Genomic DNA, 110,780 nt, shown 5'->3' on the forward strand with positions numbered 1-110,780 from the left:
CAACTCAGGCGCCACATGCCTTGTGATCTAATGCAACGGACGCGGCTGCGCGTTCGGCATCTGTACCTGGATCAATGCCGATTCCAGTAGCACGCGCAGTGCCTCCATCTCATGCATGGAGGCCAGCATCAGAATTGAGGCCGGTGACTTGGGCTGCAGCAGAACAGCCTGATGCGCCACGCTTTGCGCGCACAGGGCGTACTCGGTGGCCTGGATGAGGGTGTCTTCGAGGGAGTGGTGGTTGTGGGGTGGGTCGGGGACGATCTTCAACATCACGATTTTTCTCCATGATGCGGTCACCTGCCTGCTGTCAAACAGAAGGGTGGCAGCTGTACGTGGGTTGACAGACCGGCGAAAATCGTAAAATTCCGGCGCACGCAAGCGTGCCCGCACATACAGCCGCCATAAACGGCAAGCCATACACGATTATTCGTCACAGCCTGTCAAAGCTGTGTCGTTGATATTCAACGACAGCCCGAGACTAGAGCTCTGCCCAAGAGGTCGCAACGGAAAAAACGCGGTAGGAGTATGTTTGGGAAATGGACTACAAGGAAGGGGCAAAATCTGATTGTTGGCGGCTTCAATCGACTATTTTCAGGCTGGTTCGCTCTGCAGCTGAGCTTGATTTCTGGGGCAGGCACCTGCTGGTTGGGCGGTGATACATCTATGCGTGCAGGTTCGCATAGCAGAAAACAAGGCCGTCCCCGTTTTCCTTCAAAGATTACCGTCATCACTGACTACGCCGATCAGAGGCCGCTCGCGCTGAGGGTCGCCCAGACATACGTTAATGTACCGTCAGATAGCAAGAGGTTTTGTTCGTCGAGGCGGCACACCGACCTCCTGGTGGCTGCCTGATATTTCTATCAGTTGCGGTCCGACTCTCTTCCAGGTGATTCTGCTGTTTCACCGCAGGGAGATGGGCCATGACCGTTGCCATTCGTTTAGTGCAGGTAGATACCGTAGGTACTGCAATGTGCTCTCGTAGTGATTTAGGTGATATCGACGTGGCATATACCGCTTATGGCCATGATGCTGGATCCCACGGCTCACTGCCATTGCTGCGGTTCAACGGTCAACATCGTGAGCCGGCCAGCGGTCACTATCAGCTGGGTAATGGCTACCGTGCCTATAGTCCTATGTTGATGCGATTCAACTCGCCAGACAGTTACAGTCCATTTGGCGAGGGTGATGTTAATGCCTATGTTTATTGTGGTGGCAATCCTGTATATCAACGCGATCCATCTGGTCATGTTGGGGAGGGGGTCAGGTCTGGTTGGAGGTGGCGGTCGGCTAGACCTGAACAACTCCCTAAAGCCCCCGGTAGTAGGGTTTCAGGTACCTCCTCTGTCTCGATGATGCAGTCGCCGATCATGGCGGGTAGCGATGGCGCATCTAAAGTGTCTGCCCCCGTTGGGAAAAGAGCAGAGGCTTCATCAACGTCTGCGAACTATACGGCTGTCACGAGCTTTGGATCATTTGCGAGGAGTCAAGCATCACACGCTCCTTTTATTGAGTCTGTTTACCGAAGTGCAAGCACAAGTGGAATGAAGGGGCCTCAGATTGTCGATTCAGCGCCCGTATCATCCCCAGATGAGCCGAGTTTTGTGATTGCTGTTGAAAAGCATGCTCCACTGTTATTCGAGCAGCATAGGGTTATCGTAAACATGAAAGACCTACACGCAGGGGTGGATGGGGCCAAAGAGATACGCACTGAAAATGAAACCGATTGGTTTCTCTATTGACCTGTTGGCATAGTCAAAATTATTGCGATTGTCCTTGCACCAGAGTGTCCGGCACCAGCCAGTCTGCTACTGTGCCTACCTCAACTTCAGTGGCTCATCCCCCTTAGCCGGCGCGCTCAGGTAGTACGTCACCCAGAGCCTCTGCGGCTTTTCTTCCATGATCCGGGTGATGGTCAGGTCGCGCACGCAGCCCATCAATTCTGAAGCCTGGCCCCGCGCATGCAGGCAGGGAATCCCGGGTTCGATGTAAAACAGCGGGTCAGTCTGGCCTTCGCCCTGGTAGAACTTGGTCTTGCCCACAGTGGTGTGGGGCGTGGCGGTGTCTGTGGGCATCATTGAATCTCCCTGAATGTTCCGCACCTGAGCTGATGTCATCGCGGGGCAAGCCTGCCCCCACGTCGGGAAGCGATGGGGTGGGAGCGGACTGGCCCCGCGAATGCGCCAGACCGGGCACCCCATGGCGGAAGCATTAGCGCATTGTGCCAATCAGATTGCCCCGGGCGCGCGATTGGCGTTCTCGGGATCTCGCACAGTAGCAATGGCTGGACGGTAGTTCGAATAAAACGATCAACTGCTATCGCGCAAATTTCTATCGTGAAAGCCAACAGGCCTAACATTTTCAATGAGCGCTGAAAAGTAATGGATATCAGTCTGTTGTAGAAAGTGCTATTCCAGCGCTTACTTTAGTATGATTGTTACTTAAGTTTTAATTGAGGGGTGAATAGCTTTTAGCCACTATTCGCTAATTCCCAATGATTCTAAACGCTCCGTAGCATATTTTTATGTGATGGCTAATCTCGTAGTCGCGCAACGGATGTTAGGGACGTACGCGCGTCTATCATGCTGCATCTACTAAAGGACTATCCCATGGAAAGCTTCGCTATCGCAGCCTCACAAATAAACTGGAACGGTGGCCAACGGATTACTTTGACTCCGGGTGATACGGCTACCTGCACGACGTTGCGCCCTGGCCAGATTTACGGGATTTTCATCTATAACTCTGCAGGTAGTGACAATAACGCCACTGTCAATGTGGTATGGAGCAATAGCCAACCCCCGGCACGCATCACTGTTCCAGGCACCACTGCCAATGCCGGCTTGGCTTCGCTGGGCTTTGTTTCGGGTACCGATACCCAGACCATCTCGGTTTCGCTGCCCAGCAACAGTGGCATCGCACAGGTCGAGCTGTGGCTGGGCAGTACCAGCATGCCGACCAATACAAGCGGGCTGAACAATAACCAGCTGCAGGCTAATGGTGAGCAGTATCCGTTCAACAAATATAACCGCTATTATGCAGTGCCTCCGTCAAAGTGGATGAATCTGACCATCGTTAGCAAAATTACTCAGTTTATCTCGTGCCAGTTCCGAGAAGCGGCTGCTACTGTGTTTGTTGTTAATGAAACCTCCAATGGCCTGCTGTCTGGTCAAGTTACCAATATTGGGCCTACGGCTTCGGAACAAGGCGCTGTCACCATTGTTGCGACTCAGATTCAAAGTGTCAGCAATAACTTGCAAGGCGACGGCACGCAGTGGGTCTGGATGGATGCTGATAGTCAGCAAGACTCTACGAGCGCCAGTATTTCTCTGCAATCACTTTAAGAGGGTGGCAAGCTGAAATAAAAGAGCCACGCAGTGCGTGGCTCTTTTATTTTGAGAGGGCTTACCTGTTGCAAGGTAAGCCCAAGTCTTCTCCCGCTTCAGTGGCTCATGCCTAGTTCCGCATCATCCATCAGCGCCTTGGCCAACGCGCTCAGGTAGTACGCCGCCCAGAGCATCTGCGGTTTCTCCTCCATGATCCCGGTGATGGTCAGGTCGCGTACGCAGCCCATCAGTTCCGAGGCCTGGTCGCGGGCGTGCTGGCAAGGGATACCGGGCTCGATACAGAACAGTGGGTCGGTCTGGCCTTCGCCCTGGTAGAACTTGGTCTTGCCCACGGTGGTATGGGGCGTGGTGGTGTCTGTGGTCATGATTGAATCTCCCTGAAGTTTTCGCTGCCTGGTCTGACGCTATCGCGGGGCAAGCCCGCTCCCACGGTGGGATGCGATGGCGTCAGCTCAGGTGCCACAGGCCTTGGGGTCTAGTGCAACGGACGTGGCTGCGCGTTCGGCATCTGTACCTGGATCAATGCCGATTCGAGTAGCACACGCAGTGCCTCCATCTCATGCATGGAGGCCAGCATCAGAATCGCGGCGGGTGACTTGGGCTGCAGCAACACGGCCTGATGCGCCACGCTCTGTGCACACAGGGCGTACTCGGTGGCCTGGATGAGGGCGTCTTCGAGGGAGTGGTGGTTGTGGGGTGGGTCGGGGACGATCTTTAACATGGTGATTTACCGTTGGCGGTGCCACCACCAGCCTGCTGTCAAACAAAAGGGCGGCAGCTGTACGTGGGTTGACAGACCGGCGGTAAATCACGCAAAAGTTCCGGCGCACGCAAGCGTGCCCACACGTACAGCCACCATTGAACGGAGACTGCCTGCGTGATTCTACCGTCACAGCCTGTCAAAGCTGTGTCGTTGATAGGCAACGACAGGCCGAGACTAGAGCCCTGGCAGGGTGGTCGCAACGGAAAATGGCGGGCAGCAGTATGTTTGGGAAATGGACTACAAGGAAGGGGCTTAATCTGATTCTTGCTGTCTTTCTGAGCGCTTTATAAGTAGTGACTGGAAAAGGGCTTGGGCAATGGGTGTACATCGCATGCAAGGTGGTGTTCCATGCCGAACACCCGTGTTCCTGCTGATGCACCTCAACCTCAAAGGCCAGCGAGATGCCTGATTTTGTCGACCTGATTTGCCAGTGGTATGGCGCAGACGAACTTGAGTCTGTCGACGCGATAGCGCGTTTGATTCCGGCGCTGGAGTTCGTTGCCATGACCGCAACACAGCAGGAGCAAGCGCTGCCGGGTTGCCTGGCCTGCGAGGTGTGGAACGCCAGGCTGCGTCATGTAGAGGACGCGCTTCAGGTCGTCGGTAATGCCTTGCCTGATTCGATTGCGGCGCCATTGAACCGCGTATGGGCGCTCTATGCGTCGATGGGCGACGGCGACCTGCCTTGCCATGATCGGTCGATCTTTCAGCGTGGCCACTGGCAACCGATGCGCGCGGCCGCCACGCAGGTTTTGAGTGCCATGGGGCCTGGGGCGGTCAAGACGTTACTGGCAGACCTCTCCCGTTGAGGCAGTTGCAGGGCAGGTTACATCGAACAAAACGTCATTCAGCAGCTTCGCCATGGTGAAGTGGCTTCCTGCGCAGCGCATTGAATACCGCCTCGGTGTACCAGATTTGCGGCCCGATCAGGATGGCGTCCAGTGGGTCGGCATGTAGCTCGATCTGCGTCGTGATACCTTCGGTGGCGAGCAGTTGCCGGGCACCTTCAAGTTGCCGGCGGATACCCTTGAACCACAGCCGGCCTGCCCCCTTCAGAAGGAACAGGGTGTCGGGATAGGAGTAGGCGAGCTTCTGTCGCAGATTGATCACCGCCGTTCTGCTTTCACGAGTAAACGAAGGCGCCAGCACATAAATTTTGCCCGCTGCGGCATGGAGGTCGTCCTTGTCCTGCAGGTACTCCTCGATAGTGAAGCAGTTGGCGACCGTTTCGAGCGCGCCGCTTTTCACATCGACCAGATGGGCGTTGACGCCGACGTAGCAATACTCGGTCTTGCCATGCACCACGCAGTCCTCGCTGTTGCAACGAACTACCCAGTAGTCGCCCTTCGCAGTGAGTTCACAGGACTGAATCACGAACCGTTCCGGGCGGCCGTCTCGAATGACGTCTTTAAGAAAGTCGAGGACTATGGCGCTGGCTTGCTGTGCGGATAGCATCTGCTGGTACTCGGGTAATCGTCGCGTCAGGATAGTCATTTCCGAATGAACGGCATCGATGGATGTTCACCGGCTCATCGAGCCCCGTTCACAAGTGAATCGCGAGTAATGAAACCATGTTTGACCACTACCTGAAACGATGGGGGCTGACCCTCGACGGGAACGCGTTCGTTTCGTTGAACGGCCATCTTCTCCCGGTTCGCCAGGGCGATACATCCGCCATGCTGAAAATCGCGCAATCACCCGAAGAGCAGGCGGGCAACCAGCTCATGGCCTGGTGGGGCGGTGATGGCGCGGCCCCGGTGCTGGCTCACGATGGCGAGGCGTTGTTGATGACGCGGGCGCAAGGCTCGGCATCATTGGCGCAGATGGCTGCCGATGGCCGGGATGACCAGGCCACACGCATCCTCTGCGCGGTGGTAGCCCGCCTACACGCCCCACGCGCTGAGCCAATGCCTGCGCTGGTTCCGCTGGCGCAATGGTTCGAAGCGTTGTGGAGTGCGGCGGCGACTCACGGCGGGGTGCTGGAACACAGTGCCAGGGCGGCGAGGGCGCTATTGGCCGAACCGCAGGATGTGGTGGTGCTGCACGGCGATATCCATCACGGCAATGTGCTGGATTTCGGGTCGGCTGGATGGCTCGCCATCGATCCCAAGGGTTTGTACGGCGAGCGAGGCTTCGATTACGCCAACATCCTCTGCAACCCCGACGATGCAAGCGCGCTGGCACCGGGGGCCTTTGCACGTCGGATAACGATTATCTCGACTGCTGCCGGTATTGATCGGTGCAGGCTTTTGCAATGGGTGCTGGCATGGGCAGGGTTGTCGGCGACCTGGATGATCGAGGATGGTGTCGAACCGGACGGTAGGCTTGAGATGGCCAAGCTGGCAGCTTCGGCTCTCGACTGCGGCGTCCAGATTTCTGACTGAACCGGTGCCTCACAAAATAAACGAGTTGCTATGCTGCTGGCGGTCCGGGCATACGCATTCGCCAGCGCCGGATGGTATTGCCAATACAAGGAGGTTCACATGCAAGTCACATTACCCCTGAGTGTCAGCGACTGGAAATACAAGACGGCCAGCGGTGGTGGTCTGACGGTGATGTTCGCCGCCGCCAGCGGCGGTCTGCTCACCCTGACCGATCCCGACAAGGCCGAACAACAGTTTCGCTACGGCTCGCTCGGGATCGGGGTGGGCGTCGGCGCGCGCCTGCCGCGGGTCGGCAAGATCAACTTGCTGGTACGTGGCAAGAGCGTCGGCGCGGTGGGCGCGAACGAAGACTTCCCGGCGATCGGCACGGTGCTGGTGGCTGACTCGGTCGCTGGCCGTGGCCTGGTCCGCGACGATTTCAAAGGTGGATGCGTGTTCCTCGAAGGCGGGCTGGGCCTGGTCGGTGGTGGCAGCGGGTCGGGCGTGCTGTTCGGTCTGGACCCCAAATTGCTGATCATGAGCACCGCCGCAGTGGGGGCGGGTGGGGCGCTTCTGCCACAGGACACCCTGCCGCGTCTTCTGCGCTCGGCAAAGGGTGTGATCTTCTCCGCCGGATTCAACATCGGGGTGCAGGCTGGTGGCGGCTTGACGTTGACCATGGGCGGGCTGTTCTGATCGAGGGCAACGTGAGGGGGCGATACGTTCCCCACGCACCCGATCGCGCCCTGCTGGCGCTGATCCCATCAAGGAAGATAAAAACAATGAAAACACTGCTCGGCTTCTTGCTCTCCATCTGTTTCAGCCTACCGGCGTTTGCCGGCGAAACACCCATCGGTTTCCGGACCTCGACCCTGGCGGACAAGCAAAATAACCGCCCGCTGGAGCTGGCGGTCTGGTACCCGGCTACAACCACCGCCACGCCGCAACTGATCGGTGATACACCGGTGTTCGTCGGCGATCCCGCCGTGCCCGATGCGCCTCCGGCCAAAGGCGCGCACCCCTTGGTGGTGTTGTCCCACGGCTACCGGGGCAACTGGGGAAACCAGTCATGGCTGGCCAGCGCGCTGGTTCGGCAGGGTTACATCGTGGCGGCGGTCAACCATCCCGGCACCACCACCCGCAATCGCGACCCTGAAGCCGCGGCACAGTTGTGGCAGCGTCCCATCGACCTGCAACGGGCCATCGATGCGGTGAAGGCTCAGCCGGCAAAGTTCGGAGCGGTGGCAGTGGGCAAGATCGCGGTGGCAGGCCATTCGCTGGGCGGCTGGACGGCCCTGGAAATCGCCGGTGCCCGGTTCGACGCCGAGCGCTTTGCCCAGGACTGCATCGCCCATCCGCAGTTGGCCAGTTGCAACGTATACAAACAGATCAACCCCGACCGCAGCCCGGCATCGAAAGCCCGATTGGACGACGATCTGCGTGACAAGCGTGTCACCGCCATCGTGACCCTGGATCTGGGCCTGTCACGTGGTATGACCAATGCCAGTCTGGCGGCATTGCCGGTGCCGACGTTGGTGATCGCGGCGGGCGCGCCCTCCGAAGACCTTCCGGCACAGCTGGAGTCCGCCGACCTGGCCAAGCGTTTGCCTCAGGCGACGAGTCGTTATGTCGAGATCGAGGACGCCAGCCACTTCAGCTTCTTGTCCATGTGCAAACCCGGCGCATTGGCGTTGCTGGAAGAGGACGCGCCCGGTGATGGCGTCATTTGCCGGGATGGCGATAACGCTCGGCCACGGGCGCTGATCCAGCAGCAGATTGCCTTGCAGATCACCGAGTTTCTGGCGCAGTCGTTTCATAACTGACGACGATCCATCATGGGCGGATCAATGGTTGCGCAGCTGATGCAGGCAATCGATCTGTTCATGAACGGCTATCCAGCAATGTGAGCGTACCTGCCACCATTCCCAATCCCGTCCTCACTCAGTACACTTGCGACAAATTCTTATTCGCACCTGGTAATCTTTTTGGGGGAGGACGTGATGTCCACCGTTGTTCCCGCCGGCACTGTCCACTGCGGCCTGGAAACGCTCTACCGCGAGCACAGCACCTGGCTCCACGGTTGGCTGCGCCAACGCCTGAACAGCTCCGCCGATGCCGCCGACCTGGCCCAGGACACCTTCATCCGCGTGCTGCTGGCGCGCACCGCCGGCACCCTCAACCAGCCCCGTCACTACCTGGCCACCATCGCCCGGGGCCTGGTCATCGACCTCTATCGCCGCCGCAGCCTGGAAACCGCCTATCTCGAAGCCCTGGCGCTGCAGCCGGAGCACTACGCACCTTCCGCCGAAACCCACGCCGCGATCCTCGATACCCTGATGACCATCGACCGGATGCTCGACGGCCTCGGCCCACGCACCCGGGCGATCTTCCTTGCCGTGCAACTGGACGGATTGAGCTACGAAAAGGCCGCCGAACGCCTCGGCGTTTCGGTGAGCACCGTGCGCAAGCACCTGGCGCGCGGGCTGATGCACTGCCTGCTGGTCGAGGGTGCATGAAGGCCATTCTTGCCGAGGCCGTGGACTGGTACGTGCGCTTGCACGACAGCAACGTCGACGCCGCCACCCGCGCCTCCTGGCAAGCCTGGCGCGCCGCCGACCCTCGTCATGCCGCCGCCTGGGCGCGGCTGGAGGAGCTGCAAGGCCGCCTGGGCAACGCCCCCAGCGGCGCCGCGCAGACCCTGGAAATCGCCCGACGGGATCGGCGCCATGCCGTGAAGGCCCTGGTGCTGTTGCTGGGGGCCGGTGTGGTGGGTTGGCAGGGTTACCGGCTCTCGCCGTGGAGCACCGATTACTCGACCCGGACCGGCGAGCGGCGCCGAGTGACCCTGGCCGATGGCACGCGCCTGGACCTCAATACCAATAGCTGCGTCGATATTCGCTTCGACGCTGGCCTGCGGCTGATCCACCTGCGCCAGGGCGAGATCCTGGTGGAGACTGCCAAGGACCCGCGTCCGCTCAGCGTGCGCACCGCCGAAGGTGTGATCCGTGCCCTCGGCACCCGCTTCAGCGTGCGTCAGGACGCGGGTACGAGCCACGTGGCGGTGGCTGCCCATGCCGTGGAAGTGCGGCCAGCGCAAGCGTCGCAAGTGGTGCGTATCGATGCCGGGTATGGGCTGAGCTTCGGCGCCGACGGTGTCGGGCCGCTGCGTCCCCTGGCCCCCGGCGGCCAGGCATGGGCGCAGGGCATGCTGGTCAGCGTTGATTGGCGCCTGGACGATGTGGTCCGTGAGCTGGCGCGCTATCGGCCTGGTTATCTCGGGTGTGCGGGGGAGGTTGCCGGATTGCGCCTGTCGGGTGCGTTCAATCTTGATGACACCGATGTTGCCTTGGCCAGCCTGGAAGACGCGTTGCCGGTTCGGGCGCGGCGCGTGACGCGCTATTGGGTGCGGCTGGAGCCGCTTGGGGTGGGGTAGGGCGACTGCATTTCATTGGCCCTCCCTTGAAATACATTTCGTAGGAGGATTCGAGGCGTGGGAGCGGGCTTGCCCCGCGATGCGATGGCGGCCTTGACGCCCTCATCGCGGGGCAAGCCCGCTCCCACGCCTCGAATCCTCCCGCGTCAGGAATCCTCCCCTACCCGGAATCCTCTCGCGCCTCGAATTCTGGGCGATGAAGCAGGTTGAACGCCTGGGAGATTTTTTATCCTGTCACAACATTCGAGAATTTTTCGCATTTGGGGTAGCAGATTTCTCGCGCTGCTTCGGCTCTTGAGGGCGCGCGCTTCAAGCGTGCCCATGCCAACCAGTACAGGAACCCCTTTTCATGTCCGCACGCCGTACCTCGCTAGCCTGCAGTATCCGTCAGGCGACCCTCGCATTGAGCCTGTGCGCTGGCGCATTGGCGACCTCGACCGCCTGGGCCGCCCCGCAGCGCTACGATATCCCGGCCGGCAGCCTGGCCGCTGCGATCAGCCAGTTCGCCGCCGCCAGCGGCGTGACCATCAGCTTCAGCAACGACGAAACCACCGGGCTGCATTCAACGGGGCTGCAGGGCAGCTTCGAGCTGGAGCAAGGTTTTGCCACATTGCTGCAGGGCTCCGGGTTGCGGGTGCAGCAGGTGGGCGAAAAACGCTATGTGCTGAGCAAGGTGCAGAACGACGGCGCCGTCGAGCTGGGTGCGACCAGTGTCGATGCCCTGGGCCTGGGCAGCACCACCGAAGGCACCGGCAGCTACACCACGGGTTCTGCCAGCACCGCGACCGGCCTGCGCCTGTCGGCGCGGGAGACGCCGCAGTCCGTCAGCGTGGTGACCCGCCAGCAGATCGAAGACCAGAACCTCACGGACGTGACCCAGGTGCTCGAGCAGACGCCGGGTGTGGTCGTCGACAGCATGGGGCCGGCCGGTAGCGACGCCAACCATATCTACGTGCGGGGTTTCCAGGTCGGCAGCATCCAGGTCGATGGCGTCAACCGCCCGGATAGCTACGGGTTCCGTGACGACCTGGCCGACATGGTGTCGTATGACCGGGTGGAAGTGGTGCGCGGGGCCACCGGCCTGATGTCGGGCACCGGCGATCCCGGCGCCACGGTCAACCTGATTCGCAAGAAGCCGACCGTCGAGACCCAACGCAAACTGACCCTCAAGGCCGGCTCCTGGGACAACTACCGCACCGAGCTGGATGTGTCCGGCAAGCTGTCGGAAAGCGGCCATGTGCGTGGGCGTTTCGTGGCCTCGACCACCGACAGCAAGAGCAATGTCGACCGCCAGTCGCTGGACCGGCAGGTAGCCTATGGCGTGCTGGAATGGGACGTCACCGACAGCACCCTGCTGACCGTGGGCGCGGAATACCAGGAGATGGACAACGACGGCGCGGGCAACCACGGTTTTCCGATGTACAACGCCGATGGCAGCCACTTCAACCCGTCACGCTCGTTCAACTCGGCGTCGGACTGGAGCTACCACAAGCGCAGCGCGAAGACCCTGTTCACCACCCTGGAGCACCAGCTGGACAACGGTTGGCAACTGAAGCTGAACGCCGAGCACAGTCGCCGCAGCTATGACGACGCCTTTGCCACCGCCGCCAGCGGCACCGTCAAGCCCGACGGCAGCGGCATCAGCACCTGGACGGGGCGTTGGGCAGGGGACCCGCGGCAGACGTCGTTTGACCTGTCGGCTTCCGGTCCGTTCGAGCTGTTTTCCCGTGAGCACCAGGGGTACCTGGGCGCCAGTCACTACCGCGCCTACTACCGTAACAACGGTTACCCGCTGTGGTCGTTCCAGACCATCGACAACATCCACACCTGGGACGGTTCGCTGGCAATCCCGGCGGCCATCCACACCAAGTCCACGGAGGATGCGCTGGATGAAACCCAGGACGGTTTGGTGGCCTCGGTGCGCTGGAGCCTGACCGATGACCTGGCGCTGATTACCGGTGCGCGGCTGATCGACTGGAAGCGCGACGAAAGCCATACCACCCTGGCAACCGGTGCGACCACGCGCACCTCGCGCAGCGAGACCGGGGTGGTCACGCCCTACGTGGGGCTGATCTACGACTTCGCCGAGAACTGGTCGGCCTACGCCAGCTATACCGCCATCTTCAAGCCGCAGAGCAGGCAGGATGCCAGTGGTGGCTATATCGAACCGCTGGAGGGCGTGAACTACGAACTGGGCATCAAGAGCGAGTTCTGGGACAAGCGCCTGACCACCGCCTTCAGTGTCTTCGAAGTGCAGCAGGACAACCTGGCCGTGGCCGACGGCGACAAGCTGGCACCGGACGGCAACCAGGCCTACCGCGCCGAGTCCGGCACCAAGACCCGTGGTTTCGAGATGGAGGCGGCCGGGCAGATCCTGCCCGACTGGCAAGTTTCCGCCAGCTACACCTATGCCCAGGCCGAGGACGCCGAAGGCAAGCGCCTGCTCACCGAAGTGCCACGCGATACCTTCAAGCTCTTCACCAGCTATCAACTGCAGTCCCTGCCGCAGTTGAAAGTCGGCGGCGGCGTGCGCTGGCAGGGCATGGAGTACAAGAAGAAAGCGGGACCCCATGGCGAGACGTTCACCCAGGACGCCTACAGCGTGGTCGACCTGATGGCGCAGTACGCGTTCACGCCGCAAACCAGCGTTTCGTTGAACCTCAACAACGTGCTGGACGAGAAGTACTACTCGGCGATCGGCGCGCGAGGGTGGTATGGCACCCCGCGTAGTGCCACGGCGACGTTGGTCTACGCGTTCTGACGGAGGCGGCGGGTGGTTCCCATGCGTGGGAGTCACCCGCCAGCTCCGTGGGCGAACACTCAGTTTCCGAGCGCAGGGCTGTCAGTCTGGCGCCTGTCGGTTCGCTTCGCGAGCCTTGCAACCGGTTTTTCCACCAGGTTGAAGCTGATCGCGGAAACCAGGGCTATCAGGGCAAGTGAACCGATCAAGGTCGCGGTTGGAGGCAGATCCGTATTGTTCTGCAATTCCAGCATCAGGCTGAGAATCGGGATATGGCACAAGTAGGTGGAGTACGACCAGTTACCCAGTGCATTCAGCCAGGTCATGTTGTGCAGCAGCCGCTCCTGGGAAATCGCGCAGATGACAAGCAGCGCGCAGGGGATTCCCCATTTGAAGGGGTTGTGGGTGGCTTCGCCGAACCTGGCGATGACGAACAGTGCTGTTGCCAGAAGGGCAAGGGCGACCCAGGGCCGGATCGAGTTGAATGTGCCCCGCTGGTGGAGGATGCCGACCGTCACGCCGAAGAGAAACTCATAGACGATCTTGTGCTTGTAGAACTCGAACGCGCCACCCAGTTCCGGCAAGAGTTTGCGCAGCGCAAGGATGCCGAGGAAGAGTGCGGCGATACGATACTTCCCGGGGAGAAACAACGAAGCGAAAAATACGCTGTAGAACATCATTTCGTAGTTGAGCGTCCAGCCGACGGTCACGATCGGGAAATACTCTATGCCGGAGGGGTTCAGGGCCGGTATGAAGAAAATGCTCTTGAGGAAAAACAACGGCTCGAACCCTGTGAAGGGAATGACGCCTGGCAGGCGGATCAGCAACGCTGCGGTAATGGACGTGAATAACCAGTAGGCCGGGACCACGCGAGCGATTCGGTGCTTGGCAAATTCCAGGGGCGTGACAGGTTTCCTGGACACCGACAGGTAGATGACGAATCCACTGATGACAAAGAACAGGTCGACCCCGATGGCACCGTAGCGTTGCAGCGCAACGGATAGCGGGTCCATCAATTTAAAGTTGTAGGTGATCTGCATGTAGTGATGGAACACCACTATCCATGCTGCGATGGCTCGCAGGATCTGTATAGAATTCAGCATTTTTATTGTTGTTCCAACCAAACCTCAATCCTATCAAGGCTCCGCTCGGAAAATCCATTGGCGACCCTGCAAGCCGTGCTTGGCGCATGGGCGGGTCTCCACTGGGAGCCGCGGGATCAATGAGTGACACGTAGCTCCAGGCAGAGAGGGCTTGACCCGTAGCCAAGCTCAGCCCTGCTCCTTCATGTTTCCCACTGTTCGCTTACCCGCAGGGGCGGTCTCAGAACATCATCTGCCACTGCGCCGTCAGCGCCTGGTTGCGACTATCGCTGCCCAGCTCGCCGCTGTACCCCAGGTTCAGGCTGTGCCGTGCCGACAGGCCAATCCCCAACCCGGCCTCGAGCATCAGGCTGTCACGATCCAGCGCGGTGCCTTCGACGCTGAAGGCGCTGCCGCCGGAAACGAAGGCCTGGCGCACCTCACTGTCCACGCTGCCATACACATGCCGCCAGCCGAGGCTGGCCCGTGGCGTCAGGCTGATGCCGTTGTCCAGTTGGCTCAAGTGCGCCAGGCGTACGCCGAAGGTGCTGCTGAAGTTGTCCTGGCTCTGCCCGTCGACGTCCAGCGCGGCGATGCCGCCTTTCTCCCGATAGCTGTCGCGGTGATAGCGCTGGTAGCCGAGGTTGGCGAAGGGCTCGACATTCAGGCGGCCGCTGCCGAGGTTGTAACCCAGCTCGACGAAGGCCTGCTGGCTGTCGGCGTCGTAGTCGCCCTTGGGGCGCTCGCTGAAGCGCTCGAATTCGATGCGCCGCTTGCTGTCGCCGTCGTGCCGGCTGTAGGCGGCGCCCAGGCGCAGGGCCAGCGGGCCGCTTTGGCGCAAGGCATAGAGGCCGGCGTGCCAGCTGTCCAGGGTGCCCTCGTCGGCACCGCTGTCCAGGCGGGTTTTCGAATAGCCGCCCAGCACGCCCAGGCGCCAGGTGTCGTTCAGCGCCCAGTCGACGCCGAGCAGGGTGCCCTGGGTGCGTTGCTCCAGGCCGGCGCTGCCGTGGGCGCCATCCAGTTTGCCGTAGCCGCCGATGCCCTGCAGCCACACCCGGCCACGGGCGTGCGGGTCGTTGAGGTTGCGCAGCTCGCTGGGCACGCCGGTGGCTGCGACGCTCGGGGCCTGCACCGGGTCGAGCGCCAGGGCCAGGCCTGCGCCGCTGCCCATCTGGTACATGGCCGCGAGCATGCTCGTGCCGACCTGGGCGCTGCTGCCGAGAATCGCGGCACCGAGGTTGGCGTTGCCGCTGCCGGCCAGTTGCTCCAGGGCCGAACTGGCCGTGGCGGGGCTGGCGTAGAGCAGGGCGCCGTAAACCGGGGTGTTGGGGTCGCTCTCCCACCAGTAGTCGTTCGGTCGGATGCTCTCGGCCAGCCGCTGGCTGTTAGGCGTGGTGGCGTACTCGGTCATCTCCACGTCGTTGCGCGTCAAGGTCATGTTCACGCGGGTGTCGGTATAGCTTAGCTCCGGAGTCAGGAACGCATAGTAAGTATCCTGAACCTGAGCGAAACGGCCGACGACCTGGCCGGCTTCGAGCAAGGTGTAGTGGCTGTGCCATGGCCATGGCGTATCACCGAAATTGGGGGTGATGCGCAGGCTGGCGTCATTGAGGTAGGCGGTGCCGCCCACCCGCAGCGCGCCGCTGCTGCCATCGGGGTTGACGCCGATATCGACGATTGCCTGGTTGCCCAGGGTCAGGTTGCCGATGACCCGGGTGGCGCCTTCGGGCTTGCTGTACAGCGTGCCGTTGACATTGAGATGGCCGACCGAGCCGCCGCCCGCATAGGTGCCCCACTGGTCGACATCCACGGTGCCGTTCAGGGCGCCCTGGTTGACCAGGTGCGCGTAGTCGAACACCCGGCTGGTTTCGCTGAAATCGCCCTGGCTGGTGACGGTCCAGGTTCCGCCCAGAACCTGCAGGGACTCGAAATTGCGGCTGTTGCCAAAACTGCCGCTGCCTGACCAGTCGTATTTGCGCCCCAGCTCCACGGTGTCATGGCCGCTGCCCCCGTCGACGAGGCCTTCGAAGCGGCCCCGTGTGGAGACCTGGAGGAGGTCGTTGCCGCCGCCCAGGTCCAGCGCCAGGCCATTGCTGCCACTGATAAGGCCATCGTTGACAAGCGTGTCGTCGAACCCGCCGACGAACATGACGCCATGGCCGTTCAGCCCCTGGATGGTGCCGACGTTGCTCACCCAGGTGCTGTTCAGCGCGGCGCCATTGCTGTTGCGTGCGCTGCCGATCGTCACGCCGTTGTCAGCACCGGTGATCAGGGCGTCCGGGCCGTTGACCAGCCGGCCGCCGCCGAGTACGACGCCCTCGCTGGTGTTCGCGATGCCGTTGCGATCGAGGCCAGCGGCACCTTCGCCGCGAATCGTGCCGCTGTTGGAGACCTCGCCGATGCCGGCGATACGCACGCCATCCCCGTCACCGTAGGCCTGCGCGCCATTGGCGCCACCGACGATCAGTCCACCCTGGTTGAAGACGTTGCTGTCGCCAGACGAATTGAACCCGGCGTCGTTGCGGCCAATGACCGTGCCGAAGGTGCTGAGCGTTCCATTTGCATCGGCGTTGACGCCATGCCGACCGCCATCGATCTGTCCATGGTTGGTGACATAGGTACCGGTTGCGGCGCGCAGGTTGACGCCGTCGAAGCCATCGCTGGAGATCTCGCCGAAATTGTCGATCCTGGCATTCGAGCCCGTGGTCATGCCGTCGGCGGCATAGGCACGAATCACGCCGCCGCGTGCGTTGGTGACGTGGGTGGTGTAGTAGCTGCTGCCGACCATTGCATCAAGGTTGATGCCCTGGCCGAAGGCGGAGCTGATAGTGCCGCTGTTGACGATATCCAGGGAGCCGTAGGAGGTGGTGTTGTTGATGCGGATGGCGTCGCCGTTGCCCTGGATCAGTCCGCCTGCGTGGTTGTTGATATGGTAGTACCCCCCGGTGTCAGGCAGGTCGAGGGTGTCGATAGCCCGGGCGACGGTGGAGGTGATCGTGCCCGCGTTGTCGACCCAAACCGAAGGGACGTAGTTGCGGTTGTTCAATGTCACCGCCGGTCCGGTAGTTACGATGACGCTGCCGGCACTGCCGACGTTCAGCCTGTCGGTACTGCCCAGCTCCTGGGTGAAATAGGTGGCGGTGTCGATGAAATACTCCGCCCCCTGGGCGTGCAGCGAAGCGCCACTGGAAACGACAAGGGCAATCTGCAGGGCAAGACGGTTTTTGCGGGAACGGTGCATTTGAAGTAAACGGTCCATGTTTGCCGGATTCGGATCCGATATTCCTGCTAGCGATTTGCTATTGCAAGCCGCTCTTTTATAAAGAATCGAAATAATTTACCGGTGAGCGAGGCGGGGCGAGCGAACCGGGGGCGAAGGTGATATTGCTGGCCGCCCAGCCTTCTTGAAACATCCAGCTAATCCTCGAAAGCACCTGTTACACAGGTGTCCAACCCAGCTAATCCCGTCAAGCCATAGTTCATCCGCACGTGTCATCCGCATCTCGACATGGCTGATGCGCCGCTGGTCGGGTGAATCGACCTGAAGGTGGATTCATTCAGGATTTTGTACGATGATTTTCGTATCGTGAGGAAGGGTCATGCCAAAGGGCTTCAGGGCAGTCAGGCGCGCGGTAGTCGCCGCGCTCGAATCCGGGGATTACCTGCACGTCTCACGGGGTGATATCGAGGTCAAGAATCTGCTGGCCATCGGGGAGGTCGGCGCAGGCAAAGTCATCGATATCATCAATGCTTGCGACGCCAGCCACTACAGCAGTAGCCCGCACCACGCCGTGCCGGCCATCGAGGTCCATGTGCTGAAGCGCCGCGGCTGGTACATCAAGTTCTATTTCATCGAACCCCAGACGTGGTTCATCAGCGTTCACCAATGAGTATCCCGACCATGAAGATCCTGTTCGAAGGCGATACCGGCCAGGCCTTGTGCGAGCATTGCCAGGCGCTGGTCGCCATGCATTACACCCGGCGCGATGTGCCCTTCAGCGATGGCCAGGGCATCGCGCGGGATATCCTGGTGGGCGTGTGCGATGGCTGCGACACGGTGGTGGCCATCCCGCCGCAGTCCACCCCGGCGATTCGCGAGGCGCGCAAGCAGCAGCTCAAGTCCATCGAGGCGCGGCTACCGGCGGTCTATCTCGATGTGCTTGATGCGGCGATGCAGGCCGTGTGCAGCGAGGCGGGCGCGCACCTGCGCAAGCTGTTCCTGGCCCATTACTTCCAGTGGCTGGTGCAGGCCCGCCAGGGCATGGGTTTGCAGCCTGGCCACGAGGCCTTCGTGACGGCCCTGGAGGCGCAGCGGCGTCAGCGTGGGTTACAGACATCGGGGGCGACCCGGCGCTTGTCGATGAAGGTCAACGCACACATGGCCGAGGACTTTCTGGCGCTGCTGCAGCAGACCCGGATGAGCCAGACCGAGCTGCTCAAGGCGGTGATTGCGCGGATCCAGATGGACGTGCTCGAAGTGCGCGATCCGCAGGTGATCGAGGGGTTGCAGCGGTTGGTGCGGGTGGCGGGATAGGGCGCGGGCCGACATGGTAGTGACACCTGCGCAAGGGCATAATGCACGCACTTCTCTAAGGACTGGAACGCGTGATGATGGATGGCTCTGGCCCAGGCAAGGTGCTGTTGGTGGAGGACGACGTGAAGCTCTGCGGGCTGATCGCGACCTTCCTGTCGCAACATGGCTTCGAAGTGCGCGAAGTTCATCGCGGCGACCTGGCGCGGCAGGCGTTCGTCGAGTTCCGGCCGTCGATGGTGGTACTCGACCTGATGCTGCCCGGAAAGGATGGCTTGCATGTCTGCCGCGAGATCCGCGCGCTCAGCGACACGCCAATCGTGATCCTCACCGCCCGCGAGGATGACCTGGACCATATCCTGGGCCTGGAGTCCGGTGCCGACGATTATGTGATCAAACCCATCAAGCCACCGGTACTTCTGGCGCGCTTGCGCGCCTTGCAGCGCCGTCATGTGCCACAGGGCAGCACGGGCGGGGCGCTGGAGTTCGGCGAACTGAAAATAGACCCTGTGTGTCGCGAGGTGACCCTGGGGGGCGAGCCGGTCGAGTGCACCACCATGGAGTTCGACCTGCTCCAGCTATTGGCCGGCAATGCCGGGGTGATCCTGTCTCGCGACGATATCCTCAACAAGATGCGCGGCATCGACTTCGATGGCATGAACCGCAGCGTCGATGTGTACATCAGCAAGCTGCGCAGCAAGCTCAACGACACGCCGCGTGAACCGACGCGGATCAAGACCGTCTGGGGCAAGGGCTACCTGTTCAACCCGTTCGCCTGGGAGCGCTAGATGCTGCGCCTGTTCCTGGGCTTGTACCTGATACTGACGGTTGGCCTGGTGGTGGCGCTGCAGACGGTCGAGCATACCTTGGATGCGCTGCTCGCCCCGCAGATGGAGGCGGCCAGTCGCGAGACCTTTCGCGGCACGGTTCACGCGCTGGTCGAACAACTGCGTGGCGTACAGGGCGAGCAGCGCGCACAGCGCCTGGAGCGATTGCGACCGGCCTACGGTCTGGGGCTGGATCTTGTGCGGCGTGACCAGTTGGCGCTGAGCGAGCGTGAATACGCGCAGTTGGCCCAGGGCCAGCTGGTGCTGCGCGAGCAGTACACCCAGCTGTTCAGCCGCATCGATGACGGCGACCAGTTGCTCAGCGTCAAGCTGCCGCGCGAACCCAACTTCATGCCGGTATACATCGGCACGGCCTACCTGATGCTGGCACTGCTGCTGGGGGTGGTGTTGTATTTCTGGGTACGGCCACACTGGCGCGACCTGGAGAAACTGCGCCTGGCCGCCCAGCGCTTCGGCGACAACGACCTGTCGGCGCGTGTGCGCATGCCGCGGCGTTCGAGCATCAGCGATGTGGCGGGGCACTTCGACCTGATGGCCGCGCGTATCGAAGTGCTGATCGCCAACCAGCGCGAAATGACCAACGCGGTTTCACATGAGTTGCGCACACCCATCGCACGCCTGAACTTCGAGCTCGACCAGCTCAGGAAACTGCCGGACCCGGCCAGCGCCCACCAGTTGATCGGCGATATGTACGCCGACCTGGGTGAGCTGGAAGACATGGTGTCCGAGCTGCTGACCTACGCCAGCCTGGAGCACGGAGCGACCGCCATGAGCTTGCAATCGGTCGAGGCCGGCAGCTGGCTGGACAGCGTGATTGCCAGCGTAACCCTGGAAGCCGAGGCCAGCGGCGTGCAGATTCATCTGGCACCGTGTCAGGTCGAGACCTTGAGTATCGAGCCGCGATTCTTGGCCAGGGCCGTGATCAATCTGCTGCGCAACGCCATCCGTTATGCCAAAGGGCATATCCACGTCTCGCTGTCATGCAGCGGCGGTGAGTACCGGCTGCAGGTCGACGATGACGGGCCGGGTGTGCCGGTGGCGGGCAGGGACAGGATTTTCGAACCGTTCTCGCGGCTCGACAGCAGTCGTGACCGGCGTACCGGGGGCTTTGGCCTTGGGCTGGCGCTGGTGCGGCGGGTGGCGCAGTCCCACGGCGGTTACGCGCAGGTGGGCGATGCGGCGGCTGGGGGCGCGTCCTTGCGCATGATCTGGCCTGTCCGGGGCGAGACTGCCCGGACGCCTGAAAAAGGTCAGAAGGTATAGGTCATCTGGGTAACCAGTGAGGTTTGCAGGCGCTTTTCGACCAGAGGGCTATCGCCAGCATCGTCGTTCAGGTAGTCCGCCGCCAGCACGGTCGCCATGTGCCAGTGCTCGTCGAAGGGCATGCTCCAGGACAGCTCGCCACCGCGGCTGATCAGGCCACCACGGGCATCGTGGGCGTGGAACTGGCTGCCTGCGGCCTGGGCCTGGCTTACGCCATACCAGGTGCGCATATAGTCGCCGTCGCCGAACTGACTGTTGACGCTGCCCACCAACTCGCCGATGCGGCCCTTGTACAGTTGCATACCCAGGCTCAGTTTCAGGTGGTTGTAGGCCGAGCCGGTGTCGGGCTTGTCCTTGTCCTGCTCCAGGGCGTGCTCGAAGTTGGCGGCCAGCGTCAATGGGCCGAGGTGGTAGGCAGCGTCGAGCCCCAATTGCGGCCGCGACTTGATCGAACCCATGCCGTCGAGCCTGTCCGAACCTTCGAAGCCGGAGCGATGATCCTTGCGCGCGGTGCTGGCGCCCACTCGCACCCCAAGGTCGAACGTGTCGCCTTCGTGAGCCCAGCCCAGGCCCTTGCTGGTGTCGAGAAAAAAGCCGGCGGGGCTGGTGATGCTGCCACCGAGCAGCGGTGCCGTGGCCCGTTCGCCGGCTCCGCTGTAGCGAGGGGCATTGGCGATGCCGGCGTTCAGGCGATACTGCCAGTCCCCGGCGCGCAGGTCGGTGGCGCACAGCAGCAGGCAAGCGCAGGAGAGGGGCAGCAAACGATTCGATACAGACATGGCGACACTCGATGAGGATTGATGGCGCCATGCTAGGGAGCGGCTCTGCGGCAATCTTTGGCAGCTTTGTCGGGAAACTGTCAAAGACTGTTAACGGTGTCGGGCAAGCTTCTGGGTGATCGGCTTCGCACTTTTTAACAATCCTTTGCAAAGCTCATGAAGTTGCAGCAGGCGCGTCATTGCTAGGGTGCGCTCCCCTCAAGCCACCTCGAGAGTTTCATGAATATCCCGCAGCCGTTCCACCTGCTCGGTCTGTTCGCTTGCCTGCTCACCAGCCAGGCCCAGGCCACCAGTTTCGTGATGACCACTGACATGACCGTCAGCCTGAGCATGAGCGCCAGCAAAGGCACCAGCAGCTCGTTCAAGGATGACAAGATTGTCCTTGCCGCCAAGGATGACGCTGCGGCGTTCGTCGCCAGCGATGGCGCCATTCGCAGTGCGCGCATGGAGGCGGCGTTTACGCGGATTCGCCAGGTGCTGGATGAGCCTGGCGTGTCGGACCGGGCGCTGGCACAGGCGATCCTGGCGCTCTGAGTCATCCGCTTCGTTCTGCCGAGCTGGCTCACATGTGAGACTTGCGAACGTCACAATCCAGGCGTAACGTACCTCACATGTGAGACAAGGACACCCCTCGATGGCAGGCAAGAAAAGCTCCACCGACTACATGCGTGACATGCGCGCCCGGCTCAAGGCCGCGGGCCTGGTCAAGCGTGAGTTGTGGATCCTGCCAGAGCATGCCGCCGCCTTGCGCGGTATCGAGAAGGCTTTACGTCAGCCCCTCACGGGCAAACAGGTCAGAACGGAGGATTTCATGACCGAGCACAACCACTGGACGATCGAATCGCTGCACGGCGCCCTCCAGGGCCTGGAGGATGTACGCGGCGGCGCGATCGGCCTGTCCCTGCAACAGGGCGCCGAACCCAGCCTGAAGCTGGTGATGAACGAACTGGACGGCCTGCCTTTGTACATCGCCGTGGCCGGTGAGCAGATCCTGGTCGACACGCTGCTGGTTGAGGCCAGCCAGGTGAAGGATGCGGCAGCCTTCAACGATGCGGTGCTGCGCACCCGCGATGTCTTCCCGCTGTCGTCGATCGGCCTGCACACGCTGCCCTCGGGCGAGTCGGTGTACACCATGTTCGGTGCCCTGAGCGCGGCCTCGTCGCTGGACAACATCGTCCAGGAGATCCACACCCTGGCCGACAACGTCATCACCGCCGCCGAAGATTTCGAAGACTACTTCACCCACTGATTCCGGAGATTGCCCCATGAGTTTGTTGAGAAAGATCGTCACCGCCCTGCGTGGCGGCGCTTCGGAAGTCGGTGAGGCGATCGTCGACTCCCAGGCCCTGCGCATCCTCGACCAGGAGATCCGCGACGCGGACAACAACCTGATCGATGCGCGCAACCAGCTGGTCAAGATCATGGCCAAGCACAAGACCGCGCAGCAGCGCATCACCGAGTTCGACAAGACCATCGGCGACTGGGAACAGAAAGCCATCGCTGCCCTGGACAAGGGCGAGGAAGGCCTGGCCCACGAATGCGCGGCGCGCATCGCCGACCTGACCAACCAGCGCGATTCCGAGCAGGCGCTGGCCGACCAGTTCGGCGCGTCGGTCGCGACCCTGACCGCCACCGTGAGCAAGACCGAGGCGCAGATCAAGGGCCTCAAGCAGCAGGTGGACCTGGTCAAGGCCCGCGAGAGCGTGCAGCGTGCCCAGGTGAGCGCGGCGTCGGCCACCGGCGGCGCCAATGGCAGCCTGGAAACGGCGGTCGGCTCGCTGGACCGCATCAAGAAGCGTCAGAGCGAGCGTGCTGCCGAGCTGGAAGCGGCGGCGGAGCTGGCGGGCAAGGCCGATGGCAGCGACCTTGAGGCACGCCTGAAGTCGGCCGGCATCGGTGCCAGCAACAGCGGCGCCGACGATGTGCTGGCGCGATTGAAGGCCAAGGCGGCGAAGCCGGCGGAGTGATCCGCTGAGTGGGCCGGCCTCATCGCGGGGCAAGCCCGCTCCCACGAGTAAAATCTGCACCGGCTTTGTAGGAGCCCGCTCCCACGAGTAAAATCTGCACCGGCTTTGTAGGGGCCCGCTCCCACGGGTAAAATCTGCACCGGCTTTGTGGGAGCGGGCTTGCCCCGCGATAAGGCCGGCCAGGCTGGCGCAAAACCCTGCCGCAGACCTGTTGGCGGAGCGCACGAAAAGCAGTATCGTGTCGCCCCCGCCAAAGGACTGCCGCGACCCAAGGGATCTTCAATGTCGCCTTCTCCCCACAGGCTCTGCCTGTTCGCTTCAGCGCCTGCATTGGCTCCGGTTCCGTCACCCTCTCACCCAGGAGATGCCCCGTGGGTTGGTTGAAACGCTTCATGGGCTTCGAAGCCCCCAAACCTGCCGCCGGCAGCCCGGTCAAAGGCAACCTGCCGTTCGGCCTGGGCAGCGGGCGCATGCTCAAGCTCGACCCTTCGCTCAAGCTGCTGCTCGATGGCCATAGCGAGCTGGAAGTGCCCGGTCAGGAAGTGGTCTGGGCCGTCGGTGAGGTCGACCTCGGCCAGTCGGTGCGCCTGGCGCGCTTCTACATGGAAGACGAGGACTACTGGCTGCAGGTGGTGATGAACGGCGCGTCGGCCGACGATGTGCGCGATATCATCCTGTTCGGCTACTACAGCGTGGTGCCGGTCAGCAGCGACGCCGAACTCAAGCGCCTGGTCGGTCCTGAGTCGAACATCGGCCTGCCGTACTACGAGCATGAAGGCTACGAGTTCGTCCGCCAGTGGGGCAGCGAGGAAGGGCAGACCGAGCTGACGCCGATCAGCGAGTGGGTCACCAGCCCCGAAACCAGCTACCGCATCCAGCACCTGTCGATGCTGTATGCCCGCGAAACTGGCCTGACCGATCGCCGCGAATTCCTCCTGTTGTCGGTGGAGGAGGACGAGGACGGCAATGTCAGCCTGACCACTTCGGTGGGTGTCACCCTGCAATCAACGGACTTCAACGTCATCTGACAAGGATTCACCATGCTCGACGCTCTTCGCATGTCGCTCAACGCCCAGGCAGTGATCGGCTTCATCCTCTACATCAGCGTGGCGCTGGTGCTGTTCTGGGTATTCCAGTTCATCTATACGCACCTCACCCCGCACCGCGAGTTCGCCCTGATCCGCGACAACAACAGCGCCGCGGCCATTGCCCTGGGCGGCGCGCTGATCGGCTTCTCGCTGCCGGCCAGCAACATCATCGCCTACAGCGTCAGCCTGCTCGACTTCGTGGTCTGGGTAGTGATCGCCGCGGTGGTGCAGCTGTTGGCCTTCGGCATCACCAGCCTGGTGCTCAAGGGCCTGGCCAGCCGAATCGCCAAGGGCGAAATGGCCGCCGCGATCTACGCCGCCGCCGTGGCGATCAGCGTGGGCTTCCTCAACTCGGCCTGCATGACCCCGTCGGTCTGAGCCGTTTGCGCGCAAGGAGCCCTACATGAGACGAAGTTCCGTCAAGCTGGTGCTGGCCAGCTCCCTGCCGCTGGCGCTTACCGCGTGCAGCGCGCCCGAGGAGACCTACACGGTCAGCAAGCGCAGCAACTACACCACTGTCCAGGCCTGCGTCGATGACAAGATGCCGGTGGATGTGTGTTCCGATGCCTACATGGAGGCGCTGGCCGATCACCGCCGGGTCGCCCCGACCTATGGTGACAAGGCGGCCTGCGAGGCCGATTTCGTGCCGGACTACTGCCAGGTCACCAGCGACGGCCGCTACATGCCGCGCCTGGGTGGGTTCGAGCTGGCGGTGTCGGGCGAAGTGAGCCAGTCGCAGGTCGACGCGGCACGCGCCCAGGTCGAGAACAGCGGCCAGGCCGTCAGCGGTGGCAGCAACTTCAACGGCCTGCTTACCGGCCTGCTGCTCGGTCAGATGATGAGTGGCGGGAGCCGCCAGTACTACTCGCAGCCGGTGTACCAGTACCGCGACAGCCGCGGCGACTACCGCACCACCACCCTCGGCCAGCAGATCGACCAGGGCAAGCGCTTCGAGCGCTCCGACCAGGCCCAGCAGAGTGGCGGCAGCTACAGCAGCTACTACTCCGGCAGCTCCGGCGGTAGCAGTTACAGATCCAAAACCTCGACCCGCTCCAGTGTGTCCTCGTCGATCTCCCGCGGCGGCTTCGGCAGCCAGGCCACTGCGCGCAGCGGCTGGGGCGGCAAAAGCAGCGGCGGCTTCAGCTTCGGCGGTTGAGCATGCGCAAGATCAGCATCGACGAACGCCCGGACTGGCACGCCACCGCCGAACGCGAAGGTTTTTCCTTCCACACCATCGACGGTGAGCGCTACTGGGACGAGCGCGGCTACTACCAGTTCAGCGAGGCCCAGGTCAGCCGTGACCTGGAGGCGCCCACGCAGGAACTGCACGCCATGTGCCTGGATGCGGTCGAGCGCATCGTCGACAGCGAGGCGTTGATGACCCGCCTGGCGATCCCGCCGGCGTTCTTCGACCTGGTGCGCCGTTCGTGGAAAGAGGGGCATCCGCACCTCTACGGGCGCTTCGACTTCAGCTACGACGGCCACGGCCCGGCCAAGCTGATCGAGGCCAACTACGACACGCCGACCTCGCTGTACGAGGCGGCGGCGTTCCAGCTGATCTGGCTGGAGCAGCAGATCGAGCGCGGCGTGCTGCCGGCCCATGCCAGCCAGTTCAACACCCTGGCCGAGGACCTGGTGCGGGCCTTTGGCGCCTTCGAGCGCGAAAGCCCGTTCTACTTCTCGGCCATTGCCGGCTCGGTCGAAGACCGTGGCACCACGGATTTTCTGCGCAAGATGGCCGGGCACGTGGGTATCAGTACCCGGCACATCGATGTGGAGGACATCGGCTTGAACGGCGAGGGGCGTTTCGTCGACCTCGAAGGCCGGCCGATTCCGCGCCTGTTCAAGCTGCATGCCTGGGAGCATATCTTCCACGAGGACTTCGGCCAGGCCATCGCCGGCTGCGATACCCAGTTCGTGGAACCGGCCTGGAAGTCGCTGATCTCCAACAAGGGCATCCTGCCGCTGCTGTGGGAGTGGCACGAAGGGCACCCGAACCTGCTGCCGGCGTTCCTCGACGAAGACCCTCGGCGCCCGGTGCCCAAGGGCTGGGTGCGCAAGCCGTACTTCTCCCGCGAGGGCGCCAACGTGGATATTCGCACCGACGACGACCAGCGGGTGTTCGAGGACGGTCCCTACGACGATGCGCCGTACATCCTCCAGGGCTTCGCGCCGTTGCCGAAGTTCGGCGACAGCTACACCCTGATCGGCTCCTGGGTGATCGGCGACCTGGCCTCGGGGATCGGCATTCGTGAAGACGACTCGCTGATCACCAAGGACAGCTCGCGCTTCCTGCCCCATGTAGTGCTGGACTGACCGGCAGCGCTCTCCTTGTAGGAGCGGCCTTGTGCCGCGAAAGGGCCGCAAAGCGGCCCCGGCGATCGTTGCATCAATGCTGAAATCCTGGGGCCGCTCCGCGCCCCTTTCGCGGCACAAGGCCGCTCCTACACAGGCCATTCCTCATCCTCCGGTGGTCGGTTTCAGGACGCGCCGGGTCGCCCGCGCACAACCCCCTCGCGCAATAACTGCCATGCTCTGAGGATGCCCGTGGACCGAGCGCAGCAAGACGCCCGGCCAGGGACAACGAGGGTGCCCGGCCTGCCGCCACCGTGACCTGGCCCGCACCGCAGCTGAACACCGCCGGACCGCCGCCCGCCAACGGGCCGCCCCGGGATGCCGAGGTCTGCTGTATGCCTGATGACTTGAACCACCTGCCGTTGATCCAACGCGTCCTGGCCCGTGAGCAGGACACTCCCGGCGCCCTGTTGCCGATCCTCCACGCCATCCAGGCCGGCGCCGGCTACATTCCCGACAGCGCCGTCGCCGAGATCGCCCATGCCCTCAACCTCAGCCAGGCCGAGGTGCGCGGGGTGATCAGCTTCTATCACGATTTCCGTACCACGCCGGCGGCCCGCCATACCCTGCGTCTGTGCCGCGCCGAGTCCTGTCAGAGCCGCGGCGCCGAGGCGCTGGCCGCGCAGTTGCGTGAGCAGCTTGGGTTGGACGACCACGGTCGCACCGAGGATGGCGCGCTCGACCTGCGCCCGGTGTATTGCCTGGGCGCCTGCGCCTGCTCGCCGGCCCTGGAACTCGATGGCCGGCTCCACGCCCGCGTCACCCCCGAACGCCTGCAGGCGTTGGTGGCCGCTTGCCGCGAGGAGGTGAAGGCATGCTGAACCTGTGCATCCCCTGCGATTCGCTGGCCTGCGCCGTCGGTGCCGACCAGGTGGCCGAGGCGTTGACCCGCGAAGCCGCGCAGCGGCGCTTAACGCTGGATATCAACCGCACCAGCTCCCGTGGCCTGTACTGGCTGGAGCCGCTGGTGGAGCTGGATACCGCCCAAGGCCGCCTGGGCTTCGGGCCGGTCACCCCCGAGGATGTGCCCGGGCTGCTTGATGCCCTGGCGGGTGATCCCGGTAGCCATGCCCTGGCGTTGGGGCCGGTGGAAGCGATTCCCTACCTGAAGTCCCAGCAACGCCTGCTGTTCGCCCGCGCCGGCATCACCCGGCCGCTGTCGCTGGACGACTATCACGCCAACGGCGGCTTTGAAGGCCTGCGCCAGGCCACCCTGCTGGACGGTGACGAAGTGGTCGCCGCGGTGCTCGACTCCGGGTTGCGGGGCAGGGGCGGCGCGGCGTTCCCCGCGGGCATCAAGTGGCGTACCGTGCGCCAGGCAATGGCCGGGCAGAAGTACGTGGTGTGCAACGCCGACGAAGGCGACTCCGGCACCTTCGCCGACCGCATGCTGATGGAGGGCGATCCGTTCCTGCTGATCGAGGGCATGATCATCGCCGGCCTCGCCGTGGGGGCGAGCATGGGCTATATCTATGTGCGCTCGGAATACCCGAATGCCGTGCGTACCTTGAACGAGGCCATCCTGCTGGCCCGCGAGGCCGGCTATCTGGATGTCGCCGGCAGCGGCGTGGCCTTCCACCTCGAGGTGCGGGTGGGGGCCGGGGCGTACATCTGCGGCGAGGAAACCGCGCTGCTCGAATCCCTCGAGGGCAAGCGCGGCATCGTCCGGGCCAAGCCGCCGTTGCCGGCGCTCGAGGGCCTGTTCGGGCAGCCGACCCTGGTGCACAACGTGCTTACCCTGGCCTCGGTGCCGATCATCCTGGCCAGGGGCGCGGCGTTCTACCGCGACTTCGGCATGGGCCGCTCGACGGGTACCTTGCCGTTCCAGCTGGCCGGCAATGTCCGCCATGGCGGCTTGGTGGAGCGCGCCTTCGGCCTGACCCTGCGTGAGCTGGTGGAAGGCTACGGCGGCGGCACCGCCAGTGGCCGGCCGATCAAGGCGGCGCAGGTCGGCGGCCCGCTGGGCGCCTGGGTGCCGCCCGCGCAATTCGACACCCCGTTGGACTATGAGGCTTTCGCCGCCCTGGGCGCGATGCTCGGCCACGGTGGCGTGGTGCTGGCCGACGACACCCTGAACATGGCGGGCATGGCCCGCTTCGCCCTGCAGTTCTGCGCCGAGGAGTCCTGCGGCAAGTGCACGCCGTGCCGGATCGGCTCGACCCGTGGCGTGGAGGTGGTCGACCGCTTGATCGCGAGTACCGACCCGGCCTACCGCGCGAGCCAGGCCGGCCTGCTGCGCGACCTGTGCGACACGATGCAATACGGCTCGCTGTGCGCCATGGGCGGGATGACCCCGTACCCCGTGGTCAGCGCGCTCAAGCACTTCCCCGCCGATTTCGGCCTGGAGGCCGCGCAATGATCAACTACTTCGACCCCCGCAGCGATATCGACCTGGGCACCCCGGAGCGGGTCAACGACGTGCAGGTCAGCCTGGTCATCGATGGCCGTTCGATCAGCGTGCCCGGCGGCACCTCGGTGATGCGCGCCGCCGCCTTGCTCGGCACCAGCATTCCCAAACTGTGCGCCACCGACAGCCTCGAGGCCTTCGGCTCGTGCCGTATGTGCATGGTCGAGATCGACGGCATGCGCGGCTACCCGGCCTCGTGCACCACGCCGGTCAGCGAAGGCATGGTGGTGCGCACCCAGACACCGCGCCTGGCCGACCTGCGGCGCAACGTGATGGAGCTGTACATCTCCGACCACCCGCTGGACTGCCTGACCTGCTCGGCCAACGGCAACTGTGAGCTGCAGACCGTCGCCGGCCAGGTCGGCCTGCGCGAGGTGCGCTACGGCTATGACGGCGCCAATCACCTGAGCGAACAGAAGGACGTGTCCAACCCGTACTTCGACTACGAGCCGAGCAAGTGCATTGTCTGCAACCGCTGCGTGCGGGCCTGTGAGGAGATCCAGGGCACCTTCGCCCTGACCATCACCGGGCGTGGCTTCGACTCACGGGTGGCGGCGGCCGGCGGCGACGATTTCCTCAGCTCCGAATGCGTGTCCTGCGGCGCCTGCGTGCAGGCCTGCCCGACCGCCACCTTGAGCGAGAAGAGCCTGGTTCAGCTCGGCCAGCCCGAACGGGCGGTGATCACCACCTGCGCTTACTGCGGCGTGGGTTGCTCGTTCCGCGCCGAGATGAAGGGCGAGCAGCTGGTGCGCATGGTCCCGGACAAGAACGGCGGCGCCAACCATGGCCATGCCTGCGTCAAGGGGCGTTTCGCCTGGGGTTACGCGACCCACCCGGACCGCATCACCAAACCGATGATCCGCAAGCGCCTGGAAGACCCGTGGCAGGAGGTCAGCTGGGACGAGGCGGTGACCTATGCCGCCAGCGAGTTCCGGCGGATCCAGCTCAAGTACGGGCGCGATTCCATCGGTGGCATCACCTCCAGCCGCTGCACCAACGAAGAGGTGTACCTGGTACAGAAGCTGGTGCGCACGGCCTTCGGCAACAACAACGTCGACACTTGCGCACGAGTCTGCCATTCGCCGACCGGCTACGGCCTGAAGCAGACCCTGGGCGAGTCCGCCGGCACCCAGAGCTTCGACTCGGTGATGCAGGCCGACGTGGTGCTGGTGATCGGTGCCAATCCCACCGACGCCCATCCGGTGTTCGGTTCGCAGCTCAAGCGCCGGCTGCGCCAGGGCGCCCGGCTGATCGTCATCGACCCGCGGCGCATCGACCTGGTCGACTCGCCCCATGCCCGCGCCGAACTGCACCTGCAGCTGCGCCCGGGCACCAACGTGGCGATGCTCAACGCCCTGGCCCATGTGATCGTCACCGAGGGTCTGCTGGCCCAGCGGTTCGTCGAAGCCCGCTGCGAGCCCGAGGACTTCGCCCGCTGGCGCGATTTCGTCGCCCAGCCCGACAACGCCCCCGAAGTGCTTGGCCAGGTGTGCGGCGTGCCCGCCGAGCAGATCCGCGCCGCCGCCCGGCTCTACGCCACCGGCGGCAACGCGGCGATCTACTACGGCCTGGGTGTGACCGAGCACAGCCAGGGCAGCACTGCGGTGATGGGCATCGCCAACCTGGCCATGGCCACTGGCAACATCGGCCGCGAAGGGGTTGGGGTGAACCCGCTGCGCGGGCAGAACAACGTGCAGGGCTCATGCGACATGGGCTCGTTCCCTCACGAGCTGCCCGGCTACCGGCATATCTCCAACGAAAGTGTGCGCGCCGAGTTCGAGCAGGCCTGGGGCGTGACCTTGCAGCCTGATCCGGGGCTGCGCATTCCCAACATGTTCGAGGCCGCGCTGGACGGCAGCTTCAAGGCGCTGTACTGCCAGGGCGAGGACATCGCCCAGAGCGACCCCAACACCCAGCATGTCACGGCCGCGCTGCTGGCGATGGAGTGCGTGGTGGTGCAGGACATCTTCCTCAACGAGACCGCCAAGTTCGCCCATGTGTTCCTGCCAGGCAGCTCGTTCCTGGAGAAGGACGGCACCTTCACCAACGCCGAGCGACGTATCTCGCGGGTGCGCAAGGTGATGGAACCGCTGGCCGGCAAGGCCGACTGGGAGGCCACCGTGGCCCTGGCCGGTGCCTTGGGTTACCCCATGCAATACCGTCATCCCTCCGAGATCATGGACGAGATCGCCCGCCTGACCCCGACCTTCCGCCGGGTCAGCTATGCCGAACTCGACCGCCACGGCAGCCTGCAATGGCCGTGCAACGACGCCGCGCCCGACGGCACGCCGACCATGCACATCGACCAGTTCGTGCGCGGCAAGGGGCGCTTCATGCTCACCGGCTACGTGCCCACCGACGAGAAGGTCAACAGCCGCTACCCGCTACTGCTGACCACCGGGCGCATCCTCAGCCAGTACAACGTCGGCGCGCAGACCCGGCGCACCGACAACGTCGCCTGGCACGACGAGGACCGCCTGGAGATCCACCCCAGCGATGCCGAGAGTCGGGGTATCAGCGACGGTGACTGGGTGGGCATCGGCAGCCGTTCCGGGCAGAGCGTGCTACGCGCCAGGGTCAGCGGCCGGGTGGCGCCGGGGGTGGTGTACACCACCTTCCATTTCCCCGAGTCCGGCGCCAACGTGATCACCACCGACAACTCCGACTGGGCCACCAACTGCCCGGAATACAAGGTCACTGCGGTGGAGGTGGCGAAGGTGTTCCAGCCGTCGGAGTGGCAGAAACGCTACCAGCGCTTCAGTGACGAGCAGCGCAGGTTGCTCAAGGAGCGCCGGCAAGCGGAAGCGGCGGAGGTGCGCCGATGAGCAGTGACAATCTGGTGAAGATGGCCAACCAGATCGCCCATTACTTCGACAGCGAGCCGGATCATGCCAAGGCGGTGCAGGGGGTGAGGCAGCATCTGCAGAGCTTCTGGACGCCGGCGATGCGTCGGCAGTTGCAGGAGTGGACCGAGGCCCACGCAGGAGAGGGATTGGATCAGAAGGTCAGGGAGGCATTGGGCCAGGCGGTGATTTAGCCTGTTCCGGCCCATCGCGGGGCAAGCCCGCTCCCACGAACCCCGCTTGGCGTTTTTGTGGGAGCGGCGGTGCGCCGATGCGACTTGCCCCGCGATGGGCCGGAACAGATTCAAGATGAAATGTCCGTCATGTTTGCAGGGTTAATGCAGGTCCGGTGCTACGCTCGCAAAAATAGCCTCTACGGACGCGCACCATGGACATGAACTGGCACCAGGCCCTGCAAGAGAGCCTGAGCTGGCTGGCAATCGCCTCGTTGGTCACCCTTGTCTGCTTCACCATTACCGCCTTGCTGGCTGTGCGCTACACCCGCTGGGGGGCTCAGTTCTGGCAACTGGCCGGACCTTATTTCAGCTTGCGCCGCAGTTGGCGGCCCTTGTTGGCTTTTGCGCTGCTGCTGGTCCTGACGCTGTTCGCGGTGCGCCTGAACGTGCTGTTCTCGTTCTGGTACAACGGCTTCTACAGCGCCCTGCAGGCACTGGACCAGACCGCGTTCTGGTACCTGCTCGGGGTGTTCGCGGTGCTGGCGACCATCCATGTACTGCGCTCGCTGTTCGCCTTCTACGTCACCCAGGCGTTCAACATCCGCTGGCGGGTGTGGCTCACCGAGCGCCTGACCGCCGACTGGATGCACGGCGATGCCTACTACCGTGGGCAGTTCCTTGCCGAACCGGTGGACAACCCCGACCAGCGTATCGAACTGGATGTGAACGCCTTCGTCAGCGGCTCCGTGTCGCTGGCGCTGGGGGCGGTCAGCGCGCTGGTGTCGCTGGTGGCCTTTACCGGCATTCTCTGGGGCCTGTCGGCGCCGCTTGAAGTGGCCGGCGTCGAAGTCCCCCGGGCGATGGTGTTCGCCGTGTATGTCTATGTGCTGGTCGCCACCTGGATCGCCTTCCGCCTCGGCCAGCCGCTGATCCGCCTGAATTTTCTCAACGAGAAACTGACCGCCAACTTCCGCTACGCCTTGATGCGTCTGCGCGAGAACGCCGAGAACATCGCCTTCTACCAGGGCGCGCAGGTGGAGCGGGGCACCTTGCTCGGGCGCTTCTTCGCGCTGATCGGCAACGCCTGGGCGCTGGTGTTTCGAAACCTCAAGTTCAGCGGCTTCAACCTGGGCGTCAGCCAGGTGGCGGTGGTGTTCCCGTTCATCCTCCAGGCGCCGCGCTTCTTCAGCGGCGCGATCAAACTCGGCGATGTGATGCAGACCGCCCAGGCGTTTGGCCAGGTGCAGGATTCGCTGTCGTTCTTCCGGGAGTCCTACGACACCTTTGCCCAGTACCGAGCCACCCTCGATCGTCTGACAGGCTTTCTCGATGCCAACCAGCAGGCCAGCGCCTTGCCGCGCGTGGCCACCGTGGATCAGGCTCATGGATTGGGGATTCATGGCTTGCAGGTGCGACGCCCCGATGGCCATGCGTTGATCGCTGATCTCGATCTAAGCCTGCATAGCGGTCAGGCGCTACTGATCAAAGGACCTTCGGGCAGCGGCAAGACCACCTTGCTGCGCGCCCTGGCGGGCCTGTGGCCTTATGCCGAGGGCGAGGTCAGGCGACCGTTGGGGACGCAGGCACTGTTCCTTTCGCAGCGCCCGTACCTGCCACTGGGCGACCTGCGCACCGCCATCGCCTACCCGGCACAGGGCGTGCCCGGGGATGATGCACGCATGCAGCAGGCCCTGCGCCAGGTCAACCTCGCCCATCTGGCCGAACGGCTGGACGAGCAGCGCGACTGGTCGCGGATTCTGTCGCTGGGCGAACAGCAGCGCCTGGCGTTCTCCCGGGTGCTGTTCAACCGGCCGCAGGTGGTGTTCCTTGACGAGTCCACCTCGGCGATGGATGAAGGGCTGGAGCATGCGCTGTATTCGCTGCTGCGTGCGGAGCTGCCGGCGACGCTGCTGGTCAGTGTCGGGCACCGCAGTACCTTGGCGGGGTTCCACTCCCATCGCCTGGAGGTGGACGGGCAGGGGGGATGGTCGTTGCTGGAGCAGCAGCCGGCAGCCATGACCCTGTAGGAGCGGGCTTGCCCCGCGATGGCGTCAGGTCAGGCAATGAAGTTGTTCCTGCCGGCCTCATCGCGGGGCAAGCCCGCTCCCACGATCAGCCATGAACCACAAACCTGCCATTGTGGTAGCGGCGAACACGCCCCCCGCCATGAACGTCGCCTGATACCCCACCCAGTCCCACAGCCCTCCGGCCAGCACACTGGCCACCAGCAACGCTGCCCCCGTTACCAGATTGAACACGCCGAATGCGGTCCCGCGCAGGTCCTCGGACGCACTATCGGCGATCAAGGCGCTGAACACGCCTTGGGTAAACCCCATGTGCAGCCCCCACAGGATCACGCCCAGTGCCAGGCCGGACAGGCCCGGCAACCAGGCCAGCAGCAGATCGGCCAGCACCAGCAGGGCCAGCCCGAGCATCAACACACCCCGTCGCCCAACCTTGTCGGAGAGTGCCCCGGCAGGATAGGCCGACAGGGAATAGGCCAGCGACATCAGCACCAGCACCGCTGGCGCCCACAAGGGGGCAAGGCCAAGCGCCTGGCCGCGCAGCAGCAGAAACGCTTCGCTGAAGCGCGCCAAAGTGAACAGCGTGGCCAGGAAGAGCAGACGCCAGTAACCGTTGCCTAGCCGGGCCAGTTCGCGAAGTGCCAGAGGCATGGCCACTGTGCCGAGCGCAGCCGGTTTTTCGGGCTCGCGGACGAAGGCTACCAGCACATAGAGCGCCATGAACGCCGGAATCACCGCCACCCAGAACACCGTCTGGAAGTGGCTGGCGGTCAGCCACATCAACAGGATCGCCAGCAATGGCCCGAGAAACGCCCCGACCGTATCCAGCGCCTGGCGCAGGCCGAATGCCGCGCCGCGCAGTTCGGCGGGGGTGACATCGGCGATCAGCGCATCCCTAGGCGCGCCGCGGATGCCCTTGCCGACGCGGTCGACGAAGCGCGCCGCGGTCAGCCATTCCAGCCCGGGGGCCAGCGGGAACACCGGCTTGGTCACGGCGGCCAGGCCGTAGCCGATCACCGTCAGCAGCTTGCGCTTGCCCAAGCGGTCGCTGAGGGCGCCGGAGAACACCTTGGTGATCGCCGCCGTCGCCTCGGCGATGCCTTCGATCAGGCCCACGGCCAGCACCGAGGTGCCGAGCACGGTGACCAGGTACAGCGGGAGCAGGGCGTGGATCATCTCGGAGGAGATGTCCATCAGCAACGAGACGAAGCCTAAAGCCCAGACGCTGCGGGGGATGGGGCTGTGGTTGGGCATGGTGCTCTCGAGGGTGGCGTCGAGTTCACTGTAGCCGAGCCATACGCAAGTCCTGTAGGAGCGGCCTTGTGCCGCGAAAGGGCTGCGGAGCAGCCCCGGGATTTCAGCGTTGATGCACAGATTGCCGGGGCCGCTTTGCGGCCCTTTCGCGGCACAAGGCCGCTCCTACAGGGGCCGCGTAAAGGCTCAAGCCAAAGGTCACGACTTGAAGCGTCCCACCAGCCCGTTCAGCTCATCCGACAACTGCGCCAGCCTGCCGGAGTCGGCCTGGGCGGAGCTGGCCAGCCCCTCCACCAGCCGTGCCTCGTCGTAGATCTGCTGGATATGCCGGTTGATCTCCTCGGCCACGCTGTGCTGCTCCTCGGCGGCGGCGGAGATCTGCAGGTTCTGGTCGCGGATCTCGTTTACCGAGAGCTGGATGCCCTCGAAACTGTCCCGCGCGCTTTCGATCGACGACACGCTGGCGCGCGACAGGTCCAGGCAGCTTTCCATCTTCTGCGAGACCTCCTGGGTCTTGCCGCCGAGGGTGTTGAGCAACTGGTCGATCTCGCCGGTGGAGTCGGCGGTGCGCTTGGCCAGCGCCCGCACCTCGTCCGCCACCACGGCAAAACCACGGCCCTGGTCGCCGGCCCGGGCGGCCTCGATGGCGGCGTTGAGCGCCAGCAGGTTGGTCTGCTCGGCGATGGCGCGGATGGTGCCGAGGATCTGGTTGATGCTGCGGCTGCCTTCCTCCAGCTCGACCATGGCCTGGGACGACTCGCTCAGGCGCCGGCCCAGGCGATTGACGTTGTCGGTGGTCGCCTCGATCTGCTGCTTGCCCTCGGCCACCCGGCGGTGGCCGTGCTCGGCGGCGTCGGCGGCGCTGCTGCACGAGCGCGCCACTTCGTTGGCGGTGGCGACCATCTCGTTGAACGCGGTGGATACCAGCTCCACCGCCTCGCGCTGGCGCCCGGCGGCCTCGTTCATGTTGCCGGCCATTTCGCTGTTGCTGCGCGAGGCTTCGTGCAGGTTGGTCGAGGCCGCGCCGATGCGCTGGATCAGCTGGCGGATGGCGGCGAGGAACTTGTTGAACCAGCCGGCCAGCTCGGCGGTTTCGTCCTTGCCCTGCACCTGCAGGTCGCGGCGCAGGTCGCCTTCACCCTCGGCGATCGACTGCAGGCCGATACTGACCTGGCCGATCGGCTTGACGATCACCCGCGAGAACGCCGCCGCCACCAGGGCGAAGACCAGGGCCAGCACCACCACGATCAACGCGGTGACATAGGTCATGCGTGTGGCCGCGGCCATCACCTCGTCGTACTCGATCAGGCCGACGAAGCGCCAGCCAAGGCCTGGCGAGGTCCACACGTTGGCCATGTAGCGCACGCCGTCGATAACCACGTCGGTGGAGCCCTGGGAAGTGGCGGCCAGTTGCGCGTAGGGTACGCCGAGGTCCTTGAGCTGCTTGAAACCGTGGCTGGCGTTGCGTGGGTCGACCAGCACGGTGCCGTCCTCGATCAGCATCACATAGCCGCTGTCGCCCAGCTTGATGCTCTTGACCAGCTCGGTGAGGTTCTTCAGCGACACGCTGACCACGAACACGCCCTTGGCCTTGCCGGCCTCGTCGAGCAGCGCCCGGGCGGTGCCGACCAGGGCCACGTCATCCTTGTCGTAGTAATAGGCGGCGGTGCGCACGGTCTTGTCCGGGCTGGCCATGGCGGCCTTGTACCAGGGGCGGGTGCGCGGGTCGTACTTGGCCAGTTGCGGGTCGTCCGGCCATTTGGCGTAGCTGCCGTCCTCGAGGCCGATGGACAGGATCGCCGCCGCCGGGTGGGTGGTGCCGTAGCGGGCGAAGGCGTCGATCACCCGCTGCGCGGCCTCGGGCATCGGCTGGTTGGCGGCGTCGGCGCCGGTGTAGTCCTTGAGCGAGGCAACCGAGGTGTATACAGGATCCTTGGCCATTTGATCGACGTTCTGCAGCGTGCCATCGAAGAACTGGCGCATGTTGCCGTCGATCTGGCGGATTTCCCGGGTGCTGCCGTCGAGGAACTGGTCCACCGCCTCGCTGCGGATGTTCAGCACCGAGATCCCGCCGACCAGGGCCACCGGGATGAAGGCCACCAGTACGAAGGCCAGGATCAGTTTGTTTTTTATTTTCATGGTGACGCCCATCCGTGAGAGTGAAGGGTGTACATGGCCGCTTCGATGGAGTGGTGGCCACTTGCTACCTTTTCTGTTTCGGCGGGCGGAATATAAACCTTTAGTAGATGTTTCGTGTACAGGAAAATTAGAAATTGTCCTGACTTTCAGGGCAAGTAGCAGGGCAAATAGGAGGAGATGCGTGGGAGCGGGCTTGCCCCGCGATGAGGCCAGGACAGTTGTTTCAAGCGGATTACTAAGACTTTCCCTATTTCACGTAGGACGTTTCCCAAGCATGCTTTTACGGCCTTTCAGCTGTTGTTCTGGCCAGTCGCATTCCTTAGTCTCGGCCTGTCGTTGCTGATTCAACGACCGGGTGTGCAAGCCCGAGGATGTGGTTCAAGTCGCTCAATGGCGGCTGTACGTGGGAGGCCTTCGGGCCTGCCGGGTTCCTACATCCACGGTCTTGCACACCCACGTACAGCTGCCTCCATCGTTCCGAGTGCAAGCGGATATCGGCAGCTCCCCTGGCTATGTAGGAGTGCTGAACCATGCTGAAATTCGTGCCCGATCCACCCCGCGCCTTGCCCCGGGAGGTTCGCCCATGACCCTCGATACGACCACCCGAACCTCCCGGCCCACCACGGCCAACGCCCATTTCGGCACTTGCCACGACGCCCATCCACCGATGTTCTCGGTGCATGCCGGCATTGATGGCGAGGATGCGCTGGTGTGCGCGGTAGCGGCCTTGCAGGCGGCCTACGAAACCAACGCGATGGCCCTGGAAAAAGCCAGCGAACCACTGCGCAGTTTGCTGGTGGCGACGGAGAACTCCCTGGAGAAAGGGCTGGCCTTGACGTCGGCTGTGCTGGATGGGATAGAGCGGGGTTGATCGGGTCGCTCAGGTACTTTCGGCGCCAAGGTTGTTGACTGTATGAGGGCCGCCAGGTGTCCGCCGCAATCCTTGCAGCGCCTATCAGATCGAGCGCCGCCCGCGCGGCGCATCGCGGCACAAGGCCGCTCCTACATTTGTTGCAACGTACCGAACCTGTCAGGCCATGGTTGCCCGCCTTGGTGCATGTCTTGAGACGAGTGGGGTGGCGGCAATGCCCGCCAAAAAATCGCGTCGAGCGCACAAGGCTAACAACCATGGTCTATCAGGCATGGTCACGTTACAACAAATGTAGGGCCTTGTGCCGCGATGCGCCGCGCGGGCGGCGCTCGATCTCAAAGACGCTGCCAGTCTCCCGTCGAACACCCCGACAAGTCTCAGCAATCGAGCATCTTGTGATAGGTCACGAAATCCTGCTCGGCCACATACCCCAGCGATTCATACAGTGCCTGGGCGGCAAGGTTGCTCCGGGCGGTGTCCAGGCTCAACCGCTGCGCGCCCTCGGCCTGGAAAATCTCGGTCAGTTGCTGCATCAGGTAACGGGCATGACCACCCCTACGGGCGTGCGGAGCAACGAACAGGTCATACAGCCAGTAGAAGCGCCTCATCGCCAGCGAGCAGGTGGCCGGGTACAACTGGGCAAAAGCGATGGCCTGGCCGTCGGCGTCCAGCATCAGGTAGATACGCGAGTTGCCGGTTTCGAGGTTGGCCTTGAGGAATGTGCGGGAAGCGGGGAGGTCATCCGCTTCCTGGTAGAACATCCGGTACTGGTTGAAGAGGTCCGCGGCGGCGTCCAGGTGGTGCAGATCACAGGCAATGACGTTCATGTCGGGGCTCGCTATCAGGCTGTCCAGCGCCCTTGCTATGTGGGGCGATCCTGCAGGATTTCATGAAACACATCCGGTCGTACAGATGCGATATGCAGTAGCGTACGTGCAGCTCCCGAAGGCGTGCGCCGGCCTTGTTCCCACTCTTGCAACGTACGTACGGAGACGCCGAGCAGCTCGGCGAACTTCAGCTGGGACAAGCCGGTCTTGCTGCGGGCCTCTGCGGCTTCGGTCACCTCGACCTGGTGTACAGCGCCAAATCGTCCGGCTTTGACATCGCGAATGGACTGAAGCAGCTCCTCTGCGATATTGCGCTTGGCATCGCGCTGCATCAGTTCTTTTTCAGTCAGGGGCATGGTTCAGTTCCTTCACGATCTGGCGCAGTACATGCGCGGGTATGCTCTCGGTGGCGCTCTTGCCGTAGATAAGCAGTGCTACCAGAACACCATTGTCTAGCTGGGCGGTGTAGATGACCCTCACGGCGCCGCGCTTGCCTTGGCCTTCGATGCGCCAGCGTACCTTGCGGCAGCCACCGGAGCCGGGGATGACTGCGCCGCCATCAGGGTTGTTGGCCAAGTGGTGCATGAACGCGCCATGTTCGTCAGCGGTCCAGTAGTCGGGCCACAGCTTCGAAAACAGTGGCGCTTCGATGATCGTCAGCATACCGCATCCTTACGTCTTTGACGTAGGGATTCTGCTGTGTGGCGCCAAGCTGGAAAAGCAGGTCTTTGTCACGAGGGGTTGCCGGCCAATACTGTGGCTTGCTGGCGGCCATTCCGGCCATTAGCATCCGTTTTCCTCACTCACGGCCCTGCGCAAACCATGGCCGGCTCCAGGATCAAGGACGAATGTTGCCGTTGCTTTCCCGTTTCCTGCTGCACGCACTGGCCTGTGTGGCGTTTCCCTTCCTCTTGAGGCTGGGCTTCGATCTGTACCGGCAGTATATCGGCCCGCCGATGGCGCGAGGCGTCAGCGTTGGCTTGGCAACGATGATGGTGTTCTACGCTTTCGTGCTCTTCAACCTGCTGATGGTGGCAATTCCAAGAACGTCAATCCGCTACGCGCTGGCGTTGTTGCTGATGCTGTTGGTACTGGCATTCTTCAATACCTTGCACCCGCTGCGGGCGCTGGGCTTCGCGCTGCTATGCGGTGGTTTGTGCGGGGCGGCGATCAGCATGACGCCCACGGTGACATCGCTGTTGAACAAGTGCCGTAGGTAAGGCCCCAGCGCGGGGGATCAGCAGGCCAGCACGCGTCGCTCTTCAAGCCATTGTTCGAAGCAGGTGAAGGTCTCGACCGCTGCCTTTACCGTCCGGGCTTGGGCGGCAGGCTCCGGATCTGCGCCAGCCAGTCGAGCGAGGAAGCTGCGCCAGCGTGCGCCGGTCTGCGCGCCGTAGACGTCGAGAAACGCACCGCCGCTGTCGGCGTCGATGCCCAGGCGTTCAGCCATGGCTCGCTTGAGTAGCTGGCCGCCCAGGGTGGAGCCTTCCAGTACATACATCACACCGAGTGCACTGGCTTCATCGTCGATGCGAGGCAGGGCGTGGCACAGCGGCAGTGCTTCGACATCGATGGCCAGGGCGCTCAGGTCGCGGGACAAGGCGGGTGTCTTGTTGCGTTCGGCGGCCTGGTACCCGGCCAGCAAGGTATCCAGCGGCGCATGGAAACCGTGGTAAGCCGCAAGCAGGCGCGCATAGGCCGCCCGGTCGAAGCCTTCGCTGAAGAACGGCAGGCGCGCCTCCAGCCCTTCGTGGCAGGCGCGGGTACCCTCGCGCAAGGCAAGCAACAGCGGGCTGACGGTAGCGGACATGGCGCAGGCTCTGAACATGACGCAACCGATACTGCCAGATCCCATGGCGCCACCACCACTGCCGATTTTCCGCACCTGGCATTTGATCTGTGGAATCATTGCGCCGCCTCTGGAGTGGGGCTTTCACGGCTAAGACAGGAATGCAGCACGATGCGCGCAACAACAAGGAACTTGCTGGCCCTCGGGCTGGCGTTGCTACCCGGCCTGGTCGGCGCGGCGGAGCCAGAGCCGGTACCGGTGTACCGGGAGATCAAGGACTGGGTGGTGGGCTGCGACAACACGCGCTTCTGCACCGCGGTGCTGGCCGATCATCCGGAGAAGATGCGGGTGGGCATGCTGGTGCAGCGCGAGGCGGGCGCCTGGGGTAACCTGCACCTGACCCTGGTGGGCAGCACTGACTGGTCGGGCGAGCCCCTGCTCGACGGAGAGCTACTGGTCGCACCCTGGCGCATGACCCGCGGCGTCGAGACCACCCTGGAACTGGAGGGCGCCGATGCCTATGCCGTGTTGCGGCAATTGCGCAATGGCCAGCGCCTGGTGGACGACACCCGGCCAGGGGAGCGCGTGAGTTCGCTGCAAGGCCTGAGCGCCGCCTTGCTGCTGATGGATGCGGTGCAGGGCCGGGTCGGTCACTACAGCGCGTTGGTGCGCCCCGGCGACAGCGTCGCCGACGCCCAGTTGCCCATCCCGGCCAAGCCCCAGGTACCGGCGTTTGTGACAGCCACGCCGCTTAGCGAGCAGGAACTGGCGGGCATCAACCCGGTAGTGATGGCCAAGGCGGCCGCCGAAGACCAGTTGAAGAACGAATACGATGTCGCTCCCAAGCTTGAGCTGCATGCCCTGGACGACCAGCACGCCCTGGCGTTGCTCAGCTACAACTGCAACGATTTCCATTGCCTCTACGCGTTGTACAAAGTGTCGCGTAAGGCGCCTTATGCCCTTGGGCCGCTGGAGTTCGAGGCGCCGTCCAGCCCGGTGCTGATCAGCCGCATGCGCGACGCCATCGAGTTCTACCCCAAAAAAGGCGAGCTCTACAGCTATGCCAAGGACGACTATCCCGGCAGCTGCGGGGTCGAGGAAAGCTGGCGCTACGACGGCATGCGCATGCGCCTGGTCAGGTTGGCGCGGATGGACCGGTGTGCCGAAGTGGGCACTGACACTTGGCCGGTACTATGGCGCAGCGAAGGCTGAAAACGCGAAAGGGATGTCAGGGGCAACACCATGCAATGGATGAAACGCCACCGTGCGGCACTGCTGCTGGCGCTCATGGCACCACTGGCCGCGCAGGCCGAAAGCGACCCGGCAGCGCTAGAGGCGGTGCCGCTGTACCGGCAGGTCAAGGACTGGGCGGTCGGCTGTGATAACACCCGTGCCTGCACGGCGTTGCTGGCGATCGATGACGAGCTGATGAGCGGCCTGCAGACCATCGTCCGGCGCGAGGCAGGGCCGCAGGGTAAGCTCGAGCTGACGCTGCGTGTCGGGCCGGCGTTTGCCGACCAGGTGTTGCTCGATGGTCAGGAACTGTCTGCTCAATGGCGGCGGATCCAAGGTGAGTACGATTTCGACCTGCAGCTCGAAGGTGATGCGACACTGGCGCTGATCCGTCAGATACGCAACGGCAATCGCCTGAGTTCGTTGACCGAGGATGGCGAGCTGGTGGCGTCGTTGCAGGGGATTAGTGGCGCGTTGCTGGCCATTGATGCGGTCCAGGGTCGGGTAGGGCATGCCGATGCGCTGGTGCGGGTGGGCGACGTCCCGGCTGCCGAGGTGCCTGACGCTCCTGTCGCGGCGGCGTTGCCGCAGTTTGTCGCCGCGCCTGGCATGAGCGACGAGCAGGCGCATGAAATCGGCAGGACGGTGAAGCGCCAGGCGGGTGTCGAAGGTGATGTGCCGGGCCTCAGCTTTAGCCACTATGAGGTGTACCCGCTGGACGCTGACAGTGCCCTGGTCATTCTCAATGTCGGGTGCAGTGGCGAGTTCTGCGCCAATTACCTGTATCGGGTGTCTCGCACCGAGCCCTACCAGATCAGTGAAATGGCCTTCGAGGCGCCGACGCCGTTACTGGCACCGCAGCTCAGTGGCCATGTGACGTTCGATCCGCAAAGTGGCCAATTGCAGGCCACTGATAAAAGCCTGTTGGAGCGCGGTTGTGGCCTGGTCCAGCAATGGCGCTATGACGGTCAGCGCATGCGTCTGGAGCGGGTGGCCCGGCTGGATCGCTGTGGATACGTAAAGCCGGAATTCTGGCCGGTACTGTGGTGCCTAGGTTGACATGTCCCCTGTAGGAGCGGCCTTGTGCCGCGAAGGGGGCGCGTAGCGGCCCCGGCGATTTTTCCGTCAATGCTGAAATCCTGGGGCCGCTGCGCAGCCCTTTCGCGGCACAAGGCCGCTCCTACAGGGTCTGAGGGACGGCTCAGAACGCCAGCTTGTAGCCGATCAGCAACAGCATGGTCGCCAGGCAAGGCCGCAGCACACGGTCGGAGATACGCCCGGTCAGGTGGCTGCCCAGGTAGATCCCCGGCAGCGAACCCAGCAGCAGGTAGCCCAAGAGCGACCAGTCCATGTTGCCCATGCCGGCATGCCCCAGGCCCGCCACCAGGGTCAGCGGCACGGCGTGGGCGATCTCGGTGCCGACCAGGCGGCGGGTGACCAGGAACGGGTACAGCAGGAACAGCGCCACGGTCCCCAGCGCGCCGGCGCCGATGGAGGTGAGGGTGACCATCACGCCCAGCACCACGCCGGTGATCACGGTGAGGATGTTCAGGGTGCGGTCGCTGAGGTGGTAGTGATCGCCGGCATGCTTGCTGGCGAAGGCCTGCAGGCGCGACTTGAACAGGATCGCCAGGGCGGTGAGGATCAGCACCACCGCCAGGCCTTGCTTGATGATGGCGTTGAGCGCGGAGGTGTCGGCGTGCAGGGTGCTGAGGAACCACAGGGTCAGCGCGGCGGCCGGGACGCTGCCCAGGCTCAGCCAGCCGGTGATCTTCCAGTCGATGTTCTTGTTGCGGCCATGCACCCAGACGCCACTGGCCTTGGTGATGGCGGCGTAGAGCAGGTCGGTGCCCACGGCGGTGGCCGGGTTGATGCCGAACCACAGCAGGATCGGGGTCATCAGCGAACCGCCGCCGACGCCGGTCATGCCGACGATGAAGCCCACAACCAGTCCCGCAATGGTGAAACCGAAAGAACCTACATCCATACGCTACTCGACGCCCAGCTTGCCCGTGATCGGATGGATGCCAGCATATAGATTTTTTTATAGCCAAATAGACTTGTTCGTTATTAGGTTATAACTGGCCCGGCTCATTCACTGGCTTTGTGTAGGAGCGGCCTTGTGCCGCGAAAGGGCTGCGCAGCGGTCCTGGCGATTGTTGCTTGAACGCTGAAATCCTGGGGCCGCTCCGCGCCCCGTTCGCGGCACAAGGCCGCTCCTACAGGGGGATGAGTTACCTCCAGGCGCTTCAGCGATCAGTCATCACCACCATCACCTGCGCATCGCCGCCATCCTCGCTCTCCGACAGGTAGATATGCCCCACCTGGCTGTCGAAATACGCAGTCTCCTGAGGCCCGATGCTGACCGCCTCGCCGGTCTCGAATTCGATGCGCACGCGTCCGCTGATGACCATGGCGAATTCCTGGCCGGGATGGCGGATAAAATCGTCGAACTGGCCGCGTTCACGGGCGATGATGCGGGCATAGGCCGGGGTCATGCGTCGCTCGGGGAAGGCGCCGGCGATCGGGTAGTAGTCGTAGGTGCCGGTGGAATAACCCGCCACCGCCGCCAGCGAATCGACTACCACGGTGGCCGGCTGCGGCGCGCCCACCGGGCCGCTGGCGCGAAACAGCTGGGCGATGTCCAGGTTCAGGGCGCGGGCGGCGGCGGCCAGTTTTTCGTAGCTTACCGAGACCTGCGCCAGCTCCATTTTCGACAGCGTGGACAGCGGTACGCCGCTGAGCGCCGACAGCTGCTTGAGTGTCATCTGCCGGGCCTTGCGCACCTGGCGCAGGCGCGCGCCGACTTCACTGCGGTCGAGCGGGGTGCGGGTGGTGGGGGCGTCGGGCATCGGGGCTCTCGGGCTATGCTGTGGTCGGGCATCTTACCTTGGTGCCTTGCGTATTTCTAAATTCTCATATATTAGAATTCTCACAAATGATAATTAGCGCCGCAGGAGCGTGCATGGGACAGGTCCACGATATTCTGATCATTGGCGCCGGCATCGCTGGCTCCTCCCTGGGTTACCGACTGGCCGGCCAGCGCCAGGTGCTGCTGCTCGAACGCGAGGCGCAGCCGGGCTATCACGCCACCGGGCGCTCGGCGGCGATGTTCATGGAGGCCTACGGCACCCCGCAGATCCAGGCCCTGACCCGCGCCAGCCGGGCGTTCTACGAGCAGCCGCCGGCGGGCTTCTGCGAGCATCCATTGCTCGAACCCCGCGGCTGCCTGTATGTCGCCAGCTATGAGCAGCACGATCTGCTTGAAAGCACCTACGCCCAGAACCTGGCCAACGGCACCGCCGTCAGCCTGCTCGACAGCACGGCGGCGCTCGAGCTGGTGCCGAGCCTGCGCGGCGAACTGCTGGCCGGCGCCGTGCACGAGACCGGGGCGATGGACCTCGACGTGCACGCCCTGCATCAGGGCTTCCTGCGCGGCCTGCGCCAAGCCGGTGGCGAGGTGCGCTGCAATGCCGAGCTGGTGCAGGCGTACTATCTGGATGACCTGTGGCATGTCGAGCTGGCCGACGGCAGCCGCCTGCGCGCACGGCAACTGGTCAATGCCGCCGGCGCCTGGGCCGATCAGGTGGCCGGGCAGTGCGGGATCGGCAAGGTCGGCCTGCAGCCGTGCCGGCGCAGCGCGTTCACCTTTCCTGGCCCGGCGCAGCACGACTTCGCCCGTTGGCCGGCAGTGATCGGCGTCGACGAGAGCTTCTACTTCAAGCCCGACGCCGGCCAACTGCTGGGCTCGCCCGCCAATGCCGACCCGGTCGAGCCGCAGGACGCCGCGCCCGAAGAGCTGGACCTGGCGCTGGGGATCTACAACATCGAGGCGATGACCACCCTCGAGATCCGCCGGCCCAGCCACAGCTGGGCGGGGCTGCGATCGTTCGTCGCCGATGGCGACCTGGTGATCGGCTTCGACCCGGTTTCCCCCGCGTTCTTCTGGCTGGCCGCCCAGGGCGGCTACGGTATCCAGTCCGCCGCCGGGGCTTCGCGCCTGGCGGCCGACCTGTTGCTGGGCCTGCCGCTGTGCGCCAGCCTTGTCAGCCAGGGGGTCGAGCCAGCACGGTTGTCCCCGGCACGTTTCATCCAACCCTGAATGGAGCATCCCATGAGCAATGAAATCCAGCGTTTTCCCAGCAGCCTGCCGTTTCCCTTCTCCCGTGCGGTGAAGGCCGGGGGCTTTCTGTTCCTGTCCGGGCAGGTGCCGATGAGCCCGGGCGGCGAGGTGGTGCGTGGCGATATCCAGGCGCAGACCCGGGCGGCCTGCGAGCGTATCGCCGAGAGCCTGGCGGCGTGCGGCGCGCGCTTCGACCAGGTGGTCAAGTGCACCGTGTGGTTGTCGGACATGAGCCATTTCGCCGGCTTCAACGAGGTCTACAAGGAGTTCTTCGGTGCGGCGCTGCCGGTGCGTTCGACGGTGGCCTCGGCACTGGCGCTGGGGGTGGATGTGGAGATCGAGGTGCAGGCCTACATCGGTCAGGACAACTGACACTGTGGGAGCGGGCTTGTCCCGCGATACAGCCATCGCGGGGCAAGCCCGCTCCCACAACAACCCCTGCAACGACCCGACACAACAATAAAAACCAGAGGTGCACATGCAAGAGCAGCTGAAGATCGCCGGCGCATTCGTCGGCGTGATCGTGGGGGCGGGCTTTGCGTCCGGGCGGGAACTGCTGTTGTTCTTCGTCGATTTCGGCGTCTGGGGACTGGTCGGCGCGCTGGTCAGCGCCGCGCTGTTCACGTTTCTCGGCATGGCCCTGGCGGGGCTGGGCAACCGCCTGAAGGCCACCTCGCACAAGGAGGTGATCCAGGCCATCTGCGGTCGGCACCTGGGCGTGCTGGTCGACTGGCTCATCACCTTCTTCATGTTCGGCGTGACCGTGGTCATGCTCGCCGGTGGCGGTGCACTGCTTGAACAACAGTTCGGCATTCCGGCGCTGGCCGGCAGCGTGCTGGTTACCGTGCTGGTGGTGGCCATCGTCTGCCTGGATGTGCAGAAGGTGATGGTGGCCATCGGCGCGATCACCCCGTTGCTGATCCTGGTGGCCTCGGCCATCGCACTGTATGCGGTGTGTACCCGCAGCTTAAGTTTCGCGGCGCTCGACCAGGTGGCCAGCCAGCAGGAGGCGGGCACCCATCACTGGTTGCTTGGGGCGTTCCTGTATGTCTCCTACAACATCGTTGCCGGCGCGCCGATCCTGGCGATCCTCGGCGGCTCGGCACGCAATGGACGGGTTGCCGTGGTCGGCGGCCTGCTGGGCGGCGCGGCGCTGGGTGGGCTGATGCTGGTGATGAGCGCGGGGCTGCTGTCGCGCCTGGACAGCGTGGCCGCGCTGCCGATGCCGATGCTGTCGATTGCCAGCGAGGTGTCGCCGCTGCTCGGGCTGGTGATGTGCCTGATCATCTTCGGGATGATCGTCAACACGGCGGTGGGGACGCTGTTCTCGTTCCTGTCGCGATTGCTGCCGGCGGGCACGGTGAAGTTTCGCTGGGGGGCGGTGGTGGCCGGTGGGGTGGGGTTCGTCTGCAGCCTGGTGGGGTTCATCAGCCTGGTAGGACAGGTGTATCCGCTGTTCGGCTACCTGGGGTTCGTGCTGATGGCGGCGGTGCTGGTGGGGTGGTTGCGGCGGGGCAGGGGGGCGAAGGTGGCGGTGGCCTGAGGCAAGCCCGCTCCCGCAGTGCATGCGGGAGCGGGCGGCAGGTCAGATGCGGAAGCTGCCGACCAGTTGCTTCAGGCGCCCGGCCTGCTGGCTCAGGGCGTCGCAGTGGCGCAGGGTTTCGTTGAGGTTCTCCACCCCTTGCTGGTTCAGCGCGTTGATCTGGGTGATATCCAGGTTCAGGCTCTCGACCACGGCGGTCTGCTCTTCGGTGGCAGTGGCCACCGACTGGTTCATGCCGTCGATCTCGCCGATGCGCTGGGTGACGCTGGCCAGGCGCTCGCCGGCCTCGTTGGCCACCTGCACGGTCTCTTCGCTGGAGACCTGGCTGGTGTTCATGGTGTGCACCGCCTCGCGCGAGCCAACTTGCAGGCTGGTGATCATGCGGTGGATCTCTTCGGCCGACTCCTGGGTGCGGTGGGCCAGGTTGCGCACTTCGTCGGCGACCACGGCGAAGCCACGGCCGGCTTCACCGGCACGGGCGGCCTCGATGGCGGCGTTGAGCGCCAGCAGGTTGGTCTGCTGGGAGATGCCCTTGATCACGTCGAGGATCTTGCCGATCTCGTCGGTGCTGGCGTTGAGGGTCTCGATCTGCTCGCAGGACTCGCTGATGCGCTCGGACAGGGCGGTCATGGCGCTGATGGCCTCTTCGACCACCTGGCGGCCACCGTTGGCCTGCTCGCTGGCGCCGCTGGCATGCTGCGAGGCATCGGCGGCGTTGCGGGCGATCTCCTGGGTGGCGGCGCCCAGCTCGTTGATGGCGGCGGCGACGCTGTTGGTGCGCATGCTCTGCTCTTCGGAGCCGGAGAGCGAGGCGTTGGAGGCGCCCACGACTTTTTCCGACAGGTCATGCACCAGGCGGGTGGCCGACGACACTTCGCTGATCGAGGCATGGATACGCTCGACGAAGCGGTTGAACGAGGTGGCCAGCTCGCCGAATTCGTCCTTCTGCTGCACGGCCAGGCGGCGGGTCAGGTCGCCTTCGCCTTCGGCGATGTCCTGCATGGCGCGGCCCATGGTGGTCAGCGGGCTCATCAGCACCGGGATCAGCAGGCCCAGCAGGCCGGCGATGACGGCCACGGCGATGAGCATGGCGATGATGGCCGAAGTGCGGAACTGGCTCAGCGGGGCGTAGGCTTTTTCTTTGTCGATCGACAGGCCGATGTACCACTGCGCCGACGGCAGGCCGTCAACCGGGGCGAAGGAGATGATGCGCTCCTTGCCATCGAGGCTCACTTCCTGGATGCCGGTTTCCACGCGCAGCGGCGAGCCCGGGTAGATGTCCTTGAGGTTCTTCATCACCCGGTCCTTGTCCGGGCTGACGATCACCTGGCCATTGCGGTCGACCAGGAAGGCGTGGCCGATACCGCCGAAGTCGACGGCGTTGATGATGTCGACCAGGGTGTTCAGGCTCAGGTCACCGCCGACCACACCGATCAGCTCGCCGCTACCCTTGGCCTTGACCGGCATGGCGATGGTCACCACCAGGCCACCTACCGCCGCCATGTAGGGCGGGGTCAGCATGGTCTGGTTGGCGGCCACGGCCTGGGTGTACCAGGGGCGCTGACGCGGGTCGTAGCCATCGGGCATCTTGGCGTCGGGGCGCTGGGTGAACAGGCCGGTGTTCTGGCCGAAGTAGGTGAACTGGAAGTTGCTGGTGTACGACGGTTGGTCGACCAGGCCCGGCACGTTGCTGCCGGCACCCTGCTGGGCGATGTCCTGGGCCAGGTTCTCCAGCACCAGGATGCGTCCGCTCATCCAGTTCTGCACGCTGCTGGCGGTCTGCGCGCCGGCCTGGCGCACCGAGGACTCGATGTTCTGGCGGATGGTGTTGCGTTGCAGGTAGTCGTTGTAGAGGGTGAACAGCGCAAAGGCCAGTACGACGACGGCGCAGGCACTGAGCAGGATCTTGTGGCGGAATTTCAGGTTCATGTTTCGAGACCTTGAGCCAGTGAAAGGAGGGCGCCGCGTGCTTGTGGCACGAATGGCGGAGCCTGTTGCAACGCTATCGGCCGAATCTGAAAAATGTTGAAAGACTAAATGTCGCAGTGCTTGGCGCAATTGCCCTAACAGAGTGACAAATCATTTCGAAGCCAACAGGCTCACCAGCGCCCTGGCCGCCTGGCCGAGGGGTTGCTGCTTCAGCCAGAAGGCATTGACCGGCAGTTGCAGTTCGTTGCGGGTGTTGTGGAATTCCAGGCGTACCAGGCGCCCGGCGTCGATCAGCGGCGCGACCCGCGACAGTGGCAGGTCGCCCCATCCCAGGCCCGCCTCGACCATCTGCACGGCAAGATCCAGGCTGTCGGTGCGCCAGTGCGAGGTGCCGATCAGCGAGCGCGGGTCGGACAGCGGCAGGTCGCGGCTGCGCACCAGGATCTGGCGCAGGTTGACCAGGTCTTCAAGGTGGCGGATACGCCCTTCGCGCAGGGCAGGATGCTGCGGCGACAGCGTGGCCACCAGCGACTCCATGGCGATGTGCTGGAAGCTGCGCCGTGGGTCCACCTGCAACCCGGCGAAGGCCAGGCACAGGCCGGCGCGACCGCTGTCGAGCAATTGCAGGGCCTCCTCCTGGGGCGCGGCGAGCAGTTCGATGTCCAGCAGCGGATGGCGCTCGCCAAGGCGGGTAATGGCGTTGAGCAACGGGCGCTGGTCGATATCCGGGACCACGGCGATGGCCAGGCTGCTCTCCAGCCCGCGCGACAGTTCCAGTGCGTGCACTTCCAGCAGCCCGAGCTGTTCGGCGATCAGCCGGGCATGGGGTTCCAGGGCCTGGGCCTGGGCGGTCGGGCGCGCCTCGCGCGAGCCGCGCTCGAACAACGGGTAGCCGAGCTCCGCCTCGAGGTTGCCGATGGCCATGCTCACCGCCGAGGGTACCCGCCCGAGGGCCCGCGCGGCGGCGGAAAACGAGCCGCGGTCGAGCACGGCGAGAAACAGCAGGATGGTGTCGCTGGAAAAGTTCATGGCAGTCTCCTTTCAGTAAATCTGAAGGCTGCCGACTTTTTCTGTCAAGTTTATTGATTCATTCTGCGCGTCTTCGTCATCCCCGCAGCAAGGTAACTTTGTGCAAGGAATCAAACGCAAACTGGTCTACGTGACCTTCTATGAACTGATCGGCCTGTGCATGTCGACCCTGGGCCTGGCCTACCTGTCCGACACCCAGGCCTCGCACACCGGCCCCCTGGCGGTGATGATCACCACCATCGCCATGGTCTGGAACCTCATCTACAACACCTTGTTCGAGCGTTGGGAGAGCCGCCAGGCCAAGCGCGGCCGCAGCCTGGGCCGTCGGGTGGCGCATGCAATCGGCTTCCAGCTGACCCTGGTGGTGTACCTGATCCCGCTGATCGCCTGGTGGCTGGACATGACCCTGCTGGAGGCGTTGCTGGTGGACCTGGCGTTCATCATCCTGGTGCCGTGCTACACGTTCGTCTACAACTGGGCGTTCGACCGGATCTTCGGCTTGCCGACCTCGGCAATGGCGCCGGCCTGAGCCTTCTGTAGGAGCGGCCTTGTGCCGCGAAAGGGCTGCACAGCAGCCCCGGCGATCTATGTATAAATGCTGAAATCCAGGGGCTGCTCCGCAGCCCTTTCGCGGCACAAGGCCGCTCCTACAGATCACGGCGCTCGATAGCCCAGCAAACTGTCCTCCACCTGCCCCGACAAGTAATACACCCCAGCCATGGCCCCGCTCTGGCGGTTCTCCATCAGCTCTTGCCATTCCTGGTTCAGCGCCACATTGAGGATCACCCGTAGTTGCTCGACCATCTGCGGCTGCTCGCGGTCATGGGTGATGATGCCGTAGCCGGTTGCCGCCACCGAGATCAGCGCTCCTGCCGCCTTGCCCACTGCCGCCGCGATCGCGCTGGCGGCGCCACGCGGGGCCAGGGTGGCGCCGAGTTTCTCGCTGGCCTGGGTAGCCACTGACGATAGCCCGGCATCGGTCTGCCCGGGGGCCTTGGCGGCCTGCTGGTGCAGGTGCTGGCGCAGGGATTGCCAGGCCGGTTGCTGGTCCAGCGACTTGGCCCGCAGCAACTGGTAGAGCGAGGCGTTGCGTGCATCCGGCGGCCCCAGGGCGATGATCGGGATGTGGTTCAGGCGCTGGCTGAACTGCTCGGGCGGCGCGTTGTAGCGTTGGATGATCGCCGGCAGCTGTTGGCCGAGCAGTTGCAGGTACAGCTCGCTTGCGCGGTCGCGGATGCCCTCGGGGTTGATCTGCTCGGCCACCGGGTCGATCACGCGTTCGCGGTACTGCTCCTGCAGGTACAGGCCCAGGCGCTTTTCCGGCGGCTCGTTGCCATTGCCGCTGTTCATCGTGTACCAGGCCACCTTGAGCGTGAGCCATTGCTGGGTCCAGTAGCCGGTGAACCAGGGGATGAAATCGTTCTCGGTGCGTTGCTGCACCTGCTCCTTCCACACGCGCATGGAACGCCGTGCGTAGTCGTTGGCAGAGCCTGCGGCGGCGACCGAGGCTTCGATGATGTCCTGGTCGATGCGTTGCCAGACGGCGGGGGGCAGGTTCTGCGGTGGCGGCGGGGCCGGGGGGCGTTTGCCGGCGCAACCGGCGAGGGCCAGCAGGAGGCAGAGCGCAAACATCGCAAGGATTGATTTCACGCGGATTGCCCCCTTGGCGAGAGGCTGGGTGGTTATCCGAAGTATAGGTTTGTCTTGCGGGCCCCATCGCGGGGCAAGCCCGCTCCTACAGGTACTGCACAATACCTGTAGGAGCGGGCTCGTCCCGCGATGGGCCGCAGAGCGGCCCCCTTTGCAGGCTTGATAAACATGTTCACCCCTCCAGCTTCAAGTGCAGTAACGGATACGGATCGCCCTGGCCATCCACCTCCGAGCGGCCCACCTGGATAAACCCCTGCTTCAGGTAGAACCCCACCGCTTGTGGGTTCTGTTCATTGACGTCCACCTCACGCACGCCCAGTTCCTCGACCACGCCGGCCAGCAGCGCCTTGCCGATGCCCTGGCCACGGCAGGCGGGGTCGATGAAGAGCATTTCCAGCTTGCCGTCATGCACCCCGGCAAACCCTTGGATATGGCCTTCACTGTCCCGCCAGGCGCGCAGTTCGACAAACCCCAGGTACTGCTCGCGCACCAGCGGGCGCAGACGCTCGATATAGCCATCGGGAAGAAAGTCATGGGTCGCCCGTACCGAGGCCTCCCACAGATCGGCCAGCCGATCGAAATGTTCCGCGCCCACTGGCGCGATAGCGTGCTTCATATTGGCCTCCAAGACCCTGTGATGAATCGGCGGTCATGGTACGGCGCTCCCTGGGGCTGCGCTATGCTCGGCCTTTCATCTCTCGCACTGGAGCGTCGCATGCCCGCTGAACCGATCCCCCAGGCCGAGGCCCTGTTGCTGGTGGACGTGCAATGCGCGTTCATGGAAGGGCCCGACGCCGTTCCCGCTCATCTCGCCCTGCAGACGAGCATCGCCCGCTTGCTGGCACGTGCGCGGCAGGCCGGCGTGCCGGTGATCTTCCTGCAGAACGACGGCGCCCCCGATACCCCGGACGCCCCGCACACGGCCGGCTGGCAATTGTATTTCCCGGCGGCCCGTGGCGAGCACGTGCTGTTCAAGACCGAGGACGATGGCTTTGTCGAGACCGGGTTGCAGGCCTTGCTGGATGAGCTGGGAGTCCAGTGCCTGGCCTTGTGCGGCCTGCTCTCGGAAATGTGCCTGGCCGCCACCGCCCGCGCCGCGCTGCAACGGGGCTTCGAGGTGTTGCTGGCGCACGACGCCCACGCCACCTACGACGTGCCGCCCGGCCCAGGCGGCTCGCCGGGTGTGCCCGCCGCCCTGGCGGCGCGGGTGGCGGAATGGTCGTTGGGGGACGAAGTGTCGATCCTGCCTGGCGTCGACTCGGTGGCGTTCAGCTCGGTCGATGCAGCAGGTGAAAAGTGACAGGTCTCAGATCAGTACCTGGTACGGCGCATAGGGCCAGTCTTGCGCCAGCATGATTTCGCCGGTTTGCGGCTCCAGGGTCTTGAGATGGCCATCCAGGTCCAGGAACAGGTTCACCGCGTGCGCCTCGTTGCCGCATGCGCCAGCGATCCAGCCCACGGCGTAGGGGTAGGTTGCATTGCCGTGGTAGGCGTCGAGCGAGGCCTGGCCCTTGTAGACAAAGGCAAAGTCGTCGCAGTCGAAGCTTTCGCTGCGCCAGCGGCAGCGGCCAAGGCCCGCGTCCTGCCAGATCTGCCTGGCGTGGTGTGACGAGATGGCCTGGTAGGCACTGTCGGCTTCACAAAGTGCGTCGGCGGCAACGCTCGGCCAGGTCGTCTTGATGAGGTCGAACAGGCGTTGGCCGGTGATATGGTAACGATGCAGGGTGAAGCGCGTGGGTTCCTTTGCGGGGCTTGCCAGGTACAGCCAGTCCCAGGTGCTGCTGCCGGCCTTGAAGGCTTTGCGCTCGCCGTCGATTTCGACCTGCAGGGTGAATTGCTGGGCGTTGTTGCCGTTGCTTACGGGGCACAGGTTGATCCGCGGGTAACCTGGCCAGCCTTGGCCGGAGGCGAACAACCAAGGGTCCCTGCCGATGGGGCCATTGGCGTAAAGGCTCCAGGGGCGATCGTTCGCCGAGACGTCCAGCGTGGCAAGGCGCCCACCGCCTGCGGCCGATACGGCGATGTAGAGCACATCCGAGTTGTAGGTGTCGAAATCGCCCAGGTAGGCCCAGCCCCAGGATCCTTGCTGCTGGGCACACAGGACCCGCCCAAGTTCGTCGAACAGTACATACGACTCGTCACTGGCCAGTGTGTCCAGCGACATTGCCGCGCTGAGTTCGCCACCCGCCGGGCTTGGTCTTGGCGCGGGCGCGGCCTCTGGCGGGGTCGTGGGAACGCTATCGAGCGAATGGCTGGCTGATGTTGGAATGGTTGCAGTAGTGTTCATGGCACCTTCGGCAGGACAAGCCCGACGGGATGCCGGGATGCCCGGGAGTCTCGCGCGGATCCCGCCGCTTGATCATACGGCACGGTTTCCCTTGGGCCTGTCCAGTTCCAGCCTGTCCTCCAGGCGATCCAGGTGCGCGAATACAATGCGCACCGTTGCGGATCGGCGTGAGCTCGGCTGTTCCAGGCCGACGTGGGCATGACCCCGGCGGCCTGGATGGAGCTGGCGCGTTGAATGCCGCGAGTGGATGTCTGGAGGAGTCGCCCAAGCAGGTGGCGGCGTGGTGCGGATTCGCCAATGCCGAAACCGCGCCGGGCCTTCGAGATGCATTTCGGGTGACCCTACCGAGTGCTGCAAGCGTCATACGCCGCCGGTGCGCCCCGGTCAGATCAGGATTCTGGTCGGTGCGAAAGCCCAACTGGCCGCAGCTGCGATTTCGCCGGTCTGTGGGTCGAGTGTATTGAGCCTGCCATTCAGGTCCATGAACAGGTTCGCTGTGTACCTGTGTGCGGCATTGGCACCGGTAACCCAGCCTATCGCGTAGGGATGGGGAAGATTGCCATGATAGGCGTCCAGCGAGGCCTGAGCCTTGTAGATGAAGGCGAAATCGTCGCTATCGAAGCTCCCTTCACGCCATTGGTAGCGGCCAAGCTTCGAATCATTCCAGATCTGTTCGGCGTGGTGCGCAGAAATGCCCAGATAAGGCCTGTCAGTCTCATGGATCAAGTCAGTACTCACGCCAGGCCAGGTTTCAGCGATCAGGTCCGCCAGCCCTCGCCCCGGCACATAATAGCGGTGTAGGGTAAAGCGTGTGGCGTGGTCTGGCCTGGCGACGCGCAGGTAATTCCACGCGCCTCCCTCGGCGGCCAGGGCGCGATGTTCTGCTCCGATATTGAACGCCAGGGTGAACTGGTTCGAATCATGCCGCAGGTTGGCAAAGTGCAATTCGAGCATGGGGTAGCCAGGCCAGCGTTGGGCGGAGGCGAAAATCCAGTCGTTGTGATTGACATGGAAGTTCCAGTGTTTGTTTTTGCTCGTGGTCTTCAGGACAGTCTGGTTGCCGATGCGTGAAGTCGAGACGGAAAAGTACAGCACATCCGAATGGTAGGCGTTGAAGTCACCCAGAAAAGCCCAGTCCCACCCACCTTGTTGTTGGGCGCACAGGACGCGCCCCCGTTCGTCCATCAGTACATAGGACGCATCACTGGCCAATGCATCGAGAGGCAGGGGTGGGCTCAGTAAACCCCTGCCTGGCGCGGGTGCAGGAACGGGGTGGGCGTGCTGATCCTGTGGGTCGGCCATGGCGGTTGCCTCCCAACGGGCAAATGAAGCGCCCAGATCGTCGACAGGGCTGCGCAGCGGCAAAGCAAGGTTGTTGTGGCTCTGATGGGCGATCCTGTCAAGTGGGTTCATGGTTGTTTTGTGAGGGCTGTGCACCGTGTTCGAGCTGGCAAGTGCCTCCCGCGACAAGGGGGCTTGCGGTGAGTCTATGCCTGGGGTCGATACGGGAGAGGGAGGGGCGTCATGATCTGGCAAATCGATCATGTCAGGGTCGTGGAATGGGGTATTGGTCATAAAACCTTCTGATGGCAGCCCTGACGGGATGTCAGGGATGGCATCGAGTTTCCTGAAACTCACCCGGTAGCATCAGCCGGTAAGGTTTCCGCTCAGATCAGTCCAACTCCAGTTTGGCTTGCAAGCGATCCAGATGTTCTTGCATAAGCGCCAGCGCGGCCTGGCCGTCGCCGCTTTCCACCGCATCGATGATCGCCGCGTGCTCCTGCCACGCACAGTGCTCGCAGCATGGTGACTCGTAACGGGCGATGATCAGCGAGGTCATCGGCACCAGGCCGTTGAGGAAGCGCGCCAGCGGTGCGTTGGCGGCCATCTGCGCCAGCTTCATGTGGAACTCGCCGCCCAGGCGGATCGCCGTGCAGCGTTCGCCGCGCTCATGGTGCTGGCGCTCGCGCTCGACCAGTTGGCGCAGTTGGCGGATCTGCGCCGGTCGGGCGCGCTGGGTGGCCAGGCCGATCAGCGTGGTTTCGGCCAGGCGCCGGGCGCTGAGCACCTGGCGCGCCTGCTCGGGGTCGGGCGCGGCCAGGTGCGCGGTATGGCTGGGGCGCTGCACCACCACCTGCTGGTCGGACAGGCGCCCGAGCACCCGGCGGATCACCGTGCGGCTGACGCCGAAGGCATTGCCCAGCGCCTGCTCGGGCAGGGCGCTGCCGGGGGGCAGGCGCTGTTCGAGGATGGCGTCGAACAGCCGGGGGTAGATCTGTTCCGCCGACAGGCGGGTCTCGCCGGCACCGAGCAGGGTAGGCAGGCGGGGGGCGGCTTGGGCGCAGGCGGTCATGGTCGCTCTCCTTCTTTATTCAGGTGCCTGGTTGGTCGTCCGGGATGTTCAGGGCGATGCCCATGCGCTGGCCCTCGGCAAGGATGTGCTGGCGCATCTGCTGGCTGGCCTTGGCGCTGTTGCGCTCGCGGATCGCGCGCACCACCGCTTCGTTCTCGCTCAGGCGCGCAGCCAGGTGCTCGGGCGAGTTGCGCAGCATGGCGGCGCTCTGCTTGAGGGCATTGCCGGTCTGCTGCACCACGCTCTGGAAGATCGGGTTGGTGGTCAGGGCGAACAGCGCCTCATGGAAGGCGATGTAGGCGTTGATGCCGGCCTCGCTGTCACCGGCATCGAGGGCTTCGCGCATGTCCATCAGGGTCAGGCGCAGCTGGCCGATGTCCTGGCTGCCGGCCGATTGCGCCACCAGCCCGGCGATGAAGGGTTCGAGGGTGTAGCGCAGCTCGAGCACATCGGCCAGGCTGGCCTCGGCGACGGTGTCCGCTTCCTGTGACTGGGCGGCGTCGGCATCCAGCACCAGCACGCCCTTGCCGGGCATCGAGCGCACCAGGCCCAGGGTTTCCAGGACGATCACCGCCTCGCGCAGGCTCGGTCGGCTGATCCCCAGTTGTTCGGCCAGCTCGCGCTGGCCGGGCAGCATGTCGCCGCTGCGCCACTGACCGCGGGCCAGGGCCTGGCGGAGTTTCTCCACCACTGAATTGACTACGGTCGAAGAGCTGATCACGGTTCGCTCCTTGGTTGACGCGGCATCTTTGCGCTTGGCCGGCCGGCGCTGGGCGCCGGCGGCCTTGGGCTTAGAATTCCTGTTGATGAGGTTGGCCCTGCTTGCGGGTGATCGGGGCAAAGCCAGGCTTGTTGGCCAGCACGTTGTGGGCGCGTTCCAGGTCGATGTCCTTTTCCCAGCGGGCGATGGCCACGGTGGCGACGCAGTTGCCGATCAGGTTGGTCAGCGCCCGGCCGATGCCCATGAACCAGTCCACGGCCAGTACCAGCACCAGGCCTACTACCGGGATCGCCGGTACCGCGGTGAGGGTGGCGGCGAGAATCACCAGGGCCGAGCCTGGGATGCCGTGGGCACCCTTGGAAGTCACCAGCGACACCAGAAGAATGGTCAGCAGGTCGGTCATCGCCAGTGGCGTGCCGGTGGCGTTGGCGATGAACACGATGGCCAGGGTCAGGTAGATGGAGAAGCCATCGAGGTTGAACGAGTAGCCGGTGGGGATCACCAGGCCGACGGTGGAACTGCCGATGCCCAGGTGCTCGAGCTTGCGCATCACCTGGGGCAGCACGGCGTCGGAGGAGGCGGTGCCGAGGACGATGGACAGCTCCTCGCGCAGGTACTTGATGAGCGGCAGCAGCCTCAGGCCCGACAGGCGCATCACCGTGCCGAGGATGATCAGCACGAAGCCGGCGCAGGTCAGGTAGAACAGCGCCACCAGGCCACCCAGGTGCTGCAGCGAGCTCAGGCCGTACTTGCTGGTGGTGAAGGCGATGGCGCCGAACACGCCGATCGGCGCCAGGCGCACGATCATGCCCATGATGCGGAAGATCACGTGGCTGAGTTCGTTGATCAGCCGCGAAATGCCCGAGGCCGACTCACCCACCAGGTTCAGCGCGCTGCCGAACAGCACCGAGAACAGCAGTACCTGGAGGATGTTGTTGTCGGCGAAGGCGCCCACCACCGAGGTGGGGATCAGGTCCATGAGGAAGGTGGTGGTGCCGTGGATGTGCGCACCGCGCTCGGCCAGGGCGCCGGCGTCGGCACTGGACAGCTGGTCGAGGTGGATGTTGGCGCCGCTGCCGATGCCGGTGGAGAAGGCGAACACCAGGCCGATCACCAGGGCCAGGGTGGTCAGCACTTCGAAGTAGATCACCGATTTCAGGCCGATGCGCCCGACCTTCTTCAGGTCGCCGGCGCCGGAAATGCCGCTGACCACCACGCAGAACACGATCAGGCCGATGAGCATCTTGATCAGCTTGATGAAGCCGTCGCCCAGGGGTTTGAGTTGCAGGGACAGGTCGGGGAAGCTCAGGCCGCAGACAATGCCGAGGGCAAGGCCGAGCACAACCTGGAGGAAGATCGAACGCGAACACCATTTGAGCATGGGAGGAGTCTCTGGTCGGTGTCCTTGCCCCCCAAGCCACACGGAGCGAAAGAGCGCAGGACTTAATTATTGTGGTCTTACCGGTTTGTTCACTGCCGAGCCATAAAACGCCGATTTTTTTTACTTTGCAAGTGATTTCGGCCTTACCGGTCTGACCAGTTGTGGTGCAGTGACGGTGCTTCTGCTCTAGCGTGGTGCGCGGGGGGATTTCACGGCTTGGCCAGCACCTGATCGACGGCGGCGATCAGCTTGCCGAGGTCCTTGGGAGGGGCGTTGTGGATCACGCCGAAAAGGTAGGCGCGTTGTTCGTCTTCATCGTCAGGGTCGCTGAAGAACACTTTCGGCTTGATCCCCAGTGCCTCGGCGAAGCTCACCAGCGATTCGATGCTGGGGGTGTAGGTGCCGGTTTCGAAACGGCTGATGGTCTTGGGGTCGAAGCCGGTTCGCTCGCCCAGTTGCGCCTGAGTGAAGCCCGCCAGTTTGCGGTAGCGGCGCAGGGCTGGACCTAGACCTGTTCTCGTCATCGCTCAATTCCCATTTAGAATCAAGCACTTAACGATATATGTCGATATGGCGCAACGCCATGATTCGTCACCTTTATTTGCAAAATGTGATGGAATTCGTAGAATTCGCCGCTTTGATTGATCAGTCATTCAAGTAGTCGTCCAGGGCGATCCGGCCATTTGCCGGCCCGTGTGCAAGCGTTGTCGGACATTGGAACTGATCCAGGATGAACGGTTCCGGCGCCCCTGGCCTCCTGTCAGGCCATGCGTCGGGCCGTGTATGAATGGAGTCTCATCGTGCGTCTGAACCTGCCGGTCAATCCGGTCGAGCAAAGCTTTCCCGAGCACCAGCGGCTGATTTCGGCGACCGACACGGCCAGCCTGATCACCTACTGCAACGCCGAGTTCGCCGCCATCAGCGGCTACAGCCAGGACGAGCTGATCGGCAGCCCGCACAACCTGGTGCGCCACCCGGACATGCCCGAGGCGGTGTTCGAGCTGATGTGGCAGTACCTCAAGGCCGGCCGCAGCTGGATGGGCATCGTCAAGAACCGCTGCCGCAACGGCAACTTCTATTGGGTCAACGCCTACGTCACGCCGATGCTCGACAACGGCCAGGTGGTCGGCTACGAGTCGGTGCGCGTGCGCCCGACCCGCGAGCAGGTGGCCCGCGCCGAAGCCCTGTACGCCCGGCTGCGTGACGGCAAGGCGGCGCTGTCGCCGACCCGGCGCCTGGCCCTGCTGGGGCGGGCCATGGCGCTGCCGCTGCTGGCGGGGGCCGTGGCCATTGGCGCCAACCAGATCTTGCCTGAACTGCCCGCCCAGGGCCTGACCCTGGCGCTGTTCGCCGGTGTCGGCCTGTGGGCGCAAAGCCGTATGGGGCGCCACTTGCGGCGCATCGTTCAGGTTGCCGACAACACCTTCAGCGACCCGGTCGCGGCCTTGACCTACAGCGACCTGCCCGGTGCCGCCGGGCAGCTGGAGCTGATCCTGATCAGCGAGGAGGCGCGCCTGAAGACCGCGCTCACCCGCCTGAGCGACCTCGCCGCGCAGATGGCCGGCGCCGCCCAGGATGCCGGGCGGCTGTCGCGCAGCACCGAGTCGGCACTGCTCGAACAGCGTGCCGAAACCGACCTGACCGCCACCGCCATGACCGAGATGGCCGCCTCCATCGGCGAGGTCGCCGGCCACGTGCAACTGACTGCCGAGCAGGCGCACACCGCGCACCTGCTGGCCGGGCAGGGCAGCCAGGTGGCCGACGCCAGCGGCGCGGCGATCCAGAGCCTGGCCGGCACGGTCGGGCAGATCAACCAGGCGGTCAACGAGCTGGCCGGTCAGACCGGTGCCATTGCCGAGGCAGCCGGAATGATCCGCGCCATCGCCGAGCAGACCAACCTGCTGGCGCTCAACGCCGCCATCGAAGCGGCCCGCGCCGGCGAGCAGGGACGCGGCTTCGCGGTGGTCGCCGACGAGGTGCGCGCCCTGGCCGACAAGACCCGCCAGTCGACCCTGCATATCCAGTCGATCATCGACAGCCTGCGCGGCGGTGCCGAGCAGGCGGTGAGCATCGCCAGCCAGGGCCTGGAAGGCGCGCAGCAGGGCGTGACCCAGGTCGCCCTGACCCGGGAGGCCCTGCAGGGCATCCAGCACGCGGTGCAGCGCATCAGCGACATGAGCCAGCAGATGGCCGCAGCCTCGCAGGAGCAGTCCAGCGTGGCCGAGGATGTCTCGCGGCAGATCAACGGCGTGGCCGGCACGGTGCAGCAGAGCGCCCGCCGCGCCAATGCCGCCGCCGTGCGCGGCGCGGAACTGGAGCAAGTGTGCGCCGGGCTGCGCGCCCTGGTGGAGCGCTTCAACCGCTAGGTTGCGAGGCTTATGGACGACAACTACCGCGCGGCCGTCGATGCGGCCGCGATCTTTTCCGAGACCGACCTGCGCGGTTGCATCACCTACGTCAACCAGCAGTTCTGCAGCATCTCCGGCTACAGCCGCGAGGAACTGCTGGGGGCCAACCACCGCATCCTCAATTCCGGGTTGCACGAACCGACCTTCTTCCTCGAGATGTGGCGCGCCCTGGCTGCTGGCCGGGTGTGGAAGGGCGAGATCTGCAACCGCGCCAAGGACGGCTCGTTGTACTGGGTGGACAGCACCATGGTGCCGCTGATCGACCCGCACACCGGCCAGGTGCGCAAGTACGTGTCGATCCGCTTCGACGTGACCGAGAAGCGCCAGTTGCTGCACACCCTGCAGTGGCGGGTGGGGCATGACGTTTTGACCGGCCTGCCGAATCGCGCCTACCTGTCCGACCTGCTCAACCAGGCCTTGGCGTTCTCCCGCCGGGAGAGTATTCCGTTGGCGGTGTGCATGCTCGACCTGGATGGCTTCAAGGCGGTCAACGACGGCTACGGCCATGCCACCGGCGACCTGCTGCTGGTGGAGGTCGCCCGGCGTCTGCAGCACATCCTGCGCGGTGGCGATGCGGTGGCGCGCCTGTCGGGCGACGAGTTCGTGCTGATCCTGCGCCATATCGAAGGCCCGCAGCAGTTGCATGCCGCGTTGCAGCGCATTCTCCAGGCGCTGGCCGCGCCCTATGTGGTGCGCGAGCAGTCGTTGAGCCTGAGCGCGAGCATCGGCGTGACGCTGTTCCCGCAGGATGACGAGGACGCCGACACCCTGGTGCGCCATGCCGACCAGGCCATGTACGTGGCCAAGCAGCGCGGGCGCAACCGCTACCACCTGTTCGACGTGTCCCAGGAGCTTGAGCTCAAGGCCACCCACCAGACCGTGGCGCGGGTGCGCCAGGCCCTGCGCCAGGGCGAACTGTGCCTGCACTACCAGCCCAAGGTGAACATGCGCAGCGGTCAGGTGATCGGTTTCGAAGCCTTGTTGCGCTGGATGCATCCGTCCAAGGGGCCGGTGCCGCCGGGGGAGTTTTTGCCCTTCGTGGAGCAGACCGACCTGATCGTCGAGCTGGGCGAGTGGGTCATCGACCAGGCTCTGACCCAGTTGCAGCAGTGGCAGCTGTCCGGGCGAGACTGGTCACTGAGCGTCAACATCGCCGCCCGCCAGCTGCAGCGCGGCGACTTCGCCCAGCGCCTTGAGCGCCTGCTGGCGCGTCATCCCGGGGTGTCGCCCGGGCATCTGGATCTGGAGATCGTCGAATCGGTGGCGATCGACAATCTGCCGCGGGTCGGCCGTTGCCTGGATGCCTGCCGAGCCCTGGGCGTGCGTTTTTCGCTGGACGACTTCGGTACCGGCTATTCCTCGTTGAGCTACCTCAAGCGCCTGCCGGCGCAGACCATCAAGATCGACAAGTCCTTTGTGCGCGACATCCTTCATGACCATGACGACCTGACTCTCACTGGCGCGGTGATCGGCCTGGCGCGGGCGTTCGGACGCGAAGTGATCGCCGAGGGCGTGGAGACTGTCGAGCACGGACGGCTGCTGATGGAGCTGGGCTGCGAACTGGCCCAGGGTTACGGCATCGCCCGGCCGATGCCGGTGGAGGCGGTGGCGCAATGGGTAGCGGACTACCGGCAACCGCAGGCGTGGCGCTGAGGGCCTGCTGTCGGTACAGCTTGTGGCAGCGGCGCACCGCCGCTCCCACGCTGGTGATGCTTGCGTCTTTGGTCCCGGCGCGATGTCAGCGGTCCCTGAACACCGGCCGATGGTTGCGCTGGAACTGATCGTTGGCATAGATCCGCAGTCGCTCCAGCCATTCCTCGGTTCGGGTCCTGGAAATGCCCATCGCCTTGGCCGCTTCCTGAAGCAGCGCATACTCGGTGCGCAAGGTCGTCGGAATCACCCCAGGATCGTCGGTATTGATCGTGACCCGGATGGGCCCGCGTCGCAGTCCGAAGCGATTGTGTACCGCGCCGCGCTCCAGCGTGCTCTCGTCCGGAGGGTTCCAGCGGAAGATCGGGTGATCGGCGTGCTTGCCGATCCGCGCGATGTACACATTCGAACTGGGATTGGTCTCGAAGATGATCCCGCGCTGGTCGCAGGTTTCGATCAGGTGGTCCTGCAACGCCTCCATGAACTCCAGCTCTTCCGGGGTTTCGTAGTCCAGCAGCAGGCCTTGCTCGCCTGGCATCGGCGGGGTCTCGACCAGGGCGTGGCGCTGGATGCGCACATGCACCATGCGGGGCTTGTACTCGGCATGGCTGAGCAGGGTGGAACGACGCCAGTACAGCAGCGCCGCCCCCGGGTCGTCATGCTGGCCATTGAGCTTGAGGAAGTTGACCGTGCCGAGGATCTCCCGGTCGGGCAGGGCGGCGCGCATCTTGTCGTCGAGGGGTTCGTCGAGCCGGTACTGCTCGAGCATGTGGAAGCAGTTGCGGCGCAAGCGCCAGGCTTCATGCAGGGTGTGCGGGTTGATGTAGCGCCGCGACTCTTCGGGCTGGGATTGCGCCTGGCCTTTGCCGAGCTTCTGCCGAGGGTAGAACGCATTGAGGTAATGAGGGCTGGTCCAGGCGACATGGGGCACGAACTGGGCGATACGGCGTTCCAGCCGCGGCAGGATCTGATTCGCCAGCGGGACGCAGGTTGCCAGTTGCGTGGCGTGGTGCCAGAGCCACACCAGGTTGTCCAGGTGCTCGTCCACCGGCAGCAGCATGTCGCCCTGGTTCTGGCACCACTGCAGCGGCGACACGCCGACCGCCAGCGCATGGCCGATGCGGTCACCGTGGCGCATCTCGCAAAAGTGCACGGTCTCGTCGATATGGCGCATGCCCGACAGAGGGTGGGCATAGTCCTCGCCGGTGTGAATGCTCAGGTGCAGCCCGCCCTGGAAGCCATCGCCGTGGCCGGCCGGCTGCAGGCCGGCACGCAGCCAGCGCAGCATAGGAGCGTAGAGCTCGTTGCGGGTCGTGTTCTCGTCGCCGGCGACGTCCAGCCCGCGCACCCAGGCGCTCGGCTCGAAACGGAAGTGCTCGCTGACCTTGCCATGCAGAAACTCAGGGGACGACCAACCGGAATGTTCTCTGAGCTTTCGGTGCAGTTTCTCGCCGTCGGCCCAGATCTTGCCGCGTTTGTGCAGGTGCTCCACCCGGCGCAGGAAGTGGATGCACAGGTGCCAGCGTTCCATGCGTGAGCGGAAGTGTTTGGCTTGGTGCAGGGTGACCGGCTTGAGCGGTGTGATTGGCTGTTGGCCATGGTGCTGTTCAAGGGCGCTGACCCAACTGGCCATGTGCTCGCTGGTGAAGATGCTTTCGGTGATCTTCAGTTCGGCGCAATCCTCGGGGTTCTGGAACAGTTGGCGGGCGCATGCGCGGCCGTACGTCAGCAGCTGTTTCTGGGGGTTGTGCCTGGAGGCTTTGCTGAACCCGCCATAAATCGTCGTAAAGCGCGTCAACCCCTGGCCGTCCATCAACAGCTTGCGCCGTTCGGCCATCAGCGCCAGAACCAGGTAGAAGATGCCCATGCGAAGCACGGGAGGCGCTTCGGCATCCTGGTACTGAGTCCACAGCCAGATCAGTAGCCACAGCCAGGCTTTGCTCAAGTCACCCGCAGTGATGGCCTGGGCCAGCTGCAGTTTCATCCAGCTGGGGTGGCGGCGGTCATCGGTGTGCGGCTGCAGGGTGCTGAAGCCCGGCCAGCTGAGGATCAGCGGCCCGTCTGTCAGGTGCGCCTTGCCCAGGGTGCGCTGGTACAGCTTGAGAATCTTGCCTGGGTTTGCATCCAGGCGCCCCGGCCATTCGCCGAGTAGCCCGTGGCAGAGGCGATGCAGCGGTGCGAAGGCTTCCATGCCTGGCTGGTGGGTGATCTGGTTCATCAGAATGATGCCGTCGAAATGCGCACCACCCAGGTGTACGTGCCCTTCGGAAAAGGGTTTGTTGGCAATCGACGGTGGGCTGAACAGCGGTTGCTGGGCCTGCACGATGCGCTGGGCGTCGGCTGCCGACAGGTGCGGGTTCTGCCTGAAGCGTTGCGCCAGGTGCCAGGCGACGATTAGCGTCGGATCGACCATGGCGCACAGGTGGGCGTAGTCCGTCAGGTACTCGGGGCGGTAGTGGACATGGTCGCCGTTGCACAGGAAGAACGTCCGGAACAGGGTGTCCAGAGCGTCCAGCCGTGGTATGCGGAACAGTTCGTTCGGGCACAGTTGTTCTGCGGCGAGTTTCAGGTCATTGAGACGGAAACGGCCGTAATGATGTCTGTCCAAGTCCTCCCGCAGGCAGCGTTGGTAGCTCTCGACGAAGCGCCCAGCATCGCAGAGGCGCTGGGGCAGGTCTCGCGAGAGCAAGTCGGCCTTGAGGTGTTCGGCCAGTTCGCTGCTGGAGAGAAAGTTACCAGTGGTGAGTTCGAGGAGAGAAATTAGAAACATTTCAGCTTTCCGAAGTTCCGGCCTTTTTGGCGAGGGCGTCAAAGTACTGGTTGCTTCGGATAGTGTAAATGCTGAAGCCTAACTGAATGCACTTGTTCTCAATTTCCTCAATGTCAGTGGAGGATGGGTGTGCATTTTTTAGCGTATCCTCTATTTTTCCGGAGATGTTAAAATGTTTTTTGATGGTGGTGGCGATCAGGCGAGGGTTCGGGCTGCCGTCGATGTCCTGATCTTCGTTGTTTTCTGGATTGATCTGGTGGCCTTTGATGAGGAGCTCAATTAAATCAAATAATGGGTGGTGCGCCAGCGCGAATGTGTATGAGCGAGTCTCTTGGCCAAAAGAGCGTTTGTCGGCGGCTCGCAGTAGGGGTTGTATGTTTTGTTTGTAAGCAAGATTCTGCTCGAAATTATCGTTTGCGCCTACATTGAAGCTTGTGAGTACAAGAGGCATTCCGAAAATTTCCCCCTTTTCTACCCTGGCAAAAGCATTCCATAAGGTTCTGAATGCACTCCTAGCTGTAAGTAAAATGCTTGCGATGTTTGGGTTGCCGTGATTCTGGTTAGCCCTCAGGGGAGGGTTGAAGGTAAGGGTTTTTGCGAAGTAGTTATTCATTACATTGAACGTTAGCCAGCTCGATAGGAATTGTTGGTCGATATGGTAATCGCGCCGCCAAGCGTTGATTTTTTCACTGAAGCCAGATAGTCCGTAGCTAGATTCTTGGTCAAATTCGTCAAAGGTGCCTTCTACGTAGTTTTCGTGGTTGCCAAGTGTGCCAGGAAGTGAGTGAAAAGGTACGCGATTGAGAAGGTTTAGAATATCTTTTGGAGATATGTCTCTCACAAGGCTGGAAATTACCAGTTCAAAAATTCTGCCGCTGAAGATGGTTTCGGTTTGTCGGCTCTCGCTGAAGTAACTGCGGTATTGCATTAGGTGAATGATAAACTGTGAAGCCTTGTCTGGCTGTTCGAAACTGCCGGAGGCGCGACCAATTTCCGGCAGTGCGTAGGGGACTGGCTCCTCGCTGATAAGTTTTAGCCATTCCTCGGGGGCGCGCCCTTTCCAATCATCGGGCAATGGTGACGTAGATTTGCCTGGGAAGGTGGCGATGCTCTCCTTACTTAGTTTCAAAGGCTCGAATAAACGAGTAGCAAATAATTCGGAGAGATGACGGTTTGGGTTTTTACCAATTTCGATGAAATGCAGGTCTGCCTCTAACGCCAGGCAGGTCGCGGCATGCGCATGCTTATGGTGCATGTAGTTAAGCAGGATTTTCTTCGATTCGATAATCCGTTCATTCCAGTTGTCGGGTTTGTTATTTGTTTTACTGTCAGCTTCAGTGAAGAATTTATTGTAAGCATGATCCCTGGCTGTTTCCCGCTGGGATCTTCCTCTCAGACTCTGCGCGTGCTGGTACTCTCGTGGGAAATCTTCCAAGGCGGAGAGAACGCCAGTGGGCATGAAAATTAATCGGTGCAGGCACCAGTCGCTATTAAGTGACACCCCTGCCGAATCCAAGGCCTTGCTTAAAGCAGGGATTTCTTTTCTGAATGCAAAGACCAGCTGTGCGAGCTCTCGTACTGTCTCAACTTCGTAATTTAGTCTTCGCCCAGGCAAGTTATTCAGCCTGTCATTGAGGAGCGCGTCCAGCCAGCGTGAAAATACAGGGAGTGGGAAATAGACGTCTTCGTGTTTGGCTAGGAAGATTCTCGGATTTTCCAAGTAGCTTGAGGCGGTTGGCATCTCCATTCGCAGGTGCAGGGGCATGATCTTTCTTTGGTAGTCTGTTGCGAGGTCGTTCGCGGTCTTTCGAGTCTCCCGGTCACCCGATTTACTATCTTTAGTAAGTTTTGAGTAAAAATTCCTCCAGGTTACCTCGTGGTAGAGTCCGAGATCACCGCTGATGATCGGCTGTACATAGGGAGAGGTTAGGTAGCGGCGAACGACTTCAAGATTGTCAAATGCGCGGTTGAGCGAAGTGTCGACGTCGTCAATAGGAAGAACCAAAAGCTTCTTGTCGATGAGGTCAAGGGCTTTCTTGAAAAGGTCGTGAACTTGCTGGTTGAGGTCATGGCTGCCCATAAAGGCGCGCAGCTTGTCGAGTCCGTATTTGTTGCGCTGCGATTGCAGTGCCTCCAACGTACTGCCGAGTAATTGCAGTTGGTGATGGAACTCTTCTGACTTCGGTGTCGCCTTGCTTAGAGCTGCTGCTACTGCCTTGTCTCGAATGATCGCGGCAACGATGACATTTAGGAATAAGTCGTCACTGTCTTCCAGTAGGGTGGGGTCTACAGGTTTAAGGACATGGATCTCGTTTGCCAGCCTGTCGTTTTTATGATCGTCCAGATATAGGCTAAGGTTGACCAACACTGAACTTTTACCGGTGCCTCGCTTGCCGTCGATCAGAATTGCGCTGTGAGAACGATGTTGGTCGAGATCATCGTTTTTAGGTAAGTTATCGAGGCTTTCTTCCAGTAGCTTTGCCAGCGAATCATAGATATCCCGCGCCAGCAACGTACTGTGCTCCCGCTGCGCCGCCTGTTCCTTCTGCTCGATGGGAAAACGAATACGCGAATCGTTGGATTGCTTGCTGGCCACGGCTGTACATCCCTGGAAATGTGGAAACGCCCCGCGGTTTCACCCGCGAGGCGTGGTCATTGGATCCAGTAATGTTACTAAGCCACTATCTTGCGCCACAAGCGCTACCTTGGCTCAAGCCTGCGGCGCGGTACTCTTCACCGCCGCCAGCTCCGGATGCGCCACCAGCTTGTCGATATGCAGCTCGTCGTTGTTCATCCAGGTCTCGGTCAGCACCCGGTAGTGCTCCATGTCGCGGCAGCGCATGCGCAGGCTGTAGTCGAAATGCCCGCTGATCAGCTGGCACTCGTAGACCTGCGGGCAGGCGCGCACGGTGGCCTCGAAGGCCCGCTGCGCCGAGCGCCCGCTCTGGTTGGACAACGCCACCAGCACCAGCAACGACAACCCGGGGGAGACCTGCTGCAGGTCGATGATGGCCCCGTAACCGCGGATCACCCCGCGCCGCTCCAGCTTGCGCACCCGTTCCAGGCAGGGCCTGGGGGTCAGGTGCACGAGGGTGGAGAGCTTCTCGTAGGTGATCCTTCCTTGGTGTCGCAGCACGTCGATGATCGCTTCGTCGATGCGATCCAGCGGTGCGGCGGCGGGGGTGATGGCCTTGGTATCCATATGCGGCGTGACTTCACTTCAGACGATTGGAGAGGAACTGCCGCAGGCGCTCGCTCTGTGGCTGGTCGAGGATCTCGGCGCTGCCGCTTTCCTCGACCAGGCCCTGGTGCAGGAACAGCACCTGGCTCGACACCTGGCGGGCGAACCCCATTTCATGGGTGACCATGAGCATGGTACGTCCTTCCTCGGCGAGCGTCTGTATCACCTTGAGCACTTCGCCGACCAGCTCGGGGTCCAGTGCCGAGGTGGGCTCGTCGAACAGGATGATTTCCGGCTCCATCGCCAGCGCCCGGGCGATGGCCACGCGCTGTTGCTGGCCGCCGGAGAGAAACGCCGGGTACTGGTCGGCGGCGCGGGCCGGCAGGCCGACCTTGTCCAGGTACTTGCGTGCCCGCGCCTCGGCTTCGCCGGCGCTGATGCCCAGCACCTTGCGCGGTGCCAGGCAGATGTTCTCCAGCACCGTCAGGTGGCTCCACAGGTTGAAGTGCTGGAACACCATGGCCAGGCGCGTGCGCAGGTTTTGCAGCTGGGCCGCTGGCGGGGTGCCCTTGCTCAGGTCGAGGGTCTGGCCGTCGAGGGTGATGCTGCCGGCGTTGGGCTTTTCGAGGAAGTTGATGCAGCGCAGGAAGGTGCTCTTGCCCGAGCCGCTGGCGCCGATCAGGCTGATCACGTCGCCCTTGCGCGCCTGCAGCGAGACGCCCTTGAGCACCTGGTGCTCGCCGTAGTGCTTGTGCAGGCCGTCGACGCTGAGCTTGAGGGTGCCGGCATGGGCTCGCGCCAAGGGGGCCTGTTCGAAGGTGGTGAGTGGCAGTGCGGTAGCGGTCATGGGTTCAGCCTCGTACAGGGTCAAGGAAGCGCATCCAGCGCCGTTCGGCCACGCGGAACAGGCCGACCAGGGCGAAGGACAGCAGCATGTACAGCAGGGCGGCCACGCCGAAGGCCTGGAAGGTCAGGAAGGTCGCGGCGTTGGCGTCGCGGGCCACCTTGAGGATGTCGGCGACGGTGGCGGTGAAGGCCAGCGAGGTGGCGTGCAGCATCAGGATCAGCTCGTTGCTGTAGGCCGGCAGCGAGCGGCGCAGGGCCGCCGGCAGGACCAGGAACAGGTTGAGCCTCCAGCCGCGCAGGCCGTAGGCCTGGGCCGCTTCCAATTCGCCGGCGGGCAGGTTGCGGATGGCCCCGGCGAAGATCTCCACGGTGTAGGCGCAGGTGTTGAGCACAAAGGCCAGCAGGGTGCAGTTGAGCGCGTTGCGGAAAAACTGGTCGAGCAGGGCATGCTCGCGCACCACCTGCAGGCCGTAGAGCCCGGTGTAGCAGATCAGCAGCTGGATATAGAGCGGCGTGCCGCGGAACACGAAGGTGTACAGCTGCACCGGCAGGCGCAGCCAGGCGTGGCGCGAGGTGCGTGCCAGGGCCAGGGGTAGCGACAGGGCGAAGCCCAGCACCATGCTGGCCAGGAACAGCCAGAGGGTCATGGCCAGGCCCGACAGGCCGCTGCCGTCGTGGTACAGGTAGGCCAGGCCGTATTCCTGAAGGAGTTCGATCATCGCGCCAGCTCCTTGATGCCGATGTTGTAGCGCCGCTCGAGGTGCTTGAGCAGGCGGTTGGACAGGGTGGTGATGAGCAGGTACACCAGGCCCGCCAGGCACAGGAAGAACAACACGTCGTTGGTGCTCTTGCCGGCGTTCTGCGCGGCCTTGACCAGGTCGGCCAGGCCGATGATCGACACCAGCGCGGTGGACTTGAGCAGCACCAGCCAGTTGTTGCCCAGCCCTGGCAGGGCAAAGCGCATCAGTTGCGGGAACAGCACCAGCCGAAACCGCTGTGCCCGGCTCAGGCCGTAGGCAGTGGCGGCCTCCAGCTGGCCGGCGGGCACGCTGAGGATGGCGCCGCGAAAGTTCTCGGTGAAGTACGCGCCATAGATGAAGCCCAGGGTGATGACCCCGGCGCCGAACGGGTCGATCTCGACATAGTCCCAGCCCAGCGCCTCGGTCAGGTCGTTGAGCCAGATCTGCATGCTGTAGAAGATCAGCAGGATCAGCACCAGGTCCGGGACGCTGCGGATCAGCGTGGTGTAGAGGGTGGCCGGCAGGCGCAGCAGTCGGGATCGCGACAGCTTGGCGCTGGCGCCGATCAGGCCGAGCGCGAGGCTCAGCGCCAGCGACAGCAAGGCCAGCTTGACGGTCATCCAGGTGCCCTGGGCCAGCAGCGGGCCGAAGCCTTGCAGGCCGCTTGTGAGGAAGTCGTGCATGACGGGGATCTCGCGGTGGTTTCTTCGCGGGTGAACCCGCCCCCACAGGATGTGCGCAGGCCGAAGGCTGGTGGTTACCTGTGGGAGCGGGCTTGCCCGCGAAGAGGCCGGTGGGAACTCACTCGTTATAGATATCCAGGTCGCCGACGTACTTCTTCTGGATCTCGGCGTAGGTGCCGTCGGCATGGATCATGGCGATGCCCTTGTCGAGCAGGGCCTTGAGCTCGGGGTCGGTCTTGCGCAGGCCCATGGCGATGTCCAGCGGCAGGGTCGGGTCCTTGATCGCCGGGCCGCTCCTGAAATCGGCGCCTTCGGGCTTGGAGAGGAAGTTCAGCTGGGCTTCGAGCTTGTCGGTGACGGTGGCGTCGAGACGGCCATTGAGCAGGTCGGCGTAGTTCTGGTCCTGGCCCTGGTAGGCCTTGACCTGCGCGCCCAGCGGCGCCAGCACAGCGCGGGCGTAGGCCTCCTGCAGCGAGCCCTGGAGCACTCCGACCTGCTTGCCCTTGAGCGATTCGGCGCTGTCGCCGAAGTCGGCCGACTTGCGCACGATCACCGAGGTGGGGCTGAGGAACAGGCGGTTGCTGAAGTCGATCTGCTTCAGGCGGGCCGGGGTGACGGCCATCGACGACATGATGGCGTCGAACTTGCGGGCGCGCAGGGCGGGGATCATGCCGTCGAATTCGTTGTGCACCCAGGTGCATTTGACCTGCAGCTTGGCGCAGATGGCATTGCCCAGGTCGATGTCGAAGCCTTGCAGGCTGCCATCGGCGGCGACGGATTCAAACGGCGGGTATTCGGGGAAGACGCCGAAGCGGATTTCGGTCCACTCCTTGGCCTGGGTGAGGGTGGTGGCGCACAACGAGAACAGCAGCACGCCGAGGCGTTTTCGCATGGAGGGCATGGTCTTGGGTCCCTGGGTGTTGTTATTGGTAGTAGGGCGATTAGCGCGTGTAGGTCCGTCGGTGACTCATGGGTCGGGCTCAGAATGCGCGAGATAGACAGGTTTTTTGTGTCGTTTGCCTGCGCGTGGGCTGCCGGATTCGGCTGTAAAGATTCTTTTTGCAGCCGAATCGGCTGTTCCGACAAAGATTTACGGAAGTGCGACAGCGGTTTCTGTCAGGTCGAGCGACCGTCATGCTTGTCGGTCGCGGTGTACGCGGTCCCCTGTAGGAGCGGCCTTGTGCCGCGAAAGGGCTGCGCAGCGGCCCCAGATATCAGCTTCGACGCACAGATTGCCGGGGCCGCTTTGCGGCCCTTTCGCGGCACAAGGCCGCTCCTACAGGGGGGGGCTGTCAGGCGGCGCTGGCCTTGCGTTGCGCCGCTTTCGGCTGCAGCAGGGCAAACAGGTCCTTCGGATTCTCCAGCTGCGGCACCAGCGCGATGTCGCGCCCGATGTCCAGCGCCCTGGCCACATCCAGCACATAGCGCAGCGCCGAGTAGTCCTCCAGGGCGAAGCCGACCGAGTCGAACAGCGTCACCTGCGTGGCGTTCTCGCGCCCTGCGGCGATCCCCTCGACCACCTGCCAGAACTCGGTGGTCGGCGAGTCCGCCGGCATCTGCTGGATCTCGCCCTCGATCCGGCTCTGCGGTTCGTACTCGACGATCACCCGCGCCCGCTCGACGATGTCGCGGTGCAGCTCGGTCTTGCCCGGGCAGTCGCCGCCCACGGCATTGAGGTGCATGCCCGGCTCGATCATCTGTGGGGTGAGGATGGTGGCGTAGGCCTTGTCGGCGGTGACCGTGGTGACGATGTCGGCGCCGCGCACCGCCTCGGTCACGCTGCCGACGATGGTCAGTCTCAGCTCTGGGAAACCGGCCAGGTTGGCCGCCAGTTTCTCCGAGGCCTTGCGGTCGATATCGAACAGACGGATCTCCTCGATGCCGAGCAAGGTATGGAACGCGATGGCCTGGAATTCGCTCTGCGAGCCGTTGCCGATCAGCGCCATGCGTTTGCTGTCCGGGCGCGCCAGGTAGCGGGCGGCCAGGGCCGAGGTGGCGGCGGTGCGGATGGCGGTGGTCAGGGTCATCTCGCTGAGCAGCACCGGCGCGCCGGTGTCGACATCGCCCAGGGCGCCGAAGGCCATCACTGTGAGCAGCCCATTGTGGGTGTTCTTCGGGTGGCCGTTGACGTACTTGAAGGCGTACAGGTTGGCGTCGGACACCGGCATCAGTTCGATCACCCCGTCCGCCGAGTGGTTGGCCAGGCGCGGGCATTTCTCGAAGTCGTGCCAGCGCAGGTAGTCCTGGCGGATGTACTCGGCCATCTCGGCCAGGCAGGTGGGCAATCCCTTGCGGTTGACCAGGTGGGCGAGGTCGTGCACGTCGATGTAGCGGGTCATGATGATTCTCCTTGTCGAGTCAGTGGCGCGAGGGCAGGTGGACTTCGGCGAGCATGCAGCGCGCGCTGCCGCCACCGATGCGTTCGATATGGTCGATGTTCACCACCAATGGGTGGCTGTGCCGCTCGACCTGGCGGCGCTGGTCGGTGTCGAGCGCCTTCCAGGCGCTGCGCGACATGACCAGCAGGGAGCGGCCGTCGCGGTCGTGGACTTCGAGCATGTTGCCGGCGAAGTTCTCCAACTGGTCGAAGTTCAGCGCCAGCACCTGCTTGCCGGTGTCGCGCAGCGAATGCTCCAGGGTGCGGCGTTCATCGGGGTGGGGCAGAGCGTCGAGGCAGGCCACGGCGAGCTGGCGGCCGACGTTCATCATCACGTTGCTGTGGTAGATCGGCGCCTGGCGGCGGTCCATGGCGTTGAACAGGCACAGGCGGTAGTCCAGGCGCTCGGCGAACTGGCGCAGGGCGCGTTCGTGGGTGCGCCCGGAGTGGCAGGCGTAGCTGATGCGGTGCTCGCGGTCCAGGACCATGCTGCCGGTGCCTTCGAGGAACAGATTCTGCTGTTCCAGCGGGCTCAGGTCGATGGTGCGCTGGATGGCGAAGCGCTCCTGCAGCACGCCCAGTACGCCCTTGCTGCGCTCCAGGCGGCGGTTCTCGCCCTCCATCGGGTACAGCACCAGGCTGCCGTCGGCGTGGCTGCTCCACCAGTTGTTGGGGAAGATCGAGTCGGGGGTGTGGGGTTCAGGGGTGTCCTGCACCACCAGCACATCGACGCCGTGCTGGCGCAGGGTGTCGACGTAGCCGTCGAATTCTTCCAGGGCCTTTTCGCTGGCGGCCTGCGGGTCCAGAGGCACCTGCTGGAAGCGGTTGTTGGCGGCGGTGTCGGGGTTGAAGGCGAACCGCGCCGGGCGAATCATGAGGACGGTATTTGTTGTTTGCATTGGGCACGCATCCACGGGTGGGCTGTGTGACCATTGTCAGAGGGATCGCGAGGCAATCCCGGCTGAAGCGTGGAGGGTGGGCAGCCGGTCCAGCTGAAATGGCTAGCTTGGCAGCGGAATCGGCTGATATAGCACTCGTGGGAGCGGGCTTGCCCCGCGATGGCGTCGGCAGCCCCATCGCCATCGCGGGGCAAGTCGGGTCGCCGCATCGCCGCTCCCACGAGGATGAAGTGCACAAACGAAAACGGCGCCTCGAGAGGCGCCGTTGCGTCATTGCCGGAACATCCTACTTGTGCAGCTCTTCAGCCGCATACAGGGTGTTCTCCAGCAGGCAGGCGCGGGTCATCGGGCCCACGCCGCCCGGCACTGGGGTGATCCAGCCGGCGCGGGGCAGGGCAGTCTCGTAGACCACGTCGCCGACCAGCTTGCCGTCGTCCTGGCGGTTGATGCCGACGTCGATGACGATGGCGCCTTCCTTGACCCACTCACCCTTGACCAGGCCCGGCTTGCCGGCGGCGACCACCACCAGGTCGGCGCGGCCGACGTGGCCGGCCAGGTCCTTGGTGAAGCGGTGGCAGACGGTGACGGTGCAGCCGGCCAGCAGCAGCTCCATGGCCATCGGCCGGCCGACGATGTTGGACGCGCCGACGATCACCGCGTTCATGCCGTACAGGTCCTGGCCGGTGCTGTGCAGCAGGGTCATGATGCCCTTCGGCGTGCACGGGCGCAGCAGCGGGATGCGCTGGGCCAGGCGGCCGATGTTGTAGGGGTGGAAACCGTCCACGTCCTTGTCCGGGCGGATGCGCTCGAGCAGCAGGGAGGCGTCCAGGTGCTCGGGCAGCGGCAACTGCAGCAGGATACCGTCGACGGCCGGGTCATCGTTGAGGCGATCGATCAGGTCGGTCAGGGCTTGCTGCGTGGTCTCGCTGGGCAGGTCGAACGCCTGGGAGATGAAGCCGACCTCTTCGCAGTCCTTGCGCTTGTGCGAGACATAGACTTGGGAGGCCGGGTCGGTACCGACCAGGATCACCGCCAGGCCTGGCGTGCGCAGGCCCTGCTGGCGACGCTCGGCGACACGTTGGGCGATCTGCTGGCGCAGGTTGGCGGCGATCGCCTTGCCATCGATTAGGTGTGCAGTCATAGACGCGTGATTAACCATCGAGAAGGGAACATATATAAGAAGCGCGCATTCTCGCACGACACGGCCCAAGGGCAAAGGCGGGTGGTCGGGCAAATCCCCTAACCCCTTCAATAATTTAAATTTTTTTGCGAAAGGTGTTGACGACCTGCGGGGTCGCCTATAAGATTCGCCGCACTTGTCGGGCACTGCCTGGCACGGGTTGGCAAAGTCGGGCAGAATAAGCGGTTCGTTTGTTCGGTTGGACTGTAAGCTTAAGCGCCCGTAGCTCAGCTGGATAGAGCATCCGCCTTCTAAGCGGATGGTCGCAGGTTCGAGTCCTGCCGGGTGCGCCATTAAGGCCTGGGCAAGTAAGCAGTACCGCAATATGGTGGGCGTAGCTCAGTTGGTAGAGCGCCGGATTGTGATTCCGGTTGTCGTGGGTTCGATTCCCATCGTCCACCCCAGATTCTGCAGGGGCGCCTCGATTGAATGATCCGGCGCCTTTGTTTTTGAGTTTCATGCGGACGTGGTGAAATTGGTAGACACACTGGATTTAGGTTCCAGCGGCGCAAGCTGTAAGAGTTCGAGTCTCTTCGTCCGCACCATGTTTCTGTAAGGCTGTACCGCAATACTGCATTATGGTGGGCGTAGCTCAGTTGGTAGAGCGCCGGATTGTGATTCCGGTTGTCGTGGGTTCGATTCCCATCGTCCACCCCATATTTGAAGAAGGCGCCCGGATCGGATGATCGGGCGCCTTTTTCGTTTCTGCCGTACGGCCCTCGTGGCTACTGGTGGCGGAGCGATAAAAGCTGATAGATTTCAGCCGGTTGAAGGGCTGGCCGAGATGCCGGCAGAGGAATAGCGCAGATGATCGCAAAAGAAGCGCGCCAGGCCCTGGCGCTGCAACGTTTCGCCGAGGCCAATCCGCAGCTGCTCGAAGAGGTCCGCGAGTTGGATGCTCGCGAGCAGGCCCAGCAGATCGAGTGGGCGTTCGAGGATGCGGCGCAGGAGCAGGGCGTCGAGCCCTGGGAGTATGCCTTGCAACTGATCGCCGAGTCGCCGGAGCAACTGCAGGCCATGCGCCTGGAGACGCATCGCGAGGTGGCCGAGGCGCTGGGCATGGCCTGGGAAGAATACTGCCAGTTCAACGACCTCGATCCGCAGTAAGGCGGACGATCGTTCTGGCTGTTGTTTGTTTGACAAGGTTTTACAACTGCGCGGGCCACAAGGGTCTGCGCGGCCGTGAATGAAACAGGCTCGACGCCAAGGCGGGCGGGCCTTTCAAGGAAATCGACCGGCGCGGCTCGCCGACAATCCAGGTGGGGTGACTTCTGCTTGATGAGTCACTAGAATGTTTGCCCTTGATTCTGGAGTCGGGCTATCGCCGGCTAACGTCTGTGCAACGAGGAATATCCATGCAAGTTTCTGTTGAAAACACTTCCGCTCTCGAGCGCCGCATGACCATCGCCGTTCCGGCCGAGCGCGTCGAGAACGAAGTCAACAAGCGTCTGCAGCAGACTGCCAAGCGCGCCAAGGTTGCCGGCTTCCGTCCGGGCAAGGTGCCAATGAGTGTGATCCGCCAGCGTTTCGAAGCCGATGCCCGCCAAGAGGCTTTCGGTGACCTGGTCCAGGCTTCCTTCTACGAAGCCATCGTCGAGCAGAAGCTGAACCCGGCGGGCGCGCCTGCCGTCGAGCCGAAGTCGTTCGAGAAGGGCAAGGACCTCGAGTTCGTCGCCATCTTCGAAGTCTTCCCTGAATTCACCGTTGCCGGTTTCGAGTCGATCGCCGTCGAGCGCCTGAGCGCCGAAGTGGCTGACGCCGACCTGGACAACATGCTGGAAGTCCTGCGCAAGCAGAACACCCGTTTCGAGGCCGTCGAGCGCGCCGCTGCAAACGACGACCAGGTCAACATCGACTTCGTCGGCAAGATCGACGGTGAAGCCTTCGCCGGCGGTTCGGCCAAAGGCACCCAGCTGGTGCTGGGTTCCGGCCGCATGATCCCGGGCTTCGAAGACGGCCTGGTAGGCGCCAAGGCTGGTGAAGAGCGCGTGGTCAACGTGACCTTCCCAGAGGACTACCAGAACCTCGACCTGGCTGGCAAAGCCGCTGAGTTCACCATCACTGTCAACAGCGTATCGGCCCCTGTGCTGCCAGAGCTGAACGAAGCCTTCTTCGCCCAGTTCGGCATCAAGGAATCGACCCTGGAAGGCTTCCGCGCCGAAGTTCGCAAGAACATGGAGCGTGAGCTGCGCCAGGCCATCAAGGCCAAGGTCAAGAACCAGGTCATGGACGGTCTGCTGGCCGCCAACCCGGTCGACGTGCCGAAAGCCCTGCTGGAAAACGAAGTCAACCGTCTGCGCGTGCAGGCTGTCCAGCAGTTCGGTGGCAACATCAAGCCTGACCAACTGCCGGCCGAGCTGTTCGAAGAGCAAGCCAAGCGCCGCGTCGTACTGGGCCTGATCGTCGCCGAAGTGGTCAAGCAGTTCGACCTGAAGCCGGACGAAGCCAAGGTTCGCGAAGTCATCGAAGAGATGGCCTCGGCCTACCAGGAGCCTGAGCAGGTCATCGCCTGGTACTACAAGAACGACCAGCAACTGAACGAAGTCCGTTCGGTTGTGCTGGAAGAGCAAGTTGTAGATACTGTCCTGCAGAAAGCGACTGTGACCGACAAATCGGTCTCGTACGAAGAAGCCGTCAAACCAGCACAGGCTGCTGCCGACGCTGAGTAACAGGCTACTCTCGTAGGAAACCCCCACAAGCCAGCCTTCGCGCTGGCTTGTGCGTATTCAAGCCATGACTATTTGGGAGCGAGTGCAGGACATGTCCCGCAATTCTTATATTCAGCAAAGCTCTGACATCCAGGCCGCAGGCGGTCTGGTCCCGATGGTTATCGAGCAGTCCGCCCGTGGCGAACGTGCCTACGACATCTATTCGCGCCTCCTGAAGGAGCGCGTGATCTTCCTGGTCGGCCCCGTAGAAGACTACATGGCCAACCTGGTGGTGGCGCAGTTGCTGTTCCTTGAGGCGGAAAACCCGGACAAGGATATCCATCTTTATATCAACTCCCCGGGCGGCTCGGTAACTGCCGGCATGTCGATCTACGACACCATGCAGTTCATCAAGCCGGACGTCTCGACCATCTGTATCGGCCAGGCCTGCAGCATGGGCGCCTTCCTGCTCGCGGCCGGTGCCGCCGGCAAGCGCCACTGCCTGCCAAACTCGCGGGTGATGATTCACCAGCCGCTGGGCGGCTTCCAGGGCCAGGCGACCGACATCGAAATCCACGCCCAGGAAATCCTCAACATCAAGGCGCGGCTGAACGAGCTGCTGGCCCACCACACCGGCCAGGACCTCGAGACCATCAAACGCGACACCGAGCGCGACAACTTCATGAGCGCCGCGCGCGCGGCCGAGTACGGCCTGATCGACTCGGTCTACGACAAGCGGCAACTGGCATCCTGAAGCAATGCGCCAGAGCGTTCGGGCGCTGATTGCGCCCGAGCGCGGACTTGAAAAAGCCAGCGATTGCCTTCATCTTGTGTTTCAAGCCTACCGGATTGGATCGATCGAATGACTGACACCCGTAACGGCGAGGACAACGGCAAATTGCTCTACTGCTCTTTCTGCGGCAAAAGCCAGCATGAAGTGCGTAAATTGATTGCCGGCCCCTCGGTATTTATTTGCGACGAGTGCGTCGACCTGTGCAATGACATCATCCGTGAGGAGGTGCAGGAAGCCCAGGCCGAGAGCAACGCGCACAAGTTACCCTCGCCGAAAGAAATCAGCGGAATCCTGGACCAGTACGTCATTGGTCAGGAACGCGCGAAAAAGGTGCTGGCAGTAGCGGTGTACAACCACTACAAGCGCCTGAACCAGCGTGACAAGAAGGGCGACGAAGTCGAACTGGGCAAAAGCAACATCCTGCTGATCGGGCCGACCGGCTCGGGCAAGACGCTGCTCGCCGAGACGCTCGCGCGCCTGCTGAACGTACCGTTCACCATTGCCGACGCCACCACCCTGACCGAAGCCGGTTATGTCGGTGAGGACGTCGAGAACATCATTCAGAAACTGCTGCAGAAGTGCGACTACGACGTGGAAAAGGCCCAGATGGGCATTGTCTACATCGACGAGATCGACAAGATCTCGCGCAAGTCGGACAACCCTTCCATCACCCGTGATGTCTCGGGCGAGGGCGTGCAGCAGGCGTTGCTGAAGCTGATCGAAGGCACCGTGGCCTCCGTGCCGCCGCAAGGGGGCCGCAAGCACCCGCAACAGGAATTCCTGCAGGTCGACACCCGCAATATCCTGTTCATCTGCGGTGGCGCCTTCTCGGGCCTGGAAAAGGTCATCCAGAACCGCTCGACCAAAGGCGGCATCGGCTTCAGTGCCGAAGTGCGCAGCAAGGAAGAGGGCAAGAAGGTCGGCGAGTCGCTGCGTGAGGTCGAGCCGGACGATCTGGTCAAGTTCGGCCTGATTCCGGAGTTTGTCGGCCGCTTGCCGGTGCTGGCGACCCTGGACGAGCTGGACGAGGCTGCGCTGATGCAGATCCTCACCGAGCCGAAGAACGCGCTGACCAAGCAGTACGCCAGGCTGTTCGAGATGGAAGACGTCGACCTCGAGTTCCGCAGCGATGCGCTCAAGGCCGTGGCACGCAAGGCTCTGGAGCGCAAGACTGGCGCCCGCGGCCTGCGTTCGATTCTCGAGGGCGTGCTGCTCGACACCATGTATGAGATTCCTTCGCAGAAGGATGTCAGCAAGGTGGTGATCGACGAGAGCGTCATCGAAGGCTCGTCGCAGCCGCTGCTCATCTACGAGAACAGCGAGCCGCAAGCCAAGGCCGCCCCCGACGCCTGATCGGGCAAGGGGCAGCACGCAAGAAGGGGCCTTTCAGGCCCCTTTTTGCATTTCATGGCCTGGGCGCTTGTAATTTCCCAGGGCTGCCCCCACATTAGCCCCAAGCACCATTTCCAACGGTTTCCGGCCACCAAGGCCGCTGTAGAGGCGAAATCATGAAGACCACCCTCGACTTGCCTCTTTTGCCATTGCGTGACGTCGTCGTCTATCCGCACATGGTCATCCCACTGTTCGTGGGGCGTGAGAAGTCTATCGAGGCCCTCGAGGCCGCGATGACGGGCGAGAAGCAGATCCTCCTGCTGGCCCAGAAGAATCCGGCCGACGATGATCCGGGCGAAGACGCCCTGTATCGCGTGGGCACCGTCGCCACCGTGCTGCAACTGCTCAAGCTGCCCGATGGCACCGTCAAGGTGCTGGTCGAGGGTGAGCAGCGCGGCGCCGTGGAGCGTTTCAACGAAGTCGACGGCCATATCCGCGCCGAAGTCAGCCTGATCGACGAAACCGAGACCGCCGAGCGCGAGTCCGAAGTGTTCGTGCGGACCTTGCTGTCGCAGTTCGAGCAGTACGTGCAGCTGGGCAAGAAGGTCCCCGCCGAAGTGTTGTCCTCGCTCAACAGCATCGAGGAGCCGGGTCGCCTGGTCGACACCATGGCCGCGCACATGGCGCTGAAGATCGAGCAGAAGCAGGAGATCCTCGAGATTGTCGACCTGCAGGCCCGCGTCGAGCACGTGCTGGCGCTGCTGGACGCCGAGATCGACCTGCTGCAGGTCGAGAAGCGTATCCGTGGCCGGGTCAAGAAGCAGATGGAGCGCAGTCAGCGCGAGTACTACCTGAATGAGCAGATGAAGGCCATTCAGAAGGAGCTCGGCGATGGCGACGAAGGCCACAACGAAGTCGAGGAGCTGAAAAAGCGCATCGACGCCGCCGGCCTGCCGAAAGACGCCCTGGCCAAGGCCCAGGCCGAGCTGAACAAGCTCAAGCAGATGTCGCCGATGTCGGCCGAGGCCACCGTGGTGCGTTCGTACCTCGACTGGCTGGTGCAGGTGCCGTGGAAGGCCCAGAGCAAGGTGCGCCTGGACCTGGCCAAGGCCGAGGAAATCCTCGATGCCGACCACTACGGCCTGGAAGAGGTCAAGGAACGCATCCTCGAGTACCTCGCCGTACAGAAACGCGTGAAGAAGATCCGTGGCCCGGTGCTGTGCCTGGTCGGCCCGCCCGGCGTGGGCAAGACCTCGCTGGCCGAGTCGATCGCCGCCGCCACCAACCGCAAGTTCGTGCGCATGGCCCTGGGCGGCGTGCGTGACGAGGCCGAGATCCGTGGCCACCGTCGCACCTACATCGGTTCGATGCCCGGTCGTCTGATTCAGAAAATGACCAAGGTCGGTGTACGCAATCCGCTGTTCCTGCTCGACGAGATCGACAAGATGGGCAGCGACATGCGCGGCGATCCGGCCTCGGCGTTGCTGGAGGTGCTCGACCCCGAGCAGAACCACAACTTCAACGACCACTACCTGGAAGTCGACTACGACCTCTCGGACGTGATGTTCCTGTGCACCTCGAACTCGATGAACATCCCGCCGGCGCTGCTCGACCGCATGGAAGTCATCCGTCTGCCGGGTTACACCGAGGACGAGAAGATCAACATCGCGGTCAAGTACCTGGTGCCCAAGCAGGTCAAGGCCAACGGCCTGAAGAAGGACGAGCTGGAGGTCGATGTTTCGGCCATCCGCGATATCATCCGCTACTACACCCGCGAAGCCGGCGTGCGTGGCCTGGAGCGCCAGATCGCCAAGGTCTGCCGCAAGGTGGTCAAGGAGCACACCGGGGCCAAGCAGGTGAAGGTCAAGGTCAGCGGCGAGCAGCTCGAGCAGCTGCTGGGGGTGCGCAAGTTCCGCTACGGCCTGGCCGAGCAGCAGGACCAGATCGGCCAGGTCACGGGCCTGGCCTGGACCCAGGTGGGCGGCGAACTGCTGACCATCGAGGCCGTGGTCATCCCGGGCAAGGGCCAGTTGATCAAGACCGGCTCGCTCGGCGACGTCATGGTCGAGTCGATCACCGCCGCGCAGACGGTGGTGCGCAGCCGTGCCCAGAGCCTGGGGATCGCCGCAGACTTCCACGAGAAGCGCGACGTTCACATCCACATGCCCGAAGGCGCCACGCCCAAGGATGGCCCGAGCGCCGGTATCGGCATGTGCACCGCGCTGGTGTCGGCCCTGACCCAGATCCCGGTACGCGCCGACGTGGCGATGACCGGTGAGATCACCTTGCGCGGCCAGGTCCTGGCCATCGGTGGCCTCAAGGAAAAACTGCTGGCGGCACACCGCGGCGGGATCAAGACGGTGATCATTCCAGAGGAGAATGTTCGCGATCTGAAGGAGATTCCGGAAAATATCAAACAGGATCTTCAGATCAAACCGGTCAAATGGATTGACGAAGTCCTCCAAATTGCGCTGCAATACGCCCCGGAGCCCTTGCCAGATGTGGCTCCGGAGATTGTCGCGAAAGATGAGAAGCGCGACGGCGATGCTAAGGAAAGAATCAGCACGCACTAGTACGTATTTCGCTGGGGGGCTTTGGTTGACAGCATTTTCGGCCCCTTGCTATAAAACGGCACGCCAGTGTCAACAGGCCACCCAGCGCTCGTTTCATTAAGCTTTTCATTACATACTTAGAAACAAACTCAATAGAGAAATAAGGGGACTTAGAGTGAACAAGTCGGAACTGATTGACGCTATCGCCGCATCTGCTGACATCCCGAAAGCTGTAGCCGGCCGTGCGCTGGACGCAGTCATCGAATCCGTCACCGGCGCCCTGAAGCAAGGTGACGATGTGGTACTGGTTGGCTTCGGTACCTTCTCGGTCAAGGAGCGCGCCGAGCGCACCGGCCGCAACCCGCAAACCGGCAAGGCGATCAAGATCGCTGCCGCCAAGGTTCCAGGCTTCAAGGCTGGCAAGGGCCTGAAAGACGCCGTCAACTAAGTCGTCTTTCAGCCGGCCCGGCATCGTCAGGGCCGACCGCGTGACGGCGGGTCGCAAACGTTCCCGCTGGCACGCTCGCTTCGAAAAGGCGCATCCACTGGATGCGCCTTTCTTCTATCAGGATTCTACCCACGCTCCGCGGTTGTCGACGCAGTGGTACAGCCGTTTCTGGGGGACGCATGCTGCAGAATATCAGGGACAATTCACAAGGTTGGATTGCCAAGACCATCATCGGCCTAATCGTCGTGTTGATGGCGTTGACCGGCTTCGAGGCCATTTTCCAGGCCGCCAGCCATAGCCAGGACGCCGCCAAGGTGAACGGCCAGACCATCAGCCAGAACGAGCTGAGCCAGGCCGTGGACATGCAGCGCCGCCAGCTGATGCAACAGCTGGGCAAGGATTTCGACCCTGCGCTGCTGGACGAGAAGATGCTGCGCGAAGCAGCGCTCAAGGGGCTGATCGATCGCAAGCTGCTGTTGCAGGGTGCCGAAGACGCCAAGTTCGCTTTTTCCGAGGCCGCGCTGGATCAGCTGATCCTGCAGACGCCTGAATTCCAGGTCGATGGCAAGTTCAGCGCCGAGCGCTTCGATTCGGTCATCCGCCAGATGGGCTACGGCCGCATGCAGTTCCGCGAGATGCTCGCCCAGGAAATGCTGATCGGCCAGCTGCGCACCGGCCTTGCCGGCAGCAGCTTCGTCACCGACAAGCAGGTCGAGGCCTTCGCCCGCCTCGAGAAGCAGACCCGCGATTTCGCTTCACAGACCTTCAAGGCCGACCCGGCCGCGGTCAAGGTGAGCGATGACGAGGTCAAGGCGCACTACGACCAGCACGCCAAGGAATTCATGACCCCGGATCAGGTGGTCATCGACTACCTCGAGCTGAAGAAGTCGGCCTTCTTCGACCAGGTCAAGGTCGACGACGGCGAGCTCAAGGCCCTGTACGAGAAGGAGATCGCCAACCTGGGCGAGCAGCGCCATGCCGCGCACATCCTGATCGAGGTCAACGACAAGACCGACGATGCCAAGGCCAAGGCCCGCATCGAAGAGATCCAGCAGCGCCTGGACAAGGGTGAGGACTTCGCCAAGCTGGCCAAGGAATTCTCCCAGGATCCGGGTTCGGCCAACACCGGTGGCGACCTCGGCTTCGCCGGCCCTGGCGTGTACGACCCGGCCTTCGAGGACGCGCTGTACAAGCTGAACAAGGACCAGGTGTCCGCACCGGTACGCACCGAGTTCGGCTACCACCTGATCAAGCTGCTGGGCGTGCAGGCGCCGGATGTGCCGAGCTTCGCCAGCCTGAAGGACAAGCTGACCCACGAGCTGAAGACCCAGCAGGTGGAGCAGCGCTTCGTCGAGGCCACCAAGCAGCTCGAGGACACCGCCTTCGAAGCCTCCGACCTGGCCCAGCCGGCCCAGGACCTGGGCCTGAAGGTGCACACTTCGGCGGCCTTCGGTCGCGAGGGCGGCGAAGGCATCACCGCCAACCGCGCGGTGATCCAGGCCGCGTTCGGCGAGCAGGTGCTGGAAGAGGGCGCCAACAGCAACGCCATCGAGCTGGATCCGGAGACCGTGGTGGTACTGCGCGTCAAGGAACACCGCAAGCCTGAGCAACTGCCGCTGGAGGCCGTGGCCAAGAACATCAGCGAGCACCTGGCCAAGGAGAAGGCGATTGCCGAACTCAAGGCCAAGGCCGACAAGCTGATCGCCGGTCTGCGTGAGGGTTCGGCCAAGGCCGAAGGCCAGGGCTGGAAAGTCCACGAAGCGGTCACCCGCGGCCAGGACGGTATCGACCCGGCCGAGCTGCAGGCGGTGTTCCGCCTCGGCAAGCCTGCGGCCAAGGACAAGCCGGTCTACGGCAGCGTGGTCCTGGGCGACGGCAGCCTGGTGGTCCTTCAGCTCAAGGGCGTCAACGAAGGCGCCGCCGCCACCGACGAAGAGAAGGCGCAGATCCGTCGCTACCTCGCTTCGCGTGCCGGTTCGCAGGACTTCGCGGCCTATCGCAAGCTGCTTGAAGGCAGTGCCGACATCACGCGCTACTGAGTGGTGCGCTGATCACGAAACAGGCCGCGTATGCGGCCTGTTTCGTTTCCGATGTTCGGAACGCTCTGCTGCCTCCTCTCTCTCCCTCTGTAGGAGCGGCCTTGTGCCGCGAAAGGGGCGCGAAGCGGCCCCAGGATTTCAGCGTTGACGCTGCAATCGCCGGGGCTGCTGCGCAGCCCTTTCGCGGCACAAGGCCGCTCCTACAGGGATCGCGCGCGTAGCTACCGCCGAACCCCCTCATGATTGTCCAGCGTATCCCGCGCAACCTCCCGCCCCAGGGCGATCAGCTCCGGCGCCTTGTAGAACTCGAAGAACCGGCACACGCGCTTGGGCACGTTGATCAGCACATCCGGCGGGTAGCCGGCGATCTTGTACTGGGCCAATGACGTCTGCATCACCTCGAAGCTCTGGTTGATCAGGTCGAGCAGGGACGCGGGGCCGACGTTGTCGACGATGAACGAACCCGTGGCCGATTTCGGCGCCCCCTCGCTCTGCGGCGCGGCCGCCGGCTGCTGGCCCTCGGGGGCGGCGCTTTCAGCGAGCCACGGGTTGGGGCTGGCCAGCCCCTCGGCGGTGATTTCCTGCTCCAGGCGGATCAGCTGTTCGGCCGGCTTGCGGCGAAACGGCAGGCGCGAGCCGAGCGAACTGATCAAGGCATCGAAGCGCATCTTGAATGCCGCCGGGCGCTCGATCACCGGCAGTTGGTATTGCTTCTGGTTGGTGGCGTTGAGGTTGACGGCGATGATCAGGTCACAGTGGCTGGACACCACCGGCACGATCGGCAGCGGGTTGAGGATGCCGCCATCGACCAGCGTGCGGTTGCCTTGCACCACCGGGGTGAACAGGCTGGGAATGGCCGCCGAGGCGCGCATGGCCTGGTGCAGGCAGCCCTCCTGGAACCAGATCTCCTGCTGGTTGGTCAGGTCGGTGGCGACCGCCGTGTAGGGGATGCGCAATTGCTCGATGTTGATTTCGCCAACGATCTTGCGGATCTGCCCGAACACCTTGTCGCCACGGATCGCCCCCAGGCGGAAGCTGACGTCCACCAGGCGCAGCACGTCGAGGTAGTCCAGGCTCTCGATCCAGCTGCGGTATTCGTCGAGTTTGCCGGCGGCGTAGATGCCGCCGATCACCGCGCCCATCGAGCAGCCGGCGATGCAGCCGATCTCATAGCCGCGTCGTTCGATTTCCTCGATCACGCCGATGTGCGCGTATCCCCGGGCACCACCGGAGCCCAGCACCAATGCCACGCGTTTGCCCATGACCTTTTCCCCCGCCGCTGTGCCACCATGGTCCAACAATGCACCCATTACCACCTGTGCTTCAATGTAGTCCGCGCTGGACTACGCTGAGCAGGGCACTTTTCGTTTGCTTTGCCGTCGAACGGCCACCTTAGTTTTTCACCCTCGAGGTATTACCGATGAAAGCCTGGATCACCCTTCCTCTGATTGCCCTGGCCCTGGCCGGCTGCGCGGGCAAGACGGCCTATCGCGACAGTTGCGCGACCCAGCTCGATGCCGCCTGGAAGGAACTGGACCTGGCCAAGGCCGAAGGCTTTGCCGGCACCGTGAGTTACTCCAAGGCGCTGTCGTTGTTGACCGGCGCCAAGACCCAGCAGCAGTTCGAAGGCTTCGAGGGCTGTACCCGCAAGGCCGAGAAGGCCCGTTTCTATATTCGTGAATCCCGCGCCGGGCGTTGACCGAGGAGCTGCCCATGTCCGCCATGCTCGATCATGTGGTCGGCCAGATCCTTGCCCTGCAGGTGCGCCTGCTGGCTTGCCGCGAGCGCCTGGCCGCCGACACCGACCGCGAGGCGTTGCACGACCTGCGCATCACCTTGCGGCGTCTGCGCAGCCTGCTGCGGCCGTTGCGTGGCCTGCCGGGCGTCGAGCAGCTCGAACAGTCGGCCGGAGCGTTGGGCACCCTGACTACGCCGCTGCGAGACCGTGAGGTGCTGGCGGCGCAGTTGACTCATCGCGGGCACATACAGGCAGGCGAGCGGCGCCAGGAGGGCAGGGCGCGCACCTATGCCGGTGTTGCGGCCAGCGCCCAGCTCAACCGCGTGCTGGCGATTCTCGATGCGTTTCCGATGTTCCTGCGTGCCGCCGGCCGTGAAGGGCTGGCGGCGAAGCTGGAGCAGCGCATCGACAAGCGCCTGCACAAGCAATGGCACAAGCTGCAGACGGCCCTGGCGGATCCTGCCCACGACCGCCACCGCCTGCGCCTGCTGATCAAGCGGGTGCGCTATGGCGACCAGGCCTACCCGCAACTCGAACACGCCGGCAACAAGCTGCAGCGCCTGCTCAAGGCGGCCCAGGGCGACCTGGGCGACTGGCACGACCGCGTGCAGTGGTTGCTGCAGGTGCGCGAGCACAGCGACCTGCTCGGCTGCAAGGTGGCCTGGGAGCATGAGCTGCATGCCGCCGAGGCACGCTCCGACCTCACCCTCGAAGCACTGCAAAAGGCCCTGGCGCGCCGTTAGTCCCGGCAAATGACCGATATGCGGGCTGTGGCTGGCGTGATCGCTGGTTACTATCGGTTTTTTTGGCGCAGGAGCCCTGGCACATGAACTTCACAGAATTGCTGGCAGCCGCCCGCGCGCACCCCGAGGCAATCAGCGTGCCCGCCGGCTGGGCCCAGGGGCGCGCGGTGTTCGGCGGCCTGATGGCGGCGATGGTGCACGAAGCGATGCGCCAGAAGCTGGGCGACGACCGCCCGGTGCGTTCGCTGGCCATCACCTTCGTCGGCCCGGCGGCGCCGGATGTGCCGATCAGTCTGGAGGTCGAGGTGCTGCGCGAGGGCAAGGCGGTCAGCACCTTGCTGGGGCGCGCCGTGCAGGATGGCCAGGTGGTGACCCTGGTGCAGGGCAGCTTCGGTGCCGGTCGCCCTTCCGTGGTGGCGGTCGACGCGCCCACCGCGATGCCGATGAAGCCGCTGCAGGAGGCAGCGCCTGAGTTGCCCTTTATCAAGGGCATTACACCGGAGTTCATGCAGCACGTGGCGTTTCGCTGGGCGGTGGGCGGCCTGCCGTTCAGTGGCAACGACTCGCGCCATATGGGTGGTTGGGTGCGCCTGCGCGATGCCGCCGAGGAGCCGGTCGGGGTGGCGCACCTGCTGGCATTGGTCGATGCCTGGCCGCCCAGCCTGCTGCCGTATCTCAAGCAGCCCGCCGCTGGCAGCACGCTGACCTGGACCATCGAGTTCGTGCAGCCCACGCCGCAGCTGTCGACCCTCGACTGGTGCCGCTATGTGGTCGAGACCGAGTATGCCTGTGATGGCTATGGGCATGCGGCCGCGGCGTTGTGGACGGCAGAGGGCGAGTTGCTGGCGTTGAGCCGGCAGACGGTGACTGTGTTCGCCTGAGCCATCTTCGTCAAGCCAATCGCGGGGCAAGCCCGCTCCCACGCCGCCCTGTGGCGCTTGTGGGAGATCGCCTAGCCTGGCGCGCAGGGTACAGAGTTCCAGCGTGGGAGCGGGCTTGCCCCGCGATGTATTTCAGTCAGTGGCGATGCTTGTGTCGCTCGCGCCAGGCCCGCCACCAGGCACCGCTCAGCACGAAGCGCGGGAAGGTGATGAACTGCTCGGTGAGCAGGCGTTGCACGGCGTCCTTGCGGCCACTGAACGGCTCGGGCTGCTCGGCTTCCAGGCGGTGCCCCTGGCGTTGCAGACCCAGCCCGGCCACCAGGGCGATGATGCCCACGGCGATCTGCGACAGGTCCAGCCCGAACAGCCCCGACAGCACCAGCAGCGCGCCAAGGATGAACAGCGGCACGGCGATCAGGTGCAGCACCAGGTTGGCGGGGTGGCGATGGTTATGGTGGTAGCCGCGCCATTGCCAGGCGGGCAGGTTGGGCAGTCGCTTGCTCATGGACAGATCCTCTGGGGCCTGTCCAAAGCTTAGTGCGGCCCCCGGGCGGGGGCCAATCGAGGCTGGCTATGGTGGCCATAGCCGGCGCGGGTCACAGCTTTAGCTGGCCGATCGCCTTGTTCAGCTCGCCGGCGAGGGTCGCCAGTTCACTGCTGGTGGTGGCCGAGCCCACGGTCTGCTGCACGGTCTCCTCGGTCACGTCGCGGATACTGACCACGGCGCGGTTCATCTCCTCGGCCACCTGGCTCTGCTGCTCGGCGGCCACGGCGATCTGGGTGTTGCTTTCGCGCATCTGCGCCACGGCGCTGGTGATTTCGGCGAGGGCCTCGCCGGCTTCGCGGGCCTGCTTGACGCAATCGTCGGCCTTGTACGAGCTTTCCTGCATGAAATCCACCGCGTCGCGGGTACCGGCCTGCAGGTCGGCAACCATGGTGGTGATCTCGTCGGTGGAGGTCTGCACGCGCTTGGCCAGGTTGCGCACCTCATCGGCGACCACGGCGAAGCCGCGGCCCAGGTCGCCGGCCCGGGCCGCCTCGATGGCGGCGTTGAGGGCGAGCAGGTTGGTCTGTTCGGCGATGCTGTGGATGACCCCGACCACACCGTTGATCTTCTGGCTGTCATCGGCCAGCTGGCGGATCATCTCGGCGGTCTGCTGCACGCCGCTGGAGAGCCCGGCAATCGAGTCCTGCACGCGGCTGACCACGGCCTGGCCGCTGCCGGCCAGGGTGTCGGCGGTCTGCGACAGGTCGCGGGTGGCGCCGGCATGCTGGGCGATGTGGTGGACGGTGGCGGTCATCTCGTTGATCGCGGTGGCCGCCTGGTCGGTCTCGCTCTGCTGGCCGATCATGCCGTGGCGCACCTCGTCCATGCTGCCGGCCAGGCGCGCGGCACCGGAGTCCAGCTGCGCGGCGGTGCGCGCCACGGTGCTGACCACGCGGTGGTAGGTGGTCTGCATGGCGTTGAACGCGCCGGCCATCTGCCCGACTTCGTCGCCGCAGGCCAGTGGCACCCGGGCCGAGAGGTCGCCGGTCTTCTCCACGTGCAGCATCACGTCCTTGAGGGTGTTGAGCTGGCTGAGCAGGAAACGGATCAACAACTGCGAGGCGCAGAGCATCGCCAGCATCAGGATCAGCACGCACACGGCGTAGTTGCTGAAGCGGTCGAAATAGACCTGGCGCAGGCTCGGCGACTGGGCGATCAACGCAAGCTGCTGATCCCCCCGGCGCAGCACCTGGGCGCCGCGCAGTGGGTTGTCGCCGAGGATCCAGGCACCGGGCAGCTCGACCCAGCCCTGGCCGTCGCGCAGGGCTTCGAGGGGTTCGCCGTCGAACTGTGGTGTCTGGCCATTGCGCCAGGTGATCAGGTTGGCCTGGGCGGGCAGGGCCTGCCCGGCGGGCCAGGCCGCCAGCAGTTCGGCCTGGGCCTGGGCTTGCGCCTGCGCACCGCTGGCGCGGGCCTGCTGCTCCAGGTACACCGCGTAGAGCACCAGCATCAGGGTGGTGACGAAGGCCACGGCATTGACGGCCCAGAACTTGTATTTGAGGGAAACGTTGCTAAGCCAGGCACCCATGGTAGGTCTTCTCTGAGTTGGCGGAAACATTATTGGCAAGGTGCCATCATTGTGCCCGCCAAGGCCAGGGGCCTTGTTGATATGCGTCAAGAAACCCCAGGCAGGCCAAAGAACGCGCGGGCGCAGGCGCTGGTGTGGGCGGCGGTGTGCGCTGCGGTTTCATGGCGGTGCAGGGCCACCTCGCGCAGCACCTCGGGCAGGAAGGCCGGCTCGTTGCGGCCGTTCTTCGGCTTGGGCCGCAGGCTGCGGGGCAGCAGGTAGGGCGCGTCGCTTTCGAGCATCAGGCGGCCCTCGGGGATGTTGCCGACCAGGGGATGCAGGTGGGTGCCGCGGCGCTCGTCGCAGATCCAGCCGGTGATGCCGATGTGCAGGTCCAGGTCGAGGTAGGCGAACAGCGCCTGGCGCTCGCCGGTGAAGCAGTGCACCACGGCGGCGGGCAACTGGTCGCGGTAGTCCTTGAGGATTGCCAGCAGGCGCTCGCTGGCCTCTCGCTCGTGGAGGAACACCGGCAGGCGCAGTTCGACCGCCAGTGCCAACTGCGCTTCCAGGGCTTTTTCCTGGGCCGGACGCGGGGAAAAGTCGCGATTGAAGTCCAGGCCGCATTCGCCCACGGCCACCACCCGTGGCTGGGCGAGCAGTTCGCGCAGCTGGCGTTCGCTGCCGCTGCTCCAGTGGCTGGCGTCGTGAGGGTGCACCCCGGCGGTGCTGAACAGGCGCTGGCCAGGTTCGTCCAGGCGCTGGCACAGTTCCAGGGCCTCGGTGCTGACGTCCAGGCTGGTGCCGGTAAGGACCATCTGTGCCACGCCGGCCTCCACGGCGCGCTCGACGATGGCGGCCTGCTGGTCGTGGAAACTGCTGTTGGTCAGGTTGACGCCGATATCGATCAGTTGCATGGTGCTACCTCGTGCCGCGGGGCGGCCAGCATAGCAAAAACCGGGATATCGAGAAAAAACCAAGAACTTCAAACGTTTGCCGTGGTCTGTTGCGGTCATTTATCACGGATCGATCACAGCACATGGTGCCCGCCAACCGCTCTCGGACCCTTATCCCCATGTTGCGAACCTTTTTGACTTGCCTGTTGCTGTCCGGGCCGCTGGCCGCCGTGCCGGCCGCTGCCGGCGAAGCCGGGCCGCAACAGCATGTGCCGGCCAGCCAGGCGCGTGACCTGGCGCAGATCCGTTCGAGCAAGGTGCTGCGGGTGCTGGTCAACCAGAGCCGCAACAGCTCCGGCGAGGTCAAGGGTGAGCCGGTAGGGGTCGAGTACTACCGCTTGCGCGCCCTGGAGCATGCCCTCAATGCCCGGGTCGCCGACGGCCAGGAAATCACCCTGAAGATCATCCCCCGCGCCAAGGAGCAGCTGCTTGCGGCATTGCAGCGCGGCGAGGGCGATCTTGCCGCCCCCGGCGAGCTGCTCGACCCGAGCGTGGTGCGCGGAGTTGGCGTCAGTGCCCCGGTGGTCGACCAGGTGCCGCTGCAACTGGTCGGGCGCAAGGGCGAGCGCGGCTACAGCCGCCCCGAGCAGTTGTCCGGGCGCACCGTCGCCCTGACCACCGCCAGTGCCGCGGGCGCGGCGATCCAGGCGATCAACCAGCAGCTGGCCCTGCGCAAGCGGGCACCGATCAAGGTGGAATGGGTCGACCCGACGCTGGCGGTGGAGGATGTGCTGGAGATGGTCCAGGCCGGCATCTACCCGTTGACCGTGGTGGAGCGGCCGATCGCCCAGCGCTGGGCGCGGGTGATGCCGCGCCTGCGGGTGGACAGCAAGCTGCAGCTGGCCCCGCCCCAGGCTATGCGCTGGTATGTGCGCCAGGACGCGCCGATGCTGCAGGCGGCAGTGGATCGCTTTCTCGCCACCTACCGCGCGCCGGACAACCAGGACGCGGCCTTCGAACGCATCTACCGGCGCCAGTACCGGGTGCACAACCCGCTGGCTCGACAGGATCGCCAGCGCCTGGAGTCGGTGCGCCCGGTGCTGCAGAAGCACGGTGGCGATCAGCAGTTCGACTGGCTGAATCTGGCCGCCCTGGCGTTCAAGGAGTCGACCCTCGACCCCAAGGCACGCGGCACCGGTGGCGCCCACGGGCTGATGCAGATCACCCCGTCGGCGGCCCAGCGGGTGGGGGTGAGCAACACCGCCACGGTGGACGGCAATGTCCAGGCCAGCGCCCGTTATTTGGCACTGATCCGCCGCAAGTTCTTCGCCAGCCCGCAGCTCAACGAGCGCGAGCGCATGGCCTTCATCCTGGCCGCCTACAACCTCGGGCCGGAGCGGGTCCAGGCCATGCGTGCCGAAGCACGGCGGCGTGGGCTTAATGGCAACCAGTGGTTCTTCCAGACCGAGCGCATCGCCATGGAGCAGGTGGGCATGGGGCCGGTGAACTTCGTCAACAGCGTCAACAAGTACTTCCTCGCGTTCAACCGAGAGCGGGCTTCCCTGGAGCGTGTGGCGAAGCGCTAGATAAATCTAATTGCTCGATAGAATTTACGCGATTATTGCGATTTTCTTATTCGATGATTTGATTAAGATGGCGCTCATCCAACACACACCTGCTCAAACAAGGAAGCAAACATGAATCACTCCCTCAATGCCCTGTTCACCACCCGCGCCGGTTATGGCCTGAGCGTCGTGCGTATCCTGGTCGGCATCATCTTCATGGCCCATGGCGCGCAGAAACTGTTCGGCCTGTTCGGTGGCTACGGCCTGGAAGGCACCGGCCAGTGGATGGAAAGCATCGGCCTGGCCCCAGGCTACCTGATGGCCCTGCTGTCCGGCAGCGCCGAGTTCTTCGGCGGCCTGGCCCTGGTGGTCGGCCTGCTGGCCCGCCCGGCGGCGCTGGCACTGAGCGTGACCCTGGTGGTGGCGATCTTCTCGGTGCATATCGGCAACGGGCTGTTCATGTCCAACAACGGCTACGAGTTCGCCCTGGCGCTGATGGCCGGTACCGTGGCGGTGCTGATCGAGGGTGCCGGTCGCCTGTCGCTGGACCGCCTGATCGCACGCTGATCGTCAATCGCGGGGCCAGCCCGCTCCCACGAAGCTTGTGGGAGCGGGCTGGCCCCGCGATTGCTTTTGCACAAGCGCTTGTAACTTCATGCGTCTGCCTCTAGCATACCGATTGCGCCGATTTAAACAGCTACTTGCGGGGCGCAGGAGAGGCCCCGACGGGTCATCCGAAATACCGCTAAAGCGCTGGTTCGGTGACGCCTCCCACCGCTGCCCAGCGGGAACAGCGAGGCGGAGAGAGACTCCATGAGTTGCCCACGTACCAGTGTCTGCTTGACCCCCCTGGCCAAGAACCAGGCTTCCCGTACCCCGCGCATCCTGCTCGGCGGCCAGCATCAACCCACGCTTTTGCGCAATCTCGATGGCTTTTCCCGACGCAAGGGCCAGGCCTGTGCCTTCCTCATCCAGTTCTCCGACAGCTGTGAACAGCTCGACCAGTACGGCAACGACCGCTTCGACCTGGCTGTGATCCAGGCGCCCGCAGCAGAAGAGGCCGCCGAGGTCATCGGCCAGCTCACCCGCATTGCCCGCCAGGGGTTGATCACCCGCCGTTGAGCGGCGTGTCGCGTCCAGCCTTTTTTCGCTAAGCTCGGTCTCCCGGTGGGCGCCTGTCGCCCGCTGCGGATGCACTGAGGAGACAGTCGTTGAGCACCAACATCATCACCATTGAAGGCCATGCTGCGCTGAAGCAGGAGCTTGACCACCTGTGGCGGGTCTATCGCCCGGAAATCACCCAGAAGGTCACCTGGGCGGCATCGCTGGGCGATCGCAGCGAGAACGCCGACTACCAGTACAACAAGAAGCTGCTGCGCGAGATCGACCGCCGCGTGCGCTACCTGCGCAAGCGCCTGGAAGACGTCAAGGTGGTCGAGTACTCGCCTCAACAGGAAGGCAAGGTGTTCTTCGGTGCCTGGGTGGAGATCGAGAACGATGACGGCGAGCAGCTGCGCTTTCGCATCGTTGGCTATGACGAGATCCACGGGCGCAACGACTACATCTCCATCGACTCACCAATGGCCCGGGCCCTGCTAAAGAAGGGGGAGGGTGACGAAGTGCTGGTGCACACGCCCACGGGCGAGGCGACCTGGTATGTGAACAGCATCCGCTACAACCTCTAGCTGGCGACTCCTGTAGGAGCGGCCTTGCGCGGCGAAAGGGCTGCGAAGCGGCCCCGGGATATCAGCATCAAGGCAACGATCGCTGGGGCCGCTACGCAGCCCTTTCGCGGCGCGAGGCCGCTCCTACAGGGGGAAGCGTAAGCCTCCGAATATTCACCCCTCGCGCAACACCGCCAACGGGCTGGCATTGAGCGCGCGACGCGTGCCGATCACCCCGGCTGCGCCCACCAGCACCGCCCCGGCCAGCGGCAGCGCCAGCAGCCACGGATGCGGTGCCCAGTGCAGGTCGAAGGCGTAGCGGTACAGCGCCCAGGTGATCAGCTCGCACCCCAGTGCCGCCAGCACACCGCTGGCCGCGCCGAGCAGGCCGAACTCGATGCGCCGCGCCTTGACCAGCAACGGGCGCGCCGCCCCCAGCGCCCGCAGCAGGGCACCCTGGCGGATGCGCTCGTCGAGGGTCGCCTGCAGGCCGGCAAACAGCACCGCCAGCCCCGCCGCCAGCACGAACAGCAGCACATACTCCACCGCCAGGGTGACCTGGGCGAGGATGCTGCGCAGCTGCGCCAGCAGCGCGTCGACCTGCAGCACGGTCACCGCCGGGAAGGCCCGGGACAGGGCGACGATCTCCTGGTCGTGGCCCGGCGCCAGGTAGAAGCTGGTGAGGTAGGTGGTGGGCAGGCCTTGCAGGGTGCCCGGCTGGAAGATCATGTAGAAGTTGGGCTGGAAGCTGTCCCAGTGCACGCTGCGCAGGCTGCTGACCCGGGCCTGGCGCTGCTGGCCGCCGATGTCGAAGGTCAGCAGGTCGCCCAGTTGCAGGTGCAGGCTCTGCGCCAGCTCCGCTTCCACGGAAACCCCGGGGACTTCATCACCGGCGGGCGCCTGCTGCCACCATTGGCCGGCGCTCAGGGCATTGCCCTGGGGCAGTTCGGCGGCCCAGGTCAGGCTGAGATCGCGCTGGATGGCGCGTTCGCCGGTGGATTCCTTGCTGACCAGCTGGCGCACCGGCTGCTCGTTGATATGGGTCAGGCGGCCGGGAATCACCGGGTACAGCGGTGCGGCGCTGGCGTTGATCTGGGCCAGGCGCTCGGTGAACGGCTGGCGCTCGTCGGGCAGGATGTTCAGGGCGAAATGGTTGGGCGCATCCTTGGGCAACTGCGCCTGCCAGGTGTCGAGCAGTTCCGCGCGCAGCAGGGCGACCAGGCCCATCGCCAGGAGGATCAGGCCGAAGGCCAGGGCCTGGCCGGCGGCGGCCAGCGGGTGGCGCAGCAGTTGCCCGAGCCCCAGGCGCCAGGCCAGCGGTGCGCCGCCCAGCAACCGGCGCAGGCTGCGCAGGCCGAGCAACAGCAATCCACCCAGCAGCAAGGCGGCGATCAGCCCGCCGCCGAGCAGGGCGAAGGTCAGCAGCAGGTCCAGGCTCAGGCGCCACATGATCAGACCCAGGGCGAGCAGGGCGGCGCCATACACCAGCCAGCTGCTCGGTGGCAGCGGCAGCAGGTCGCGGCGCAGCACACGCAGCGGCGGCACGCGACCAAGGGCCGCCAGCGGCGGCAGGGCGAAGCCGGCCAGGGCCACCAGCCCGGTGCCGATGCCGGCCAGCGCCGGGGTGAGTCCGCCGGGTGGCACCTGGCTGGGCAGCAGGCCTTCGAGCAGGCGGAACAGCCCCAGCTGCGCCAGCCAGCCGAGCAGGGCGCCGGCCAGCGCGGCGACGACGCCGAGCATGGCCAGTTGCAGGCTGTAGAGGCCGAGGGCCTGGTGCCGGGATAGTCCCAGGCAGCGCAACAGGGCGCTGGCGTCCAGGCGCCGCGCGGCGTAGCGGCTGGCCGACAGGGCCACGGCGACGCCAGCCAGCAGCACCGCCACCAGGCTGGCCATGTTCAGGTAGCGCTCGGCCTTGCCCAGGGCGCCGCCGATCTGCCGGTTGCCGTCGCGGGTGTCGAGCAGGCGCTGATTGGCTGCCAGGCTTTGTTCCGCTGTCTGCCGGTACTGTTGCAGGGCATCGATATCGCCGCGCCACAGGTCGCGGTAGCTGACCCGGCTGCCGGGCTGGATCACCCCCGTGGCGTCGAGGTCGGCGAGGTTCATCAGCACCCGTGGCGTCAGGCTGTAGAAATTGTTGGCGCGGTCGGGCTCGTAGGTCAGCACGCGGCTCATGCGCAGGGTCTTCATGCCCACGTCGATGCTGTCGCCGATGGCCAGGCCCAGCGCCGCGAGCAGGCGCGGCTCGACCCAGGCTTCGCCCGGCGCGGGGCCGCCACCAGGTGTTTCCTCGGCGTAGGGCGCCGCCGCGCTGCGCAACTGGCCGCGCAGGGGGTAGGCGGGGTCGGCGGCCTTGATGCTGGACAGCTGGATGCCGTTGTCGGCGCCGACCACGCTGGTGAATTCCACCACCCGCGCATGGCTCAGGCCCAGCGCCGTGCCATCGGCGATCTGCTGCGCGCTGGGCGGGGCGCTGCCCTGCAGGACCAGGTCGGCGCCGAGGAACTCGCTGGCGCGCAACTGCATGGCGCCGTTGAGGCGGGCGCCAAAGTAGCCGATGGCGGTACTGGCCGCCACCGCCACCAGCAAGGCGAAGAACAGCACGCGTACTTCGCTGGCGCGGGCATCGCGCAGCAACTGGCGCAGGGCCAGGACACACAGTCGCGGGAACGATAGGCGGGTCATCAGGGCTCCAGGGGCGCCACCAGGCGACCGGCATCCAGACGGATCAGGCGACGGCAGCGCTTGGCCAGGCGCTCGTCGTGGGTCACCAGCACCAGGGTGGTGCCGCGCTCCTGGTTCAGCTCGAACAACAGGTCGCTGATGCGCTCGCCGGTGTGGCTGTCGAGGTTGCCGGTGGGCTCGTCGGCGAACAGCACCGCCGGCTGCGCGGCGAAGGCGCGGGCGATTGCCACCCGCTGCTGCTCGCCGCCGGAGAGCTGGCGCGGGGTATGGCTCAGGCGCTTGCCCAGGCCGACCCGCTCGAGCAGGTCGCGGGCGTGTTCGCGGGCATCGCGCCGACCGTCCAGCTCCAGCGGCAGCATGACGTTCTCCAGGGCGTTGAGGCTGTCGAGCAACTGGAACGACTGGAACACGAAGCCTACGTGCTCGGCGCGCACCCGGGCACGCTGGTCCTCGTCGAGGAGGCCGAGGTCGTGGCCGGCGAGGATCACCTTGCCGGCGCTGGGCCGGTCGAGCCCGGCGAGCAGCCCCAGCAGCGTGGACTTGCCGGAGCCGGAGGCGCCGACGATGGCCAGGCTGTCGCCCTGGGCGAGGTCGAGGGAGAGGGCGTGGAGGATGGTCAGGTCGCCTTCCGCGCTGGGGACCACTTTGCTAAGGTTCTGCGCAACGAGAATGCTGGGGCCCATGGAGAATCCGATGCGAATGTGGTGGTTGAGTGCCGGCCTGGCCCTGTGTTGCCTGGCCCAGGGCGCGGCGGCGGGAACGCTGCTGGTTGTCGGCGATAGTATCAGCGCCGGTTTTGGCCTGGATACCCGCCAGGGGTGGGTCAACCTGCTGCAACAGCAGTTGAAGAAAGAGGGTTTCGACGACCAGGTGGTCAATGCCTCGATCAGTGGCGACACCAGCGCAGGTGGCCAGGCGCGGCTGCCGGCGCTGCTTGCGGCGCACAAGCCGGACCTGGTGGTGCTGGAGCTGGGAGGCAACGATGGCCTGCGCGGCCAGCCGCCGCAACAATTGCAACAGAATCTTGCCGCGATGATCGATCAGTCTCGCCAGGCCGGTGCCAAGGTGCTGCTGCTGGGCATGCGCCTGCCGCCGAACTATGGCGTGCGCTACACCACGGCATTCGCCCAGGTCTATGAACAGCTGGCCGCCGATAAAAAGGTGCCGCTGGTGCCGTTCTTCCTCGAAGGCGTGGGCGGGGTGCCGGAGCTGATGCAGGCCGATGGCATCCACCCGGCGGCGACCGCCCAGCAGCGCCTGCTGGAAAATGCCTGGCCGGCGATAAAACCCTTGCTGTGACGCTTTTATCGGGGGCCGCTTTCGGCTAATGTTGCGCCCCCCGTTTCGAGTGCCCCCGATGCCGCGCCCCGCCTGGTCCCTGTACGCCTATCAACTGATCGAGCCCGATGAGCAGCTCGACCTGTTTGCCTGCCAGGAAGTGCGCATCCACCTGGCCGCCCGCCAGCTCGAGCTGGGCGTGCCGGTCGACCGTACCTTGTGCGGTGGCCTGCTGCCGGCGCAGCCGCGCTGGTCGGGTGTGGAGCGGGCGATCTACCGCGACGAGCGCCTGTGCCCGCTGTGCCGGGCGATCCTCGATGCCCAGCGGCGCGGCATGCGCCCGGTGTGGCCGGAACTCTGAGCGCCTTTCATCATCTGAAACGCTTGCGCCTCCCGCTCGTTTGGGCGCGGGTGTACAATCGTTGTCTTGACTGATCTTTCGAAGGATTTCCCGGATGTTGCCGCGCTTTCCCGCCGTCACCCGTAGCCTGACCCTGGCCGCCCTGCTGGCGACAGGCCCCGCTGTTGCGCTGGAACTGCCGTTGCCAGCTCCCGGTGAAGACGTCGTCGGCCAGGTCCATACCATCAAGGCCAAGTACGAGGACACCTTCGCCGACATCGGCACCGCCAACGACCTCGGCTACCTCGAGATGATAGCCGCCAACCCGGGCGTCGATCCCTGGCTGCCGGGCGCCGGTACCGAAATCGTCCTGCCGACCCGCTACATCCTGCCGCCGGGCCCGCGTGAAGGCATCGTCATCAACCTGGCCGAATATCGCCTGTACTACTACCCGAAAGGGCAGAACGTGGTGCACACCTTCCCGCTGGGTATTGGTCGCGAGGGCTGGGGTTCGCCGATCGCCAACACCAAGATTACCGCCAAGACGCCGAACCCGACCTGGACCCCGCCAGCCTCGATTCGCGCCGAGCACGCCGCCGATGGCGACATCCTGCCGACGGTGGTGCCAGCAGGGCCGGACAATCCGCTGGGGCCGTTCAAGTTCACCCTGGGTGTACCGGGCTACCTGATCCACGGCTCGAACAAGAAGTTCGGCATCGGCATGCGCACCAGTCACGGTTGCTTCCGCATGCTCAACAACAACGTGCTGACCTTGTCGAAGATGGTTCCGGTGGGTACCCCGGTGCGCATCATCAACGAGCCGTACAAGTTCGGCATCAGTGCCGGCAAGGTCTATCTCGAGGCGCATACACCGCTGGACGACCACGGCAATCCGTCGGTGGTCGACAAGCACACCGCGGTCATCAATGCGTTGCTCAAGCGTGAAGACCTGGCCAACAACTTGCGCATGAACTGGGACATGGTTCGCGATGTGGTGGCGGCCGAAGACGGCATGCCGGTCGAGATCGCCGTGCCAACCAATGGTGCAAGCGCGCCGATGGTGTCGAGCATTCCGCCAGAACTGCAGTAAGCGATTGCCCGCTGGCAACTAGCGGGGCACTTTGGGGCCGCCTTGCGGCCCATCGCGGGACAAGCCCGCTCCTACAGGTACGGTAAACGCCATGCCTTTAGGCATAGGCTTGTCCCGGGGTGGGTCGCCAGGCGGCCCCAGTTGTTTGGGCGGCATCACCTGGCTTTTTTGCAGGCAATAAAAAAGCCGACCCACAAGTGGGTCGGCTCCATAACAATCCGTGAGGATTATTACTTGCGGCTGGCTTTGTCCAGCATACGCAGAGCGCGCTCGTTGGCTTCGTCAGCGGTCTGCTGAGCCTTCTGAGCAGCTGCCAGAGCGTCGTCAGCTTTGCGGTAGGCTTCGTCTGCACGAGCCTGGGCGCGAGCTGCTGCGTCTTCGGTAGCAGTCAGGCGAGCTTCGGTTTCTTTGGATACGCTGCTGCAACCGGTAGCCAGAACTGCGGCCAGAGCCAGAGCAGAGAATTTCAGAACGTTGTTCATCGTGTTCCCCTTCAAGGACTTTCTATTAAATAGCCATCTCTCGGAAAAGAGAAACTGGCCGGCGTACATAGTACCCATTACTTGTAGTAAGTAAACTGACTGAGCGCAAGAACTGCAAAAAAAATGCTGTGGACGGCCCCGGCGACGGGGTTTGTAAACAAAGTGTGAAAATCCTGGCCAGCCTTCGCAAGCGATTGTAGTACAGGAACTTTTTTGTTGAACTAAGGGTGACTTTAACTGTCGACCGGCGTCTTAGCCCTTGAACATCCGGTTGCTGTTGCCGGGCCTCGGGCGGATGGCTGTCAGCATTTTCATTCTGCACAGCTTGAGCATTCTCGCTGGTGCCGCCTACTATTTGAGGGGGCCATCGATGCAGAACGATCCCGGTCGCGCTGCTGTCGAAGGGGCAACAGGTGGCGTAGAGGTTCCTCCGCCGGATAAACCATATCGGTAAGGTAAGGGTCTGCCGACAAGACCTGCGAGGAGTAGTGATGAGCGAAACGCTGACCATCCACCATGACCAGGCCGGTCATCAGTTCGAGACCACCGTGGACGGTCACCGGGCCTATCTGACGTACATGGACCTGGGCAAGCAGACGCTGGACATCTATCGCACCTTCGTCCCCAATGCCCTGCGCGGTCGCGGGATTGCCGCCGCACTCACCGAGAGGGCGCTGGAGTACGCCGAGCAGATGGGCTACACGGTGATCCCGTCGTGCTCCTACGTCGAGCGCTACATGGAGCGTCAGCAGCGGCATTCGAGCAAGGCCTGACACGGCACACATGAAAACGCCGGGCATTGCCCGGCGTTTTCGTTTGCACGTCTTTTAGCCGCGCTGGCGCTTGGGCAGTACATCCTTGAGCTTGGCATGCATGCTGCGCAGGGTCTTCTCGGTGGCCGCCCAGTCGATGCAGGCATCGGTGACGGACACGCCGTACTGCAGTTCGTCGAGGTTTTTCGGAATCGCCTGGCAGCCCCAGTTCAGGTGGCTCTCGACCATCAGGCCGATGATCGACTGGTTGCCTTCGAGGATCTGGTTGGCGACGTTCTCCATGACCAGCGGCTGCAGGGCCGGGTCCTTGTTGGAGTTGGCGTGGCTGCAGTCGACCATGATGTTGGGCTTGATCTTGGCCTTGACCAGATCCTGCTCGCACAGGGCGACGCTGACCGAGTCGTAGTTGGGCTTGCCGTTGCCGCCGCGCAGCACCACGTGGCCATAGGCGTTGCCCTTGGTGGTGACGATGGACACGCCGCCTTCCTGGTTGATGCCCAGGAATCGGTGCGGCTTGGACACCGACTGCAAGGCGTTGATGGCCACGGTCAGGCCGCCATCGGTGCCGTTCTTGAAACCGACCGCCGAGGACAGGCCCGAGGCCATCTCGCGGTGGGTCTGGGATTCGGTGGTGCGGGCGCCGATGGCCGACCAGCTGATCAGGTCCTGCAGGTACTGCGGGGAGATCGGGTCGAGCGCTTCGGTGGCGGTGGGCAGGCCCTTCTCGGCCAGGTCCAGCAGCAGTTGGCGACCGATGTGCAGGCCGTCCTGGATCTTGAACGAGTCGTCCAGGTACGGGTCGTTGATCAGGCCTTTCCAGCCGACGGTGGTCCGCGGCTTCTCGAAGTACACGCGCATGACCAGGTACAGGGTGTCGGAGACTTCCTCGGCCAGCACCTTCAGGCGCTCGGCGTACTCGTGGGCGGCCTTGATGTCGTGGATCGAGCAGGGGCCGACCACCACGAACAGGCGATGATCCTTGCCGTCGAGGATGTTGCGCACCACTTCACGGCCGGCAGTCACGGTCTGCAGGGCCTTGGCGCTGAGGGGGATTTCCTTCTTGAGCTGATCGGGGGTGATCAAGGTCTCGTTGGAGGCAACGTTAAGGTCATCGATCGGTAAATCAGCCATCGTGTTACTCGTCAGGTCACGGGTGCCGGCCGCCAGCGATCCCCGTGCGGCCCAGCAGCAGATTATTCGCAGCGGGGAGGCCGAACCTTAGCGCGTTAGCGGGGGCGCGACAATGGGCTGGGGCCCGTCGATACGGGGTTTTTGCCCATCGGGTGGCGTTTGCGGGCGGTTCGATGTCGGCTGGGAGGATTTGGTCGCGATGGCCGGCACGCGGGTATAGTGGCTGACCCACAACAATGACTCTCGCTCAGGAGCACGGCATGGCGTCCCTCGACCCTCGCATTGGCAATCCCCGCATCGGCATCATCGGCAGCGGCGCAATCGGTGGATTCTACGGCCTGATGCTGGCCCGCGCCGGCTTCGACGTGCACTTTCTGTTGCGCAGCGAATACCTGGCCGTGCGCGAGCAGGGGCTGCGCCTGGACAGCGCGGTGCATGGCCAGGTGCACATGCCGGTGCAGGCCTACGCCTCTGCCGCCGACATGCCGCCCTGCGACTGGCTGCTGGTGGGTGCCAAGGCCACCAGCAACGCGGAGCTGGCGCCCTTGATCGTGCAGGCCGCGGCGCCCGATGCCCGGGTGGTGTTGCTGCAGAACGGCCTTGGCGTCGAGGAGCAGTTGCGCCCGGCCTTGCGCCCGGACCTGCACCTGCTCGGCGGCCTGTGCTTCATCTGCGCCAATCGCGAGGGCCTCGGTGTTATCCGCCACCAGTCGCTGGGCGCGGTGAACCTGGGCTATCACAGTGGTCCTGCGCAGGACGGCGGGGCTGCCGTGGTGGAGGAGGGCGCCGGGCTGTTCCGGGCCGCGGGCATCGATTCCCAGGCCATGGCCGACCTCGATCAGGCGCGCTGGCAGAAGCTGGTGTGGAACGTGCCCTACAACGGCCTTTCGGTGTTGCTGCAGGCCAGCACCACGCCCTTGATGGGCGATGCCGACAGCCGCGCGCTGATCCAGGCGTTGATGGCCGAAGTGGTGGCGGGCGCCAAGGCCAGTGGCCGCGAGCTGCCGGCGGGCTATGCCGAGCACCTGTTCCGAATCACCGAGAAGATGCCGGACTACTGGCCGAGCATGTACCACGACCATGTCCAGCAGCGGCCGCTGGAGCTGCAGGCGATCTATGCCGAGCCCCTGGCCCGGGCCCGCGCGGCCGGTTGCGCGTTGCCGCGCATGGAGGCGTTGTACCAGGCCCTGGCGTTCATCGACCGGCGCAATCAGCAGGCCTGAAGCCCGCGGCGGCTGTGCGCCGGACGGCCAGGCGACCGCCGATGGCGCTGCTAAGCTCAAGCTTGCTCTGCCGTCGCGGCAGTCGAGGAGGTCGAATGATCCGTTCCATGCTGTTTGCCACTGACCTCGGTGTCTATGCGCCCTTCATCATGCAGCACGCCCTGGCCCTGGCGCGGACCTTCAACGCAGAGCTGTATGTGATTCATGCCGTGGAGCCCATGGGCCAGTTCGCCGAATCGTTGCTGCAGAGCTACCTCGATGAGCAGACCCTCGATGCGCTGCACAGCGAGGGCGTCAACACGGTCATGGCCAATATCGAGCAGCGGGTGCTGGAGAACTTTCGCGACGAGATGACCGAGCCGGCCGACCTGGCATTGATCCGCGCGGTGCGGGTGCGCCAGGGCGATCCGGCCCAGGTGATCCTCGAGCAGGCCCAGCGGTTGTCGGTCGACCTGCTGATCTTCGGCAGCCACAGCGCCGGCGCGGGGGTGGATGTGCCGATCGGCCGCACGGCGGTGCGGCTGCTGCAGCTGTCACCGGTGCCGGTGTACATGGTGCCGTTGGCTCACCATCTTGGACGTAGGAAATCGTGAGCCTAGCGGTAGGACTTTTTCCAGCGAACGTAACAAAATAGTTCTAGATTTATTTCTCAAGCCACTAATATAGTTATAACTCGTCGCTGCCGGCGCGCCGGTGACCTACCGCCTTTGAGGGATATCTATGAAGCTTCAGCAACTGCGCTACATCTGGGAAGTGGCGCACCATGACCTCAACGTTTCCGCGACGGCGCAGAGCCTGTACACCTCCCAACCGGGTATCAGCAAGCAGATCCGCCTGCTCGAGGACGAGCTGGGCGTCGAGGTCTTCGCCCGCAGCGGCAAGCACCTGACCCGCGTCACCCCGGCGGGCGAGCGCATCATCAATACCGCCGGCGAGATCCTGCGCAAGGTCGAAAGCATCAAGCAGATCGCCCAGGAATTCTCCAACGAGAAGAAGGGCACCCTGTCGATCGCCACCACCCACACCCAGGCGCGCTACGCGCTGCCGCCGGTGATCAGCAACTTCATCAAGCAGTACCCGGAAGTCGCCCTGCACATGCACCAGGGTTCGCCGATGCAGATCGCCGAGATGGCGGCCGACGGTACCGTCGACTTCGCCATCGCCACCGAGGCACTGGAGCTGTTCGGCGACCTGATCATGATGCCGTGCTACAAGTGGAACCGCTGCGTGGTGGTGCCCCAGGGGCATCCGCTGACCAAGCTGCCGAAGCTGACCCTGGAGGCGGTGGCCGAGTACCCGATCGTCACCTACGTGTTCGGCTTCACCGGCCGTTCCAAGCTCGACGAAGCGTTCAATCACCGTGGCCTGACGCCGAAGGTGGTATTCACCGCCGCCGACGCCGACGTGATCAAGACCTATGTGCGCCTGGGCCTGGGCGTGGGCATCGTGGCCAAGATGGCGGTGGACCCGAAGCTCGACAGCGATTTGGTGTGCCTGGACGCCAGCGAGCTGTTCGAGGCCAGCATCACCAAGATCGGCTTCCGTCGCGGCACCTTCCTGCGCGGCTTCATGTGCGACTTCATCGAGAAGTTCGCGCCGCACCTGACCCGTGAGGTGATGGCCAAGGCGATCCAGTGCCATAACAAGCAGGAGCTCGAAGAGCTGTTCGAAGGGGTCGAGCTGCCGGTGCACTGATCTGAAATAGCTGGGGCCGCTTTGCGGCCCTTTCGCGGCACGAGGCCGCTCCTACAAGGGAAACGTAACCCTCTGTAGGAGCGGCCTTGTGCCGCGAAAGGGGCGCGAAGCGGCCCCTGCTGTTTCAAGCCTTGCTGATCAGGTTGCCGGCGTGCAACCCGCACTCCTTCTGCGTCGACTCTTCCCACCACCAACGCCCTTCGCGCTCGTGCTGGTTCGGCAGCACCGGGCGGGTGCAGGGCTCGCAGCCGATGCTGATGAAACCGCGCTCGTGCAGGCTGTTGTAGGGCAGTTCCAGCATGCGGATGTAGCCCCAGACTTCCTCGCTGGTCATCTGCGCCAGCGGGTTGAACTTGTACAGGGTGCGCTCCGGGGTGGAGAAGGCGCTGTCGATCTCCAGCGCCGCCACCTGGCTGCGGGTGCCGGGGCTCTGGTCGCGGCGCTGGCCGGTGGCCCAGGCGCTGACGGTGGCCAGCTTGCGGCGCAGCGGTTCGATCTTGCGGATGCCGCAGCACTCGCCGTGGCCGTCCTTGTAGAAGCTGAACAGGCCTTTTTCCTTGACGAACGGGTCGAGCTTGTCGCGATCCGGGCTGAGGATCTCGATGGGCAGGTTGTACTGCTCGCGCACCTGGTCGATGAACCGGTAGGTCTCCGGGTGCAGGCGGCCGGTGTCGAGGCTGAACACCTTGACCTGCTTGTTCAGCTTCCAGGCCATGTCCACCAGCACCACATCCTCGGCGCCGCTGAAGGAGATCCACAGGTCATCGCCAAAATGCTCGAAGGCGAGCTTGAGGATCTCCTGCGGGGACTTGCTGGCGTAGGTCGCGGCCAGGGCGGCGACGTCGAAGGGTTGGCTCATCAGGCGGTTTCCATCGGTTGAGTGGCGCTGTGCGCTCGTAGTGGTCAGATGGTAACAAAAAATGGCGGGGCAGACGTTTATCTCAAGGGTTTGTGCTGCCTGCGCGGGCCCTTTCGCGGGTAAACCCGCTCCCACAGGTGTCGAGTGATCCCGGCAGTAGCGCAGGCCTTGTGGGCGCGGGCTTGCCCGCGAAGCAGGCGCCGCCGATCACAAGGCCTGCAGCGTTTCCATCAGCACTCGCACCTTGGCGATCGACTCTTCATATTCGGCCTGCCAGTCCGAATCGGCCACCACCGCGCCGCCGCCCCAGCAACTGACCTGGCCATCCTTGACCAGCAGGCTGCGGATGGCGATGGAGCTGTCCATCTCGCCGCGCACATCGACATACAGCAGCGAGCCGCAGTACAGCGCCCGGCGCGCCGGCTCCAGCTCGTCGATGATCTGCATGGCGCGGATCTTCGGGGCGCCGGTGATCGAGCCGCCGGGGAAGCTGCCGCCGATCAGGTCCAGGGCGTCCTTGTCGGCGGCCAGGCGGCCGACCACGCTGCTGACCAGGTGATGAACGTTGGGGTAGCTCTCCAGGCTGAACAGCTCCGGTACCTTCACCGAGCCGGTCTGGCAGGTACGGCCGATGTCGTTGCGCAGCAGGTCGACGATCATCAGGTTTTCCGAGCGGTCCTTGGGGCTGGCCAGCAGCTCGGCGGCGTTGCGCGCGTCCTCGGCCGGGTCGGCGGCGCGTGGGCGGGTGCCTTTGATCGGGCGGGTCTCGACCGCGCCCTGGCTGACGCGGATGAAGCGTTCGGGGGAGAAACTCAGCAGCGCCGTGCCTTCATCCAGCTGCTGGTAGCCGGAAAACGGCGTCGGGCAGGCGGCGCGCAGGGCCTGGTAGGCGTGCCACGGGTCGCCCTGGCAGGGTGCGCGAAAGCGCTGGGTGAGGTTGATCTGGTAGCAGTCGCCGGCCTGGATGTAGCGCTGCACCTGGTCGAACGCCGCCCGGTATTGCTCGGGGCGAAGATCACCGGTCATCGGCGCGAGCAGGTGGAAGTCACCGCTATCGCCCAGGGTGCTGGCCTCGAACAAGGTGATGAGCCGTTGCCGCTCGTCCTCGGGCAGGCTTGGGTGGAACACCAGCTGGCTGCTGCACAGCCGATGGTCGGACACCAGTGCCCAGGCATACAGCCCCAGCCGGGCGTCGGGCAGGCCAAGGTCGTCGACCGCATGCGTCGGCAGCTGCTCCAGGCGCCGGCCGAAGTCGTAGCTCAGGTAGCCGATCAGGCCGCCGGCAAACGGCAGCTCGATGCCCTCGGGCAGTTGTGCCGTCCCCAGGTCGGCCAGGGCCTGGCGTAGGCGCTGCAGGTAGTCGCGACCGTCTTCCTCGGGGCGTGCCTGCAACTGCTGCAGCGGCCAGGCGCTGAGCAGGTCGTAGCGGCCGCGTTCGGCGCCTGGGCGGGCGCTGTCGAGCAGGGTCGCGCCGGGCGCGCGGCGCAGGCGTTCGAAGTAGAAGGCAGGGTCGGGCTGGTAGGGCAGGGGGTGGAGCGTACAGGTCGGCATCAGGATGGACGGCGATGAACAAGCGAGGTGGGCGATTGTAGACCTGTGCGGGAAATGCGCCTAGCGCTGGCAGCGACATTCGCCATCTGGATCTGCGCATTCCCCCTGTAGGAGCGGCCTTGTGCCGCGAAAGGGCTGCAAGGCAGCCCCCGGGATTTCCGCGTTGATGCAGAGATTGTCGGGGCCGCTTTGCGGCCCTTTCGCGGCACAAGGCTGCTCCTACATGGAGCGCGGTTACAGTGGGTTGACGTGCCCGAACAGCCCTTGCGAGACCTTCACGCGCTGCTCGGCATCCTCGCTGCGACCTTCCTTGGCCAACATCTCCAGGTGCGCCTCGATGGCGTGGGTGCGCTGGGTCAGGCCGCAGTCGTTGGCGATCTGGATGTTCAGGCCGGGGCGGGCGTTGAGCTCGAGGATCAGCGGGCCCTTGTCCTGGTCCAGGACCATGTCCACGCCGATGTAGCCCAGGCCGCACAGCTCGTAGCAGCTGGCGGCGAGCTTCATGAAACCGTCCCAGTTCGGCAGTTGCACGCCGTCCACCGCGTTGGTGGTGTCCGGGTGCTTGCTGATGATCTTGTTCAGCCAGGTGCCGCGCAGGGTCAGGCCGGTGGCCAGGTCCACGCCCACGCCGATGGCGCCTTGGTGCAGGTTGGCCTTGCCGCCGGACTGGCGGGTCGGCAGGCGCAGCATGGCCATCACCGGGTAGCCCATCAGCACGATGATGCGGATGTCCGGCACGCCTTCGTAGCTGATGCTCTTGAAGATCTGGTCCGGGGTGACCCGGTACTCGATCAGCGCGCGGTCGCGGTGCCCTCCCAGCGAGTACAGGCCGGTGAGGATGCTGGAGATCTGGTGCTCGATTTCCTCGTGGCTGATGATCTTGCCCGAGACCGTGCGGTAGCGGTCCTCGAAGCGGTCGGCGATCACCAGGATACCGTCACCGCCGGCGCCCTGGGCCGGCTTGATGACGAAGTCGCTGCGTCCGCCGATGATCTCGTCGAGTTTCTCGATCTGCTTCTCGGTTTCGATGATGCCGTACATCTCCGGCACATGGATGCCGGCCGCCAGGGCGCGCTCCTTGGTGATGATCTTGTCGTCGACGATCGGGTACAGGTGGCGCTTGTTGTACTTCAACACGTAGTCCGCGTTGCGCCGGTTGATACCCATGATGCCCCGGGCCTCCAGGGCTTTCCACGTCTTGATCAGGCCAAACATCAGGCGTCAGCCTTCTTCAGGAATGCCTTGAAGCGCACGAGCTCGGTCAGGCGGTAGCCGCGGTAGCGACCCATCGCCAGCATGAAGCCCACCAGGATCAGCAGCACCGCCGGGAAGGTGAAGACGAAGTACACCGCTTCCGGCACGGTCATCAGCAGGTGCGCGATAGAGGCGGCGAACAGGGTGCCGACGGCCACTTTCATGGCATGGCCGCCGCCACGCTCTTCCCAGGTGATCGACAGGCGCTCGATGGTCATGGTCAGGATCACCATCGGGAACAGTGCCACCGACAGGCCGCGCTCCAGGCCCAGCTTGTGGCTGAACAGGCTGATGGCCGCGATCAGCACCACGACGAAGGTCAGCACCACCGACAGGCGTGGCAGCATTTGCAGTTTCAGGTGTTCCAGGTACGAGCGCAACGACAGGCCCAGGGCGGTGATCACCGTGAACAGGATGATGCCGAAGCCCAGCTGGGTCTCGCGGAAGGCCAGGGCGATCAGCACCGGGGTGAAGGTACCCAGGGTCTGGATGCCGATCAGGTTGCGCAGCACCAGGATCACCAGTACGCCGATCGGGATCATCACCATGATCATGAAGGTCTGCTGGGTCTGCAGCGGCAAGCCGTACAGCGAGTACTCGAGGAAGTCGGCGTCGGTGTTCTCGTCGGTCAGCTTGGCCAGGCGGATGGCGTTCATCTCGCTGTTGTTCATGCTGAAGGTGACGTTGGCTTTCTTGCCGCCATCGACGGTGATCAGGTTGTCGTCGCCGGTCCACCACAGCAGGCGGTCACTGGGCAGGCCCTGCTCGCCGGTCTCCGGATTGAAGTACAGCCAGTCGTTGCCATTGAAGCTGCGCAGCCACAGTTCGGGGCTCTGCGGGGTGTCGGCCACCAGACGGATGGTGTGGACCTTCTCCAGTGGCACGTGGGCAATGGACAGCAGCAGGTCGATGACCTGGGCTTTTTTCATGGGCGAATTGTCGCCGGCCAGCAGCAGCTTGGCGTTGTCGTCGCTGGCATTGTTGACCCGCTTGATGGTCTCGCTGACGAAGGTCTCGACGTCGGCCGAGTGCTGGCGGATCGGTGCCATCAGCGCTTCGGCGGCGATCTTCTCAGGGCCCTCGACGGCCAGGCTGTCGCGGAAGGTCGGGCCCTTGATCTTGGCTTTTTCGTTGCTGTAGCGCTTGGTCAGCACCAGCCGGTAGTAGAGGGTCTGGTTGCCGCTGGCGCGACGGGCCGACCAG

105 protein-coding genes, 4 tRNA genes and 1 pseudogene (1 of these 110 running past the window's edge) are annotated in these 110,780 nt (G+C 64.1%); 62 read left to right on the top strand and 48 right to left on the bottom strand.

Annotated features, from left to right (window positions below; genetic code table 11):
- Positions 1 to 27: 27 nt before the first annotated feature.
- The gene (locus POF53_RS07360; RefSeq protein WP_207851539.1) at positions 28 to 273 is read right to left on the bottom strand and encodes a hypothetical protein; all 246 of its coding nucleotides are present in this window, start codon (positions 271 to 273) and stop codon (positions 28 to 30) included.
- Positions 274 to 923: 650 nt separating this feature from the next.
- Between POF53_RS07360 and POF53_RS07365 the strand changes: the two genes are divergently transcribed.
- On the top strand, positions 924 to 1,742 hold the full coding sequence (locus POF53_RS07365; protein WP_498967042.1) for an RHS repeat-associated core domain-containing protein: 819 nt from the start codon (positions 924 to 926) through the stop codon (positions 1,740 to 1,742).
- Between the two features lie 75 nt (positions 1,743 to 1,817).
- On the opposite strand, the gene POF53_RS07370 is transcribed toward POF53_RS07365, so the two are convergent.
- A complete protein-coding gene (locus POF53_RS07370) occupies positions 1,818 to 2,078 on the bottom strand; it encodes a DUF3077 domain-containing protein (RefSeq protein WP_498967044.1) in 261 nt (86 codons plus the stop codon).
- Between the two features lie 531 nt (positions 2,079 to 2,609).
- Between POF53_RS07370 and POF53_RS07375 the strand changes: the two genes are divergently transcribed.
- Complete coding sequence (locus POF53_RS07375) at positions 2,610 to 3,341, top strand: hypothetical protein (RefSeq protein ID WP_280083054.1); 732 nt, start codon at positions 2,610 to 2,612, stop codon at positions 3,339 to 3,341.
- A 98-nt stretch (positions 3,342 to 3,439) separates the two neighbouring features.
- Here the strand turns inward: POF53_RS07375 and POF53_RS07380 are convergent, their stop codons facing one another.
- Together POF53_RS07380 and POF53_RS07385 are read right to left on the bottom strand one after the other, a co-directional pair.
- Complete coding sequence (locus POF53_RS07380; protein ID WP_186733448.1) at positions 3,440 to 3,709, bottom strand: DUF3077 domain-containing protein; 270 nt, start codon at positions 3,707 to 3,709, stop codon at positions 3,440 to 3,442.
- Positions 3,710 to 3,819: 110 nt separating this feature from the next.
- Positions 3,820 to 4,065 (bottom strand): hypothetical protein, encoded by a 246-nt coding sequence (locus POF53_RS07385; RefSeq protein WP_498967047.1) that lies wholly within the window; start codon positions 4,063 to 4,065, stop codon positions 3,820 to 3,822.
- A gap of 443 nt (positions 4,066 to 4,508) precedes the next feature.
- On the opposite strand from POF53_RS07385, the gene POF53_RS07390 reads away from it, so the two are divergent.
- Positions 4,509 to 4,916, top strand: coding sequence for a hypothetical protein (locus POF53_RS07390; protein WP_498967049.1), 408 nt, complete (start codon positions 4,509 to 4,511; stop codon positions 4,914 to 4,916).
- Positions 4,917 to 4,950: 34 nt separating this feature from the next.
- Here the strand turns inward: POF53_RS07390 and POF53_RS07395 are convergent, their stop codons facing one another.
- Positions 4,951 to 5,601: a hypothetical protein gene (locus POF53_RS07395; RefSeq protein ID WP_498967051.1), complete on the bottom strand. Its 651-nt coding sequence runs from the start codon at positions 5,599 to 5,601 to the stop codon at positions 4,951 to 4,953.
- Positions 5,602 to 5,678: 77 nt separating this feature from the next.
- Here POF53_RS07395 and POF53_RS07400 point away from each other — a divergent pair, with 77 nt between their 5' ends.
- The 6 genes from POF53_RS07400 to POF53_RS07425 all read left to right on the top strand — a co-directional run bounded on the left by POF53_RS07400 (position 5,679) and on the right by POF53_RS07425 (position 12,664).
- A complete protein-coding gene (locus POF53_RS07400; RefSeq protein WP_498967053.1) occupies positions 5,679 to 6,491 on the top strand; it encodes an aminoglycoside phosphotransferase family protein in 813 nt (270 codons plus the stop codon).
- Between the two features lie 99 nt (positions 6,492 to 6,590).
- Complete coding sequence (locus tag POF53_RS07405) at positions 6,591 to 7,166, top strand: hypothetical protein (protein WP_050704875.1); 576 nt, start codon at positions 6,591 to 6,593, stop codon at positions 7,164 to 7,166.
- An 86-nt stretch (positions 7,167 to 7,252) separates the two neighbouring features.
- Complete coding sequence (locus tag POF53_RS07410; RefSeq protein ID WP_498967055.1) at positions 7,253 to 8,293, top strand: alpha/beta hydrolase family protein; 1,041 nt, start codon at positions 7,253 to 7,255, stop codon at positions 8,291 to 8,293.
- 177 nt (positions 8,294 to 8,470) lie between these two features.
- Positions 8,471 to 8,986 (top strand): sigma-70 family RNA polymerase sigma factor, encoded by a 516-nt coding sequence (locus POF53_RS07415; RefSeq protein ID WP_498967057.1) that lies wholly within the window; start codon positions 8,471 to 8,473, stop codon positions 8,984 to 8,986.
- On the top strand, positions 8,983 to 9,903 hold the full coding sequence (locus POF53_RS07420; protein ID WP_498967059.1) for a FecR domain-containing protein: 921 nt from the start codon (positions 8,983 to 8,985) through the stop codon (positions 9,901 to 9,903). Before POF53_RS07415 ends, POF53_RS07420 begins: the two co-directional genes overlap by 4 nt.
- 349 nt (positions 9,904 to 10,252) lie before the next feature.
- The gene (locus POF53_RS07425) at positions 10,253 to 12,664 is read left to right on the top strand and encodes a TonB-dependent siderophore receptor (RefSeq protein ID WP_498967061.1); all 2,412 of its coding nucleotides are present in this window, start codon (positions 10,253 to 10,255) and stop codon (positions 12,662 to 12,664) included.
- A gap of 59 nt (positions 12,665 to 12,723) precedes the next feature.
- Here the strand turns inward: POF53_RS07425 and POF53_RS07430 are convergent, their stop codons facing one another.
- Complete coding sequence (locus POF53_RS07430) at positions 12,724 to 13,746, bottom strand: acyltransferase family protein (protein ID WP_498967063.1); 1,023 nt, start codon at positions 13,744 to 13,746, stop codon at positions 12,724 to 12,726.
- 220 nt (positions 13,747 to 13,966) lie between these two features.
- A complete protein-coding gene (locus tag POF53_RS07435; protein WP_498967064.1) occupies positions 13,967 to 16,966 on the bottom strand; it encodes an autotransporter family protein in 3,000 nt (999 codons plus the stop codon).
- Between the two features lie 358 nt (positions 16,967 to 17,324).
- On the opposite strand from POF53_RS07435, the gene POF53_RS07440 reads away from it, so the two are divergent.
- The 4 genes from POF53_RS07440 to POF53_RS07455 all read left to right on the top strand — a co-directional run bounded on the left by POF53_RS07440 (position 17,325) and on the right by POF53_RS07455 (position 20,367).
- Entirely contained in the window at positions 17,325 to 17,615 is a 291-nt protein-coding gene (locus POF53_RS07440) for a hypothetical protein (protein ID WP_203647425.1), read from the top strand.
- An 11-nt stretch (positions 17,616 to 17,626) separates the two neighbouring features.
- Positions 17,627 to 18,259, top strand: a complete 633-nt coding sequence (locus POF53_RS07445; protein ID WP_232855835.1) for a hypothetical protein — start codon at positions 17,627 to 17,629, stop codon at positions 18,257 to 18,259.
- 74 nt (positions 18,260 to 18,333) lie between these two features.
- Complete coding sequence (locus POF53_RS07450; RefSeq protein ID WP_498967067.1) at positions 18,334 to 19,044, top strand: winged helix-turn-helix domain-containing protein; 711 nt, start codon at positions 18,334 to 18,336, stop codon at positions 19,042 to 19,044.
- Entirely contained in the window at positions 19,045 to 20,367 is a 1,323-nt protein-coding gene (locus tag POF53_RS07455; protein WP_234561535.1) for an ATP-binding protein, read from the top strand.
- On the opposite strand, the gene POF53_RS07460 is transcribed toward POF53_RS07455, so the two are convergent.
- Complete coding sequence (locus tag POF53_RS07460) at positions 20,355 to 21,146, bottom strand: MipA/OmpV family protein (RefSeq protein ID WP_232855837.1); 792 nt, start codon at positions 21,144 to 21,146, stop codon at positions 20,355 to 20,357. The genes POF53_RS07455 and POF53_RS07460 overlap by 13 nt on opposite strands.
- A 219-nt stretch (positions 21,147 to 21,365) precedes the next feature.
- On the opposite strand from POF53_RS07460, the gene POF53_RS07465 reads away from it, so the two are divergent.
- The 12 genes from POF53_RS07465 (at position 21,366) to POF53_RS07520 (ending at position 34,009) form a co-directional block, all read left to right on the top strand.
- Positions 21,366 to 21,680 (top strand): DUF2388 domain-containing protein, encoded by a 315-nt coding sequence (locus POF53_RS07465; RefSeq protein ID WP_232855838.1) that lies wholly within the window; start codon positions 21,366 to 21,368, stop codon positions 21,678 to 21,680.
- 100 nt (positions 21,681 to 21,780) lie between these two features.
- Complete coding sequence (locus POF53_RS07470) at positions 21,781 to 22,395, top strand: YjfI family protein (protein ID WP_254463475.1); 615 nt, start codon at positions 21,781 to 21,783, stop codon at positions 22,393 to 22,395.
- A 16-nt stretch (positions 22,396 to 22,411) separates the two neighbouring features.
- Positions 22,412 to 23,113 (top strand): PspA/IM30 family protein, encoded by a 702-nt coding sequence (locus tag POF53_RS07475; RefSeq protein WP_203647419.1) that lies wholly within the window; start codon positions 22,412 to 22,414, stop codon positions 23,111 to 23,113.
- Between the two features lie 371 nt (positions 23,114 to 23,484).
- The gene (locus POF53_RS07480; protein WP_203647418.1) at positions 23,485 to 24,141 is read left to right on the top strand and encodes a DUF2491 family protein; all 657 of its coding nucleotides are present in this window, start codon (positions 23,485 to 23,487) and stop codon (positions 24,139 to 24,141) included.
- Between the two features lie 12 nt (positions 24,142 to 24,153).
- Entirely contained in the window at positions 24,154 to 24,579 is a 426-nt protein-coding gene (locus POF53_RS07485) for a DUF350 domain-containing protein (protein WP_028692698.1), read from the top strand.
- 25 nt (positions 24,580 to 24,604) lie between these two features.
- Positions 24,605 to 25,357, top strand: a complete 753-nt coding sequence (locus POF53_RS07490) for a DUF1190 domain-containing protein (RefSeq protein ID WP_203647417.1) — start codon at positions 24,605 to 24,607, stop codon at positions 25,355 to 25,357.
- A 2-nt stretch (positions 25,358 to 25,359) separates the two neighbouring features.
- Positions 25,360 to 26,517, top strand: coding sequence for a glutathionylspermidine synthase family protein (locus POF53_RS07495; RefSeq protein ID WP_203647416.1), 1,158 nt, complete (start codon positions 25,360 to 25,362; stop codon positions 26,515 to 26,517).
- A gap of 374 nt (positions 26,518 to 26,891) precedes the next feature.
- Positions 26,892 to 27,377, top strand: coding sequence for a formate dehydrogenase subunit gamma (locus POF53_RS07500; protein WP_203647415.1), 486 nt, complete (start codon positions 26,892 to 26,894; stop codon positions 27,375 to 27,377).
- Positions 27,371 to 28,915: a formate dehydrogenase beta subunit gene (locus POF53_RS07505; RefSeq protein ID WP_254463477.1), complete on the top strand. Its 1,545-nt coding sequence runs from the start codon at positions 27,371 to 27,373 to the stop codon at positions 28,913 to 28,915. The genes POF53_RS07500 and POF53_RS07505 overlap by 7 nt, the downstream gene beginning before the upstream one ends.
- On the top strand, positions 28,912 to 31,788 hold the full coding sequence (gene fdhF / locus POF53_RS07510) for a formate dehydrogenase subunit alpha (RefSeq protein WP_498967072.1): 2,877 nt from the start codon (positions 28,912 to 28,914) through the stop codon (positions 31,786 to 31,788). Before POF53_RS07505 ends, fdhF begins: the two co-directional genes overlap by 4 nt.
- Positions 31,785 to 32,000: a formate dehydrogenase subunit delta gene (locus POF53_RS07515; RefSeq protein ID WP_234561542.1), complete on the top strand. Its 216-nt coding sequence runs from the start codon at positions 31,785 to 31,787 to the stop codon at positions 31,998 to 32,000. The genes fdhF and POF53_RS07515 overlap by 4 nt, the downstream gene beginning before the upstream one ends.
- Positions 32,001 to 32,194: 194 nt before the next feature.
- Positions 32,195 to 34,009, top strand: coding sequence for an ABC transporter ATP-binding protein/permease (locus POF53_RS07520; protein ID WP_254463481.1), 1,815 nt, complete (start codon positions 32,195 to 32,197; stop codon positions 34,007 to 34,009).
- A gap of 57 nt (positions 34,010 to 34,066) precedes the next feature.
- On the opposite strand, the gene POF53_RS07525 is transcribed toward POF53_RS07520, so the two are convergent.
- On the bottom strand, positions 34,067 to 35,260 hold the full coding sequence (locus POF53_RS07525) for an MFS transporter (RefSeq protein ID WP_254463483.1): 1,194 nt from the start codon (positions 35,258 to 35,260) through the stop codon (positions 34,067 to 34,069).
- A 198-nt stretch (positions 35,261 to 35,458) separates the two neighbouring features.
- Positions 35,459 to 37,399 carry a methyl-accepting chemotaxis protein gene (locus tag POF53_RS07530; RefSeq protein ID WP_498967075.1) on the bottom strand — a complete coding sequence of 647 codons (1,941 nt, stop codon included), beginning with the start codon at positions 37,397 to 37,399 and terminating at the stop codon, positions 35,459 to 35,461.
- Positions 37,400 to 37,982: 583 nt separating this feature from the next.
- Between POF53_RS07530 and POF53_RS07535 the strand changes: the two genes are divergently transcribed.
- Positions 37,983 to 38,270 (top strand): hypothetical protein, encoded by a 288-nt coding sequence (locus POF53_RS07535; RefSeq protein ID WP_203647408.1) that lies wholly within the window; start codon positions 37,983 to 37,985, stop codon positions 38,268 to 38,270.
- 377 nt (positions 38,271 to 38,647) lie between these two features.
- On the opposite strand, the gene POF53_RS07540 is transcribed toward POF53_RS07535, so the two are convergent.
- The 3 genes from POF53_RS07540 to POF53_RS07550 are packed head-to-tail and all read right to left on the bottom strand — an operon-like array spanning position 38,648 to position 39,760.
- The gene (locus tag POF53_RS07540; RefSeq protein ID WP_498967078.1) at positions 38,648 to 39,097 is read right to left on the bottom strand and encodes a GNAT family N-acetyltransferase; all 450 of its coding nucleotides are present in this window, start codon (positions 39,095 to 39,097) and stop codon (positions 38,648 to 38,650) included.
- Between the two features lie 35 nt (positions 39,098 to 39,132).
- Positions 39,133 to 39,453 carry a helix-turn-helix domain-containing protein gene (locus POF53_RS07545; RefSeq protein ID WP_232855850.1) on the bottom strand — a complete coding sequence of 107 codons (321 nt, stop codon included), beginning with the start codon at positions 39,451 to 39,453 and terminating at the stop codon, positions 39,133 to 39,135.
- Positions 39,440 to 39,760 carry a transcriptional regulator gene (locus POF53_RS07550; protein ID WP_203647405.1) on the bottom strand — a complete coding sequence of 107 codons (321 nt, stop codon included), beginning with the start codon at positions 39,758 to 39,760 and terminating at the stop codon, positions 39,440 to 39,442. Before POF53_RS07550 ends, POF53_RS07545 begins: the two co-directional genes overlap by 14 nt.
- Before the next feature lie 185 nt (positions 39,761 to 39,945).
- Here POF53_RS07550 and POF53_RS07555 point away from each other — a divergent pair, with 185 nt between their 5' ends.
- Positions 39,946 to 40,317: a hypothetical protein gene (locus POF53_RS07555; RefSeq protein ID WP_203647404.1), complete on the top strand. Its 372-nt coding sequence runs from the start codon at positions 39,946 to 39,948 to the stop codon at positions 40,315 to 40,317.
- Positions 40,318 to 40,334: 17 nt separating this feature from the next.
- On the opposite strand, the gene POF53_RS07560 is transcribed toward POF53_RS07555, so the two are convergent.
- Positions 40,335 to 40,907, bottom strand: a complete 573-nt coding sequence (locus POF53_RS07560) for a biliverdin-producing heme oxygenase (RefSeq protein WP_203647403.1) — start codon at positions 40,905 to 40,907, stop codon at positions 40,335 to 40,337.
- 150 nt (positions 40,908 to 41,057) lie between these two features.
- Between POF53_RS07560 and POF53_RS07565 the strand changes: the two genes are divergently transcribed.
- Complete coding sequence (locus POF53_RS07565) at positions 41,058 to 42,098, top strand: DUF1176 domain-containing protein (RefSeq protein ID WP_498967081.1); 1,041 nt, start codon at positions 41,058 to 41,060, stop codon at positions 42,096 to 42,098.
- Between the two features lie 30 nt (positions 42,099 to 42,128).
- Positions 42,129 to 43,178: a DUF1176 domain-containing protein gene (locus POF53_RS07570; RefSeq protein WP_498967083.1), complete on the top strand. Its 1,050-nt coding sequence runs from the start codon at positions 42,129 to 42,131 to the stop codon at positions 43,176 to 43,178.
- A gap of 142 nt (positions 43,179 to 43,320) precedes the next feature.
- On the opposite strand, the gene POF53_RS07575 is transcribed toward POF53_RS07570, so the two are convergent.
- Both POF53_RS07575 and POF53_RS07580 read right to left on the bottom strand, forming a co-directional pair.
- The gene (locus POF53_RS07575) at positions 43,321 to 44,106 is read right to left on the bottom strand and encodes a sulfite exporter TauE/SafE family protein (protein WP_050705024.1); all 786 of its coding nucleotides are present in this window, start codon (positions 44,104 to 44,106) and stop codon (positions 43,321 to 43,323) included.
- Between the two features lie 262 nt (positions 44,107 to 44,368).
- Entirely contained in the window at positions 44,369 to 44,971 is a 603-nt protein-coding gene (locus POF53_RS07580) for a helix-turn-helix domain-containing protein (RefSeq protein WP_203647400.1), read from the bottom strand.
- Positions 44,972 to 45,084: 113 nt separating this feature from the next.
- Between POF53_RS07580 and POF53_RS07585 the strand changes: the two genes are divergently transcribed.
- From POF53_RS07585 to POF53_RS07595, 3 genes are all read left to right on the top strand, one after another.
- Positions 45,085 to 46,221: an NAD(P)/FAD-dependent oxidoreductase gene (locus tag POF53_RS07585; protein ID WP_498967086.1), complete on the top strand. Its 1,137-nt coding sequence runs from the start codon at positions 45,085 to 45,087 to the stop codon at positions 46,219 to 46,221.
- A gap of 12 nt (positions 46,222 to 46,233) precedes the next feature.
- Positions 46,234 to 46,614 (top strand): RidA family protein, encoded by a 381-nt coding sequence (locus tag POF53_RS07590; RefSeq protein ID WP_110738477.1) that lies wholly within the window; start codon positions 46,234 to 46,236, stop codon positions 46,612 to 46,614.
- Positions 46,615 to 46,720: 106 nt separating this feature from the next.
- Positions 46,721 to 47,785: a YkvI family membrane protein gene (locus POF53_RS07595; protein ID WP_267813842.1), complete on the top strand. Its 1,065-nt coding sequence runs from the start codon at positions 46,721 to 46,723 to the stop codon at positions 47,783 to 47,785.
- A gap of 42 nt (positions 47,786 to 47,827) precedes the next feature.
- Here POF53_RS07595 and mcpA read toward each other — a convergent pair whose 3' ends face one another.
- Both mcpA and POF53_RS07605 read right to left on the bottom strand, forming a co-directional pair.
- Positions 47,828 to 49,714 (bottom strand): methyl-accepting chemotaxis protein McpA, encoded by a 1,887-nt coding sequence (gene mcpA / locus POF53_RS07600; RefSeq protein WP_203647397.1) that lies wholly within the window; start codon positions 49,712 to 49,714, stop codon positions 47,828 to 47,830.
- 150 nt (positions 49,715 to 49,864) lie between these two features.
- Positions 49,865 to 50,743 carry a LysR family transcriptional regulator gene (locus POF53_RS07605; protein ID WP_203647396.1) on the bottom strand — a complete coding sequence of 293 codons (879 nt, stop codon included), beginning with the start codon at positions 50,741 to 50,743 and terminating at the stop codon, positions 49,865 to 49,867.
- A 100-nt stretch (positions 50,744 to 50,843) separates the two neighbouring features.
- Between POF53_RS07605 and POF53_RS07610 the strand changes: the two genes are divergently transcribed.
- Positions 50,844 to 51,272, top strand: a complete 429-nt coding sequence (locus POF53_RS07610; protein WP_232855858.1) for a PACE efflux transporter — start codon at positions 50,844 to 50,846, stop codon at positions 51,270 to 51,272.
- 125 nt (positions 51,273 to 51,397) lie between these two features.
- Here POF53_RS07610 and POF53_RS07615 read toward each other — a convergent pair whose 3' ends face one another.
- Together POF53_RS07615 and POF53_RS07620 are read right to left on the bottom strand one after the other, a co-directional pair.
- Positions 51,398 to 52,393, bottom strand: coding sequence for a hypothetical protein (locus tag POF53_RS07615; RefSeq protein ID WP_498967091.1), 996 nt, complete (start codon positions 52,391 to 52,393; stop codon positions 51,398 to 51,400).
- Positions 52,394 to 52,565: 172 nt separating this feature from the next.
- Positions 52,566 to 53,009, bottom strand: a complete 444-nt coding sequence (locus POF53_RS07620) for a GNAT family N-acetyltransferase (RefSeq protein ID WP_203647394.1) — start codon at positions 53,007 to 53,009, stop codon at positions 52,566 to 52,568.
- A gap of 99 nt (positions 53,010 to 53,108) precedes the next feature.
- Here POF53_RS07620 and POF53_RS07625 point away from each other — a divergent pair, with 99 nt between their 5' ends.
- Complete coding sequence (locus POF53_RS07625; protein WP_232855859.1) at positions 53,109 to 53,693, top strand: isochorismatase family protein; 585 nt, start codon at positions 53,109 to 53,111, stop codon at positions 53,691 to 53,693.
- Positions 53,694 to 53,699: 6 nt separating this feature from the next.
- On the opposite strand, the gene POF53_RS07630 is transcribed toward POF53_RS07625, so the two are convergent.
- On the bottom strand, positions 53,700 to 54,557 hold the full coding sequence (locus tag POF53_RS07630) for a lectin MOA-related protein (RefSeq protein WP_203647392.1): 858 nt from the start codon (positions 54,555 to 54,557) through the stop codon (positions 53,700 to 53,702).
- A gap of 294 nt (positions 54,558 to 54,851) precedes the next feature.
- Between POF53_RS07630 and POF53_RS07635 the strand changes: the two are divergent.
- A pseudogene (locus POF53_RS07635) lies at positions 54,852 to 55,019 on the top strand (helix-turn-helix domain-containing protein); the annotation flags it as partial.
- 45 nt (positions 55,020 to 55,064) lie between these two features.
- Here POF53_RS07635 and POF53_RS07640 read toward each other — a convergent pair.
- The 5 genes from POF53_RS07640 to POF53_RS07660 all read right to left on the bottom strand — a co-directional run bounded on the left by POF53_RS07640 (position 55,065) and on the right by POF53_RS07660 (position 59,659).
- Entirely contained in the window at positions 55,065 to 56,093 is a 1,029-nt protein-coding gene (locus POF53_RS07640; protein ID WP_203647391.1) for a lectin MOA-related protein, read from the bottom strand.
- A gap of 259 nt (positions 56,094 to 56,352) precedes the next feature.
- Positions 56,353 to 57,033, bottom strand: coding sequence for a GntR family transcriptional regulator (locus POF53_RS07645; protein WP_232855860.1), 681 nt, complete (start codon positions 57,031 to 57,033; stop codon positions 56,353 to 56,355).
- 19 nt (positions 57,034 to 57,052) lie between these two features.
- Positions 57,053 to 57,754 (bottom strand): FadR/GntR family transcriptional regulator, encoded by a 702-nt coding sequence (locus POF53_RS07650; RefSeq protein ID WP_203647390.1) that lies wholly within the window; start codon positions 57,752 to 57,754, stop codon positions 57,053 to 57,055.
- A 70-nt stretch (positions 57,755 to 57,824) separates the two neighbouring features.
- Positions 57,825 to 59,135: a C4-dicarboxylate transporter DctA gene (locus tag POF53_RS07655; protein ID WP_110738147.1), complete on the bottom strand. Its 1,311-nt coding sequence runs from the start codon at positions 59,133 to 59,135 to the stop codon at positions 57,825 to 57,827.
- Positions 59,136 to 59,344: 209 nt separating this feature from the next.
- Entirely contained in the window at positions 59,345 to 59,659 is a 315-nt protein-coding gene (locus POF53_RS07660) for a helix-turn-helix domain-containing protein (protein WP_203647389.1), read from the bottom strand.
- Positions 59,660 to 59,935: 276 nt separating this feature from the next.
- On the opposite strand from POF53_RS07660, the gene POF53_RS07665 reads away from it, so the two are divergent.
- On the top strand, positions 59,936 to 61,501 hold the full coding sequence (locus POF53_RS07665) for a methyl-accepting chemotaxis protein (RefSeq protein WP_232855861.1): 1,566 nt from the start codon (positions 59,936 to 59,938) through the stop codon (positions 61,499 to 61,501).
- Positions 61,502 to 61,513: 12 nt separating this feature from the next.
- Positions 61,514 to 63,196, top strand: coding sequence for a putative bifunctional diguanylate cyclase/phosphodiesterase (locus POF53_RS07670; protein WP_232855862.1), 1,683 nt, complete (start codon positions 61,514 to 61,516; stop codon positions 63,194 to 63,196).
- 85 nt (positions 63,197 to 63,281) lie between these two features.
- On the opposite strand, the gene rdrB is transcribed toward POF53_RS07670, so the two are convergent.
- The 10 genes from rdrB to folD all read right to left on the bottom strand — a co-directional run bounded on the left by rdrB (position 63,282) and on the right by folD (position 75,830).
- A complete protein-coding gene (gene rdrB, locus POF53_RS07675) occupies positions 63,282 to 65,963 on the bottom strand; it encodes an antiviral RADAR system adenosine deaminase RdrB (RefSeq protein WP_232855863.1) in 2,682 nt (893 codons plus the stop codon).
- Position 65,964: 1 nt separating this feature from the next.
- A complete protein-coding gene (gene rdrA, locus POF53_RS07680) occupies positions 65,965 to 68,559 on the bottom strand; it encodes an antiviral RADAR system adenosine triphosphatase RdrA (RefSeq protein ID WP_232855864.1) in 2,595 nt (864 codons plus the stop codon).
- Positions 68,560 to 68,673: 114 nt separating this feature from the next.
- On the bottom strand, positions 68,674 to 69,165 hold the full coding sequence (locus tag POF53_RS07685; protein ID WP_050705041.1) for an Lrp/AsnC family transcriptional regulator: 492 nt from the start codon (positions 69,163 to 69,165) through the stop codon (positions 68,674 to 68,676).
- A 13-nt stretch (positions 69,166 to 69,178) separates the two neighbouring features.
- The gene (locus tag POF53_RS07690) at positions 69,179 to 69,991 is read right to left on the bottom strand and encodes an ABC transporter ATP-binding protein (RefSeq protein ID WP_232855865.1); all 813 of its coding nucleotides are present in this window, start codon (positions 69,989 to 69,991) and stop codon (positions 69,179 to 69,181) included.
- Between the two features lie 4 nt (positions 69,992 to 69,995).
- Positions 69,996 to 70,709, bottom strand: a complete 714-nt coding sequence (locus POF53_RS07695) for an ABC transporter permease (protein ID WP_050705042.1) — start codon at positions 70,707 to 70,709, stop codon at positions 69,996 to 69,998.
- Positions 70,706 to 71,413 (bottom strand): ABC transporter permease, encoded by a 708-nt coding sequence (locus tag POF53_RS07700; RefSeq protein ID WP_232855866.1) that lies wholly within the window; start codon positions 71,411 to 71,413, stop codon positions 70,706 to 70,708. Before POF53_RS07700 ends, POF53_RS07695 begins: the two co-directional genes overlap by 4 nt.
- 118 nt (positions 71,414 to 71,531) lie before the next feature.
- Positions 71,532 to 72,305 (bottom strand): ABC transporter substrate-binding protein, encoded by a 774-nt coding sequence (locus POF53_RS07705; RefSeq protein ID WP_172402378.1) that lies wholly within the window; start codon positions 72,303 to 72,305, stop codon positions 71,532 to 71,534.
- Positions 72,306 to 72,705: 400 nt separating this feature from the next.
- Positions 72,706 to 73,752, bottom strand: coding sequence for an ornithine cyclodeaminase (gene ocd / locus POF53_RS07710; RefSeq protein WP_232855867.1), 1,047 nt, complete (start codon positions 73,750 to 73,752; stop codon positions 72,706 to 72,708).
- A gap of 19 nt (positions 73,753 to 73,771) precedes the next feature.
- Positions 73,772 to 74,689 carry a citrulline utilization hydrolase CtlX gene (ctlX, locus tag POF53_RS07715; RefSeq protein ID WP_498967100.1) on the bottom strand — a complete coding sequence of 306 codons (918 nt, stop codon included), beginning with the start codon at positions 74,687 to 74,689 and terminating at the stop codon, positions 73,772 to 73,774.
- Positions 74,690 to 74,975: 286 nt separating this feature from the next.
- A complete protein-coding gene (gene folD, locus POF53_RS07720; protein WP_050705047.1) occupies positions 74,976 to 75,830 on the bottom strand; it encodes a bifunctional methylenetetrahydrofolate dehydrogenase/methenyltetrahydrofolate cyclohydrolase FolD in 855 nt (284 codons plus the stop codon).
- A 255-nt stretch (positions 75,831 to 76,085) separates the two neighbouring features.
- On the opposite strand from folD, the gene POF53_RS07725 reads away from it, so the two are divergent.
- From POF53_RS07725 to POF53_RS07775, 11 genes are all read left to right on the top strand, one after another.
- A tRNA-Arg gene (locus POF53_RS07725) sits at positions 76,086 to 76,162 on the top strand.
- A 35-nt stretch (positions 76,163 to 76,197) separates the two neighbouring features.
- Positions 76,198 to 76,273, top strand: a tRNA-His gene (locus tag POF53_RS07730).
- Positions 76,274 to 76,329: 56 nt separating this feature from the next.
- A tRNA-Leu gene (locus tag POF53_RS07735) sits at positions 76,330 to 76,414 on the top strand.
- 36 nt (positions 76,415 to 76,450) lie between these two features.
- Positions 76,451 to 76,526: transfer RNA gene (locus POF53_RS07740), tRNA-His, on the top strand.
- A 150-nt stretch (positions 76,527 to 76,676) separates the two neighbouring features.
- Positions 76,677 to 76,976, top strand: a complete 300-nt coding sequence (locus tag POF53_RS07745) for a DUF6388 family protein (protein WP_186716084.1) — start codon at positions 76,677 to 76,679, stop codon at positions 76,974 to 76,976.
- Between the two features lie 248 nt (positions 76,977 to 77,224).
- Positions 77,225 to 78,538 (top strand): trigger factor, encoded by a 1,314-nt coding sequence (tig, locus tag POF53_RS07750; RefSeq protein WP_203647383.1) that lies wholly within the window; start codon positions 77,225 to 77,227, stop codon positions 78,536 to 78,538.
- A 91-nt stretch (positions 78,539 to 78,629) separates the two neighbouring features.
- The gene (clpP, locus tag POF53_RS07755) at positions 78,630 to 79,271 is read left to right on the top strand and encodes an ATP-dependent Clp endopeptidase proteolytic subunit ClpP (protein WP_043213484.1); all 642 of its coding nucleotides are present in this window, start codon (positions 78,630 to 78,632) and stop codon (positions 79,269 to 79,271) included.
- A gap of 108 nt (positions 79,272 to 79,379) precedes the next feature.
- Positions 79,380 to 80,663, top strand: coding sequence for an ATP-dependent Clp protease ATP-binding subunit ClpX (gene clpX, locus POF53_RS07760; RefSeq protein ID WP_050705049.1), 1,284 nt, complete (start codon positions 79,380 to 79,382; stop codon positions 80,661 to 80,663).
- Positions 80,664 to 80,818: 155 nt separating this feature from the next.
- On the top strand, positions 80,819 to 83,215 hold the full coding sequence (gene lon, locus POF53_RS07765) for an endopeptidase La (RefSeq protein WP_203647382.1): 2,397 nt from the start codon (positions 80,819 to 80,821) through the stop codon (positions 83,213 to 83,215).
- 154 nt (positions 83,216 to 83,369) lie between these two features.
- Positions 83,370 to 83,642, top strand: coding sequence for a nucleoid-associated protein HU-beta (hupB, locus tag POF53_RS07770; RefSeq protein ID WP_011533117.1), 273 nt, complete (start codon positions 83,370 to 83,372; stop codon positions 83,640 to 83,642).
- A gap of 179 nt (positions 83,643 to 83,821) precedes the next feature.
- Entirely contained in the window at positions 83,822 to 85,681 is a 1,860-nt protein-coding gene (locus POF53_RS07775; RefSeq protein ID WP_186716079.1) for a SurA N-terminal domain-containing protein, read from the top strand.
- A gap of 221 nt (positions 85,682 to 85,902) precedes the next feature.
- Here the strand turns inward: POF53_RS07775 and POF53_RS07780 are convergent, their stop codons facing one another.
- Complete coding sequence (locus POF53_RS07780) at positions 85,903 to 86,943, bottom strand: patatin-like phospholipase family protein (protein WP_050705052.1); 1,041 nt, start codon at positions 86,941 to 86,943, stop codon at positions 85,903 to 85,905.
- Positions 86,944 to 87,101: 158 nt separating this feature from the next.
- On the opposite strand from POF53_RS07780, the gene POF53_RS07785 reads away from it, so the two are divergent.
- From POF53_RS07785 to POF53_RS07795, 3 genes are all read left to right on the top strand, one after another.
- Complete coding sequence (locus POF53_RS07785; protein WP_046854892.1) at positions 87,102 to 87,380, top strand: hypothetical protein; 279 nt, start codon at positions 87,102 to 87,104, stop codon at positions 87,378 to 87,380.
- Positions 87,381 to 87,394: 14 nt separating this feature from the next.
- Complete coding sequence (locus POF53_RS07790; RefSeq protein WP_203647379.1) at positions 87,395 to 88,162, top strand: CHAD domain-containing protein; 768 nt, start codon at positions 87,395 to 87,397, stop codon at positions 88,160 to 88,162.
- An 83-nt stretch (positions 88,163 to 88,245) separates the two neighbouring features.
- Positions 88,246 to 89,043 carry an acyl-CoA thioesterase gene (locus POF53_RS07795; RefSeq protein ID WP_498967106.1) on the top strand — a complete coding sequence of 266 codons (798 nt, stop codon included), beginning with the start codon at positions 88,246 to 88,248 and terminating at the stop codon, positions 89,041 to 89,043.
- A 136-nt stretch (positions 89,044 to 89,179) separates the two neighbouring features.
- Here the strand turns inward: POF53_RS07795 and POF53_RS07800 are convergent, their stop codons facing one another.
- From POF53_RS07800 to POF53_RS07810, 3 genes are all read right to left on the bottom strand, one after another.
- The gene (locus POF53_RS07800; RefSeq protein WP_203647377.1) at positions 89,180 to 89,548 is read right to left on the bottom strand and encodes an Mpo1-like protein; all 369 of its coding nucleotides are present in this window, start codon (positions 89,546 to 89,548) and stop codon (positions 89,180 to 89,182) included.
- Between the two features lie 91 nt (positions 89,549 to 89,639).
- Positions 89,640 to 91,118: a methyl-accepting chemotaxis protein gene (locus POF53_RS07805; RefSeq protein WP_498967108.1), complete on the bottom strand. Its 1,479-nt coding sequence runs from the start codon at positions 91,116 to 91,118 to the stop codon at positions 89,640 to 89,642.
- 86 nt (positions 91,119 to 91,204) lie between these two features.
- Positions 91,205 to 92,011, bottom strand: coding sequence for a TatD family hydrolase (locus tag POF53_RS07810; RefSeq protein WP_203647375.1), 807 nt, complete (start codon positions 92,009 to 92,011; stop codon positions 91,205 to 91,207).
- A gap of 158 nt (positions 92,012 to 92,169) precedes the next feature.
- On the opposite strand from POF53_RS07810, the gene POF53_RS07815 reads away from it, so the two are divergent.
- The 4 genes from POF53_RS07815 (at position 92,170) to greB (ending at position 95,240) form a co-directional block, all read left to right on the top strand.
- Positions 92,170 to 93,576: an MltF family protein gene (locus tag POF53_RS07815; protein ID WP_203647374.1), complete on the top strand. Its 1,407-nt coding sequence runs from the start codon at positions 92,170 to 92,172 to the stop codon at positions 93,574 to 93,576.
- 111 nt (positions 93,577 to 93,687) lie between these two features.
- Positions 93,688 to 94,122, top strand: coding sequence for a DoxX family protein (locus POF53_RS07820; RefSeq protein WP_203647373.1), 435 nt, complete (start codon positions 93,688 to 93,690; stop codon positions 94,120 to 94,122).
- A gap of 246 nt (positions 94,123 to 94,368) precedes the next feature.
- Positions 94,369 to 94,677, top strand: a complete 309-nt coding sequence (locus POF53_RS07825) for a hypothetical protein (protein ID WP_050705060.1) — start codon at positions 94,369 to 94,371, stop codon at positions 94,675 to 94,677.
- An 89-nt stretch (positions 94,678 to 94,766) separates the two neighbouring features.
- Complete coding sequence (gene greB, locus POF53_RS07830; RefSeq protein WP_203647372.1) at positions 94,767 to 95,240, top strand: transcription elongation factor GreB; 474 nt, start codon at positions 94,767 to 94,769, stop codon at positions 95,238 to 95,240.
- 153 nt (positions 95,241 to 95,393) lie between these two features.
- Here the strand turns inward: greB and POF53_RS07835 are convergent, their stop codons facing one another.
- On the bottom strand, positions 95,394 to 97,901 hold the full coding sequence (locus tag POF53_RS07835; protein WP_232855873.1) for an ABC transporter permease: 2,508 nt from the start codon (positions 97,899 to 97,901) through the stop codon (positions 95,394 to 95,396).
- Positions 97,901 to 98,584 (bottom strand): ABC transporter ATP-binding protein, encoded by a 684-nt coding sequence (locus POF53_RS07840; RefSeq protein ID WP_203647370.1) that lies wholly within the window; start codon positions 98,582 to 98,584, stop codon positions 97,901 to 97,903. Before POF53_RS07840 ends, POF53_RS07835 begins: the two co-directional genes overlap by 1 nt.
- A 10-nt stretch (positions 98,585 to 98,594) precedes the next feature.
- Between POF53_RS07840 and POF53_RS07845 the strand changes: the two genes are divergently transcribed.
- The 3 genes from POF53_RS07845 (at position 98,595) to POF53_RS07855 (ending at position 100,609) form a co-directional block, all read left to right on the top strand.
- Complete coding sequence (locus POF53_RS07845) at positions 98,595 to 99,200, top strand: arylesterase (RefSeq protein ID WP_232855875.1); 606 nt, start codon at positions 98,595 to 98,597, stop codon at positions 99,198 to 99,200.
- Between the two features lie 58 nt (positions 99,201 to 99,258).
- The gene (locus tag POF53_RS07850; RefSeq protein WP_028692618.1) at positions 99,259 to 99,540 is read left to right on the top strand and encodes a hypothetical protein; all 282 of its coding nucleotides are present in this window, start codon (positions 99,259 to 99,261) and stop codon (positions 99,538 to 99,540) included.
- A gap of 94 nt (positions 99,541 to 99,634) precedes the next feature.
- The gene (locus tag POF53_RS07855; RefSeq protein ID WP_203647368.1) at positions 99,635 to 100,609 is read left to right on the top strand and encodes a L,D-transpeptidase family protein; all 975 of its coding nucleotides are present in this window, start codon (positions 99,635 to 99,637) and stop codon (positions 100,607 to 100,609) included.
- Between the two features lie 230 nt (positions 100,610 to 100,839).
- On the opposite strand, the gene oprI is transcribed toward POF53_RS07855, so the two are convergent.
- Positions 100,840 to 101,091 (bottom strand): outer membrane lipoprotei OprI, encoded by a 252-nt coding sequence (oprI, locus tag POF53_RS07860; protein ID WP_003259780.1) that lies wholly within the window; start codon positions 101,089 to 101,091, stop codon positions 100,840 to 100,842.
- Positions 101,092 to 101,582: 491 nt separating this feature from the next.
- On the opposite strand from oprI, the gene POF53_RS07865 reads away from it, so the two are divergent.
- Positions 101,583 to 101,864: a GNAT family N-acetyltransferase gene (locus tag POF53_RS07865; RefSeq protein ID WP_203647366.1), complete on the top strand. Its 282-nt coding sequence runs from the start codon at positions 101,583 to 101,585 to the stop codon at positions 101,862 to 101,864.
- Between the two features lie 54 nt (positions 101,865 to 101,918).
- Here the strand turns inward: POF53_RS07865 and POF53_RS07870 are convergent, their stop codons facing one another.
- On the bottom strand, positions 101,919 to 102,995 hold the full coding sequence (locus tag POF53_RS07870; protein WP_028692615.1) for a 3-deoxy-7-phosphoheptulonate synthase: 1,077 nt from the start codon (positions 102,993 to 102,995) through the stop codon (positions 101,919 to 101,921).
- Between the two features lie 260 nt (positions 102,996 to 103,255).
- On the opposite strand from POF53_RS07870, the gene POF53_RS07875 reads away from it, so the two are divergent.
- From POF53_RS07875 to cysB, 3 genes are all read left to right on the top strand, one after another.
- Entirely contained in the window at positions 103,256 to 104,218 is a 963-nt protein-coding gene (locus POF53_RS07875; RefSeq protein ID WP_498967115.1) for a putative 2-dehydropantoate 2-reductase, read from the top strand.
- 95 nt (positions 104,219 to 104,313) lie between these two features.
- Positions 104,314 to 104,811 carry a universal stress protein gene (locus POF53_RS07880; protein ID WP_110738113.1) on the top strand — a complete coding sequence of 166 codons (498 nt, stop codon included), beginning with the start codon at positions 104,314 to 104,316 and terminating at the stop codon, positions 104,809 to 104,811.
- Between the two features lie 127 nt (positions 104,812 to 104,938).
- Positions 104,939 to 105,913, top strand: coding sequence for an HTH-type transcriptional regulator CysB (gene cysB, locus POF53_RS07885; protein ID WP_011533140.1), 975 nt, complete (start codon positions 104,939 to 104,941; stop codon positions 105,911 to 105,913).
- Positions 105,914 to 106,037: 124 nt separating this feature from the next.
- Here cysB and POF53_RS07890 read toward each other — a convergent pair whose 3' ends face one another.
- The 4 genes from POF53_RS07890 to rloB form a co-directional block, all read right to left on the bottom strand.
- Complete coding sequence (locus POF53_RS07890) at positions 106,038 to 106,772, bottom strand: phosphoadenylyl-sulfate reductase (RefSeq protein ID WP_050705067.1); 735 nt, start codon at positions 106,770 to 106,772, stop codon at positions 106,038 to 106,040.
- A 207-nt stretch (positions 106,773 to 106,979) separates the two neighbouring features.
- Entirely contained in the window at positions 106,980 to 108,323 is a 1,344-nt protein-coding gene (pabB, locus tag POF53_RS07895) for an aminodeoxychorismate synthase component I (RefSeq protein ID WP_498967118.1), read from the bottom strand.
- Between the two features lie 234 nt (positions 108,324 to 108,557).
- Positions 108,558 to 109,538 carry an alpha-L-glutamate ligase-like protein gene (locus POF53_RS07900; RefSeq protein ID WP_028692610.1) on the bottom strand — a complete coding sequence of 327 codons (981 nt, stop codon included), beginning with the start codon at positions 109,536 to 109,538 and terminating at the stop codon, positions 108,558 to 108,560.
- Positions 109,538 to 110,780 carry the 3' portion of an osmotic stress tolerance membrane protein RloB gene (gene rloB, locus POF53_RS07905; RefSeq protein WP_203647362.1) on the bottom strand. The gene runs 293 nt beyond the window's last position, so 1,243 of the gene's 1,536 nt are visible here — the last part of the coding sequence; its start codon lies off the right edge, out of view; the stop codon is at positions 109,538 to 109,540. The genes POF53_RS07900 and rloB overlap by 1 nt, the downstream gene beginning before the upstream one ends.

Origin of the sequence: Mitsuaria sp. RG (assembly GCF_028369275.1) — a bacterium.
Classification (GTDB): Bacteria; Pseudomonadota; Gammaproteobacteria; order Pseudomonadales; family Pseudomonadaceae; genus Aquipseudomonas; species Aquipseudomonas peradeniyensis.

What these genes read in the sequence shown, in the direction of transcription:
- POF53_RS07810 (WP_203647375.1), bottom strand. Translation starts at nt 92,011, where the DNA reads ATGCAACTGATCGATATCGGCGTCAACCTGACCAACAGCAGTTTCCAC.
- POF53_RS07410 (WP_498967055.1), top strand. Translation starts at nt 7,253, where the DNA reads ATGAAAACACTGCTCGGCTTCTTGCTCTCCATCTGTTTCAGCCTACCG.
- POF53_RS07845 (WP_232855875.1), top strand. Translation starts at nt 98,595, where the DNA reads ATGCGAATGTGGTGGTTGAGTGCCGGCCTGGCCCTGTGTTGCCTGGCC.
- POF53_RS07400 (WP_498967053.1), top strand. Translation starts at nt 5,679, where the DNA reads ATGTTTGACCACTACCTGAAACGATGGGGGCTGACCCTCGACGGGAAC.
- POF53_RS07530 (WP_498967075.1), bottom strand. Translation starts at nt 37,399, where the DNA reads ATGAAAATAAAAAACAAACTGATCCTGGCCTTCGTACTGGTGGCCTTC.
- POF53_RS07495 (WP_203647416.1), top strand. Translation starts at nt 25,360, where the DNA reads ATGCGCAAGATCAGCATCGACGAACGCCCGGACTGGCACGCCACCGCC.
- POF53_RS07525 (WP_254463483.1), bottom strand. Translation starts at nt 35,260, where the DNA reads ATGCCCAACCACAGCCCCATCCCCCGCAGCGTCTGGGCTTTAGGCTTC.
- POF53_RS07405 (WP_050704875.1), top strand. Translation starts at nt 6,591, where the DNA reads ATGCAAGTCACATTACCCCTGAGTGTCAGCGACTGGAAATACAAGACG.
- POF53_RS07535 (WP_203647408.1), top strand. Translation starts at nt 37,983, where the DNA reads ATGACCCTCGATACGACCACCCGAACCTCCCGGCCCACCACGGCCAAC.
- POF53_RS07475 (WP_203647419.1), top strand. Translation starts at nt 22,412, where the DNA reads ATGAGTTTGTTGAGAAAGATCGTCACCGCCCTGCGTGGCGGCGCTTCG.
- tig (WP_203647383.1), top strand. Translation starts at nt 77,225, where the DNA reads ATGCAAGTTTCTGTTGAAAACACTTCCGCTCTCGAGCGCCGCATGACC.
- POF53_RS07890 (WP_050705067.1), bottom strand. Translation starts at nt 106,772, where the DNA reads ATGAGCCAACCCTTCGACGTCGCCGCCCTGGCCGCGACCTACGCCAGC.
- ocd (WP_232855867.1), bottom strand. Translation starts at nt 73,752, where the DNA reads ATGACCCGCTACATCGACGTGCACGACCTCGCCCACCTGGTCAACCGC.
- POF53_RS07880 (WP_110738113.1), top strand. Translation starts at nt 104,314, where the DNA reads ATGATCCGTTCCATGCTGTTTGCCACTGACCTCGGTGTCTATGCGCCC.
- POF53_RS07450 (WP_498967067.1), top strand. Translation starts at nt 18,334, where the DNA reads ATGATGGATGGCTCTGGCCCAGGCAAGGTGCTGTTGGTGGAGGACGAC.
- pabB (WP_498967118.1), bottom strand. Translation starts at nt 108,323, where the DNA reads ATGCCGACCTGTACGCTCCACCCCCTGCCCTACCAGCCCGACCCTGCC.
- folD (WP_050705047.1), bottom strand. Translation starts at nt 75,830, where the DNA reads ATGACTGCACACCTAATCGATGGCAAGGCGATCGCCGCCAACCTGCGC.
- POF53_RS07435 (WP_498967064.1), bottom strand. Translation starts at nt 16,966, where the DNA reads ATGCACCGTTCCCGCAAAAACCGTCTTGCCCTGCAGATTGCCCTTGTC.
- POF53_RS07465 (WP_232855838.1), top strand. Translation starts at nt 21,366, where the DNA reads ATGAATATCCCGCAGCCGTTCCACCTGCTCGGTCTGTTCGCTTGCCTG.
- clpX (WP_050705049.1), top strand. Translation starts at nt 79,380, where the DNA reads ATGACTGACACCCGTAACGGCGAGGACAACGGCAAATTGCTCTACTGC.
- POF53_RS07540 (WP_498967078.1), bottom strand. Translation starts at nt 39,097, where the DNA reads ATGAACGTCATTGCCTGTGATCTGCACCACCTGGACGCCGCCGCGGAC.
- POF53_RS07640 (WP_203647391.1), bottom strand. Translation starts at nt 56,093, where the DNA reads ATGAACCCACTTGACAGGATCGCCCATCAGAGCCACAACAACCTTGCT.
- POF53_RS07505 (WP_254463477.1), top strand. Translation starts at nt 27,371, where the DNA reads ATGCTGAACCTGTGCATCCCCTGCGATTCGCTGGCCTGCGCCGTCGGT.
- POF53_RS07515 (WP_234561542.1), top strand. Translation starts at nt 31,785, where the DNA reads ATGAGCAGTGACAATCTGGTGAAGATGGCCAACCAGATCGCCCATTAC.
- POF53_RS07795 (WP_498967106.1), top strand. Translation starts at nt 88,246, where the DNA reads ATGAACTTCACAGAATTGCTGGCAGCCGCCCGCGCGCACCCCGAGGCA.
- POF53_RS07520 (WP_254463481.1), top strand. Translation starts at nt 32,195, where the DNA reads ATGGACATGAACTGGCACCAGGCCCTGCAAGAGAGCCTGAGCTGGCTG.
- POF53_RS07855 (WP_203647368.1), top strand. Translation starts at nt 99,635, where the DNA reads ATGTTGCCGCGCTTTCCCGCCGTCACCCGTAGCCTGACCCTGGCCGCC.
- POF53_RS07440 (WP_203647425.1), top strand. Translation starts at nt 17,325, where the DNA reads ATGCCAAAGGGCTTCAGGGCAGTCAGGCGCGCGGTAGTCGCCGCGCTC.
- POF53_RS07390 (WP_498967049.1), top strand. Translation starts at nt 4,509, where the DNA reads ATGCCTGATTTTGTCGACCTGATTTGCCAGTGGTATGGCGCAGACGAA.
- POF53_RS07805 (WP_498967108.1), bottom strand. Translation starts at nt 91,118, where the DNA reads ATGGGTGCCTGGCTTAGCAACGTTTCCCTCAAATACAAGTTCTGGGCC.
- POF53_RS07575 (WP_050705024.1), bottom strand. Translation starts at nt 44,106, where the DNA reads ATGGATGTAGGTTCTTTCGGTTTCACCATTGCGGGACTGGTTGTGGGC.
- POF53_RS07645 (WP_232855860.1), bottom strand. Translation starts at nt 57,033, where the DNA reads ATGACCGCCTGCGCCCAAGCCGCCCCCCGCCTGCCTACCCTGCTCGGT.
- POF53_RS07850 (WP_028692618.1), top strand. Translation starts at nt 99,259, where the DNA reads ATGCCGCGCCCCGCCTGGTCCCTGTACGCCTATCAACTGATCGAGCCC.
- POF53_RS07595 (WP_267813842.1), top strand. Translation starts at nt 46,721, where the DNA reads ATGCAAGAGCAGCTGAAGATCGCCGGCGCATTCGTCGGCGTGATCGTG.
- POF53_RS07425 (WP_498967061.1), top strand. Translation starts at nt 10,253, where the DNA reads ATGTCCGCACGCCGTACCTCGCTAGCCTGCAGTATCCGTCAGGCGACC.
- POF53_RS07870 (WP_028692615.1), bottom strand. Translation starts at nt 102,995, where the DNA reads ATGGCTGATTTACCGATCGATGACCTTAACGTTGCCTCCAACGAGACC.
- POF53_RS07430 (WP_498967063.1), bottom strand. Translation starts at nt 13,746, where the DNA reads ATGCTGAATTCTATACAGATCCTGCGAGCCATCGCAGCATGGATAGTG.
- POF53_RS07775 (WP_186716079.1), top strand. Translation starts at nt 83,822, where the DNA reads ATGCTGCAGAATATCAGGGACAATTCACAAGGTTGGATTGCCAAGACC.
- POF53_RS07820 (WP_203647373.1), top strand. Translation starts at nt 93,688, where the DNA reads ATGAATCACTCCCTCAATGCCCTGTTCACCACCCGCGCCGGTTATGGC.
- POF53_RS07815 (WP_203647374.1), top strand. Translation starts at nt 92,170, where the DNA reads ATGTTGCGAACCTTTTTGACTTGCCTGTTGCTGTCCGGGCCGCTGGCC.
- POF53_RS07385 (WP_498967047.1), bottom strand. Translation starts at nt 4,065, where the DNA reads ATGTTAAAGATCGTCCCCGACCCACCCCACAACCACCACTCCCTCGAA.
- POF53_RS07490 (WP_203647417.1), top strand. Translation starts at nt 24,605, where the DNA reads ATGAGACGAAGTTCCGTCAAGCTGGTGCTGGCCAGCTCCCTGCCGCTG.
- POF53_RS07670 (WP_232855862.1), top strand. Translation starts at nt 61,514, where the DNA reads ATGGACGACAACTACCGCGCGGCCGTCGATGCGGCCGCGATCTTTTCC.
- POF53_RS07360 (WP_207851539.1), bottom strand. Translation starts at nt 273, where the DNA reads ATGTTGAAGATCGTCCCCGACCCACCCCACAACCACCACTCCCTCGAA.
- POF53_RS07780 (WP_050705052.1), bottom strand. Translation starts at nt 86,943, where the DNA reads ATGGGCAAACGCGTGGCATTGGTGCTGGGCTCCGGTGGTGCCCGGGGA.
- POF53_RS07460 (WP_232855837.1), bottom strand. Translation starts at nt 21,146, where the DNA reads ATGTCTGTATCGAATCGTTTGCTGCCCCTCTCCTGCGCTTGCCTGCTG.
- POF53_RS07580 (WP_203647400.1), bottom strand. Translation starts at nt 44,971, where the DNA reads ATGCCCGACGCCCCCACCACCCGCACCCCGCTCGACCGCAGTGAAGTC.
- POF53_RS07625 (WP_232855859.1), top strand. Translation starts at nt 53,109, where the DNA reads ATGCCCGCTGAACCGATCCCCCAGGCCGAGGCCCTGTTGCTGGTGGAC.
- POF53_RS07835 (WP_232855873.1), bottom strand. Translation starts at nt 97,901, where the DNA reads ATGACCCGCCTATCGTTCCCGCGACTGTGTGTCCTGGCCCTGCGCCAG.
- POF53_RS07560 (WP_203647403.1), bottom strand. Translation starts at nt 40,907, where the DNA reads ATGTCCGCTACCGTCAGCCCGCTGTTGCTTGCCTTGCGCGAGGGTACC.
- POF53_RS07620 (WP_203647394.1), bottom strand. Translation starts at nt 53,009, where the DNA reads ATGAAGCACGCTATCGCGCCAGTGGGCGCGGAACATTTCGATCGGCTG.
- lon (WP_203647382.1), top strand. Translation starts at nt 80,819, where the DNA reads ATGAAGACCACCCTCGACTTGCCTCTTTTGCCATTGCGTGACGTCGTC.
- POF53_RS07550 (WP_203647405.1), bottom strand. Translation starts at nt 39,760, where the DNA reads ATGCTGACGATCATCGAAGCGCCACTGTTTTCGAAGCTGTGGCCCGAC.
- POF53_RS07690 (WP_232855865.1), bottom strand. Translation starts at nt 69,991, where the DNA reads ATGACCGCTACCGCACTGCCACTCACCACCTTCGAACAGGCCCCCTTG.
- POF53_RS07900 (WP_028692610.1), bottom strand. Translation starts at nt 109,538, where the DNA reads ATGTTTGGCCTGATCAAGACGTGGAAAGCCCTGGAGGCCCGGGGCATC.
- ctlX (WP_498967100.1), bottom strand. Translation starts at nt 74,689, where the DNA reads ATGCAAACAACAAATACCGTCCTCATGATTCGCCCGGCGCGGTTCGCC.
- POF53_RS07790 (WP_203647379.1), top strand. Translation starts at nt 87,395, where the DNA reads ATGTCCGCCATGCTCGATCATGTGGTCGGCCAGATCCTTGCCCTGCAG.
- POF53_RS07695 (WP_050705042.1), bottom strand. Translation starts at nt 70,709, where the DNA reads ATGATCGAACTCCTTCAGGAATACGGCCTGGCCTACCTGTACCACGAC.
- POF53_RS07445 (WP_232855835.1), top strand. Translation starts at nt 17,627, where the DNA reads ATGAAGATCCTGTTCGAAGGCGATACCGGCCAGGCCTTGTGCGAGCAT.
- POF53_RS07840 (WP_203647370.1), bottom strand. Translation starts at nt 98,584, where the DNA reads ATGGGCCCCAGCATTCTCGTTGCGCAGAACCTTAGCAAAGTGGTCCCC.
- POF53_RS07415 (WP_498967057.1), top strand. Translation starts at nt 8,471, where the DNA reads ATGTCCACCGTTGTTCCCGCCGGCACTGTCCACTGCGGCCTGGAAACG.
- POF53_RS07655 (WP_110738147.1), bottom strand. Translation starts at nt 59,135, where the DNA reads ATGCTCAAATGGTGTTCGCGTTCGATCTTCCTCCAGGTTGTGCTCGGC.
- POF53_RS07685 (WP_050705041.1), bottom strand. Translation starts at nt 69,165, where the DNA reads ATGGATACCAAGGCCATCACCCCCGCCGCCGCACCGCTGGATCGCATC.
- POF53_RS07555 (WP_203647404.1), top strand. Translation starts at nt 39,946, where the DNA reads ATGTTGCCGTTGCTTTCCCGTTTCCTGCTGCACGCACTGGCCTGTGTG.
- POF53_RS07380 (WP_186733448.1), bottom strand. Translation starts at nt 3,709, where the DNA reads ATGACCACAGACACCACCACGCCCCATACCACCGTGGGCAAGACCAAG.
- POF53_RS07700 (WP_232855866.1), bottom strand. Translation starts at nt 71,413, where the DNA reads ATGCACGACTTCCTCACAAGCGGCCTGCAAGGCTTCGGCCCGCTGCTG.
- POF53_RS07565 (WP_498967081.1), top strand. Translation starts at nt 41,058, where the DNA reads ATGCGCGCAACAACAAGGAACTTGCTGGCCCTCGGGCTGGCGTTGCTA.
- POF53_RS07875 (WP_498967115.1), top strand. Translation starts at nt 103,256, where the DNA reads ATGGCGTCCCTCGACCCTCGCATTGGCAATCCCCGCATCGGCATCATC.
- POF53_RS07630 (WP_203647392.1), bottom strand. Translation starts at nt 54,557, where the DNA reads ATGTCGCTGGACACACTGGCCAGTGACGAGTCGTATGTACTGTTCGAC.
- POF53_RS07365 (WP_498967042.1), top strand. Translation starts at nt 924, where the DNA reads ATGACCGTTGCCATTCGTTTAGTGCAGGTAGATACCGTAGGTACTGCA.
- POF53_RS07585 (WP_498967086.1), top strand. Translation starts at nt 45,085, where the DNA reads ATGGGACAGGTCCACGATATTCTGATCATTGGCGCCGGCATCGCTGGC.
- POF53_RS07660 (WP_203647389.1), bottom strand. Translation starts at nt 59,659, where the DNA reads ATGACGAGAACAGGTCTAGGTCCAGCCCTGCGCCGCTACCGCAAACTG.
- POF53_RS07545 (WP_232855850.1), bottom strand. Translation starts at nt 39,453, where the DNA reads ATGCCCCTGACTGAAAAAGAACTGATGCAGCGCGATGCCAAGCGCAAT.
- mcpA (WP_203647397.1), bottom strand. Translation starts at nt 49,714, where the DNA reads ATGAACCTGAAATTCCGCCACAAGATCCTGCTCAGTGCCTGCGCCGTC.
- POF53_RS07570 (WP_498967083.1), top strand. Translation starts at nt 42,129, where the DNA reads ATGCAATGGATGAAACGCCACCGTGCGGCACTGCTGCTGGCGCTCATG.
- POF53_RS07375 (WP_280083054.1), top strand. Translation starts at nt 2,610, where the DNA reads ATGGAAAGCTTCGCTATCGCAGCCTCACAAATAAACTGGAACGGTGGC.
- oprI (WP_003259780.1), bottom strand. Translation starts at nt 101,091, where the DNA reads ATGAACAACGTTCTGAAATTCTCTGCTCTGGCTCTGGCCGCAGTTCTG.
- cysB (WP_011533140.1), top strand. Translation starts at nt 104,939, where the DNA reads ATGAAGCTTCAGCAACTGCGCTACATCTGGGAAGTGGCGCACCATGAC.
- POF53_RS07590 (WP_110738477.1), top strand. Translation starts at nt 46,234, where the DNA reads ATGAGCAATGAAATCCAGCGTTTTCCCAGCAGCCTGCCGTTTCCCTTC.
- POF53_RS07500 (WP_203647415.1), top strand. Translation starts at nt 26,892, where the DNA reads ATGCCTGATGACTTGAACCACCTGCCGTTGATCCAACGCGTCCTGGCC.
- POF53_RS07420 (WP_498967059.1), top strand. Translation starts at nt 8,983, where the DNA reads ATGAAGGCCATTCTTGCCGAGGCCGTGGACTGGTACGTGCGCTTGCAC.
- POF53_RS07395 (WP_498967051.1), bottom strand. Translation starts at nt 5,601, where the DNA reads ATGACTATCCTGACGCGACGATTACCCGAGTACCAGCAGATGCTATCC.
- POF53_RS07370 (WP_498967044.1), bottom strand. Translation starts at nt 2,078, where the DNA reads ATGATGCCCACAGACACCGCCACGCCCCACACCACTGTGGGCAAGACC.
- POF53_RS07605 (WP_203647396.1), bottom strand. Translation starts at nt 50,743, where the DNA reads ATGAACTTTTCCAGCGACACCATCCTGCTGTTTCTCGCCGTGCTCGAC.
- POF53_RS07485 (WP_028692698.1), top strand. Translation starts at nt 24,154, where the DNA reads ATGCTCGACGCTCTTCGCATGTCGCTCAACGCCCAGGCAGTGATCGGC.
- POF53_RS07470 (WP_254463475.1), top strand. Translation starts at nt 21,781, where the DNA reads ATGGCAGGCAAGAAAAGCTCCACCGACTACATGCGTGACATGCGCGCC.
- clpP (WP_043213484.1), top strand. Translation starts at nt 78,630, where the DNA reads ATGTCCCGCAATTCTTATATTCAGCAAAGCTCTGACATCCAGGCCGCA.
- POF53_RS07825 (WP_050705060.1), top strand. Translation starts at nt 94,369, where the DNA reads ATGAGTTGCCCACGTACCAGTGTCTGCTTGACCCCCCTGGCCAAGAAC.
- POF53_RS07865 (WP_203647366.1), top strand. Translation starts at nt 101,583, where the DNA reads ATGAGCGAAACGCTGACCATCCACCATGACCAGGCCGGTCATCAGTTC.
- fdhF (WP_498967072.1), top strand. Translation starts at nt 28,912, where the DNA reads ATGATCAACTACTTCGACCCCCGCAGCGATATCGACCTGGGCACCCCG.
- POF53_RS07745 (WP_186716084.1), top strand. Translation starts at nt 76,677, where the DNA reads ATGATCGCAAAAGAAGCGCGCCAGGCCCTGGCGCTGCAACGTTTCGCC.
- POF53_RS07785 (WP_046854892.1), top strand. Translation starts at nt 87,102, where the DNA reads ATGAAAGCCTGGATCACCCTTCCTCTGATTGCCCTGGCCCTGGCCGGC.
- rdrB (WP_232855863.1), bottom strand. Translation starts at nt 65,963, where the DNA reads ATGTTTCTAATTTCTCTCCTCGAACTCACCACTGGTAACTTTCTCTCC.
- POF53_RS07705 (WP_172402378.1), bottom strand. Translation starts at nt 72,305, where the DNA reads ATGCGAAAACGCCTCGGCGTGCTGCTGTTCTCGTTGTGCGCCACCACC.
- POF53_RS07800 (WP_203647377.1), bottom strand. Translation starts at nt 89,548, where the DNA reads ATGAGCAAGCGACTGCCCAACCTGCCCGCCTGGCAATGGCGCGGCTAC.
- POF53_RS07455 (WP_234561535.1), top strand. Translation starts at nt 19,045, where the DNA reads ATGCTGCGCCTGTTCCTGGGCTTGTACCTGATACTGACGGTTGGCCTG.